At 71.7% G+C, this 114,355-nt stretch carries 106 protein-coding genes, 1 pseudogene and 1 riboswitch (2 of these 108 cut by a window edge); of the genes and pseudogenes, 57 read left to right on the top strand and 50 right to left on the bottom strand.

From position 1 onward, the window contains the following. From gap to pgi, 7 genes are all read left to right on the top strand, one after another. Positions 1-121 carry the final stretch of a type I glyceraldehyde-3-phosphate dehydrogenase gene (gene gap / locus AB0A61_RS05930; protein WP_361286730.1) on the top strand. The gene continues 887 nt to the left of window position 1, outside the view, so the window shows 121 of its 1,008 coding nt (coding positions 888-1,008); its start codon lies beyond the left edge, outside the window; the stop codon is at positions 119-121. 195 nt (positions 122-316) lie between these two features. Next, positions 317-1,528: a phosphoglycerate kinase gene (locus AB0A61_RS05925; RefSeq protein ID WP_361286727.1), complete on the top strand. Its 1,212-nt coding sequence runs from the start codon at positions 317-319 to the stop codon at positions 1,526-1,528. Positions 1,529-1,534: 6 nt separating this feature from the next. Beyond that, positions 1,535-2,311 (top strand): triose-phosphate isomerase, encoded by a 777-nt coding sequence (gene tpiA, locus AB0A61_RS05920; RefSeq protein ID WP_361286724.1) that lies wholly within the window; start codon positions 1,535-1,537, stop codon positions 2,309-2,311. A 146-nt stretch (positions 2,312-2,457) separates the two neighbouring features. Continuing rightward, positions 2,458-2,691 (top strand): preprotein translocase subunit SecG, encoded by a 234-nt coding sequence (secG, locus tag AB0A61_RS05915; RefSeq protein WP_361286721.1) that lies wholly within the window; start codon positions 2,458-2,460, stop codon positions 2,689-2,691. A 226-nt stretch (positions 2,692-2,917) separates the two neighbouring features. Further along, positions 2,918-3,253, top strand: a complete 336-nt coding sequence (locus AB0A61_RS05910) for an RNA polymerase-binding protein RbpA (RefSeq protein ID WP_003957010.1) — start codon at positions 2,918-2,920, stop codon at positions 3,251-3,253. 131 nt (positions 3,254-3,384) lie between these two features. Then, entirely contained in the window at positions 3,385-4,662 is a 1,278-nt protein-coding gene (locus AB0A61_RS05905) for an MFS transporter (protein ID WP_361286718.1), read from the top strand. A 73-nt stretch (positions 4,663-4,735) separates the two neighbouring features. Continuing rightward, complete coding sequence (gene pgi / locus AB0A61_RS05900; protein WP_361286715.1) at positions 4,736-6,391, top strand: glucose-6-phosphate isomerase; 1,656 nt, start codon at positions 4,736-4,738, stop codon at positions 6,389-6,391. Between the two features lie 82 nt (positions 6,392-6,473). Here pgi and AB0A61_RS05895 read toward each other — a convergent pair whose 3' ends face one another. Genes AB0A61_RS05895 through AB0A61_RS05885 form a run of 3 tightly spaced genes read right to left on the bottom strand, consistent with a single transcriptional unit; the run spans position 6,474 to position 10,070 of the window. Beyond that, a complete protein-coding gene (locus AB0A61_RS05895; protein ID WP_361286712.1) occupies positions 6,474-8,756 on the bottom strand; it encodes an ABC transporter permease in 2,283 nt (760 codons plus the stop codon). Positions 8,757-8,808: 52 nt separating this feature from the next. After that, positions 8,809-9,558: an ABC transporter ATP-binding protein gene (locus AB0A61_RS05890; RefSeq protein WP_361286709.1), complete on the bottom strand. Its 750-nt coding sequence runs from the start codon at positions 9,556-9,558 to the stop codon at positions 8,809-8,811. Then, positions 9,555-10,070: a PadR family transcriptional regulator gene (locus tag AB0A61_RS05885; RefSeq protein ID WP_361286707.1), complete on the bottom strand. Its 516-nt coding sequence runs from the start codon at positions 10,068-10,070 to the stop codon at positions 9,555-9,557. The genes AB0A61_RS05890 and AB0A61_RS05885 overlap by 4 nt, the downstream gene beginning before the upstream one ends. A 194-nt stretch (positions 10,071-10,264) precedes the next feature. Here AB0A61_RS05885 and AB0A61_RS05880 point away from each other — a divergent pair, with 194 nt between their 5' ends. The 5 genes from AB0A61_RS05880 to AB0A61_RS05860 all read left to right on the top strand — a co-directional run bounded on the left by AB0A61_RS05880 (position 10,265) and on the right by AB0A61_RS05860 (position 17,031). Continuing rightward, a complete protein-coding gene (locus AB0A61_RS05880) occupies positions 10,265-11,536 on the top strand; it encodes an ABC transporter substrate-binding protein (protein WP_361286704.1) in 1,272 nt (423 codons plus the stop codon). 206 nt (positions 11,537-11,742) lie between these two features. Beyond that, positions 11,743-13,377 carry an alpha-amylase family glycosyl hydrolase gene (locus tag AB0A61_RS05875; RefSeq protein WP_361287312.1) on the top strand — a complete coding sequence of 545 codons (1,635 nt, stop codon included), beginning with the start codon at positions 11,743-11,745 and terminating at the stop codon, positions 13,375-13,377. A gap of 115 nt (positions 13,378-13,492) precedes the next feature. Continuing rightward, positions 13,493-14,818: an ABC transporter substrate-binding protein gene (locus AB0A61_RS05870; RefSeq protein ID WP_361286701.1), complete on the top strand. Its 1,326-nt coding sequence runs from the start codon at positions 13,493-13,495 to the stop codon at positions 14,816-14,818. A 6-nt stretch (positions 14,819-14,824) separates the two neighbouring features. Beyond that, a complete protein-coding gene (locus AB0A61_RS05865) occupies positions 14,825-16,195 on the top strand; it encodes an ABC transporter permease subunit (RefSeq protein ID WP_361286698.1) in 1,371 nt (456 codons plus the stop codon). After that, the gene (locus tag AB0A61_RS05860; RefSeq protein ID WP_361286695.1) at positions 16,192-17,031 is read left to right on the top strand and encodes a carbohydrate ABC transporter permease; all 840 of its coding nucleotides are present in this window, start codon (positions 16,192-16,194) and stop codon (positions 17,029-17,031) included. Before AB0A61_RS05865 ends, AB0A61_RS05860 begins: the two co-directional genes overlap by 4 nt. Before the next feature lie 69 nt (positions 17,032-17,100). On the opposite strand, the gene pgl is transcribed toward AB0A61_RS05860, so the two are convergent. From pgl to tkt, 5 genes are read right to left on the bottom strand one after another with little or no spacing between them, the layout of a single operon-like run. Then, on the bottom strand, positions 17,101-17,883 hold the full coding sequence (gene pgl / locus AB0A61_RS05855; RefSeq protein ID WP_361286692.1) for a 6-phosphogluconolactonase: 783 nt from the start codon (positions 17,881-17,883) through the stop codon (positions 17,101-17,103). Beyond that, a complete protein-coding gene (opcA, locus tag AB0A61_RS05850) occupies positions 17,880-18,932 on the bottom strand; it encodes a glucose-6-phosphate dehydrogenase assembly protein OpcA (protein WP_361286689.1) in 1,053 nt (350 codons plus the stop codon). Before opcA ends, pgl begins: the two co-directional genes overlap by 4 nt. Beyond that, on the bottom strand, positions 18,929-20,467 hold the full coding sequence (gene zwf, locus AB0A61_RS05845) for a glucose-6-phosphate dehydrogenase (RefSeq protein WP_361286686.1): 1,539 nt from the start codon (positions 20,465-20,467) through the stop codon (positions 18,929-18,931). The genes opcA and zwf overlap by 4 nt, the downstream gene beginning before the upstream one ends. 4 nt (positions 20,468-20,471) lie before the next feature. After that, the gene (gene tal / locus AB0A61_RS05840; protein ID WP_361286683.1) at positions 20,472-21,590 is read right to left on the bottom strand and encodes a transaldolase; all 1,119 of its coding nucleotides are present in this window, start codon (positions 21,588-21,590) and stop codon (positions 20,472-20,474) included. A gap of 34 nt (positions 21,591-21,624) precedes the next feature. Continuing rightward, complete coding sequence (gene tkt / locus AB0A61_RS05835; RefSeq protein ID WP_361286680.1) at positions 21,625-23,727, bottom strand: transketolase; 2,103 nt, start codon at positions 23,725-23,727, stop codon at positions 21,625-21,627. A 408-nt stretch (positions 23,728-24,135) separates the two neighbouring features. Between tkt and AB0A61_RS05830 the strand changes: the two genes are divergently transcribed. From AB0A61_RS05830 to AB0A61_RS05820, 3 genes are all read left to right on the top strand, one after another. After that, positions 24,136-25,089 carry a heme o synthase gene (locus tag AB0A61_RS05830; protein WP_361287309.1) on the top strand — a complete coding sequence of 318 codons (954 nt, stop codon included), beginning with the start codon at positions 24,136-24,138 and terminating at the stop codon, positions 25,087-25,089. A 109-nt stretch (positions 25,090-25,198) separates the two neighbouring features. Next, positions 25,199-25,519, top strand: a complete 321-nt coding sequence (locus AB0A61_RS05825; protein ID WP_361286677.1) for a hypothetical protein — start codon at positions 25,199-25,201, stop codon at positions 25,517-25,519. 90 nt (positions 25,520-25,609) lie between these two features. After that, positions 25,610-26,716: an amidohydrolase family protein gene (locus tag AB0A61_RS05820; protein ID WP_361286674.1), complete on the top strand. Its 1,107-nt coding sequence runs from the start codon at positions 25,610-25,612 to the stop codon at positions 26,714-26,716. 70 nt (positions 26,717-26,786) lie between these two features. On the opposite strand, the gene AB0A61_RS05815 is transcribed toward AB0A61_RS05820, so the two are convergent. From AB0A61_RS05815 to AB0A61_RS05805, 3 genes are read right to left on the bottom strand one after another with little or no spacing between them, the layout of a single operon-like run. Beyond that, the gene (locus AB0A61_RS05815; RefSeq protein ID WP_361286671.1) at positions 26,787-27,794 is read right to left on the bottom strand and encodes a COX15/CtaA family protein; all 1,008 of its coding nucleotides are present in this window, start codon (positions 27,792-27,794) and stop codon (positions 26,787-26,789) included. A 54-nt stretch (positions 27,795-27,848) separates the two neighbouring features. Further along, the gene (locus AB0A61_RS05810) at positions 27,849-28,565 is read right to left on the bottom strand and encodes an ABC transporter permease (RefSeq protein WP_361287306.1); all 717 of its coding nucleotides are present in this window, start codon (positions 28,563-28,565) and stop codon (positions 27,849-27,851) included. 53 nt (positions 28,566-28,618) lie between these two features. After that, positions 28,619-29,542 (bottom strand): ABC transporter ATP-binding protein, encoded by a 924-nt coding sequence (locus AB0A61_RS05805; RefSeq protein ID WP_361286668.1) that lies wholly within the window; start codon positions 29,540-29,542, stop codon positions 28,619-28,621. Between the two features lie 440 nt (positions 29,543-29,982). On the opposite strand from AB0A61_RS05805, the gene AB0A61_RS05800 reads away from it, so the two are divergent. The 11 genes from AB0A61_RS05800 to dapD all read left to right on the top strand — a co-directional run bounded on the left by AB0A61_RS05800 (position 29,983) and on the right by dapD (position 38,689). Next, on the top strand, positions 29,983-30,735 hold the full coding sequence (locus AB0A61_RS05800) for an ArsR family transcriptional regulator (protein WP_361286665.1): 753 nt from the start codon (positions 29,983-29,985) through the stop codon (positions 30,733-30,735). Then, positions 30,732-32,153 (top strand): Fe-S cluster assembly protein SufB, encoded by a 1,422-nt coding sequence (gene sufB / locus AB0A61_RS05795; RefSeq protein ID WP_361286662.1) that lies wholly within the window; start codon positions 30,732-30,734, stop codon positions 32,151-32,153. Before AB0A61_RS05800 ends, sufB begins: the two co-directional genes overlap by 4 nt. A gap of 90 nt (positions 32,154-32,243) precedes the next feature. Continuing rightward, positions 32,244-33,428: a Fe-S cluster assembly protein SufD gene (sufD, locus tag AB0A61_RS05790; protein WP_361286659.1), complete on the top strand. Its 1,185-nt coding sequence runs from the start codon at positions 32,244-32,246 to the stop codon at positions 33,426-33,428. Next, entirely contained in the window at positions 33,425-33,748 is a 324-nt protein-coding gene (locus tag AB0A61_RS05785; protein ID WP_361286656.1) for a non-heme iron oxygenase ferredoxin subunit, read from the top strand. Before sufD ends, AB0A61_RS05785 begins: the two co-directional genes overlap by 4 nt. 7 nt (positions 33,749-33,755) lie before the next feature. Next, positions 33,756-34,520, top strand: coding sequence for a Fe-S cluster assembly ATPase SufC (sufC, locus tag AB0A61_RS05780; RefSeq protein WP_361286653.1), 765 nt, complete (start codon positions 33,756-33,758; stop codon positions 34,518-34,520). After that, positions 34,517-35,773 (top strand): cysteine desulfurase, encoded by a 1,257-nt coding sequence (locus tag AB0A61_RS05775; protein ID WP_361286650.1) that lies wholly within the window; start codon positions 34,517-34,519, stop codon positions 35,771-35,773. The genes sufC and AB0A61_RS05775 overlap by 4 nt, the downstream gene beginning before the upstream one ends. Positions 35,774-35,789: 16 nt before the next feature. Next, entirely contained in the window at positions 35,790-36,257 is a 468-nt protein-coding gene (gene sufU, locus AB0A61_RS05770) for a Fe-S cluster assembly sulfur transfer protein SufU (RefSeq protein WP_361286647.1), read from the top strand. Further along, a complete protein-coding gene (locus AB0A61_RS05765) occupies positions 36,254-36,589 on the top strand; it encodes a metal-sulfur cluster assembly factor (RefSeq protein ID WP_361286644.1) in 336 nt (111 codons plus the stop codon). The genes sufU and AB0A61_RS05765 overlap by 4 nt, the downstream gene beginning before the upstream one ends. Positions 36,590-36,753: 164 nt before the next feature. Beyond that, positions 36,754-37,074 (top strand): multidrug efflux SMR transporter, encoded by a 321-nt coding sequence (locus AB0A61_RS05760; RefSeq protein ID WP_361286641.1) that lies wholly within the window; start codon positions 36,754-36,756, stop codon positions 37,072-37,074. Beyond that, positions 37,074-37,610 (top strand): TetR family transcriptional regulator, encoded by a 537-nt coding sequence (locus AB0A61_RS05755; RefSeq protein ID WP_361286639.1) that lies wholly within the window; start codon positions 37,074-37,076, stop codon positions 37,608-37,610. The genes AB0A61_RS05760 and AB0A61_RS05755 overlap by 1 nt, the downstream gene beginning before the upstream one ends. An 89-nt stretch (positions 37,611-37,699) precedes the next feature. After that, a complete protein-coding gene (gene dapD, locus AB0A61_RS05750) occupies positions 37,700-38,689 on the top strand; it encodes a 2,3,4,5-tetrahydropyridine-2,6-dicarboxylate N-succinyltransferase (RefSeq protein WP_361286636.1) in 990 nt (329 codons plus the stop codon). 155 nt (positions 38,690-38,844) lie between these two features. Here dapD and AB0A61_RS05745 read toward each other — a convergent pair whose 3' ends face one another. The 4 genes from AB0A61_RS05745 to dapA form a co-directional block, all read right to left on the bottom strand. Beyond that, a complete protein-coding gene (locus AB0A61_RS05745) occupies positions 38,845-39,576 on the bottom strand; it encodes a GAF domain-containing protein (RefSeq protein WP_361286633.1) in 732 nt (243 codons plus the stop codon). Beyond that, entirely contained in the window at positions 39,576-40,406 is an 831-nt protein-coding gene (locus AB0A61_RS05740) for a GAF and ANTAR domain-containing protein (protein WP_361286630.1), read from the bottom strand. Before AB0A61_RS05740 ends, AB0A61_RS05745 begins: the two co-directional genes overlap by 1 nt. Before the next feature lie 265 nt (positions 40,407-40,671). Continuing rightward, positions 40,672-41,175, bottom strand: coding sequence for a hypothetical protein (locus AB0A61_RS05735; protein WP_361286627.1), 504 nt, complete (start codon positions 41,173-41,175; stop codon positions 40,672-40,674). 85 nt (positions 41,176-41,260) lie between these two features. Beyond that, complete coding sequence (gene dapA / locus AB0A61_RS05730) at positions 41,261-42,163, bottom strand: 4-hydroxy-tetrahydrodipicolinate synthase (protein ID WP_361286625.1); 903 nt, start codon at positions 42,161-42,163, stop codon at positions 41,261-41,263. A 75-nt stretch (positions 42,164-42,238) separates the two neighbouring features. Between dapA and lipB the strand changes: the two genes are divergently transcribed. The 7 genes from lipB to AB0A61_RS05695 all read left to right on the top strand — a co-directional run bounded on the left by lipB (position 42,239) and on the right by AB0A61_RS05695 (position 46,798). Beyond that, positions 42,239-42,877 carry a lipoyl(octanoyl) transferase LipB gene (gene lipB, locus AB0A61_RS05725; protein WP_361286623.1) on the top strand — a complete coding sequence of 213 codons (639 nt, stop codon included), beginning with the start codon at positions 42,239-42,241 and terminating at the stop codon, positions 42,875-42,877. A gap of 203 nt (positions 42,878-43,080) precedes the next feature. Then, the gene (locus AB0A61_RS05720) at positions 43,081-43,215 is read left to right on the top strand and encodes a hypothetical protein (protein ID WP_361286620.1); all 135 of its coding nucleotides are present in this window, start codon (positions 43,081-43,083) and stop codon (positions 43,213-43,215) included. After that, the gene (locus AB0A61_RS05715) at positions 43,212-43,913 is read left to right on the top strand and encodes a hypothetical protein (protein WP_361286617.1); all 702 of its coding nucleotides are present in this window, start codon (positions 43,212-43,214) and stop codon (positions 43,911-43,913) included. Before AB0A61_RS05720 ends, AB0A61_RS05715 begins: the two co-directional genes overlap by 4 nt. Positions 43,914-43,966: 53 nt before the next feature. After that, on the top strand, positions 43,967-44,449 hold the full coding sequence (locus tag AB0A61_RS05710) for a phage holin family protein (protein ID WP_361286614.1): 483 nt from the start codon (positions 43,967-43,969) through the stop codon (positions 44,447-44,449). Further along, entirely contained in the window at positions 44,446-45,090 is a 645-nt protein-coding gene (locus AB0A61_RS05705; RefSeq protein ID WP_361286611.1) for a DUF3618 domain-containing protein, read from the top strand. Before AB0A61_RS05710 ends, AB0A61_RS05705 begins: the two co-directional genes overlap by 4 nt. Positions 45,091-45,420: 330 nt before the next feature. After that, the gene (locus AB0A61_RS05700; RefSeq protein ID WP_361286608.1) at positions 45,421-46,038 is read left to right on the top strand and encodes a helix-turn-helix domain-containing protein; all 618 of its coding nucleotides are present in this window, start codon (positions 45,421-45,423) and stop codon (positions 46,036-46,038) included. 25 nt (positions 46,039-46,063) lie between these two features. Next, positions 46,064-46,798: an SRPBCC domain-containing protein gene (locus AB0A61_RS05695; RefSeq protein ID WP_361286605.1), complete on the top strand. Its 735-nt coding sequence runs from the start codon at positions 46,064-46,066 to the stop codon at positions 46,796-46,798. Positions 46,799-46,832: 34 nt separating this feature from the next. Here AB0A61_RS05695 and AB0A61_RS05690 read toward each other — a convergent pair whose 3' ends face one another. Beyond that, positions 46,833-48,668 (bottom strand): endonuclease/exonuclease/phosphatase family protein, encoded by a 1,836-nt coding sequence (locus AB0A61_RS05690; protein WP_361286602.1) that lies wholly within the window; start codon positions 48,666-48,668, stop codon positions 46,833-46,835. Positions 48,669-48,950: 282 nt separating this feature from the next. On the opposite strand from AB0A61_RS05690, the gene AB0A61_RS05685 reads away from it, so the two are divergent. The 4 genes and pseudogenes from AB0A61_RS05685 to AB0A61_RS05670 all read left to right on the top strand — a co-directional run. Continuing rightward, positions 48,951-50,381, top strand: coding sequence for a hypothetical protein (locus AB0A61_RS05685; protein WP_361286599.1), 1,431 nt, complete (start codon positions 48,951-48,953; stop codon positions 50,379-50,381). Between the two features lie 216 nt (positions 50,382-50,597). Then, positions 50,598-52,043 (top strand): alkaline phosphatase PhoX, encoded by a 1,446-nt coding sequence (locus tag AB0A61_RS05680; protein ID WP_361286596.1) that lies wholly within the window; start codon positions 50,598-50,600, stop codon positions 52,041-52,043. Between the two features lie 499 nt (positions 52,044-52,542). After that, positions 52,543-54,123 (top strand): TROVE domain-containing protein, encoded by a 1,581-nt coding sequence (locus AB0A61_RS05675; protein ID WP_361286593.1) that lies wholly within the window; start codon positions 52,543-52,545, stop codon positions 54,121-54,123. A gap of 137 nt (positions 54,124-54,260) precedes the next feature. Beyond that, positions 54,261-54,821: pseudogene (locus AB0A61_RS05670) on the top strand (helix-turn-helix domain-containing protein); the annotation flags it as partial. Positions 54,822-54,968: 147 nt separating this feature from the next. On the opposite strand, the gene AB0A61_RS05665 reads toward AB0A61_RS05670, so the two are convergent. The 7 genes from AB0A61_RS05665 to AB0A61_RS05635 form a co-directional block, all read right to left on the bottom strand. Beyond that, on the bottom strand, positions 54,969-56,156 hold the full coding sequence (locus AB0A61_RS05665; RefSeq protein WP_361287303.1) for a TerD family protein: 1,188 nt from the start codon (positions 56,154-56,156) through the stop codon (positions 54,969-54,971). Positions 56,157-56,238: 82 nt separating this feature from the next. Further along, complete coding sequence (locus AB0A61_RS05660; RefSeq protein WP_361286590.1) at positions 56,239-57,228, bottom strand: zinc-dependent alcohol dehydrogenase family protein; 990 nt, start codon at positions 57,226-57,228, stop codon at positions 56,239-56,241. Then, positions 57,225-58,019 carry a carbohydrate ABC transporter permease gene (locus AB0A61_RS05655; RefSeq protein WP_361287301.1) on the bottom strand — a complete coding sequence of 265 codons (795 nt, stop codon included), beginning with the start codon at positions 58,017-58,019 and terminating at the stop codon, positions 57,225-57,227. The genes AB0A61_RS05660 and AB0A61_RS05655 overlap by 4 nt, the downstream gene beginning before the upstream one ends. 83 nt (positions 58,020-58,102) lie before the next feature. Next, complete coding sequence (locus AB0A61_RS05650) at positions 58,103-59,050, bottom strand: sugar ABC transporter permease (protein WP_361286587.1); 948 nt, start codon at positions 59,048-59,050, stop codon at positions 58,103-58,105. Beyond that, a complete protein-coding gene (locus tag AB0A61_RS05645; RefSeq protein ID WP_361286584.1) occupies positions 59,047-60,420 on the bottom strand; it encodes a sugar ABC transporter substrate-binding protein in 1,374 nt (457 codons plus the stop codon). The genes AB0A61_RS05650 and AB0A61_RS05645 overlap by 4 nt, the downstream gene beginning before the upstream one ends. Positions 60,421-60,586: 166 nt before the next feature. Continuing rightward, positions 60,587-61,357, bottom strand: coding sequence for a DeoR/GlpR family DNA-binding transcription regulator (locus AB0A61_RS05640; RefSeq protein WP_361286581.1), 771 nt, complete (start codon positions 61,355-61,357; stop codon positions 60,587-60,589). Between the two features lie 414 nt (positions 61,358-61,771). Beyond that, positions 61,772-62,581, bottom strand: coding sequence for an NAD(P)-dependent oxidoreductase (locus AB0A61_RS05635; protein ID WP_361286578.1), 810 nt, complete (start codon positions 62,579-62,581; stop codon positions 61,772-61,774). 319 nt (positions 62,582-62,900) lie between these two features. Here AB0A61_RS05635 and AB0A61_RS05630 point away from each other — a divergent pair, with 319 nt between their 5' ends. The 6 genes from AB0A61_RS05630 (at position 62,901) to AB0A61_RS05605 (ending at position 69,239) form a co-directional block, all read left to right on the top strand. Then, positions 62,901-63,842 carry a 5-dehydro-4-deoxyglucarate dehydratase gene (locus AB0A61_RS05630; protein WP_361286575.1) on the top strand — a complete coding sequence of 314 codons (942 nt, stop codon included), beginning with the start codon at positions 62,901-62,903 and terminating at the stop codon, positions 63,840-63,842. Beyond that, a complete protein-coding gene (locus AB0A61_RS05625) occupies positions 63,839-65,002 on the top strand; it encodes a hypothetical protein (protein ID WP_361286572.1) in 1,164 nt (387 codons plus the stop codon). Before AB0A61_RS05630 ends, AB0A61_RS05625 begins: the two co-directional genes overlap by 4 nt. Positions 65,003-65,249: 247 nt before the next feature. Next, positions 65,250-65,837, top strand: coding sequence for a TIGR03086 family metal-binding protein (locus AB0A61_RS05620; protein ID WP_361286569.1), 588 nt, complete (start codon positions 65,250-65,252; stop codon positions 65,835-65,837). A 60-nt stretch (positions 65,838-65,897) separates the two neighbouring features. Further along, positions 65,898-66,647 (top strand): MBL fold metallo-hydrolase, encoded by a 750-nt coding sequence (locus tag AB0A61_RS05615; protein WP_361286566.1) that lies wholly within the window; start codon positions 65,898-65,900, stop codon positions 66,645-66,647. A 137-nt stretch (positions 66,648-66,784) separates the two neighbouring features. Further along, complete coding sequence (locus AB0A61_RS05610) at positions 66,785-67,579, top strand: HAD family acid phosphatase (protein WP_361286563.1); 795 nt, start codon at positions 66,785-66,787, stop codon at positions 67,577-67,579. A gap of 208 nt (positions 67,580-67,787) precedes the next feature. Beyond that, on the top strand, positions 67,788-69,239 hold the full coding sequence (locus AB0A61_RS05605) for an NCS2 family permease (RefSeq protein ID WP_361286560.1): 1,452 nt from the start codon (positions 67,788-67,790) through the stop codon (positions 69,237-69,239). Positions 69,240-69,369: 130 nt separating this feature from the next. On the opposite strand, the gene AB0A61_RS05600 is transcribed toward AB0A61_RS05605, so the two are convergent. The 6 genes from AB0A61_RS05600 to AB0A61_RS05575 form a co-directional block, all read right to left on the bottom strand. Beyond that, positions 69,370-70,821 carry a penicillin-binding transpeptidase domain-containing protein gene (locus AB0A61_RS05600; protein WP_361286557.1) on the bottom strand — a complete coding sequence of 484 codons (1,452 nt, stop codon included), beginning with the start codon at positions 70,819-70,821 and terminating at the stop codon, positions 69,370-69,372. A gap of 66 nt (positions 70,822-70,887) precedes the next feature. After that, on the bottom strand, positions 70,888-71,562 hold the full coding sequence (locus AB0A61_RS05595) for a response regulator transcription factor (RefSeq protein ID WP_361286554.1): 675 nt from the start codon (positions 71,560-71,562) through the stop codon (positions 70,888-70,890). After that, positions 71,559-72,809: a histidine kinase gene (locus AB0A61_RS05590; RefSeq protein ID WP_361286551.1), complete on the bottom strand. Its 1,251-nt coding sequence runs from the start codon at positions 72,807-72,809 to the stop codon at positions 71,559-71,561. Before AB0A61_RS05590 ends, AB0A61_RS05595 begins: the two co-directional genes overlap by 4 nt. Next, on the bottom strand, positions 72,806-73,855 hold the full coding sequence (locus tag AB0A61_RS05585; protein WP_361286548.1) for a hypothetical protein: 1,050 nt from the start codon (positions 73,853-73,855) through the stop codon (positions 72,806-72,808). Before AB0A61_RS05585 ends, AB0A61_RS05590 begins: the two co-directional genes overlap by 4 nt. A gap of 105 nt (positions 73,856-73,960) precedes the next feature. Continuing rightward, positions 73,961-74,431 carry a GNAT family N-acetyltransferase gene (locus tag AB0A61_RS05580; protein WP_361286545.1) on the bottom strand — a complete coding sequence of 157 codons (471 nt, stop codon included), beginning with the start codon at positions 74,429-74,431 and terminating at the stop codon, positions 73,961-73,963. A 3-nt stretch (positions 74,432-74,434) separates the two neighbouring features. Further along, positions 74,435-75,208 carry an IclR family transcriptional regulator gene (locus tag AB0A61_RS05575; protein ID WP_361286542.1) on the bottom strand — a complete coding sequence of 258 codons (774 nt, stop codon included), beginning with the start codon at positions 75,206-75,208 and terminating at the stop codon, positions 74,435-74,437. Positions 75,209-75,370: 162 nt separating this feature from the next. Between AB0A61_RS05575 and AB0A61_RS05570 the strand changes: the two genes are divergently transcribed. The 5 genes from AB0A61_RS05570 to AB0A61_RS05550 all read left to right on the top strand — a co-directional run bounded on the left by AB0A61_RS05570 (position 75,371) and on the right by AB0A61_RS05550 (position 80,161). Then, entirely contained in the window at positions 75,371-76,900 is a 1,530-nt protein-coding gene (locus AB0A61_RS05570) for an aldehyde dehydrogenase (NADP(+)) (protein WP_361286539.1), read from the top strand. A gap of 119 nt (positions 76,901-77,019) precedes the next feature. After that, positions 77,020-77,628 carry a DUF1349 domain-containing protein gene (locus AB0A61_RS05565; protein ID WP_361286536.1) on the top strand — a complete coding sequence of 203 codons (609 nt, stop codon included), beginning with the start codon at positions 77,020-77,022 and terminating at the stop codon, positions 77,626-77,628. A 110-nt stretch (positions 77,629-77,738) separates the two neighbouring features. Further along, positions 77,739-78,209, top strand: a complete 471-nt coding sequence (locus tag AB0A61_RS05560) for a GNAT family N-acetyltransferase (RefSeq protein ID WP_361286533.1) — start codon at positions 77,739-77,741, stop codon at positions 78,207-78,209. Between the two features lie 75 nt (positions 78,210-78,284). Then, positions 78,285-79,001, top strand: coding sequence for a DsbA family oxidoreductase (locus AB0A61_RS05555; RefSeq protein WP_361286530.1), 717 nt, complete (start codon positions 78,285-78,287; stop codon positions 78,999-79,001). A gap of 71 nt (positions 79,002-79,072) precedes the next feature. After that, positions 79,073-80,161, top strand: a complete 1,089-nt coding sequence (locus AB0A61_RS05550) for an aminotransferase class V-fold PLP-dependent enzyme (RefSeq protein ID WP_361286527.1) — start codon at positions 79,073-79,075, stop codon at positions 80,159-80,161. A gap of 61 nt (positions 80,162-80,222) precedes the next feature. On the opposite strand, the gene thpD is transcribed toward AB0A61_RS05550, so the two are convergent. From thpD to ectA, 4 genes are all read right to left on the bottom strand, one after another. After that, complete coding sequence (thpD, locus tag AB0A61_RS05545; RefSeq protein ID WP_361286524.1) at positions 80,223-81,110, bottom strand: ectoine hydroxylase; 888 nt, start codon at positions 81,108-81,110, stop codon at positions 80,223-80,225. Positions 81,111-81,117: 7 nt separating this feature from the next. Then, positions 81,118-81,516 (bottom strand): ectoine synthase, encoded by a 399-nt coding sequence (locus AB0A61_RS05540; RefSeq protein WP_361286521.1) that lies wholly within the window; start codon positions 81,514-81,516, stop codon positions 81,118-81,120. A 50-nt stretch (positions 81,517-81,566) separates the two neighbouring features. Next, a complete protein-coding gene (ectB, locus tag AB0A61_RS05535; protein ID WP_361286518.1) occupies positions 81,567-82,838 on the bottom strand; it encodes a diaminobutyrate--2-oxoglutarate transaminase in 1,272 nt (423 codons plus the stop codon). Positions 82,839-82,943: 105 nt separating this feature from the next. Continuing rightward, entirely contained in the window at positions 82,944-83,483 is a 540-nt protein-coding gene (gene ectA / locus AB0A61_RS05530; protein WP_361286515.1) for a diaminobutyrate acetyltransferase, read from the bottom strand. A gap of 516 nt (positions 83,484-83,999) precedes the next feature. On the opposite strand from ectA, the gene AB0A61_RS05525 reads away from it, so the two are divergent. From AB0A61_RS05525 to AB0A61_RS05505, 5 genes are all read left to right on the top strand, one after another. After that, positions 84,000-84,845: a transporter substrate-binding domain-containing protein gene (locus tag AB0A61_RS05525; protein WP_361286512.1), complete on the top strand. Its 846-nt coding sequence runs from the start codon at positions 84,000-84,002 to the stop codon at positions 84,843-84,845. Then, the gene (locus AB0A61_RS05520) at positions 84,842-85,687 is read left to right on the top strand and encodes an amino acid ABC transporter permease (RefSeq protein ID WP_361286509.1); all 846 of its coding nucleotides are present in this window, start codon (positions 84,842-84,844) and stop codon (positions 85,685-85,687) included. Before AB0A61_RS05525 ends, AB0A61_RS05520 begins: the two co-directional genes overlap by 4 nt. After that, a complete protein-coding gene (locus tag AB0A61_RS05515; protein WP_361286506.1) occupies positions 85,684-86,487 on the top strand; it encodes an amino acid ABC transporter ATP-binding protein in 804 nt (267 codons plus the stop codon). Before AB0A61_RS05520 ends, AB0A61_RS05515 begins: the two co-directional genes overlap by 4 nt. Positions 86,488-86,505: 18 nt before the next feature. Next, positions 86,506-87,615, top strand: coding sequence for an amidohydrolase family protein (locus AB0A61_RS05510; protein WP_361286503.1), 1,110 nt, complete (start codon positions 86,506-86,508; stop codon positions 87,613-87,615). Positions 87,616-87,936: 321 nt separating this feature from the next. Further along, positions 87,937-88,866 (top strand): SCO1860 family LAETG-anchored protein, encoded by a 930-nt coding sequence (locus tag AB0A61_RS05505; protein WP_361286500.1) that lies wholly within the window; start codon positions 87,937-87,939, stop codon positions 88,864-88,866. Positions 88,867-89,223: 357 nt separating this feature from the next. On the opposite strand, the gene cobC is transcribed toward AB0A61_RS05505, so the two are convergent. Genes cobC through cobM form a run of 6 tightly spaced genes read right to left on the bottom strand, consistent with a single transcriptional unit; the run spans position 89,224 to position 95,571 of the window. Next, complete coding sequence (gene cobC, locus AB0A61_RS05500; protein ID WP_361286497.1) at positions 89,224-90,327, bottom strand: Rv2231c family pyridoxal phosphate-dependent protein CobC; 1,104 nt, start codon at positions 90,325-90,327, stop codon at positions 89,224-89,226. Further along, entirely contained in the window at positions 90,317-91,225 is a 909-nt protein-coding gene (locus tag AB0A61_RS05495) for a sirohydrochlorin chelatase (protein ID WP_361286494.1), read from the bottom strand. The genes cobC and AB0A61_RS05495 overlap by 11 nt, the downstream gene beginning before the upstream one ends. Then, positions 91,222-91,809, bottom strand: a complete 588-nt coding sequence (locus tag AB0A61_RS05490; protein WP_361286491.1) for a precorrin-8X methylmutase — start codon at positions 91,807-91,809, stop codon at positions 91,222-91,224. The genes AB0A61_RS05495 and AB0A61_RS05490 overlap by 4 nt, the downstream gene beginning before the upstream one ends. Beyond that, the gene (gene cobJ / locus AB0A61_RS05485) at positions 91,806-93,509 is read right to left on the bottom strand and encodes a precorrin-3B C(17)-methyltransferase (protein ID WP_361286488.1); all 1,704 of its coding nucleotides are present in this window, start codon (positions 93,507-93,509) and stop codon (positions 91,806-91,808) included. The genes AB0A61_RS05490 and cobJ overlap by 4 nt, the downstream gene beginning before the upstream one ends. Then, a complete protein-coding gene (cbiE, locus tag AB0A61_RS05480) occupies positions 93,506-94,747 on the bottom strand; it encodes a precorrin-6y C5,15-methyltransferase (decarboxylating) subunit CbiE (protein ID WP_361287298.1) in 1,242 nt (413 codons plus the stop codon). Before cbiE ends, cobJ begins: the two co-directional genes overlap by 4 nt. A 5-nt stretch (positions 94,748-94,752) precedes the next feature. Beyond that, positions 94,753-95,571 (bottom strand): precorrin-4 C(11)-methyltransferase, encoded by an 819-nt coding sequence (gene cobM, locus AB0A61_RS05475; RefSeq protein ID WP_361286485.1) that lies wholly within the window; start codon positions 95,569-95,571, stop codon positions 94,753-94,755. A 95-nt stretch (positions 95,572-95,666) separates the two neighbouring features. On the opposite strand from cobM, the gene AB0A61_RS05470 reads away from it, so the two are divergent. Beyond that, complete coding sequence (locus AB0A61_RS05470; RefSeq protein ID WP_361286482.1) at positions 95,667-96,515, top strand: ZIP family metal transporter; 849 nt, start codon at positions 95,667-95,669, stop codon at positions 96,513-96,515. Between the two features lie 17 nt (positions 96,516-96,532). Here AB0A61_RS05470 and cobI read toward each other — a convergent pair whose 3' ends face one another. The 10 genes from cobI to AB0A61_RS05420 form a co-directional block, all read right to left on the bottom strand. Further along, positions 96,533-97,264, bottom strand: a complete 732-nt coding sequence (cobI, locus tag AB0A61_RS05465) for a precorrin-2 C(20)-methyltransferase (protein WP_361286479.1) — start codon at positions 97,262-97,264, stop codon at positions 96,533-96,535. Next, positions 97,261-98,688, bottom strand: a complete 1,428-nt coding sequence (locus tag AB0A61_RS05460) for a cobyrinate a,c-diamide synthase (protein ID WP_361286476.1) — start codon at positions 98,686-98,688, stop codon at positions 97,261-97,263. Before AB0A61_RS05460 ends, cobI begins: the two co-directional genes overlap by 4 nt. Before the next feature lie 10 nt (positions 98,689-98,698). Then, on the bottom strand, positions 98,699-99,307 hold the full coding sequence (cobO, locus tag AB0A61_RS05455; protein ID WP_361286474.1) for a cob(I)yrinic acid a,c-diamide adenosyltransferase: 609 nt from the start codon (positions 99,305-99,307) through the stop codon (positions 98,699-98,701). After that, positions 99,307-101,316, bottom strand: coding sequence for a putative cobaltochelatase (locus AB0A61_RS05450; protein ID WP_361286471.1), 2,010 nt, complete (start codon positions 101,314-101,316; stop codon positions 99,307-99,309). The genes cobO and AB0A61_RS05450 overlap by 1 nt, the downstream gene beginning before the upstream one ends. Continuing rightward, positions 101,313-104,990, bottom strand: a complete 3,678-nt coding sequence (gene cobN, locus AB0A61_RS05445; RefSeq protein WP_361286468.1) for a cobaltochelatase subunit CobN — start codon at positions 104,988-104,990, stop codon at positions 101,313-101,315. The genes AB0A61_RS05450 and cobN overlap by 4 nt, the downstream gene beginning before the upstream one ends. Next, on the bottom strand, positions 104,987-106,495 hold the full coding sequence (locus AB0A61_RS05440) for a cobyric acid synthase (RefSeq protein WP_361286465.1): 1,509 nt from the start codon (positions 106,493-106,495) through the stop codon (positions 104,987-104,989). Before AB0A61_RS05440 ends, cobN begins: the two co-directional genes overlap by 4 nt. After that, positions 106,492-107,448, bottom strand: a complete 957-nt coding sequence (locus tag AB0A61_RS05435) for a cobalamin biosynthesis protein (RefSeq protein WP_361286462.1) — start codon at positions 107,446-107,448, stop codon at positions 106,492-106,494. The genes AB0A61_RS05440 and AB0A61_RS05435 overlap by 4 nt, the downstream gene beginning before the upstream one ends. Positions 107,449-107,547: 99 nt before the next feature. Beyond that, positions 107,548-107,691: riboswitch (cobalamin riboswitch) on the bottom strand. A gap of 122 nt (positions 107,692-107,813) precedes the next feature. Then, positions 107,814-108,044: a hypothetical protein gene (locus tag AB0A61_RS05430; RefSeq protein ID WP_361286459.1), complete on the bottom strand. Its 231-nt coding sequence runs from the start codon at positions 108,042-108,044 to the stop codon at positions 107,814-107,816. A gap of 33 nt (positions 108,045-108,077) precedes the next feature. Beyond that, complete coding sequence (locus AB0A61_RS05425; RefSeq protein WP_361286457.1) at positions 108,078-109,346, bottom strand: inorganic phosphate transporter; 1,269 nt, start codon at positions 109,344-109,346, stop codon at positions 108,078-108,080. 141 nt (positions 109,347-109,487) lie between these two features. After that, entirely contained in the window at positions 109,488-110,237 is a 750-nt protein-coding gene (locus AB0A61_RS05420) for a lysozyme (protein ID WP_361286454.1), read from the bottom strand. A gap of 206 nt (positions 110,238-110,443) precedes the next feature. On the opposite strand from AB0A61_RS05420, the gene AB0A61_RS05415 reads away from it, so the two are divergent. The 3 genes from AB0A61_RS05415 to AB0A61_RS05405 all read left to right on the top strand — a co-directional run bounded on the left by AB0A61_RS05415 (position 110,444) and on the right by AB0A61_RS05405 (position 114,132). Next, the gene (locus AB0A61_RS05415) at positions 110,444-111,202 is read left to right on the top strand and encodes a class II aldolase/adducin family protein (RefSeq protein WP_361286451.1); all 759 of its coding nucleotides are present in this window, start codon (positions 110,444-110,446) and stop codon (positions 111,200-111,202) included. Between the two features lie 135 nt (positions 111,203-111,337). After that, the gene (locus tag AB0A61_RS05410) at positions 111,338-112,465 is read left to right on the top strand and encodes an alpha/beta fold hydrolase (RefSeq protein ID WP_361286448.1); all 1,128 of its coding nucleotides are present in this window, start codon (positions 111,338-111,340) and stop codon (positions 112,463-112,465) included. A 227-nt stretch (positions 112,466-112,692) separates the two neighbouring features. Beyond that, positions 112,693-114,132 carry a hypothetical protein gene (locus tag AB0A61_RS05405; protein WP_361286445.1) on the top strand — a complete coding sequence of 480 codons (1,440 nt, stop codon included), beginning with the start codon at positions 112,693-112,695 and terminating at the stop codon, positions 114,130-114,132. Between the two features lie 203 nt (positions 114,133-114,335). Here the strand turns inward: AB0A61_RS05405 and AB0A61_RS05400 are convergent, their stop codons facing one another. Continuing rightward, positions 114,336-114,355: the 3' end of a VOC family protein gene (locus AB0A61_RS05400; RefSeq protein WP_361286442.1), read on the bottom strand. 391 nt of this gene lie beyond the right edge of the window; 20 of the gene's 411 nt are visible here — the last part of the coding sequence; the start codon falls outside the window, past its right edge — the gene reads right to left on this strand; it ends in the stop codon at positions 114,336-114,338.

Below are 114,355 nucleotides of genomic sequence, written 5' to 3'. Positions count from 1 at the left end.
CTCCTCCCTGACCATGGTCCAGGACGGCAAGAACGTGAAGATCATCGGCTGGTACGACAACGAGTGGGGCTACTCCAACCGCCTCGTCGACCTGACGGTCTTCGTGGGCAACCAGCTCTGATCGCCGAAGCAGGCACCTCGATGTGACAGCAGGGCTCGGGCAGCGCAGCGTCGCGCGGCCCGAGCCCTGACTCGCGTACGGCGAGCCGGTCCGGCGCCGGTCCCGTGGCGGTCCGGCGCCGGACCGCGGCTCCCGCCCGCGTGCAGATCGATCAGCCCTCGTACGATCAAGAGCCCCCTTCCCAGGAGTCCCCCAATGAAGACGATCGACGAACTTCTCTCCGCAGGCGTGGACAACAAGCGTGTCTTCGTCCGCGCCGACCTCAACGTGCCGCTCGCCGACGGCGTCATCACCGACGACGGCCGCATCCGCGCCGTCCTGCCCACCGTCAAGGCCCTCGCCGAGGCGGGTGCCAAGGTGGTCGTCGCCTCCCACCTGGGCCGCCCCAAGGGCGCCCCGGACCCGGCCTTCTCGCTGCTGCCCGCCGCCGAGCGCCTCGGTGAACTCCTCGGCGCGCCCGTGGCGTTCGCCCAGGACACCGTGGGCCCCGCCGCCCACGACGCCGTGGACGGCCTCCAGCCCGGCCAGGTCGCGGTCATCGAGAACCTGCGCTTCAACCCCGGCGAGACCTCCAAGGACGACACCGAGCGCGGTGAGTTCGCGGACCAGCTGGCCGCCCTCGCCGACGTGTACGTGGGTGACGGCTTCGGCGCGGTGCACCGCAAGCACGCCTCCGTCTACGACCTGCCGGCCCGCCTGCCGCACTACGCCGGCTACCTCATCGCCACCGAGGTGAGCGTCCTGAAGAAGCTCACCGACGAGGTCAAGCGGCCCTACGTCGTCGCGCTCGGCGGCGCCAAGGTCTCCGACAAGCTCGCCGTCATCGACCAGCTGCTCGGCAAGGCCGACCGTCTGCTCATCGGCGGCGGCATGGCGTACACGTTCCTCAAGGCCAAGGGCTACGAGGTCGGCATCTCCCTCCTGCAGGAGGACCAGATCCAGGCCGTCCAGGAGTACATGGAGCGCGCCGAGAAGAACGGCGTCGAGCTGCTCCTGCCCGTCGACGTGGTGATCTCCCCGGAGTTCCCGGACCTGAAGACCAAGGCCCCGACCGAGCACGCCGTCGTCGACGCGGACAAGATCCCCGCCGACCAGGAGGGCCTGGACATCGGCCCGAGGACCCGCGAACTGTACGCCTCGAAGATCATCGACGCCGCCACCGTCTTCTGGAACGGCCCGATGGGCGTCTTCGAGCACCCCGACTTCGCCGAGGGCACCCGGGCCGTCGCCCAGGCCCTGGTCGACTCCAGCGGCTTCACCGTGGTGGGCGGCGGCGACTCCGCCGCGGCCGTCCGTACGCTGGGCTTCGACGAGTCGGCATTCGGCCACATCTCGACCGGCGGCGGCGCCTCCCTCGAATACCTCGAGGGCAAGACGCTCCCCGGCCTCGCCGCACTGGAGGACTGAACCTTAATGAGCACGCGCACGCCGCTGATGGCGGGCAACTGGAAGATGAACCTCAACCACCTTGAGGCCATCGCCCACGTCCAGAAGCTCGCCTTCGCCCTGAGCGACAAGGACCACGAGGCCGTCGAGGTCGCCGTCCTGCCGCCCTTCACCGACCTGCGCTCCGTGCAGACCCTGGTCGACGGCGACAAGCTGAAGATCAAGTACGGCGCCCAGGACGTCTCGGCGCACGACTCCGGCGCCTACACCGGTGAGATCTCCGGTGCGATGCTGGCCAAGCTGAAGTGCACCTACGTGGTGATCGGCCACTCCGAGCGCCGGCAGTACCACTGTGAGACCGACGAGCTGGTGAACGCCAAGGCCAAGGCCGCCTACAAGCACGGTCTGACCCCGATCCTGTGCGTCGGCGAGGAACTGGAGGTCCGCGAGGCGGGCAACCACGTCTCCCACACCCTTGCCCAGGTCGAGGGCGGTCTGAAGGACCTGCCGACCGAGCAGGCCGAGTCGATCGTGATCGCCTACGAGCCCGTCTGGGCCATCGGCACCGGCAAGGTCTGCGGTGCCGAGGACGCCCAGGAGGTCTGCGCGGCCATCCGCGGCAAGATCGCCGAGCTGTACTCGCAGGACGTGGCCGACAAGGTCCGCATCCAGTACGGCGGCTCCGTCAAGTCGGGCAACGTCGCCGAGATCATGGCGCAGGCCGACATCGACGGCGCCCTGGTCGGCGGCGCCTCGCTGGACGTGGACGAGTTCGTCAAGATCGTGCGTTTCCGCGAGCAGTGATCGATTACTGAGCCGAGCTGCGAGTATGCGGTGGCGGCGATCCGTCGTACCCTTGCGGGGGCATGGTAGGCGTGCCATGTGCGGCCGAGCCGCACGGTCTGCCGTGCCCCTGTCGTTCATCCGAATCCGAGGAAGTTGGTCCAGCCGTGGTTTTGGGGTTCTCGATCGCCCTGATCGTCTTCAGCCTGCTGCTGATGCTGCTGGTGCTGATGCACAAGGGGAAGGGCGGCGGCCTCTCCGACATGTTCGGTGGCGGCATGCAGTCGTCCGTCGGTGGCTCCTCGGTCGCCGAGCGCAACCTCGACCGGATCACCGTGGTGGTCGGTCTGCTCTGGTTCGCATGCATCGTCGTGCTGGGGATCGTGATGAAGGCTTCCTGACGAAGGTGAACAGCTGACGCGCGGCACAAACCGCACATTCCGCAGTTGAGGCCCCATGTTGGGTACGCGCTCCTGAGCGCGGCCTATCATGGGGCTTGCGTCTGTGCGTGGGGGGCCTGTAACTCCAATCACTGGACGCGCGTTGGGCCTTACGTAGACTGAGGCGCTCGCAGCGAGGCGAAACGCCGACATGCTTCGCGGCACCATCACGCAGGGAGTTACGACCGTGGCAAGTGGCAACGCGATCCGGGGAAGCCGGGTCGGGGCGGGGCCGATGGGCGAGGCCGAGCGCGGCGAGTCCGCGCCGCGTCTGCGCATCTCCTTCTGGTGCTCCAACGGGCACGAGACCCAGCCGAGCTTCGCCAGCGACGCGCAGGTTCCCGACACCTGGGACTGCCCGCGCTGCGGCTTCCCGGCCGGTCAGGACCGGGACAACCCGCCGGACCCGCCGCGCACCGAGCCGTACAAGACGCACCTGGCGTACGTACGGGAGCGCCGCAGCGACGCGGACGGTGAGGCGATCCTCGCCGAGGCGCTCGCCAAACTGCGGGGCGAAATCTAGGAGTTGGGAACCCGGCCGGTGCCCGAGGGCGCTGGGCCGGACCTGTTTCGGATCCCGCCGGGGCTCGCCCGGAACCGATTGTCAGTGCCGCCCCTTACGGTTTGTGCATGGTCGCAACGTGAGGGGGAGTCGTGACGGGTGTAGCGGGTGCCGGGGCCGGGTCTGCGGGTGCACCCCCGTGGCGCGGGGGCTTCGGTCGGCTGTGGAGCGCCGCCGTGCTCTCCAGCTTCGGTGACGCGCTGCGCACCGCCGCGCTGCCGCTGCTCGCGGCCTCGCTGACCCGCGAACCCCTGCTCATCGCCTCCGTCACAGCGTGCGGCTACCTGCCCTGGATCGTCTTCGGCCTGCTCGGCGGCGCCGTCGCCGACCGCGTGGACCAGCGGCGCGCGATGTGGACCGTGGACGCGGCCCGCGCCCTGCTCGTCGGCGGCTTCGCGCTGGCCGTCGCCCTGGGGCACGCCACGACAGGCCTGCTGATCGCGCTGGCCTTCGTGCTGACCGCACTTCAGACACTCTTCGACAACGCCGCCACGGCCCTGCTGCCCGCCCTGGTGGACCGGGAGGCGCTCGGCAGTGCCAACGCCCGCCTGATGACCGGACAGCGGGTCGCGGGCGGCCTGCTGGGCGGCCCGGCGTTGCCCCTGCTCCTCGCGGTGGGCTCCGCGGCTCCGTTCGCCGCCGACGCCGTGACGTTCCTGGTGGCGGCCGCGCTCGTGGCCTCCCTGCGCGGGTGGGCGCCCGAGCGGAGACCGAGACCGGCGGGCAGCACCCTGCGCCGGGAGATCGCCGACGGCCTGCGTGCCCTCGCGCGCGACCGGGCCCTGCGGGGACTGTGCGTGGCCACGGCCCTGTGCAACGTGGGCATGGGCGCCCTCATCGCCACGTTGGTCATCCTGGTGACCGGCTGGTTGGACGCGGGCACCGCGGGATACGCGGCGGCCATGACCGCGTACACCGTGGGCAGCCTGGCCGGGGGAGTGGTCAACCGCCCGATCGTGGTCCGGCTCGGTCGTATGCGGTGCGTCCTGCTGGCCGGCACCGCGCAGATCGCCGCCCTGGTCGTGATGGGCTCGGTGCGCAGTCTGGTCGCCCTGGTGGCCGCGCTGGCCGCGTTCGGGCTCATGGGCATGGTGTGGAACGTCAACACCACGACGCTGATGCAGCAGCGCAGCCCCGCGGACATGCTGGGCCGCGTCAGTGCGGCCTTCCGGACCCTCGCCGTCGCCGGAGCGCCCCTGGGCGCGCTGCTCGGCGGCGCTGTGGCCACCGCCTGGGGCCCGAACACCCCCGCGCTGCTCACGGCCGGGTTCTTCGTCCTGGCCGTCACGGCGCTGATACCCGCGCGCAAGCCGGACGTAGTTGTTGTTGCGCCGCAGGACGGCGTGACGACGGCTCACGTCACCCGCTGATCACATAGGTTGGGACCGGCAGCGGGGCGAGGTACGCAGCACGGACAGGTACGAAGGAAGGCTGAAGTCCGAAATGAACACAGACGGCCGTGCCAGGCTCAACCAGATGCCCGAGTGGACCGCTCTGGCCAAGCACCGCGAGGAGCTCGCCGACACGCACCTGCGGGATCTGTTCGCGGCCGACCCGGGTCGCGGTGACGGATACACGCTCCAGGTCGGTGATCTGTACGTCGACTACTCCAAGCACCTCGTCACCGACGAGACCCTGCGGCTGCTGCGCGAGCTGGCCGTCGCCACCGACGTCTTCGGTCTGCGCGACGCCATGTTCCGCGGCGACAGGATCAACGTCACCGAGGGCCGTGCCGTCCTGCACACCGCCCTGCGCGCCCCGCGTGAGGCCGTCGTCGAGGTCGACGGGGAGAACGTCGTCGCCGGGGTGCACGCGGTCCTCGACAAGATGAGCGACTTCGCCGAGCGGGTCCGCTCCGGCGCCTGGACGGGCCACACCGGCAAGCGCATCAGGAACGTGATCAACATCGGCATCGGCGGCTCCGACCTGGGGCCGGCGATGGCCTACGAGGCGCTGCGCGCCTGGACCGACCGTGATCTCACCGTCCGCTTCGTCTCCAATGTCGACGGCGCCGACCTGCACGAGGCCACCCGCGACCTGGACCCCGCGGAGACGCTGTTCATCATCGCCTCCAAGACCTTCACCACCATCGAGACGGTCACCAACGCCACTTCGGCCCGGAACTGGCTGCTCGGCGGACTGAAGGCCGGTCCGGAGGCGGTCGCCAGGCACTTCGTGGCCCTGTCGACCAACGCGGAGAGGGTCTCCGCGTTCGGCATCGACACGGCCAACATGTTCGAGTTCTGGGACTGGGTCGGCGGCCGGTACTCCTACGACTCCGCGATCGGACTGTCGCTGATGATCGCCATCGGCCCGGACCGCTTCCGCGAGATGCTCGACGGCTTCCACACCGTCGACGAGCACTTCAGGACCGCGCCCGCCGAGACCAACGTGCCGCTGCTGCTGGGCCTGCTCGGTATCTGGTACGGCAACTTCCACGACGCCCAGTCGCACGCGGTGCTGCCGTACTCGCACTACCTGTCGAAGTTCACCGCGTACCTGCAGCAGCTGGACATGGAGTCCAACGGCAAGTCCGTCACCCGGGACGGGAACGCGGTGCGGTGGCAGACCGGACCGGTCGTGTGGGGCACACCCGGTACCAACGGACAGCACGCCTACTACCAGCTCATCCACCAGGGCACCAAGCTGATCCCGGCCGACTTCATCGCCTTCGCCGAGCCGGTCGCCGAGCTGAGCGACGAACTCGCGGCGCAGCACGATCTGTTGATGGCCAACTTCTTCGCCCAGACCCAGGCGCTGGCCTTCGGCAAGACGCCGGAGGAGGTGCGCGCGGAGGGCGTGCCGGAGGAACTGGTGCCGCACAAGAGGTTCCGCGGCAACCACCCGACGACCACTGTCCTGGCGCGTGAACTCACCCCGTCCGTGCTCGGCCAGCTCGTCGCCCTCTACGAGCACAAGGTGTTCGTGCAGGGCGCGATCTGGAACATCGACTCCTTCGACCAGTGGGGTGTGGAGCTCGGCAAGGTGCTCGCCAAGCGGGTCGAGCCCGCACTGACCGAAGGCGCCGAGGTCGAGGGCCTGGACGCGTCGACGAAGTCCCTCGTCGCCAAGTACCGGGAGCTGCGCGGCCGGAGCTGAGCCGACGGGCGGGGACGGCGTCCGGCGGCTGTCCCCGCCTGGGCTTCCCGGTCGCCCGGAACGCCCCCTTCAGCCGCCGTGCTCACGCCACGGCGCTCAGGGTGTCCGCGAGCCGCCGCCGGGCTGCACGGGCGGCGGGGACGGCGGCGAGGGCGGCGGCGCCCAGCACCGCCGCCGCTGAGAACAGCACCAGGAGCCCCGGCGGCGGTATCTGCGCGATCCCGGCGCCGATGCCGCTGGAGCGGCCCTGCGCGTCGATCAGCCAGTGGGCCAGCGGCAGGCCGAGCACCGTCCCCACGGCGACCGCGGCCAGGGTGGTGCAGCCCGTGGCCGTGACGGTGATCGCGGTGATCTGGCGCGGGGACAGTCCGATCGCCTTCAGCGCCAGCAGGTCCCGCTCGCCCTCGCGGACCGTGCCGCCGATCGCGGTCAGCAACTCGATCAGCCCGATGAGCGCGAGCACGCACACCAGCCCGGCGACGACCGCGCGCAACGGGGACAGCCCGTCGGCCGGGTTGGTCACGGTGTGCACGTCCAGGTGCCCGAGTCCGGCCGAGGCCAGGTCGGTGGCGACGCGGTGCGGGTCGGAGCCGGGGCGCAAGCGCAGCTGGTAGAGGGTCGGTGCCAGGTGGGGATCGTTCTCGCGGAGCGTGTCCAGCGAGGTGGAGATGACCCGGCCCGCGTTCTCCGGCTCGATGCTGCGGCCCACGATGTGCAGGATCTGCGGCTGGTCGCCGACCGTCATCCGGACCCAGTCGCCGACGTGCACGTCCAGAAGGTCGAGCAGCCCCTGGCCGGCCACGGCCTCGTCCGGGCCCGTCGCGGGACGGCCCTCGGCCAGGGTGTACGGGTAGGGGGCCTGGCGGGTGCCCAGGCCCCGCAGGGCGATCGTGGAGGTCTGGCCCGGGACCAGGGCGGCGACCTCGACGCCCGGATAGACGGCGGCGACCCGGGGCTCGCGGTCCAGCAGCACCCGGGTCTCCCGGTCGCCCGTCCCGCCGTCCGCGCGCACGGTGAGCGCGGCCGGCAGGCCCATCTGCGCGGGCCTGCTGTGGAAGCGGTCGATGGTGGTCCAGGCGCTCATCGCGACCACGATCAGCAGGAGCGGCAGCGCGAGCCGGCCGATGGTGGCGAGCGTGCGCGGGCGCCGGCTGAACGCCTTGTGCCAGCCCAGCACCAGCGCGGGCGGCAGCCGCAGGCCGAGGGCCCGGCGCGCCAAGCCGGTCAGCCGTCCGCCGACGGGGGCCGCGGGGCGCGGTACGGGCACCGGGGGCACCCGGCCGGCCCGCCAGGCCGCGAGCCCGGTCACCGCGCCGATGAACAGCACCGCCCCCACCGGCACCGCGAACAGCGCCAGGGTGTGTCCCGGCAGCCCCTGCCACACGCCCACCGCGTCGCCGAGCCGCCCGGGTATGCCCGTACCCAGCCCCTGGGTGAGCGCGGCGGCGGCCAAGGCGCCGAGCAGCGCGTACGCCACGTGCTGGAGCAGGAAGATCCGCACGACCTGACCGGGAGTGAAGCCGATCGCCTTCAGCACCGAGATGTCCCGCAGATGGCCGCGGATGCGGGTGCCGATCGCACCGTGCACCGCGAACCCGGCCGCCACCAGCGCGCCCAGGCCGAACAGGCCCAGCACCTGGCCGAGCAGGCGGTTGTCGCCCTGGGCCTCGGCCCGCGCCTGCTGCCAGGTGGACACCTCGCCGACCGCGCCGGCGCCCAGCACGGTGACCGCGCGCTGCACGGCGTAGTCCGTGTCGCCGGGATCGGTCAGGCGCAGCCCGATCACCCGGCCGCCGGGGTCGCGCACGGCGGACGGCAGTGCCCACACCAGCCCCGGCTGTTCCCCCGGGCGGTAGCGCGGCTCGGCGCTGTCCGCGACGCCCACGACGGTCATGGTGCGCGCGGTGCCCGGCAGGGTGAGCGTGTCCCCGGGCTCGGCCAGCAGCGCCCGGGCCAGGCGGCTGTCCAGGACCACACCGTCCGGTTCCCGCGGGTCGAGCCAGTGGCCGGAGGCCAGCAGCGGGCGGCCCACGGTGGGCCGGCCGGATGTGCCGCGCAGCTCGGCCTGGGCCCGCGTGCCACGCGAGGAGACGGTGACGGACTCGGTGGGATAGGGACCGGCTACCGCCTCGACACCGTCCAGCGCGGCGAGCCTGCCGGTGTCGGCGGACTTCACGGTGTGGATCCACACGTGGGCGCCGCGGGACTGGGTGAAGATCCGCTGCCAGGGGTTCGTGGCGTACCCGAACAGCGCGGTGGCCAGCAGCAGCGAGGCGACGATGCCGGCGGTGGCCAGCACGATGAACAGCGCCTCCCCGCGGTGGGTGCGCAGATCGGAGTGCGCCCAGCGCAACGTGGCTCGCACCGGCCTCAGCCCCTTGGCCCGGGCAGCTGGTTCAGATGGTCGTACACCGCGCTCAGTCCCTCAGCTCCAGCACGCCCGCGATGCCGGTGCCCTGCGGCGGTGACCCGTCCAGTTCGGCGTCGTCGGCGATCCGGCCGTCGAAGAAACTGATCACCCGGTCCGCGGCGCTCGCCAGCCGGGCGTCGTGGGTGACCAGCAGGATGGTCTGGCCGCGCTGGTGGAAACGGGACAGCAGCCGCATCACCTCGCGGGTGCCCTTGCTGTCCAGGCTGCCGGCGGGCTCGTCGGCCAGCAGCAGCGGCGGATGGTTGACCAGCGCGCGGGCGAGCGCGACCCGCTGCTGCTCGCCGCCGGACAGCTCGCCCGGCATGCTGCGCTCCTTGCCCTGCAGGCCCAGCTCGGTGAGCAGTTCCTCCCGCTCGGCGCGCGCCTGCCGGGGCGAGCGGCCGGCGAGTAGCGCGGGCAGCTCGACGTTGTCGGCGACCGACAGATTGGAGACCAGGTTGAAGAACTGGAAGACGATCCCGATCCGCTTCCTGCGTTCCTCGGCCCAGCGGGCCTCGTTGTAGGAGTCCGTGCATCGCCCGTCCAGCCAGATGCTGCCCTCGTCGGGCCGCTGCAGGCCGCCCAGCAGATGCAGCAGGGTGGACTTGCCGGCCCCGGAGGGACCGGTGATCGCCACGAATTCGCCCTGGGTGACGCGCAGGTCGACACCACGCACGGCACGCGCCGGCGCGCCCTCGCCGTGGTGGGTCTTGACCAGGCCCTCGGCGCGCAGCAGCGGAGTGGGGGCCTCGCTCACTCCAGCTCCTCCAGTTCCTCCTGGCACCGTTCCAGCCAGTCCAGGTCGGCCTGCAGGTGCAGCATCGCGCCCTCGATCAGCAGTTGGGCGATTCGGTTGTCCCGGTTCTCGGCCGCGGCCAGTTTCGACAGGTTGCGCATGGTGTTGAGGTACTGGCGCCGCTGCTTGTTGATGAGGGCGATCTGGTCGGCGAGACCGGTCTGCGGGGCGAGTGCCAGCTTCATGAAGAACTCGTCCCGTACCCGCGGCTCGTTCTCGGTCTCCTCGTACCAGGCGCGCAGCGCCTCACGCCCGGCGTCGGTGAGGTGGTAGATCTTCTTGTTGGGCCGGCTGGACTGCTCGACCTCCTCGCCCTCGATCAGTCCCGACTTCTCGAGGCGGCCGAGGGTCACGTAGATCTGGCCGACGTTCGGCTGAGGGTACGCGGAGCCCAGCAGTTGCTCAAGGTCCTGCTTCAGCTCGTAGCCGTGGGCGGGGCCGCGCGCGAGGAGTGCCAGGAGGGGCAGGCGCACTCGTGCTTTCCTCCTGTCCTCTCACAATGTGCTCCAGGCCCACAGGGCCTGGCGTCAATCGCCGCCGGGTCCGACCTTCGGGCGGACGACGTGAGATTGACCCCAGGCCCTAGTATCGCCCATACCTAACCGGTATACAGGCCTCTGGTCCCGGGTGAAGGCGCCCACGGATGCCGGTGTACAGGGAGGAACCTATGCGGTGGATACGCGCCGCCGGTAGGGGCCTTCTCGTTCTGGTCGTGGTCATGACGGGTTACGTCGCCTCGGGCGCCCGCGCCGACGAGGGCGGCGCCGATGGCCGCGGCCCGCTCACCCTGGCCACCGCCGGGGACCTCACCGGCTACCTCGGTCCGCTGCTGGAGGGCTGGAACCGCACCCACCCCGGCGAGAAGGTCACCCTCGTCGAGCTGCCGGACTCGGCCGACGAGACGCATGCGCAGATGACCACCGACCTGCGGGGCGGTGACCGCAGCCGGTTCGACGTCCTCAACATCGACGTCAACTGGACGTCGGAGTTCGCGGCGGCCGGCTGGATCCGCCCGCTGCCGCGCGACCGCTTTCCGCTGAAGACCTTCCTGCCGCCGGTCGTCGACACGGCCACCTACGACGGACAGCTGTACGCGGTCCCGTACGTCACGAACGCCGGGCTGCTGATGTACCGCAAGGACATCCTCGAAAAGGAGGGCGTCCCGCCGCCGCGCACCTGGGCCGAGCTGGAGCACGACGCGAAGACCATCGCGCCGAAGTACGGGCTGGACGGCTACGCGGGCCAGTTCCTGCCCTACGAGGGCCTCACCGTCAACGCGGCCGAGGCCGTCTACTCGGCGGGCGGCACGATCCTCGGCGACGAGGGCGCGCGGGTCACCGTGAACTCGGACGCGGCCCGCGAGGGCATCGGGTTCCTCGCCCATGGTTTCCGTGAGGGCTGGATCCCCGAACAGGCGCTGACCTACAAGGAGGAGGAGTCCAAGCAGGCCTTCCAGGACGGCCGGCTGCTCTTCCTGCGCAACTGGCCGTACGCCTACGTCGTCGCCTCCGCCAAGGGCTCCAAGGTGGCCGGGAAGATCGGTGCCGTACCGCTGCCCGGCCCCTACGGGCCCGGGACGAGCGTCCTCGGCGGCTCCAACCTGGCGGTCAACACCCATGCCCGGCATCCCGATTCGGCCGCGCGTCTGATCGCCTATCTCACCAGCGAGCGAGTCCAGCGCCAGGTCCTCACCCGCGGAGCGCTGCCGCCGGTGCGTGCCGCGCTGTACGCGGACCCCGCCCTCGTACGGCAGTTCCCCTACCTGCCGACCCTGCGCGCCGCCGTGCTCTCGGCCGCGCCGCGCCCCAAGAGCCCGCACTACGACCAGGTGAGCCTGGTGGTGCAGGCGGTCGTGCACGACGCGCTCACCGGGCAGGAGACGCCCGAGGCTGCGGTGCGGCGGCTGGCCCGCGAGCTGGCGGCCATTTCCCGCCGCTAGTTACTTGTTAGGTAACGCGCACATCTCAACTGGGCCCACGGTGCCCCAGTAAGTCCGTATTTGGACCCTCAACTCGGCGGTAGCTTCTGTTCTTTTCATTGACACCCTCGCGACACGCCTACCTAACATGCATGCATAACCGCAGGGCCCGGCTCCGGACCCTTCCCCGCACGCACAGACAGGTCAACGGGGTGAGTAGCAAGCACATCGACACTCGTCGCTGGTGGCGCGACGCAGTGATCTACCAGGTGTACGTCCGCAGCTTCCTGGACAGCACCGGCGACGGAATCGGCGATCTGGCCGGGGTCAGGGCCGGACTGCCGTACCTGAAGAAGCTCGGCGTCGACGGGATCTGGCTGAGCCCCTTCTACCCTTCGCCCCAGCACGACCACGGCTACGACGTGGCCGACTACTGCGACGTCGACCCGCTCTTCGGCGACCTCGCCGAGTTCGACCTGCTGATGGCGGCCGCCCGGCGGCTCGGCATCAAGGTGCTCCTCGACATCGTGCCCAACCACTGCTCCAGCGAGCACCCGTGGTTCCGCGAGGCGCTCGCCGCCGAGCCCGGCAGCCCGGCCCGCGCCCGCTTCCACTTCGCCGACGGTCGCGGCGCCGACGGCTCCGAGCCGCCCAACAACTGGCACGCCATGTTCGGCGGGCCGGCCTGGACCCGGGTCACCGAGTCCGACGGCCGCCCCGGCCAGTGGTACCTGCACATGTTCACGCCCGAGCAGCCCGACTGGAACTGGCGTGGTCCCGAGGTCCCCGCCGAGTTCGACCGGACCCTGCGCTTCTGGCTCGACCGGGGCGTCGACGGCTTCCGCATCGACGTCGCCGCAGGCCTCTACAAACACCCCGAGCTGCCCGACTCCCCGGACCCGGAGGCCGACGCCCGCACCCGCGACTCGGTCAACCCGCTCGCCTGGAACCAGCCCGAGGTGCACGAGGTGTGGCGGCACTGGCGCTCGGTGTGCGAGGAGTACACCGCCCGCGACGGCCGCGAGCGGCTGCTGGTCGGCGAGGTCTCCGTCCCCACCGCCCGCGAGCACGCCAACTACGTCCGCCCGGACGAGCTGCACCAGGCGTTCTTCTTCGACCTGCTCAGTGCCCCCTGGAACGCGGACGCCTTCCGCAAGGTCATCTCCGAGGCCATGCAGGACATAGCCGGCACGGGCTCCACGGTCACCTGGGTCCTCAACAACCACGACCAGGTCCGCACCGTCACCCGGTACGGCGAACCCGCCACCGAGGGCAGCGGACTCGGCGCCGCCCGTGCCCGCGCCGCCGCGCTGCTGATGCTGGCGCTGCCCGGAGCCGCGTACATCTACCAGGGCGAGGAACTGGGCCTTCCCGAGGTCGTCGACCTGCCCGACGACGTGCTCACCGACCCGATCTTCCGCCGCACCGGAAGCCGCGCCCGCATCCGCGACGGCTGCCGGGTGCCGCTCCCGTGGTCCGGACAGGCCTCCCCGTTCGGCTTCACCTCCGGGGCGGAGGGCGCCAAGCCCTGGCTGCCGCAGCCGGACTGGTTCGCCGAACACGCCACCGACCGGGCCCTCGCCGACACCCGTTCCTTCTGGCACCTGTACCGGGACGGCCTGCAACTGCGAGCCGCCCTGCCCCAGTTGGGCGAGGGCAGCCTGCGCTGGCTGGACACCCCACCCGGCGTCCTCGGCTTCGTCCGCGGTGACGGCCTGGTCTGCGCCGTCAACTTCGGTACGGCCCCCACCCCCGCCCCGGTCTCGGGCACCCCGCTGCTGGCCAGCGGCCCCTGCCCGCCCGGCGTGCTCGCCGGATCCACGGCCGCGTGGTGGATCGGCGACGGCGCCGCCGACCTCTGAGCCCCCGTCAGCCAACCGACCGTCAGTCACCCAACCGACCGTCATTCACCCACGCCAGTCACCCAACCGTCAGGCACCCAACCGTCAGTTCCCCATCCCCGAAGGGACATCAACGATGATGCGACGACGTACCACCCTGCTCACCAGCTGCACCGCCCTGGCCCTCGCGCTCGGCGCCACCGCCTGCGGAGGCGGACCCGTCAGCGCCGGCGGCGGCGACAAGGCACTCAGCGGCCAGACCGTCACCGTGGCCGGCGTCTGGACCGGCAGCGAACAGAAGAACTTCCAGAAGGTGCTGGACGCCTTCACCGCCAAGACCGGCGCCAAGACCCAGTTCATCTCCACCGGTGACAACGTCTCCACCGTCGTCGGCAGCAAGATCGAGGGCGGCAACGCCCCCGACGTCGTGATGGTCCCGCAGGTCGGCGTGCTCCAGCAGTTCGCCAAGAAGGGCTGGCTCAAGCCGCTGTCCACCACCACCCAGCAGTCCGTCGACGCCAACTACGCGCCCGTGTGGAAGAAGTACGGCAGCGTCGACGGCACCCTCTACGGCCTGTACTTCAAGGCCGCACACAAGTCGACCGTCTGGTACAGCCCCGCCGCCCTCACGCAGGCCGGGGTCAAGCCGCCGAAGACGTACGACGAGATGCTGAAGGCCGGCCACACCGTCGCCGACTCCGGGCTCTCCGCCTTCGCGGTGGCCGGGCAGGACGGCTGGACGCTCACCGACTGGTTCGAGAACATCTACCTCTCCCAGGCCGGACCCGAGAAGTACGACGCCCTCGCCGCCCACAAGCTGAAGTGGACCGACGCGAGCGTGGTCAAGGCGCTCACCACGCTCGGCAAGCTGTTCAAGGACAAGCAGCTGATCGCGGGCGGGCAGAAGGAGGCCCTCAACACCGACTTCCCGGGGTCGGTGGAGAAGGTCTTCGGACCCAAGCCCGAGGCCGGCATGGTCTACGAGGGCGACTTCGTCGCCGGTGTCGCGCACGACCAGTTCGGGAAGACCATCGGCAAGGACGCGAACTTCTTCCCGTTCCCGTCGGTGGACGGCGGCACCGCACCCGTGGTGAGCGGCGGTGACGCCGCGGCCGTCCTCAAGGACGGCAAGAACGCCAAGGCCGGCATGCAGCTCCTGGAGTACCTCGCCACCCCGGAGGCGGCGGCCGTGTGGGCGAAGGCCGGCGGCTTCCTGTCCCCGAACAAGAAGGTCGACCTCGCCTCCTACAGCGACGACGTCAGCCGCGCCACCGCCAAGTCCCTGATCGCGGCGGGCGACTCGGTCCGCTTCGACATGTCCGACCAGGCCCCGGCGGCCTTCGGCGGCACCAAGGGCGCGGGCGAGTGGAAGCTGCTCCAGGACTTCCTGCGCGACCCGTCCGACCCGAAGGCGACCGCCGCGCAGCTGGAGTCCGCGGCCGCCAAGGCATACCAGGGCTGAGCTGACATGACCGCCACCATCCTCACCAAGCAGAAAGGGGCGAGCCCGCCGCCGCCCGCCGCGCTCGCCGCCCGCGCGCGCCGCATGCGGCGGCGGGGGCGGGTCGTCGCCCTGCTGTTCGTCTTCCCCGCGCTGCTGCTGCTCGGCGCACTCGTCGTCTACCCGGTGCTGTTCTCCGTCGGCCGCAGCTTCTTCGACGCCTCCGGCACCCGGTTCGTCGGCGGGGACAACTACGCCGAGATGTTCCGCGACCCGGCCACGCTCAAGGCCATCCGCAACACGACCATCTGGGTCGTCGTTGCCCCGGCGCTGCTGACCGGACTCGGCCTGGTCCTGGCCGTCCTCGTGGAGAAGGTCCGCTGGGCGACGGCGTTCAAGCTGCTGCTGTTCATGCCGATGGCGGTGTCCTTCCTCGCCGCCGGGATCATCTTCCGCCTCGCCTACGACGAGGACCCGAACAAGGGCGTGCTGAACGCCGCCGCCGTCTCCATCCACGACGCCTTCAAGGGCACGTCGTCGTACCCGACCGCGCGGGCCCGCGAGGGACAGGGGCTGGTCCAGGGCCGCGACGGCTCCTACCTGACGACGGCGGGCGTGTCACCCGGCGACTCGGTGACGCTGCCGATGGTCGGGGTGCTGCCCAAGGACCTGCCCAAGGGTGCCGCGCCCGCCTACACGGCGGCCGGGAAGAAGGCCGCGGCGGACGAACTGCGCGGAGTCGTCTACCTGGACTTCACGCCCGGCGGAGGCGGGAAGCAGGGCAAGGTGGACCGCCGCGAGAGCGGGCTGCCGGGGATGGAGGTCGAGGCGGTGCGCGACGGGCGCTCGGTCGCGAGCACGACGACAGCGTCCGACGGCTCCTTCCGCTTCCGTGGACTGCACGCGGGCTCGTACGAGGTGAAGCTGCCCGAGTCCAACTTCGCACCCCCGTACCAGGGCGTGTCCTGGCTCGGCCCGACCCTGGTCACACCCGCGATCATCGGCGCGTACCTGTGGATCTGGACCGGCTTCGCCATGGTGCTGATCGGCGCCGGCCTGTCGACACTGCCGCGCGACGCGCTGGAGGCGGCGCGGATGGACGGGGCGAACGAGTGGCAGATCTTCCGGCGCATCACGGTTCCACTGCTGGCACCCGTGCTGACCGTTGTCTTCGTGACCCTTGTGATCAACGTGATGAAGGTCTTCGACCTCGTCTACATCATCGCGCCCGGGCCGGTGCAGGAGGACGCGACCGTGCTCGCCACGCAGATGTGGCTGGTTTCCTTCGGCGGCGGAAACAACCAGGGCCTCGGCAGCGCGCTCGGTGTGCTGCTCCTGCTCCTGGTGATCCCCGCGATGGTCTTCAACGTCCGCCGTTTCCGAAGGAGTCAGCGATGAACGCGATCAGGCGCGGCCTGGGCAACGGCCTGGTCCAGGCGTTCCTCGTGGTGATCGGCCTGGTCTGGCTGACTCCGCTGGCGGGGCTGTTCGTGTCCTCGCTGCGGTCGGCGCAGGACACCGCCAAGGGCGGCTGGTGGACGGCCCTGGCGAGCCCCGGCCGGCTGTCCTTCGACAACTACTCGGCGCTGCTGAAGAACTCCGGCATGACACAGGCGTTCTGGAACACGGTGCTGATCTCGGTGCCGGCGACGGTGCTGGTCGTCGTGCTCGCGGCGCTCGCCGGATACGCGTTCGCCTGGCTGGACTTCCCCTGCCGCGAGCCGCTGTTCCTGCTGGTGGTGGCACTGCTGGTGGTGCCGGTGCAGATCGGTCTGCTGCCGGTCGCCAAACTCTTCGGCCAGCTCGGGCTGTTCGGCACCATCCCCGGTGTGGTGCTCTTCCACGTGGCCTACGGCCTGCCGTTCGCGGTGTTCCTGCTGCGGAACTACTTCGCCGAGATGCCCAAGGAGATGCTGGAGGCGGCGCGGATGGACGGCGGCAGCGAGTGGCGCATCTTCACCCGGCTGGTGCTGCCGGTGGGCCGGCCCGCCATCGCCAGCCTCGCCATCTTCCAGTTCCTGTGGGTGTGGAACGACATGCTGGTGGCGCTGCTCTTCGCCGACAGCTCCTCCCAGCCACTGACGGTGGAACTCCAGTCCCAGATCCGCCAGTTCGGCAGCAACATCGACGTCCTGGCACCGGGCGCGTTCCTGTCCCTGATCGTGCCGGTCGTGGTGTTCTTCGCCTTTCAGCGGCACTTCGTGCAGGGGGTGATGGCGGGGTCGGTCAAGTAGGACCACCCGCATACGACGGGGGGGCGGTACCGAGATCCGGTACCGCCCCCCGTCGTATACGGTCACCGATCAGGGCGACGCCGGCGGATACAGCGACTTCGGCAGCTGGGCGGCCGCCGCCGTGTCCAGGAGCCACAGGGTGCGGGCGCGGCCCCGGGCGCCGGCCGCCGGAGCCTGGATCTCACCCGCGCCCGACAGGGCGATGGCGACCGCGTTCGCCTTGTCCTCGCCCGCGGCCAGGAGCCAGACCTCGCGGGCCGAGCGGATCGCGGGGAGGGTGAGGGTGGTGCGAGTCGGCGGGGGCTTCGGGGAGCCGTGGACGCCGACCACCGTGCGCTCCGTCTCACGGACCGCGGGATGTTCCGGGAACAGCGACGCCACGTGCGTGTCGGGACCGACGCCCAGCATGAGGACGTCGAAGGTCGGCACCGCGCCGTGGTTCTGGGGGCCCGCCGCACGGGCCAGCTCCTCGGCGTAGGCCTCCGCCGCCGCCTCGACGTCCGCGCCGTGCGGGCCGTCCGACGCGGGCATGGGGTGTACGCGCTTGGGGTCCAGGGGCACGGAGTCCAGCAGGGCCGCCCGTGCCTGCGTGACATTGCGCTCGGGGTCGCCCTCCGGCAGGAACCGCTCGTCGCCCCACCACAGGTCGAGCCGGCCCCAGTCGATGGCGTCACGGGCGGGTGCCGCGGCCAGCGCCGCCAGCACGCCGTTGCCGTTGCGGCCGCCGGTCAGGACCACGGACGCCGAGCCCGTCGACGCCTGGGCGTCGACGATCTTGGTGATGAGGCGGGCCGCGGCGGCCCGCGCCATCAGTTCCTTGTCCCGGTGGACGACCAGCTGCGGGGTGCTCACTTCGCCGTCGCCTTTCTCGTCGGAACCTTCTTGGCAGTCCGGGAAGCCGCCCGCTGGGCCGGCGCCTTGGCGGCCTCCTCCTCGGGTGCCGCAACCGTGAGGGGATCACCGGCCGGAGCCGCCGGCCCGTTCACCCGGTCCACGCCGTACCGCAGCGCGGACGCGTAGGTGTCGTCCGGGTCCAGCCGCCGCAGTTCCTCCGCGACCAGCTCGGCGGTGTCCCGCCGCTTGAGCGCCACCGCACGCTCCGGCTGACCCTCTATGGACAGCGTCGCCAGCCTGCCGTCGGCCCGGTCCAGGGTGATCGGCCCGCAGGTGGTCTCCATGCGGACCGCGGTCAGCCCCGGACCGGCCGACAGCGAGCGCTTCACCGGTACGTCCAGCCGGTCCGCGAGCCACATCGCCAGCAGCTCGCAGCTCGGGTTGAACTCCTCGCCCTCCACCTCGACGGCCTTGACCTCGCACGTGACCTGGTCGAGGGCAGCCGCCAGCATCGAGCGCCACGGCGTGATGCGGGTCCACGCCAGATCCGTGTCGCCCGGCGTGTACGCCTCCGCCCGCGCCGCGAGCTCCCGCACCGGCTGCTCGGCCGCGTACGTGTCGGTGACCCGGCGCTGGGCGAGGGCACCCAGCGGGTCGTTGGCCGGGTCGAGCGGGGCGTTCACCGGCCACCAGACCACGACCGGGGCGTCCGGCAGCAGCAGCGGCAGGACCACCGACTGGGCGTGGTCCGCCACTTCGCCGTACAGGCGCAGCACCACCGTCTCGCCGGTGCCCGCGTCCGCGCCCACCCGCACCTCGGCGTCCAGACGTGAGGACGTGCGGTCACGAGGGGTGCGCGAGACGCGCCTGATGACCACCAGCGTGCGCGAGGGGTGCTCGCGCGAGGCGTCGCCGGCGGCCTTCAGGGCGTCGTAGGCGTTCTCCTCGTCGGTGACGACGACCAGCGTGAGCACCATGCCGACGGCCGGCGTGCCGATGGCGCGGCGGCCCTGCACCAGCGCCTTGTTGATCTTGCTTGCCGTGGTGTCGGTGAGGTCTATCTTCATGGCCGGCGCCAGCTCCGTCCGTCTCGTGCGAGCATCTCGTCGGCTTCCACCGGGCCCCACGTGCCCGACGGGTACTGGGCGGGCTTGCCGTGCTTGTCCCAGTGGGCCTCGATCGGGTCGAGGATCTTCCAGGACAGCTCGACCTCCTCGGTGCGCGGGAAGAGGTTCGAGTCGCCGAGCAGGACGTCCAGGATGAGACGCTCGTACGCCTCCGGGCTGGACTCCGTGAAGGACTCGCCGTAGGCGAAGTCCATCGACACGTCCCGGATCTCCATCGAGGTGCCCGGCACCTTGGAGCCGAAGCGGACGGTGACGCCCTCGTCCGGCTGGACGCGGATGACGATCGCGTTCTGGCCGAGTTCCTCGGTGGCCGTGGTGTCGAAGGGGGAGTGCGGTGCCCGCTGGAAGACGACCGCGATCTCCGTCACCCGGCGGCCGAGCCGCTTGCCGGTGCGCAGGTAGAAGGGGACGCCCGCCCAGCGGCGGTTGTCGATCTCCAGCTTGACCGCGGCGTAGGTGTCGGTCTTCGACTTCTTGTCGATGCCCTCTTCCTCGAGGTAGCCGATGACCTTCTCGCCGCCCTGCCAGCCGGCCGCGTACTGCCCGCGCACGGTCGCCCTGCCGAGGTCCTTGGGCAGTCGCACCGCGCCGAGCACCTTCTCCTTCTCCGCCGCCAGCGCGTCCGCGTCGAAGGAGGCCGGCTCCTCCATGGCGGTCAGCGCGAGCAGCTGCAGGAGGTGGTTCTGGATGACGTCACGGGCGGCGCCGATGCCGTCGTAGTAGCCGGCGCGGCCGCCGATGCCGATGTCCTCGGCCATGGTGATCTGCACATGGTCCACGAAGGACCGGTTCCAGATCGGCTCGAACATCGTGTTGGCGAAGCGCAGGGCCAGGATGTTCTGGACGGTCTCCTTGCCGAGGTAGTGGTCGATGCGGAAGACCTGCTCGGAGGCGAAGACCTCGTGCACGATCGCGTTGAGCTCCTCGGCCGACTTCAGGTCGTGACCGAAGGGCTTCTCGATCACGGCGCGCCGCCAGGAGCCGTCGGTCTGGTCGGCCAGCCGGTGCTTCTTCAGCTGCTGGATGACCACGGGGAAGGACTTCGGCGGCACCGACAGGTAGAAGGCGAAGTTGCCGCCCGTGCCCTGTGCCTTGTCCAGTTCCTCGATCGTCCCGCGCAGCCGCTCGAACGCGTCGTCGTCGTCGAAGGTGCCCTGCACGAAGCGCATGCCCTGGATGAGCTGCTGCCAGACCTCCTCGCGAAACGGCGTGCGCGCGTGCTCCTTGACCGCGTCGTGCACGACCTGCGCGAAGTCCTCGTGCTCCCAGTCCCGGCGGGCGAAGCCCACCAGGGAGAAGCCCGGCGGCAGCAGACCCCGGTTCGCGAGGTCGTACACGGCGGGCATGAGCTTCTTGCGCGACAGGTCACCGGTGACGCCGAAGATGACCAGGCCCGACGGCCCCGCGATACGCGGGAGCCGTCGGTCGGCGGGGTCACGGAGCGGGTTCGCTCCGGTGGCGGTATGACGCGCCAAGGTTTCAGCCTTCCGCGGGGGCGAGGCGCTCCAGCTCCGCCTCGGTCGACTTCAGCAGGTCGTTCCAGGACGCCTCGAACTTGTCGACGCCCTCGTCCTCCAGGACCTGGACCACGTCGTCGTAGGAGATCCCGATCCGCTCCAGCGCGTCCAGGTCGGCACTGGCCTGCTCGTACGTGCCGGCGATGGCGTTGCCGCGGATGTCGCCGTGGTCCTCGGTGGCCTGCAGGGTGGCCTCCGGCATGGTGTTGACCGTGTTGGGGGCGACCAGTTCCTCGACGTACATGGTGTCCTTGTACGCCGGGTCCTTCACGCCGGTGGAGGCCCACAGCGGACGCTGCTTGTTCGCGCCCGCGTTCTCCAGCGCGCTCCAGCGGTCGGAGGAGAAGACCTCCTCGTAGGCCTGGTAGGCGAGCCGTGCGTTGGCGATGCCCGCCTTGCCGCGCAGCGCCTTGGCCTCGGGCGTGCCGAGCGCGTCGATCCGCTTGTCGATCTCGGTGTCCACACGGGACACGAAGAAGGAGGCCACCGAGTGGATCTTCGACAGGTCCAGGCCCTTCTCACGCGCCTTCTCCAGGCCCGTGATGAAGGCGTCCATCACCGCGCGGTAGCGCTCCAGCGAGAAGATCAGCGTGACGTTGACGCTGATGCCGTTCGCGATCGTCTCGGTGATCGCCGGCAGACCCGCATGGGTAGCCGGGATCTTGATGAGCGTGTTCGGACGGTCCACCAGCCAGGCCAGCTGGCGCGCCTCGGCGACCGTCGCCTTGGTGTTGTGGGCCAGGCGCGGGTCGACCTCGATGGAGACCCGGCCGTCCTGGCCACCGGTGGCCTCGAAGACCGGGTGCAGGATGTCGGCGGCGTCCCGGACGTCCGCCGTGGTGATCATGCGGATGGCCTCTTCGACGGTGACCCGGCGGGCGGCGAGGTCCGACACCTGCTGGTCGTAGCCGTCGCCCTGCGAGATGGCCTTCTGGAAGATCGTCGGGTTGGTGGTGACGCCCACGACGTGCTGCTGGTCGATCAGCTCGGCGAGGTTGCCGGACGTGATCCGCTTGCGCGACAGGTCGTCCAGCCAGATCGCGACGCCTTCATCGGAGAGGCGCTTGAGTGCGTCTGTCATGGAAATTGCATCTCCTACGTGTCGTATATGAGCGTCAGCGCTGGGCGGCGGCGAGGGATTCCCGGGCCTTGGCGGCCACGCTCTCGGCAGTGAAGCCGAACTCGCGGAACAGGACCTTGGCATCGGCGGAAGCACCGAAGTGCTCCAGGGAAACAATCCGACCGGCGTCGCCCACGTACTTGTGCCACGTCAGACCGGTGCCCGCCTCGACGGCCACGCGCGCCTTGACAGCCGGGGGCAGGACGCTTTCCCGGTACCCCTGGTCCTGCTCCTCGAACCACTCCACGGACGGCATGGACACCACGCGGGTGGGAATGCCGCCGGCCTGGAGCTGCTCGCGCGCCTCCACCGCCACGTGGACCTCGGAACCGGTGGCGATGAGAACGACCTGCGGCTCGGTGTTCTGCCCTTCGGGCCCCTCGGCCTCGAACATGACGTAACCGCCGCGCGCGGCCTCCTCGTTGGGCTCGTACGTCGGCACGCCCTGGCGGGTGAGGGCCAGACCGTGCGGGGCGCCCTTGCCGAACTCCTTGGTCCAGCGCTTGAGGATCTCGCGCCAGGCGATGGCCGTCTCGTTGGCGTCGGCCGGGCGGACGATGTTCAGGCCCGGGATGGCGCGCAGCGAGGCCAGGTGCTCGACCGGCTGGTGGGTGGGGCCGTCCTCGCCCAGGCCGATGGAGTCGTGCGTCCACACGTACGTCACCGGCAGGTGCATGAGGGCCGACAGGCGCACGGCGTTGCGCATGTAGTCGGAGAAGACGAGGAAGGTGCCGCCGTAGACACGGGTGTTGCCGTGCAGCGTGATGCCGTTCATCGCGGCGGCCATCGCGTGCTCGCGGATGCCGAAGTGGATGGTGCGGCCGTAGGGGTTGGCCTCCGGCAGCGGGTTGCCCTCGGGCAGGAAGGACGACGTCTTGTCGATCGTGGTGTTGTTCGATCCGGCCAGGTCGGCGGAGCCGCCCCACAGCTCGGGGAGGATCTCGCCGAGCGCCTGCAGCACCTTGCCGGAGGCGGCGCGGGTGGCCAGGGCCTTGCCCGCCTCGAAGACGGGGATCTTCTCGTCCCAGCCGGTGGGCAGTTCGCCCTTGCTGACGCGGTCGAACTCGGCGGTGCGCTCCGGGTTGTCGTCCCGCCACACCTGGAAGGACTTCTCCCACTCGGCCTTGGCCTGGCGGCCCCGCTCCAGGGCCTTGCGGGTGTGGTCCAGCACCTCGTCGGAGACCTCGAAGTGCTGCTCGGGGTCGAAGCCGAGGACGCGCTTGGTGGCCGCCACCTCGTCCTCGCCGAGCGCCGAGCCGTGGGCGGCCTCCGTGTTCTGCGCGTGCGGTGCCGGCCAGGCGATGATGGAGCGCATCGCGATGAAGGACGGCCGGTCGGTGACCGCCTTGGCCTCCTGGATCGCGGCGTGGATGGCCTGGGGGTCGAGGTCGCCGTTCTCCTTGGGCTCCACGCGCTGCACGTGCCAGCCGTAGGCCTCGTAACGCCTGACGGTGTCCTCGGAGACCGCGGTCTCGGTGTCGCCCTCGATCGAGATGTGGTTGTCGTCCCACAGCAGAACGAGGTTGCCGAGCTTCTGGTGACCGGCCAGCGAGGACGCCTCGGCGGAGATGCCCTCCTGCAGGCAGCCGTCACCGGCGATGCAGTAGACGAAGTGGTCGAAGGGGGACTCGCCCTGTGGGGCCTGCGGGTCGAACAGCCCGCGCTCGTAACGCGCGGCCATCGCCATGCCCACCGCGTTGGCGACACCCTGGCCGAGCGGGCCGGTCGTGGTCTCGACGCCGACCGTGTGTCCGTACTCGGGGTGTCCCGGGGTCTTCGAGCCCCAGGTCCGGAAGGACTCCAGGTCGTCCAGCTCCAGGCCGAAGCCCGCCAGGTACAGCTGGATGTAGAGGGTCAGGGAGGAGTGGCCGGCGGACAGCACGAAGCGGTCGCGCCCCACCCACTGCGGATCGGCCGGGTCGTGGCGCATCACCTTCTGGAAGAGGGTGTAGGCGGCCGGGGCCAGGCTCATCGCCGTACCGGGATGGCCGTTGCCGACCTTCTGTACGGCGTCGGCGGCCAGGACGCGCGCGGTGTCCACGGCGCGCTGGTCCAACTCGGTCCACTCGAGGTCTGTGGTGGTCGGCTTGGTGCTCACCCTGGGTCAGGGCTCCTCTCCACATGTCGGATGCCGGTGTACGTGAGCGCGCACCGGCTGCCGGCGTTCTGACACGGGCCGGCCGCTGTCGAGCCTACCCCCGTGAGGACGTGCGTTTTTTCGAGTGTTTCCAGACTGCCGGGACTGCCGGAGATCCGCCTCCCGACCAGGCCGGAGTGCATTCGGCAACTGAATACGCAGCCGCTCATCCGATCGCTCAATCGAGCCCCTGCGCGCCCGTCGGACGACCACCTGATCGGGGGTGGCCGCGTGTGCCGGAGCACATCGGCCAACACGAGCACACCCCCGCGAATGTCCGGGTCTGGGCAACGTCTACAGTGGCGTGGTACGCGCGAGCCTTTACCGTGAGTTCACACGGTGGGGCTCGCTGGGATGTCTCTGTCAGGGGTGTGCGTGACGGCCGTCGAATCCCGTCCAGCGGGGCTGCTCGATGCGAGCCAGAACTCGAGCCACCGGCCGTTCGGGGCCCGTGTCAAGGCGTTCGTGGCGCTGACCAAGCCGCGGATCATCGAGCTGCTGCTGATCACCACCGTTCCGGTGATGTTCCTCGCCCAGCGGGGTGTGCCGGATCTGAAGCTGGTGCTGCTCACCTGCGTCGGCGGCTACCTCTCGGCGGGCGGCGCGAACGCGCTGAACATGTACATCGACCGCGACATCGACGCCCTCATGGACCGCACCTCCCAGCGCCCGCTGGTCACCGGCATGGTCAGCCCGCGCGAGTGCCTCGCCTTCGGCATCACGCTGGCGGTCGTCTCGACGCTGCTGTTCGGATTCACCGTCAACTGGCTGTCGGCATGGCTGTCGCTCGGAGCGCTCCTCTTCTACGTCGTCGTCTACACGATGATCCTCAAGCGGCGTACGTCGCAGAACATCGTGTGGGGCGGCATCGCCGGCTGCATGCCGGTGCTGATCGGCTGGTCCTCGGTCACCAACTCGATGTCATGGGCGCCGGTCATCCTCTTCCTCGTCATGTTCTTCTGGACGCCGCCGCACTACTGGCCGCTGTCCATGAAGGTCAGGGAGGACTACGCGCGCGTGGGCGTGCCGATGCTGCCGGTCATCGCCTCCAACAAGGTGGTGGCCCGGCAGATCGTGATCTACAGCTGGGTCATGGTGGCGGTCTCCCTGCTGCTGACCCCGCTCGGCTACACCGGCTGGTTCTACACGGCGGTCGCCCTGGCGGCGGGAGGCTGGTGGCTGTGGGAGGCGCACGCGCTGCAGAACCGGGCCAAGACCGAGGTGACCGGCGGGAAGCTGAAGGAGATGCGCCTGTTCCACTGGTCCATCACCTATGTGTCGCTGCTGTTCGTGGCGGTGGCGGTGGACCCCTTCCTTCGCTAGGCGCGTTCCTGCGGCAGGGCACGGAGGCATCGAGGCGGGCGGGGTGCGTGGTCAAGGCCACGCACCCCGCCCGTCGCCGTTTGATCTACCCGTCGGTAGCATCCTGACCATGGCAGACACGCAGCAGGTTGACGCGAGGGCCGAGCGCAAGGTGACCCGGCTCGTCCGGCAGATCGGCGCCTTCTCCAAGGCCCACGGAGGGGCCGAAGGACACGTCGAGTACATCGGGGAGCGCGGCGCCCGGATCGTCCTCGTCGGCGAGGACGGCACGTGGGGCGACCTGGTGGCGCCCGCGTACCCCATCGCCGAGCAGGCGGTGCACAAGTCCGGGATCACCGTCCACGACTCCTTCGACGGCGAGTTCGCGGCCAAGGTGAACACGGGCCCGTACGAGTGGAAGAGGATGGCCGGCATCCAGCTCGGCGGCTGACCGACGCCGGCCCCGCGACCGACCGCGACCTGAAACCCCGTTCACCCGTTAGGACGGGTAAGTCAGCGCAGCGTCCCGCGGGGAGTCCGGATGATCGAAACGCCGTCCCTCGTGGACCAGTACTGCCACGGCGTACTGAGAACGGAGCTGGGCCTCGGCACCTTCGAGGCCCAGCTGGCCCGGACCGAGGGCCCGCCCGCCGCGGGCACCACCCTGTTCGACACCCAGACCGGTTTCGCCGTGCGCCGCTGGTGCCCCCCGCTGCTCGGCCTGGAGCCGCACTGCCCGCCCGCCCGCTATCTGGCCCGGCGCCGGGAACTCGGCGTACCGGAGGCCGGCCGCAGACTGCTGCGCGGCAGCGGCATCACCACCTACCTGGTCGACACCGGGCTGCCCGGCGACCTGACCGGCCCCGCCGAGATGGCCTCGGCGGGCGACGCCGCCGCCCACGAGATCGTGCGCCTGGAGCTCCTCGCCGAGCAGGTGGCCGACACCTCGGGGACGGTCGAGTCGTTCCTCGCCAACCTGGCCGAGTCGGTGCACGGCGCCGCCGCGCACGCCGTCGCCTTCACCTCCGTCGCGGGCGTACGCCACGGCCTCGCGCTCGCCCCCGAGCCACCGGGTCCGGGGGAGGTACGCGGTGCCGCGGGGCGCTGGCTGGCCGGGCGCCGGGTGGGCGGGGAGCTGAGCGACCCGGTGCTGCTGCGTCACCTGCTGTGGATCGCCGTGGCCACGGGCCGCCCGCTGCAGTTGCACGCCGGGCTGGGCGAGCCCGGCCAGCGCATCGACCGCACGGACCCGGTCCTGCTGACCGGCTTCGTCCGTGCCACTGCCGGACTGGGCACCGACCTGGTCTTGCTGCACGGCTATCCCTACCACCGTCACGCAGCCCACCTCGCCGGTGTCTTTCCGCACGTGTACGCCGACTCGGGCGCCGCCCTGGTGCGCACCGGGGCGCGGGCCGCGACGGTCCTGGCGGAGATCCTGGAGCTGGCCCCCTTCGGCAAGATCCTCTTCTCCAGTGGGGCCCACGGGCTGCCCGAGCTGCACGTCGTGGGGGCGCGTCTGTTCCGGGAGGCGCTCGGACGGGTGCTCGGCACCTGGGTCGCCGAGGGCGCCTGGTCGCTGAGCGACGCGCAGCGCGTGGCCGGACTGATCGCGGCGGGCAACGCCACGAGGGTGTACGGCCTGACGTGAGCCGGTGGGGTGCGTCAAGGCCTCAGGCACTCAGGACCTGAGCATCGGAGCACCCGAACACCTGATGCCCTCAGGACTTGGCCAGCGCCGCCTCGGCGGCGGGGCCGGGCAGATCGGCCACCACCTCCGGCCGTTCGCGCAGCGACAGCAGCACCCGCAGCGCCCCGATCCACACCAGGCACGAGCCCAGCATGTGCAGGCCGACCAGGACCTCGGGGAGGTGGGTGAAGTACTGCACGTAGCCGATGACACCCTGGCCGAGCAGGATCAGGAACAGCTCACGGGTGCGGTGCAGCGGACCGCTGGGCGCGTCGACCGCCTTCAGTACGAACCACAGGGCGAAGGTCAGCGTCACCACGATCCAGGCCAGTACGGCGTGCAGCTTGGCCACCGTCTCCCAGTCGATGGGGATCCGGGTGACCTCCTTGGAGTCGCCCGCGTGCGGTCCCGCCCCGGTCACCACCGTGCCCACGGCGATCAGCAGGACGGTAGCGGTGACCAGGAACCAGACCAGTTGCTGCACCGCCTTGCCGGCCAGCGGACGCGGCGCCGCGTCACCCTCCCGGGTGCGCTGCCACATCACGGTGGCGACCGTGATGAGCGCGGTGGACAGCAGGAAGTGCGCCGCGACGGTGTACGGGTTCAGGCCGACGAGCACCACGATGCCGCCGAGCACCGCGTTGCCCATGACCACCCAGAACTGCGCCCAGCCCAGCCGGGTCAGGCCGCGCCGCCACGGTTTCTGGGAGCGCGCCGCGACGATCGCCCAGCCGACGGCCGCGCACAGCACGTAGGTGAGCATGCGGTTGCCGAACTCGATGACACCGTGCACGCCCCTCGCGCTGGTGGTGGCCAGCGAGTCGTCGGTGCAGGTGGGCCAGGTCGGGCAGCCCAGGCCCGAGCCGGTCAGGCGGACGGCGCCGCCGGTGACGACGATGATCACCGACATCACGAGTGCGGCGAGGGCCGCCCGCCGGACCGTCCTCGGATGCGGGGTCCAGCGGTCGGCGATGAAGGCGAGCGGGTTGCGCGCGGCGGACACGACGTCGGCGCGGGTCAGGTTTGGCACGCGTTCCATCGTAGGACGCCGCTTGTGCACGCTTTCACGAGGGTCCATCGGTGCGTCCCGCCCCTACTCCCAGCGGAAGAACTTCCCGGCGGCCGCCAGCCCCACGACCGCCCACACGGCGAGGATCCCCAGATCGTCCCAGGGCATCCCGGCGCCGTGCTGCAGCACGGCGCGCAGCCCGCCGGAGAGCGCCGAGATGGGCAGCAGCTGCAGCACGTGCTGGGCACCGGCGGGGAACTTGTCCAGGGGGACGATCACCCCGCCGCCGACCAGCAGCAGCAGGAAGACGAGGTTGGCGGCGGCCAGGGTGGCCTCCGCCTTGAGGGTCCCGGCCATGAGCAGGCCGAGCCCGGAGAAGGCGGCCGTACCGAGCACCAGGAGCAGGAGTACGGCGAGCGGGTTGCCGTGCGGCGACCAGCCCAGGGAGAAGGCGATCACCGTCAGCAGGACCACCTGGAGGATCTCCGTGACCAGGACGGAGGCGGTCTTCGCCGTCATCAGGCCCCAGCGGGGCAGCGGAGACGAGGCCAGCCGCTTCAGCACGCCGTACCGGCGCTCGAAGCCGGTGGCGATGGCCTGCCCGGTGAACGCCGTCGACATCACCGCGAGCGCGAGGATGCCGGGGGCCAGGAAGTCGACGGCCCTCCCCCTGCCGGTGTCCACGATGTCCACTGAGCTGAAGAGCACCAGCAGCAGCGTCGGGACGACCACCGTGAGCAGCAGCTGCTCGCCGTTGCGCAGCAGCATCTTCGTCTCCAGCGCCGCCTGCGCCGCGATCATGCGGGGCAGCGGGGCCGCACCGGGCCTGGGGGCGTACGTACCGGTTGCGGTGGTCACGAGCGCAGCTCCTTGCCGGTCAGCTCGAGAAAGACATCCTCCAGGGTGTGCCGCTCGACCGAGATGCGGTCCGGCATCACCCCGTGCTGCGCGCACCACGACGTCACGGTCGCCAGCAGCTGCGGGTCGACCTTTCCGACGACCCGGTAGGCGCCCGGCGTCAGCTCGGCCGCCGTGGAGTCGGCGGGCAGCGCCTTGAGCAGTGACGCCACGTCCAGGCCGGGCCGGCCGGTGAAGCGCAGGGTGTTCTCGGCGCCGCCGCGGCACAGCCGCTCCGGGGAGCCCTGGGCGATGACCCGGCCGGCGTCGATGATCGCGACGTCGTCGGCGAGCTGTTCGGCCTCCTCCATGTAGTGCGTGGTGAGGATCACGAACACCCCGTCCGCGCGCAGGTCGCGTACCAGGTCCCAGGTGGCCCGGCGGGCCTGCGGGTCGAGACCCGCCGTCGGCTCGTCGAGGAACACCAGCTCGGGGCGGCCCACCACGGCCATCGCCAGCGCGAGCCGCTGCTGCTGGCCGCCGGACAGGCGCCGGTACGTGGTCCGCCCGCAGCTGCCGAGGCCCAGTCGCTCGATGAGGGCGTCCACGTCGAGCGGATGGGCGTGCAGCCTGGCCGTGTGCCGCAGCATCTCGTCGGCGCGGGCGCCGGAGTAGACGCCGCCGGACTGGAGCATCACGCCGATGCGGGGGCGCAGCTCGGCGGACTGTCTCACCGGGTCGAGGCCCAGGACGCGCACCGTGCCGGAATCCGGCTTCCGGTACCCCTCGCAGGTCTCGACCGTCGTCGTCTTGCCGGCGCCGTTGGGGCCGAGAACGGCGGTCACACCTGGCTGGGCCGCCAGGTCTAGGCCGTCCACCGCGGTCTTCGTGCCGTACCGCTTCACCAGGGCCTGGACCTGGACCACGGGCTCACTTCGCATGGGTCCAGAGTCTAGGTAGGCGCGGCGGGCCCCGGGTGGGCGGGTGCGAGAACTCCTCCTCACGGGGCCGGCGCACCGCGATTCACCGTTCGGCGTAGGCCACGGCGTCCGCCGCCGGGAGAGCGCCCGGACCCGGCCGGGTGAACTCGGCGAGCGATGCGCCGGAAGAACCGGGCCGGGCCGACGCCCGGCCCGCGCCGTGGTGCGGTGATGGTGCCCCGGGTGACAAGAGGGCTGGTCGGAGGGGGTGTGGGAGTGGTCGGGGAGTCTCGCGGGAGGGGGCGCGCGGCGCCGCCGGAGGGATCGCCGGATCCACTCGCTCTGATCGATCAAAGATCGTTTCCGCAGGTCGGATTAGGTAGCCCTAAGTGACGCAGGGCACCGCCGGCCCGTCCGGGCGCCGCTTGTCAGTCTCTCGGGAATTACGCAACAATGGCGTTGTGAAAAACGTCGGCGAGGCTCGGGAGACCCCCATGGGTGCCCCTCAGGAGGAGCTCGCGGCCGGTGTGCGCTCGGACCGCTCCACGCGCAACCGGGTCGCGCGGTCCATCCTGGACCACGGCCCGTCGACCGTCGCCGAGCTCGCCGGCCGGCTGGGACTCACCCAGGCCGCCGTGCGGCGCCACCTGGACGCCCTGGTCGCCGACGACGTCGTGGAGGCCCGGGAGCAGCGGGTGTACGGCACGCGCGCGCGTGGCCGCCCCGCCAAGGTGTTCGCGCTCACCGACTGCGGCCGGGACGCCTTCGACCAGTCGTACGACAAGCTCGCCGCGGACGCGATGCGCTGGATCGCCGAGCGTGAGGGCGGGCAGGAGGCGGTCGTCGCCTTCGCCCGAGCCCGGATCGCCGCGCAGGCGAGGGCGTACCGCAAGGCGATCGAGGCCGTCACCCCCGACAAGCGTGCCGAAGCGCTGGCCAAGGCCCTGAGTGTGGACGGGTACGCTGCTACGGCGCGCAGCGCGCCCCAGCCCCAGAGGGGTGAGCAGCTCTGCCAGCACCACTGCCCGGTGGCCCACGTTGCGGAGCAGTTCCCCCAGCTGTGCGAGGCGGAGACGGAGATCTTCGCCGAGCTGCTCGGAACGCACGTCCAGCGACTGGCGACCATCGCCCACGGCGACGGCGTCTGTACGACGTTCATCCCCAAGATTTCCACTGACGCATCTGCAAGCACGGCCGGGAGGAACCCCGCATGACTCTCCCCACGGAGACTGCCCACCCCGAACTCGAGGGTCTGGGCAAGTACGAATACGGCTGGGCCGACTCCGACACGGCTGGTGCCTCTGCCAGGCGCGGCCTGAACGAGGAAGTCGTCCGCGACATCTCGGACAAGAAGTCCGAGCCGGAGTGGATGACGAAGTTGCGCCTCAAGGGCCTGAAGCTCTTCGAGAAGAAGCCCATGCCGAACTGGGGCTCGGACCTGTCGGGGATCGACTTCGACAACATCAAGTACTTCGTGCGCTCCACGGAGAAGCAGGCGGAGTCCTGGGAGGACCTGCCCGAGGACATCAGGAACACGTACGACAAGCTCGGCATCCCCGAGGCGGAGAAGCAGCGCCTCGTGGCCGGTGTCGCGGCCCAGTACGAGTCGGAGGTCGTCTACCACCAGATCCGCGAGGACCTGGAGGAGCAGGGCGTCATCTTCCTCGACACCGACACCGCGCTGAAGGAGCACCCGGAGCTCTTCAAGGAGTACTTCGGGACCGTCATCCCCCCCGGTGACAACAAGTTCGCGTCGCTGAACACGGCCGTGTGGTCGGGCGGCTCCTTCATCTACGTGCCGCCGGGCGTCCACGTCGAGATCCCGCTCCAGGCCTACTTCCGCATCAACACCGAGAACATGGGCCAGTTCGAGCGGACCCTGATCATCGTCGACGAGGGTGCCTACGTGCACTACGTCGAGGGTTGTACGGCCCCGATCTACAAGAGCGACTCCCTGCACAGCGCGGTCGTCGAGATCATCGTCAAGAAGAACGCCCGCTGCCGTTACACGACCATCCAGAACTGGTCGAACAACGTCTACAACCTGGTCACCAAGCGCGCCGTGGCCTACGAGGGCGCGACCATGGAGTGGATCGACGGCAACATCGGCTCCAAGGTGACGATGAAGTACCCGGCCGTCTACCTGATGGGCGAGCACGCCAAGGGCGAGACCCTCTCCATCGCCTTCGCGGGCGAGGGCCAGCACCAGGACGCCGGTTCCAAGATGGTCCACATGGCGCCGAACACCTCGTCGAACATCGTCTCCAAGTCGGTGGCGCGCGGCGGCGGCCGCACTTCGTACCGCGGCCTGGTCGAGATCGGCGAGGGCGCGGCCGGATCGAAGTCGAACGTGCTCTGCGACGCGCTGCTGGTCGACACGATCTCCCGCTCCGACACGTACCCCTACGTGGACGTCCGCGAGGACGACGTGTCCATGGGCCACGAGGCAACCGTCTCCAAGGTCTCCGAGGACCAGCTCTTCTACCTGATGAGCCGTGGCCTCTCCGAGTTCGAGGCGATGGCGATGATCGTGCGCGGCTTCGTCGAGCCGATCGCCAAGGAGCTGCCCATGGAGTACGCGCTGGAGCTCAACCGGCTGATCGAGCTGCAGATGGAGGGCGCGGTCGGCTGACGACCGCCCTCGTCGGCAGCATGCGGCCCGCCTTTCGAAGGGGCGGGCCGAGGGTCACCACTGACTTAGGAAGAGAGCACAACGACAGCCATGGCTGAGGCCCAGAACATCCCCGTGGGGACGACCACCGCGGGCTCGATCGCGGTGGCCGCCGAGTCGACCGTCGCCACGCGCATGAGCGCGCCCCCCTCCTTCGACGTGTCGGACTTCCCGGTCCCGCACGGCCGCGAGGAGGAGTGGCGGTTCACCCCGCTGGAGCGGCTGCGCGGCCTGCACGACGGCACCGCCGTCGCCGACGGCGAGGGCGTGAAGGTCGACGTCCAGGCCCCCGAGGGCGTCACCGTCGAGGCCGTCGGGCGCGACGACGCGCGGGTCGGCAGGGCCGGCACCCCGGTGGACCGTGTGGCCGCCCAGGCGTACTCCGCCTTCGGGAAGGCCTCGGTCGTGACCGTCCCGAAGGAGACCGTCCTCACCGAGCCGATCCGCATCGCGGTGCACGGCGAGGGCGGGACCGCCTTCGGCCACCAGGTGATCGAGCTGGGCGCCTTCGCCGAGGCCGTCGTGGTCATCGACCACACCGGCGACGCGGTGCTCGCCACCAACGTCGACTACCTCCTGGGCGACGGCGCCAAGCTGACCGTCGTCTCCGTCCAGGACTGGGACGACAAGGCCGTGCACGTGGCCCAGCACAACGCGCTGGTCGGCCGGGACGCCTCCTTCAAGTCCGTGGTCGTGACCTTCGGCGGTGACGTGGTCCGCCTGCACCCGCGCGTGACCTACGCCGGCACCGGCGGTGAGGCGGAGCTGTTCGGCCTGTACTTCACCGACCGCGGCCAGCACCAGGAGCACCGCCTCCTGGTCACCCACAACACCCCGCACTGCAAGTCGAACGTCGTCTACAAGGGCGCGCTCCAGGGCGACGACGCGCACGCGGTGTGGATCGGTGACGTCCTCATCGAGGCCAGGGCCGAGGGCACCGACACCTACGAGATGAACCGCAACCTCGTCCTCACCGACGGCGCGCGGGTCGACTCCGTGCCGAACCTGGAGATCGAGACCGGCGAGATCGTCGGCGCCGGCCACGCCTCCGCCACCGGCCGCTTCGACGACGAGCAGCTCTTCTACCTGATGGCCCGCGGCATTCCGGAGCACGAGGCCCGCCGCCTGGTGGTCCGCGGCTTCTTCGCCGGGCTGGTCCAGCAGATCGGCGTCGAGGACATCGAGAAGCGTCTCATCGCCAAGATCGAGGAAGAGCTGGAGGCGTCGGTCGCATGAGCCAGGCCTTCGTACGCGCGTGTGCGCTGAGCGAGCTGGACGAGGACACCCCCAAGCGGGTGGAACTCGACGGCACGCCGGTGTCGATCGTGCAGACCTGCGGCGAGGTGTACGCGATCCACGACATCTGCTCCCACGCGAACGTCTCGCTCTCCGAGGGCGAGGTGGAGGACTGCCAGATCGAGTGCTGGCTGCACGGCTCCAGCTTCGACCTCCGCACCGGCAAGCCGTCCGGCCTTCCCGCTACGCGCCCCGTCCCCGTATACCCCGTAAAGATCGAAGGGGACGACGTGCTCGTCTCCCTCACCCAGGAGTCCTGAGGCACCCATGGCAACGCTTGAAATCCGAGACCTGCACGTCACCGTCGAGGCCGACAACGCCACGAAGGAGATCCTCAAGGGCGTCGACCTCACCGTGAAGCAGGGAGAGACGCACGCCATCATGGGCCCCAACGGCTCGGGCAAGTCGACTCTCGCCTACTCGCTCGCGGGTCACCCGAAGTACACGATCACCAGCGGCACCGTGCTGCTCGACGGCGAGAACGTCCTTGAGATGTCCGTCGACGAGCGCGCCCGCGCGGGCCTGTTCCTGGCGATGCAGTACCCGGTGGAGGTCCCCGGCGTCTCGGTCTCCAACTTCCTGCGCACCTCCGCCACCGCGATCCGCGGCGAGGCCCCGAAGCTGCGCACCTGGGTGAAGGAGGTCAAGGAGACCATGGAGCGTCTCCACATGGACCCCTCCTTCGCCGAGCGCAACGTCAACGAGGGCTTCTCCGGCGGTGAGAAGAAGCGCCACGAGATCCTTCAGCTGGAGCTGCTCAAGCCGAGGATCGCGATCCTCGACGAGACGGACTCGGGTCTGGACGTCGACGCCCTGCGGATCGTGTCGGAGGGCGTGAACCGGGTCCGCGAGACCGGCGAGGTCGGCACCATGCTGATCACGCACTACACGCGCATTCTGCGCTACATCAAGCCCGACTACGTTCACGTGTTCGCGGCCGGCCGCATCGTCGAGTCCGGCGGCCCCGAGCTCGCGGACAAGCTGGAGAACGAGGGCTACGAGGCATACGTGAAGGGTGGCGCATCCGCGTGACACAGCTGCCGGGCCTCCTCGACACCGAGGCGATCCGCAAGGACTTCCCCGTCCTGGACCGGCTGGTCCACGACGGCAGGAAGCTCGTGTACCTGGACAACGCGGCGACCTCGCAGAAGCCGCGCCAGGTGCTGGACGCCCTGAGCGAGTACTACGAGCGCTACAACGCCAACGTCCACCGCGGTGTGCATGTGCTCGCCGAGGAGGCCACGGCGCTGTACGAGGGCGCGCGCGACAAGGTCGCCGCGTTCATCAACGCGCCGAGCCGCGACGAGGTGATCTTCACCAAGAACGCCTCCGAGTCGCTCAACCTCGTGGCGAACATGCTGGGCTGGGCCGACGAGCCCTACCGGGTGGACCACGAGACCGAGATCGTCATCACGGAGATGGAGCACCACTCCAACATCGTGCCGTGGCAGCTGCTCGCGCAGCGCACGGGCGCGAAGCTGAAGTGGTTCGGCCTCACGGACGACGGACGGCTCGACCTGTCCAACATCGACGAGGTCATCACGGAGAAGACGAAGATCGTCTCCTTCGTGCTGGTCTCCAACATCCTGGGTACGGTCAACCCGGTCGAGGCGATAGTCCGCCGTGCCCAGGAGGTCGGCGCCCTGGTCTGCGTCGACGCCTCCCAGGCGGCTCCCCACATGCCGCTGGACGTCCAGGCCCTGCAGGCCGACTTCGTGGCCTTCACCGGCCACAAGATGTGCGCCCCGACCGGTATCGGCGTGCTCTGGGGCCGCCAGGAGCTCCTGGAGGACCTGCCTCCGTTCCTGGGCGGCGGCGAGATGATCGAGACGGTGTCCATGCACTCGTCGACGTACGCGCCCGCCCCGCACAAGTTCGAGGCGGGCACCCCGCCGATCGCACAGGCGGTCGGTCTGGGCGCGGCGATCGACTACCTCGACTCGATCGGCATGGACAGGATCCTCGCCCACGAGCACGCACTCACCGAGTACGCGGTGAAGCGGCTGGCCGAGGTGTCCGACCTGAAGATCATCGGGCCGACCACGGCCGAGGACCGCGGCGCGGCGATCTCCTTCACGCTCGGCGACATCCACCCGCACGACGTGGGCCAGGTCCTGGACGAGCAGGGCATCGCGGTACGCGTGGGTCACCACTGTGCGCGGCCGGTCTGCCTCAGGTACGGAATTCCTGCGACCACGCGAGCGTCGTTCTACCTGTACTCCACGCCCGCCGAGATCGACGCACTGGTCGAGGGGCTGGAGCACGTACGGAACTTCTTCGGCTGAAGGGCGTGCTGAAACCGTGAAGCTGGATTCGATGTACCAGGAAGTCATCCTGGACCACTACAAGAACCCGCACGGGCGTGGTCTGAGGGATGGCGACGCCGAGGTGCACCATGTCAATCCGACCTGCGGCGACGAGATCACACTGCGTGTGAAGTACGACGGCACGACGATCAAGGACGTCTCGTACGAGGGTCAGGGCTGCTCCATCAGCCAGGCCTCGGCCTCCGTGCTGAACGAGCTCCTCGTCGGCAAGGACCTGGCCGAGGCGCGGAAGATCCAGGAGACGTTCCTGGAGCTGATGCAGTCCAAGGGCAAGATCGAGCCCGACGACGCGATGGAGGACATCCTGGAGGACGCGGTCGCGTTCGCCGGTGTGTCCAAGTACCCGGCCCGGGTGAAGTGCGCCCTGTTGAGCTGGATGGCCTGGAAGGACGCGACGGCCCAGGCGCTGGGCGGCGCCGACGCCGAAAGGAAGACGGCATGAGTGACACCGTGGAGATGAAGCCGGCCTCGGAGGAGGAGCTTCGCGAGGCCCTGATGGACGTCGTCGACCCCGAGCTGGGCATCGACGTCGTCAACCTCGGCCTGATCTACGGCATCCACATCGACGAGGAGGCGAACATCGCCACCGTCGACATGACCCTGACGTCCGCGGCCTGCCCGCTGACGGACGTCATCGAGGACCAGGCCAAGTCCGCCACGGACGGCCTGGTCGGCGAACTGCGCATCAACTGGGTCTGGATGCCGCCGTGGGGCCCCGACAAGATCACGGACGACGGCCGTGAGCAGCTGCGGGCGCTCGGCTTCAACGTCTGAGATCCACCGGCCGGGACGAGCAGAGCCGAATCGAACGGCGAGGTCCGAGCGGACCTCGCCGTTCGTCGTTCCGCCGATCGCGCGAGCGGCCGCCCGGACGCACTGTTCCGCGGGGCTTCCCTCGATGTGTACGACCGTACACATCGCCCGATACGCTTTTCCGCATGGGATACCTGATGCTCGCCGGTGCCATCGCCGCCGAAGTCGCCGCCACCACCGCCATGAAGTACAGCGACGGCTTCAGCCGGTTCGGGCCCTCACTGGTGACCGTCCTCGGGTACGTGGTGTCCTTCGGGCTGCTCGCCCAGACCCTGAAGACCGTCTCCATCGGCACGGCCTACGCGATCTGGTCCGGGGTCGGCACCGCGGCCGTGGCGGGTCTCGGACTGCTGCTGTTCGGGGAGGGACTCGGCCTGGCCAAGATCGCCGGCATCGTGCTGATCATCGGCGGGGTGGTGGTCCTGAACCTCGGTGGAGCCCACTGATGCCGCGCCGCTACGACCCCGATCGCCGGCAGCGGATCATCGACGCGGCGATCCGGGTGGTGGGCGAGAAGGGCATCGCCGGCCTGAGCCACCGCTCCGTCGCCGCGGAGGCAGACGTACCGCTCGGCTCCACGACGTATCACTTCAAGACGCTCGACGACCTCATGGTCGCCGCGCTGCGCCAGGCCAACGAGGGTTTCGCCCAAGTGATCGGCGCGCGCGCCGGCCTGGAGGACCCGCGGTCCGACCTGGCCGAGGAGCTCGCGGGCTGGATGGGGGAGTGGCTCGCCGGTGACCGTACCGGGGTCGAGCTGGAGTACGAGCTGTATCTCGCCGCCCTGCGCCGCCCGGCGCTGCGCCCGGTGGCCGCCGAGTGGGCCGAGGACCTGGCCGGCCGGCTCGCCCGCCGCACGGACCCCGTGACGGCGCGGGCGCTGGTGGCACTGATGGACGGCATCTGCCTGCAGGTGCTGCTGACGGGGGCGGCGTACGACGAGGAGTACGCGAGGGAGGTGCTGGCCCGGATGGTTCGGTGAGGGGCATCGACTCGAGGCGGCCGACCGGCACATGAGACGCCCCCTGCACCGGTTCGCACCCGCCGCGCCGCTCACGTTAGGTTTCCCCTATGACCGACACGACTGCTTCCCGCACCACCGGTGCCGTGGCCGCCGGCCTCGCCACGATCGCCTCCGACGGCACCGTTCTCGACACCTGGTTCCCCGCGCCCGAACTGGTGGCGGAGCCCGGCCCGTCCGGTACCGAGCGACTGTCCGCCGAGCGGGCCTCGGAACTGCTCGGCGGGGGCGCGACCGCGGCGATCGGGCCGGACGCCCGCCGCGGCGTCGAGGTGGTCGCGGTCCGCACGGTCATCGCCTCGCTCGACGACAAGCCGATCGACGCGCACGACGTCTACCTGCGCCTGCACCTGCTGTCGCACCGGCTGGTCAAGCCGCACGGGCAGAGCCTGGACGGCATGTTCGGCTTCCTCGCCAACGTCGCCTGGACCTCCCTCGGCCCGGTCGCCGTCGACGACCTCGAGAAGGTCCGCCTCAACGCCCGCGCCGAGGGTCTGCACCTGCAGGTGACGTCCATCGACAAGTTCCCGCGCATGACGGACTACGTCGCGCCGAAGGGCGTGCGTATCGCCGACGCCGACCGGGTCCGCCTCGGTGCGCACCTCGCCGAGGGCACCACGGTGATGCACGAGGGCTTCGTCAACTTCAACGCGGGCACCCTCGGCACCTCGATGGTCGAGGGCCGTATCTCGGCCGGCGTCGTGGTCGGCGACGGCTCGGACATCGGCGGCGGTGCCTCCACCATGGGCACCCTGTCCGGCGGCGGCAACGTGATCATCTCCATCGGCGAGCGCTGCCTGGTCGGCGCCGAGGCGGGCGTCGGCATCGCGCTCGGCGACGAGTGCGTCGTCGAGGCCGGCCTGTACATCACCGCGGGCACCCGCGTGACCATGCCCGACGGCCAGATCGTCAAGGCCCGCGAACTCTCCGGCGCCTCGAACATCCTCTTCCGCCGCAACTCGGTCACCGGCAAGGTCGAGGCACGCCCGAACAACGCGGTCTGGGGCGGCCTGAACGAGATCCTGCACAGCCACAACTGATCATGGTTGGCCGTGACGTGCGGCCGCCTTGCCGATCAGCGTCCTTACCTGGTGCCGAGGTGTCGGCAGTGGTCGGCGTTGGTCGTCGAGCGCCCTTCCACTGCCCCAGGGGGCCCGGAGGGGCGCTTCGGTCGTGCCCGCCTTTGCGCTGGTGTTCATCTGCGAGCCGCGAGAACGTCGTCAGGAGCCAGGTGGCGCCGGACCAGGTCGTGTGCGGCGTCGATGAGACGCCGGTGATGGTCGATGGCGTACCCGCGCAGAGCCGACCGCGCTTCGGACGGTGAGAAGCCGCCGTGCTCCGCGAGCATGCCGCTGGCCATGTCGACGGTCGCCTTGGCGGACAGGGCGGCCTGGACGCTGGTCCTGATGTCGGAGGGGCGCAGCGGATCGGGGCTCCAGTTGACCAGGGCGACGGCGGTCACGTCGGAGAGCGCCTGGGCCAGGTTCAGGTCGTCGGCGGTCAGGCCGCCGGGCCTGTTGAACAGGAGGTTCACCGCGCCGATGGTCTGGTGGTGCACGCGCAGGGGGAGTGCGTGGACGGCCTGGTAGCCCATCCGGCGTGCGAAGGGTGCCACGTGCGGCCAGCGGTCCCTGCCGTCGTTGAGGTCCCTGGCGTCGATCCGCCGGCCCTCCCGGTAGCAGTCGATGCAGGGGCCTTCGTCGATCTGCAGCTGGAAAAGTTCCAGGAAAGCCGTCTGGTCGTCGGTGACGGCCAGGGTGCGCAGATCACCGCGCACGGTCGCCACCATGATGCCGACCGCGTCGGCCCCGGTGAGCTCCGAGCAGTTGCGTGCCAGTCGTTCCACCAGCACCACCGGGTCAATGTCGTCGGCGACGGAGTCGGCCAGCCCGACGAGCGCCTCGGCGAGCTGCTGTTCCCGGTTCATCACCGTTCACCCTCACTTCCGCCGTCGCCGGCCTGCCGCCGGCCCTCGTCCCGGCCGTGGCCACCGCCCGGCTCCGATTCGAAGCGGAGTCTGCGTGCCAGGACGTCCTTGGCCACCTGGGTGACGGTGCGGCTCTCGGCAAAAGCGCGCGCCCGCAAACGGTCAAGGGCCTGATCCGGGTCCAACTGAAGCTGCACCATGACCATGCCGACGGCCTCGTAGACCTCGGTGTGGTCGGCTTCCGAGGCATCTACCCATGACGCTACTCCGTCTTCGTCCTGCCCTCCCCCTTCGGCGCTGTCTTGGGGGGGACGCAGATTGAGCAGAGCGAAGGTGACCGCGTCACGAGCCCACAGGGCGGTCCGCAGCTCGCTCTCCGACAGCGCTCCGACCGTGTCCCGGTACAGGTCGAGGGTGCCGATCGCGATTCCGCCGACGCCGAGCGGCAGGGAGAACACCGCCCGGACACCGAGGCCCACTGCCTCGTGGGCGAAGACGGGCCAGCGGCGGACATCCGGGCCCCGCGTGAGATCGGTTGCCAGCACGGGGGCGGCCCGGTCGAGAGCGGTCTGGCAGGGACCGTCCCCGAGGGTGTACTGGACCTCCGCCAGGCGGAACGCGACGTCGTTACTGGCGCACCACGTGGCACTCACGCCCGGCCCCCCGGACAGCGACACGGACGCGCCGCTGACCGGCAGGAGCCGCATGCAGGCACGGCACAGCAGCTCGGGGGCCCGGCGGGCATCGACGCGGTGGGCGGCACCCGCGACGGCCTCGATGATGCGCCGCCGCTCCTCCGACTCGGACTCCCCGGGGTCCTCAGGGCGCACCGTCATCACCCCCGCGTCGTCCCGCACAGTCAGCAGACATGATCCACCACAATCCCGATCCGTGTCGGCAGGCGGCCGCGGCACCAAACGTCGCAGCGGCCACGTCCCGTTGGTCACCGGCGACTTGCTGTGGCATGACGGGTGCCCAGACTTCCGGCGACCCACCGCGCCATTCCGACGGCCCGAATGTGCAGAAGACGCCGGTTGTGCCGGGCCGTGCCCATGTCATGTCGGCATGACGGCTTGCTGTCCTGCCGACATGACGTCACGCCGTGACGGAGCCCGCGAACCGCGCCAGCGCGCCGAAGTCCGGCTCGCGCATGCCGAGCCTGGGATCGACGTGGTGGAGCAGCGCGGGCCCGGGATGCTCTGCGGCCACGTACGCCGCGTCGGCCGGGCTCTGCTCGTCGTCCACCCAGGCGAAGGGCCGTCCCACGGCATACGCCACGATGGCCTCGGTCTTCCAGTGCACCCCGTCGGGGCGCATCGCGAACAGGCCCGCACCGAAGTCGACGTACGGCAGCTCGGGCAGGCCGACGACCGGGGCGATCCAGCGGTTCGCCGCGTCCATCCAGGTGGTGGCCCAGCACAGGTCGTACCCGAGCCCCAGCAGTGCCGGGCCGTGCGAGGGGTTCAGCCACACCCGCAGCGCCCGGCCGGGATGGAGGGCCACCCGGATCGTCGTGTAGCCCTCGGGGCGCCGCTCGGGCTGCGCGGCCCACGGGTTGAGCGGGCCGTCGACGTCGAGGAACAGCAGCGGGCGGCTCACGAGGCCACCGTACGGCACCGGCACCGGCGTTCAGCGGCCCCGGCCCGGCCGAGCGCGAGGCTCGCGGTGGCGGAGGGCTCGCGGTTCAGTCGGCCAGGAGGCGCTCGTAGCGGGCCAGCAGCCCGTCGACCGTCTCACGGTCCGCGGGGCGCAGGGGCGCGCGTACCGGGCCCGCGGGCAGGCCCAGCGCGCTCAGCAGGCCCTTGACGGTGACGGTGCCGGGCAGGCCGGAGGACATCACCGACTCGATGAGCGGGGTGGCCCGCTGCTGCAGCCGCGCGGCCAGGGCCGTGTCTCCCGCGTCGAACGCGTCCAGGACGGCGCGGAGCCGACGGGGCACGACGTTGGCGACCGTGCTGACGTAGCCCACGCCGCCGACCGCGTACAGGGCGAGGTTGTGCTCGTCGCAGCCCGCGTAGTACGCCAACTCCGTCTGTGCCAGCACCTTCTGGGTGCCGAGGAAGTCGTAGGAGCAGTCCTTGACCGCCACGATCCGTGGGTGCTCGGCGAGCCTGAGCATGGTGTCGGGCTCGATACGGGTGCCGGTGCGGCCCGGGATGTCGTACAGCACCACCGGTAGTGCGCAGGCGTCCGCGACCTCGCGGAAGTGTGCCTCCAGCGCGTCCTGCGGCGGCCTGCTGTAGTACGGGGTCACCACCAACACCCCGTCGGCGCCCGCCTTTTCGGCCCGGAGCGCCAGCTCGACGGTGTGCCGGGTGTCGAAGGTGCCGACGCCCGCGACGACGGACGCCCGGTTCCCGACCGCCTCGCGCACGGCCCGCACGAGCGTGGTCTTCTCCTCGTCCGTCGTGGTCGGCGACTCGCCCGTCGTGCCGTTGAGCACGAGTCCGTCGCAGCCCTCCGACACCAGCCGGTCGGCGAGCAGCCGGGCTCCGTCGAGATCGAGCGCACCCGATGCCGTGAAGGGGGTGATCATGGCGCAGAGAGCCCGGCCGAAGGGAGGGCGGGGAGCCGCTGTGGTCGTCATGAAAGTAGTGTCGGCGGCGCGATCATGAAGCTCCACTTAATTCTCCTACGAGATATCGGTAAGGGATGCTGCGGCATGGGTGACATCGAGCGGATCGACCTCGGCGAGGTGCCGTACGAGGACGCGACGGCGGAGATGAGCGACTGGGTCGCCCGGCGGCGCGCAGGGCAGATCCGGGACCGGCTCGTGCTCCTCACCCACCCGCCCGTCGTCACCTACGGCTCCCGCACGCCGCCCGCGGAGCTGCCCGCCGATCCGCGCATCCCGCTGGTCCCGGTCGACCGCGGTGGGCAGGCGACCTACCACGGGCCCGGCCAGCTCATCGGCTACCTGGTGCTCAACCTGCGCGAACGCGGCCCCGGCGACATCGTGCGCTGGGTGGAGAACGGGCTGGTCAGCGCCTGCGCCGCGCTCGGTTGCAAGACGGTGCGGCGGGACACCCCGCCCGGCGCCCAGTCGCTGGTGGGCGTGTGGACGCCGGACGGGCGGAAGCTGGTCTCCATCGGCATGCGCATCCGGGGCGGGGTGACGAGCCACGGCTTCGCGCTCAACGTCACCTCCGACCTGGAGGAGTTCGCCAGGTTCACCGCGTGCGGCCTGCCGGATGTCGCCATGACGTCCCTGGCCGAGCTCGCGGCGGAGCAGGGCCGTCCGGCACCCGGCGAGCGGGAGGTCAGGGACGCGGTCGCGAAGGCGCTCGGCGCCCATCCGTAGGGACCACGCTCGGCGTGCACCTGTACGGACCGCGCTCGGCGTGCACCTGTACGGACCGCGCTCGGCGCGCACCCGTACGAGCCGGACCCGACCCGCGGAATCGGGCGGTGGATCCGCGGGCCGCACGGGCCCAGTGTCCAAAGTGCCCCTTCATGGGTCACCATGGCCAGGACGGTCACCGACGGCACGTCATGGGAGGCGTCATGAAGCTCGGCAGGGCACTGGCCACCGGCGTCGCGGAGGAGCAGCCCAGGGTCACCGAGGAGGAACCCGAACGTTCCGAGGAGATCCAGGAGTCGCAGACCGCCGCGCCCGAAGAGGTTCCGGCCGCCCGATGAGGCTGCGGCTGCCCGCGGAACGCCCGACGGAGCCGCCGACCGGATACAAGATCGCCCACCCGGTGCTGTCCCAGGACGGCACCCGGGCCGGGTTCACCGGTGTGTCGCTCGGCGGCGCGCTGCCCTACGGGGTCCTCGACGAGGCGTCCTGCGTCTACGGCCGACGGCACCGGGCGCCCGCCCGCCTGTGCGACTGCGGCTTCCACTGCGTGCACGACCGTGCGTCCGCCGAGGCGCTGCTGTGCACCGCGGAACACCGGGCGGCCGCGCTGCTGGAGGTCTCGGTCCTCGGCGCGTACATCCGTTTCGAGCGCGGGTTCCGCTACGCCCGCCAGCGGGTGCGGACGGCGACCGTCGGACGGTGCGCGTGCGGCGCCGCGGCGTCCGCGCTCGCCGACGCGGGCTGGGGCCGGCCCGGATGGTGGGCCCTCACCGCGACCTGCGCGGACTGCGTGCGCGGCCGTACGCCCGTGACGCTCGCCGGCTTCGCCCGGCTGGCCGGCAACGGTCTGCGGGTCGTGGCGGGCGGCGGCGGGGTGCCACCCGGCGCCGGAGCCGGGGCGCCCGGCGGGCCCGAGGGCCTGGGCGTGCCCGAACTCGTGGCCGAGGCCGCCCTGTTGCAAGCCCGGCTCGACTGGTTCCAGACCCAGCTGGCCCGGCTCGGCGAACGCGGTTCCGGCGGCGCCGGCCAAGGGTAGCGCCGTGCTTCCCGGGGTACTCGGACGTTCCGACCGAGAGGAGGCGGAACACCGTGACCGGGACCATGGACGCCAGGTCCGCGCGCGACGGGCACCACCCGGCGGCGGGCCATGCGCCGGCCGACCGCGCGGCGGACGGCCACTCGACGGGCGCCCACTCGGTGGGCGAGCTCGTCCACCAGGCCACCGACCAGCTTTCCCAGCTCGTACGGCAGGAGGTTGCCCTCGCCAAGGAGGAGCTGACCGAGAAGGGACGGCGCGCGGGGCGCGGCGGCGGCCTGATCGGCGCCGGTGGCGCCATCGCCTACGTCGGGGTCATCGCGCTCGCCGGTACGGCAACCGCCGCGCTCTCGCTGACGCTGCCCGTGTGGGCCGCGGCGCTCATCGTGACGGCCGTGCTGTTCGCGGTCGCAGGCGTGCTGGCCGCGGCCGGCCGCGCCCAGCTGCGCCGCGCCGCACCACCCACACCGGAGGAGACGCTCGGCAGTGTCAAGGCGGACGTCGAGGAGATCAGGGAAAGGGCGCACCACCGATGACGGACAGGACACAGGGGGCGGACGGCCCCGAGCGGGCCGCCGGCGCGAAAGGCCCCGACGAGCTGCGGCAGCAGATCGAGCAGACGAGGAGTCAACTCGGCGACACCGTTGAGGAGTTGGCAGGGAAGGCGGACGTGAAGGGCCGGGCGAAGGCCCGCGCCGCCGACCTCAGGGACAAGGCCGGTGCGATGACGGTGCAACTGCGCAGCACCGCCGCGCAGGCCGGTCACCGGGTCCAGGAGAAGGCGTCCCACGCCGGTCACCTGGCGCAGGAGAAGGCGTCCCACGCCGGTCACCTGGCGCAGGAGCGGGCATCCCACGCCGGGCATCTGGCGCAGGAGCGGGCGGCCCACGCCGGGCACCTGGCGCAGGAGAGGGCCGGCCGCGCCGGGCACCGTGCCCATGAAAAGGCCGCCGAGGTCGGTCACACGGTTCAGGAGCGGGCGGTCCGCGCCGGGCACACGTTCCAGGGCAAGGCCACGGACGCGGGTCACGCGGTCGAGCACAGGCTGCCGCAGCCCGCCCGGTCCGCCGTCGACGCCTGCCGCCGCAACCCCCGCCCGCTGCTGATCGCGGGCGCGGCCGGCGCGGTGGTCGTCACGGCCGGGGTCTGGGCACGACGGCACTACAGGCACCACTGACCCGACCGTCCGACCGCCCGATCGGGCGAAGGCCGCCCCCACCGCCAGGAGCAGGTAGGTGGGGGCGGCCTTTTCGCTGCGTTCAACGTGTCCTGACCGTAAGGCACTTGATTGAAGCGACCGGCCGGTCCGGCACGCCCGGCAGCGGCACTCGCGGCGCACGAGCGAGCAGCCGCAGTGGTGGCCTCCCCCGCCTGAGTGGCCGCGTCCCGGGAGCCGCGCACCTTCGATCGAGCCATCGGCGGGCCTCCTCCGCCGGAGGTTCCAACCCATCTGTCCGAAAACTTCAGCCGTCTGGACAAAAAAAGTTTTCGGTGAGACGGTGGAGCCATGCTGGACGTGACCGTGATCGAAGATCCCGAGGCCGCAGCCGTCTCCCTGGACCCGGTGCGGGCCCGGCTGCTCGCCGAGCTGGCGGCCGGCCCCGCGTCCGCCGCCATGCTTGCGGGCAGAGTCGGCCTGCCCCGGCAGAAGGTGAACTACCACCTGAAGGCACTGGAGCGGCACGGTCTGGTCGAGCTGGCCGGCGAGCGCCGCAAGGGCAACGTCACCGAGCGGCTGATGCGCGCCACCGCCGCGTCATACGTGATCTCGCCGCTCGCCCTCGCCTCCGTGCAGCCGGACCCGGACCGCTTCCGCGACCAGCTCTCCGCGCGCTGGCTGCTGGCCCTCGGCGCCCGGCTGGTGCGGGACGTCGGCTCGCTGATCACCGGCGCGGCCAAGGCCCGCAAGCGGCTCGCGACCTACGCGCTGGACGGTGAGGTGCGCTTCGCCTCCGCCGCCGACCGCGCCGCCTTCGTCCAGGAACTCACGGCCGGGGTCGGCGCCCTGATCCGCAAGTACGACGTGCCCGACGCCGAGGGCGGCCGTGACCACCGGATCGTCGTCGCCGTCCATCCCACGGTCAAGGACCAGCCCGGCACCACCCCGGAACCCGACTCCCCGTAAGGCCCCCAGCGAGCAGGAGCACCCCATGTCCAAGGAATTCGAGATCGTCCGCGAGTTCGAGGTCGACGCCACCCCGGAGGAGGTGTGGGAGGCCGTCACCATCGGCACCGGAGGCTATCTGTGGCCGATGGAGCCGCCCGAGCCCCGGGTGGGCGGCACCGGGCCCTTCGGCTCCGAGGTCACCGCCTGGGACCCGCCGCACCGCTACAGCAACCGCGTCGAGAACGTCGAAGGCATCTCCCGGCAGACCCTCAACCAGCTCGACCACACCATCGAGCCCCGCGACGGTGGCCGCCGCGCCTGGGTGCGCTACGTGCACAGCGGCATCTTCGTGGACGACTGGGACAACCAGTACGACGGCGCGAGCAAGCACACCGACTTCTACCTGCACACCCTGCGCGAGTACCTGACCCACTTCGCACCCCGTCCGGTGGCCTTCGCGACCCTGAACGGCCCCGAGGCGTCCGTCGCGGCCGACGCGTTCACCGCCGTCGCCCGGGCCCTCGGCCTGCCGCGGGACGCCGCACAGGGCGCCGCCGTGCGCGCCCAGGGGCCCGGCGGGCGGGTCCTGGACGCCGTGCTCGACTACCGCGACCCCTACTTCATCGGGCTGCGCACCGACGACGCCCTCGTCCGGTTCTTCGGCCGCAACCACTGGGGCGCGCCGGTGGGCATCAGCGTGCACGACTTCGCGTCCGGCGCCGACGCCAAGGCGAACGAACTGGCCTGGCAGGAATGGCTGGACGGGGTCTACGCCTGACCGCGCGGACCCCGTCCCGACCGTCCCGCGGGTGCTACGGGTGGAACCGCAGCACCTGCGGGTCATGGTCGCTGATCTGGTCGTGGAACTCCGAGTTGACGTGCACGCTGTCGTACTCGAAGTCGCAGCCGCGCCGGATCGACGGGCTGATCAGGATCTGGTCCAGCACCTGCTCGTTGCCCTGGTAGTCATAGGTGTACCGCTCGCTCTTGGGCAGCGACTTGATCGCCGACCACAGCTCGCCGTCACCCTCCAGGATCTTGGCGGTGTCGGAGAACTCGAAGTCGTTCATGTCGCCGAGCGCGATGACGTCCGCGTTCTTCTGGACCTTCAGGATGTCCTTGACGAACGCGTTCACCTCGGCCGCCTGAAGGTGGCGCTGGGTCTCCGAGCTGCGCGTCGGCGGCTGGTACTGCGAGGTCAGGCCCTGGTCGCCGCCCTTGGAGGCGAAGTGGTTGGCGATCACGAACACCGTGCGGCCGCGGAAGACGAACTCGCCGGCCAGCGGCTTGCGGCTGGACTTCCAGGCGGCGTTGGCCGGGTCGATGCGGCCGGGGGAGACCGTGAGGGCCGCCCTGCCGTGCTCCCCGGTGACACCGACCGCGGTGGTCGAGTCGCCGCCGGGGCGGTCGGTGAAGGAGACCCGTTCGGGGTTGAACAGGAACACCTGGCGGATGTTGCCGCCCGGCTCGCCGCCGTCCTGGTCGTTGACCGGGTTGATCGAGCGCCAGTCGTACCTCGGGCCGCCCGCCGCGACGATGGCGTCGATCAGCTTGTTGACCGTCGCGCTCGCGTCGACCGTGCCGTCGTCCGTGGCGCCGTTGTTGTCCTGGATCTCCTCCAGGGACACGATGTCGGGCGACCGGAGGTTGTTCACGATCGCGGAGGCGTGGGCCGCGAAGGTGGCGTCCGACGGGTCGAGGTTCTCCACGTTGTACGTGGCCACCGCGAGCTCGCCGCGGGACTGCTTGCGGGTCGTCTCGCGCTGCAGACCACCGCTCTTGAGCGTGCCCAGCTGGTTGGCGACCAGGGCGTAGCCGCCGAACTGGTTGTAGTCCAGCGGGCCGGTGGTGTCACCGGTGAGAGTGTCGCCGACGTTCGCGACGGGGAAGCCGGTGGTCGGACCCAGCGACTGGATCTGGATCCGGCCGGTGTTCTGGGAGTCGTAGGAGCCGTACACCGTGCCGCCGCGGCGGTTGCGGTGCTCGTACGGCTTCACCGTGACCCACAGCTCGCTGTACGGGTCGGTGCCCGTGACCACACGCGTGTCGGCGACCCGGACGTTCATGCCCTCCAGGGACTCGTAGTAGTCCAGGGCGTACTTCGACGGCTCCAGGGCCAGACCGTTGATCGAGCCGTTCGTCGCGGTGTCGCCGGCCGGGGCGTAGGCGTCCGGTACGGAGTCCTCGTCGATCACGACCGGGGCCGGCACGGCGTTGCCGCCGGAGACGACGGTGATCGCCGGCTTGGTGATCTCCGTCACCGACTGGTTGCCGGAGGCGGTACCCCCCGGCACGTACTCCGAGACGGTGCCGGTCACGCTGACGGAATCGCCGACGGCGACCTTCGGGGTGGAGCTGGTGAAGACGAACACGCCCTCGCTGGTGGCCGGGTTGTCGTCCGGGTTCGGGTCCTGCATCCAGAAGCCCTTGGACGAGCCGTAGGTGCGCACCCCGGTGACGATTCCGGTCACATCCGTGACCTTCTGGCCGGCGTAGGGCGAGGTCCGGGTGGTGCCCTGGATGTCATGGATGCGCACGGAGTCGGCGTGCGCGGGTGTGGGGAGAGCAATCAGCTGGGTGGCGGCCGCCGCGGAACAGACGGCGGCGACGGTCAGCGCGGCGAGACGCGCGGAAGACTTGCTCGGCAACGGGATCCCTCCGGGGACGTACGTGAGCGCCGGGACGGGGGGTGGAGCATTGAACCGCGGGAGGCGACCGGTGGGGCGGTGGCGACACACGCGGAGATGAGTGAACAGATTTCCCCCGAAATTTCTACGCGCGTCAATCTCCTGCGTGTCCATGTCAGTTGTCAAGGTTTCAGCCATGTACGGGTGCCGACGGGGAGATGAACCGGGCGGCATGGGAGGAAATCCGTCTAGGCTGAGCGGTTGAGTGATACGGCTTACACGGCCCGCTAGGAGAACCCGCCGATGTCAGACAGGTCCCCGTTGCCGCCGGTGCGGCTGACTTCCGAACCGGAACTGGCCCGGGACGCCCTCGCCACCCCCGCGCTGTCCCGCGCCGCGCGGCTCGCCCGCTGGGCCGGGCCCGCCACCCGCGTCGACGCCGGCGGCGCACTGGTGGAGGAGCAGCTGCCGGCCGCGGCCGAGATGCTCGGCCTGAGCGGGGACGACGCTGCGGCCCAGGCCGGCGAGGCCTGGCGGATCGCCGTGGACACCGGGCTCGTGGAGATCGCCGACGAGGAGTCCGGCACCGTGGCGGCGGGCGCCGACCTCGGCCTGCTCACCGGCGGCTCGCCGCACGACGTGCTCTCGGTGTGGCTGACCGCGCTGGAGACGGTGCTGGCCGACGCCGCCGTACCGGACCTGGAGGACCTGGTCGACGCGATGGCCGGGGACGGCACGGTGGACCTGTCCTCGCTGGACTGGGACCCGAACGCCGAGGCGGAGTTCCTCGACGGGGTGCTGGCCAACCTCTACCTCCTGACGGTCGGCGGCGACGCGACGACCGGTGACGGCCCGGTGCCGCTCCCGGCGCTGGCCGCCTCGATGATCGTGCCCAGTGACATGGGGGAGCCCACCAACGACATACTGGAACAGGTCTCCGACGCCATGATGCGGCTCGACGACCAGTTCCGCCTGCTGGAACCGGTGGGACTGGTCGAGTACCGGCCGGTGGACCAGGCGCTCATGGCGGACGCCGAGGAAGAGGCCGCGACGCCGGTGGACGAGGTGGACGTCGCCCGCTACGGCATGGTCCGGCTGACGCCGCTCGGGCGGTACGGCCTGCGGGCCCGGCTGAGGGAGGCGGGGTACGAGGCCCCGGCGGTCGGCGACCTGACGGACAAGGGGGCGGACGTGCTGCTGGACGGCACGGCCACGTATCCCCCGGCCGCGGCACACGCCGAGACCGAGCAGTGGCTCACGCACCGCGAACCCCTCGCGGCCGCCCGCGAGTTGCTCACCGCGGCACGCGGTGCGGACGCCGGGGCGCCGCTGCGCCGGTTGCGCTGCCAGCAGGCGCTGTCCCTGGTCGGCGCGGAGGCCGAACCGGCCCTGCGGGAGGTGCTCGACGACGCGGAGCTCGGCGGGCTCGCGCGGGTCTGGCTGACCGAGCGGGGCCTGTCCGACGTGCCCGCGCCGTCCGAGGAGATGGTGTTCTGGCTGACCATCGACACCGTGGCCGCGCAGCTGGCGGCCGAGGGCAACTCCGACGAGCTGCACGCCCTGGTGATGGGGCTCGCGGACCAGCACAGCGGGTTCTTCACGGCGGCATGGCGGGTGGACCACCCGGCGACCGCGGAGGTGCTGGACGCGATGGGACGGCTGCATCCGGACAAGAAGATCGCGAAGGCAGCCCGCAAGGCCGCGTTCAAGGCCCGTTCGGCCCAAGGGACCTGAGCGCGGCTCAGCAGCTGTGGACGCGCCCCGCCCGGCCGCACGGGCGGGGCGGCCCTTGCCGGTCTTTGTAATCCCGTGGGTGTGCGCATACGGATTCATGGAAGAGAGCCCGGTGGAGTCGCCCGGCGTTCAGCAGGTGTTCGGGCGTGGGCGGGACGGTTTCGGCGAACGAGGTCCGCCACCCTCCACGGCACGCCCACCGTCACAGGAGACACCATGTCGCTCACCCGCAGGGACTTCGCCAGATCATCCGCGCTCACCGGTGCCGGGGTCGCCCTGGCCGGCAGCGTCGGCGCGCTCGCCACCGCGCCGAACGCGCTCGCGTCCACGGAGACCGGCAGCGACGCGGAGGAGCCGGCGGACGCGCACCCCGGGGTCGGCTACGGAGCGCTGATCCCCGACCCGAACGGCATCCTCGCCCTGCCCGCGGGCTTCTCCTACCGGATCATCACCTACAGCGGCAGGACCAAGCTGGAGTCCGGCGAGTTCACCCCCTCGAACCACGACGGCACCTCCACCTTCTGCGGCCCGCGCGGTGCCACCCTCCTCGTCAACAACCACGAGCTGAAGGGCCCGCGCGCCAACTGGAAGTACCCCGTGCCGCTCACCGAGGGCCTCGTCTACGACCCGGCCGCCTCCGGTGGCTGCACGGTCGTCGAGGTGCGCGGCGACCACGTCGCCGAGTGGGTCGGCATCGCCGGTACCTCCACCAACTGCGCGGGCGGCAACACTCCCTGGGGCACCTGGCTGACCTGCGAGGAGACCGAGGACAAGGCCGACCAGAACGGCATGACCAAGGACCACGGCCATGTCTTCGAGGTCGACCCGGAGGACCGGCGCGCCAACCGCGACCCCAAGCCCGTCAAGGCGCTGGGCCGTTACGCCCACGAGGCCGTCGTCGTCGATCCCAGGCGCGGCCATCTCTACCTGACCGAGGACGCGTCCGGCCCCAACGGCCTGCTGTACCGCTGGACCCCGCCGGAGGGCTTCCGGCACGGCCGCGGCAAGCTGCGCACCCTCGCCGACGACGCCGGCCGCCTCCAGGCCTTCAAGTGCTTCGACTCCGGCGGCAAGTTCGTCGACGACCTCTCCCGCGCCACCAGGATCGGCACGGTCTACGGCGTCGACTGGGTCGACGTTCCCGACCGCGACGCGAGGACCACGTCCACGCGCAAGCAGTTCACCGACGGGCAGATCACTCGCGCCCGCAAGCTGGAGGGCATGTGGTGGGGTGACGGCGGCGCCTACATCGTCTCCTCCTACGCCCGCGCGGAGAGCCCCGTCCAGCACGACGGCCAGGTCTGGTTCTACGACCCCAAGCGCCGCACCCTCACCCTCAAGGTGCTGCTCGGCGTGAATCCGGACCCGGCCGAGGACGGCGCCTTCGACGGACCGGACAACATCACCGTCTCCCCGTACGGCGGCCTCGTCATCGCCGAGGACGGCGAGGGCGTCCAGCACCTGTTCGGTGCCACCGACGGCGGACGCACCTACCCGATCGCCCGCAACGAACTGAACAACGGCACCGCCGACAAGCCCGAGTACAGCGAGTTCACCGGCGTCACCTTCTCGCCCGACGGCCGGACCCTGTTCGCCAACATCCAGGAGCCCGGCATCATGCTCGCCATCACCGGCCCCTGGAAGCGCCAGCAGCGCGGCTGAAGCACGCGCGGAAATCAATTCGTTCGCCGGGCCCGCGGCCGTCCTCCTAAAGTGATGCACGTCCAGGTGCGCAGGCAGGACCTACTTCCGCTGATAACGGGGAGGCCGCGGGTTCGAATCCCGCCGCCGGCACGACATGCCGGTGTAGCTCAGGGGCCAGAGCACCTAATGTCGGTTCCGCCGTCCTGAACTCTGGACACCGAAAATTTCATGCACCTCCCGGTGCGCGGGCAGTGGCTACTTCTTTTGCACAGAGAATCCGATGCCGCAGCCGACTTGATCTCGGGAGGCGCAGCACATGGTGGGTGCCCGGTGCGCAGGCAGCGGATACTTCGGGACGCGGTATGTTGCGGGTTCGAATCCCGTCGTCGACCTCGGTCGACGTGGCGGAAACGGAAGACGCGCCGGGTGAACAGGACCGTCGCCGACCCCTGATCTCGGACACCCTCCTTTTGCCGCGCCTCCCTCCGAAACACACATGAATTCGGGGGAATTCAGCATGGCGCGATTCAACACCAGGGCCGCCAAGGCGCAGCCGACCTCGCGGGTGACGTCCACGGGACGCGTACTCCGTACGTACGAGGGCGGCCGCGGCCGTGAGCGGGACGCGCGCTCCGAGCTCTTCCTGCTGGCGGTGTCCCACTTCCTCGCGGACACCTTCTACGAGAACGCCGAGGACCGCGACGACCGGTTCGCCGCGCTCGTGCGCGAGCTCGCCGTCTTCGACCCGTCGTGGACGGCCGGCCTGCTCGGCTGGCTGCGGGGCGAGGGAAACCTCCGGACGGCCTCGCTCGTGGGCGCCGCGGAGTACGTGAAGGCACGCCTGGACGCGGGCACCTCCGACGGCCCGTCGAACCGGCAGGTCGTGGCCTCCGTGCTGCGGCGGCCCGACGAGCCCGGTGAGCTGCTGGCCTACTGGACCACGACGTACGGCCGCACCGTCCCCAAGCCGGTCAAGCGCGGCATCGCCGACGCCGTCCGCCGTCTCTACACCGGCAAGGCGCTGCTGAAGTACGACACCGCCTCCAGGGGCTACCGCTTCGGTGACGTACTCAACCTGGTGCACGCGGCTCCGGATCCGGACAAGCCGTGGCAGGGCGAACTGTTCCGGTACGCCCTCGACCGCCGGCACAACCCGGACACCGCCGTGCCGCCCGCGTCGAACCGTGTCCTGACCGCGCACCGCGAGCTGATGGCGCTGCCGGTCGCCGAGCGCCGGTCCCTCGTCACGTCGCCCGTGGGGGCCGAGCGGCTCGCCGCCGCTGGCATCACCTGGGAGGCGCTGGCCGGCTGGCTCCAGGGGCCGATGGACAAGGCGGCCTGGGAGGCCGTCATTCCGTCCATGGGCACCATGGCGCTCGTCCGCAACCTGCGGAACTTCGACCAGGCCGGAGTGTCCGACGAGGTGGCCGCAAAGGTCGCCGCGCGGATCAGCGATCCGGTGGAGGTCGCGCGCTCGCGGCAGTTCCCGTTCCGGTACCTGGCCGCCCACCGGCACGCGCCGTCGCTGCGCTGGTCGTACCCGCTGGAGCAGGCACTCGGCCATTCGCTGGCCAACGTGCCCGCGCTGCCAGGCCGGACGCTGGTGCTCGTGGACCGCTCGGGCTCGATGTTCTACTCCCGGCTGTCGGGCCGCTCGGAGCTCAACCGGGCCGACGCGGCGGCGATCTTCGGTACGTCGCTCGCGCTGCGGGCGGCGGACGCGGATCTCGTCGAGTTCGGGACGTCGAGCAACCGCGTGAAGTTCCGCAGGGGCGAGTCCGTGCTGAAGATCCTGGACCGCTTCGGCGACCTGGGCGGCACCGACACCACCGAGGCGGTGCGGCGCCACTACCGGAAGCACGACCGGGTGCTGATCGTCACCGACGAGCAGTACGCCTTCAACCGCCACGGCGACCCGACCCAGCAGGTTCCGGCGCACGTGCCGGTCTACACCTGGAACCTGGCCGGCCACCGCGCGGGGCACGGCCCGTCGGGCAAGGACAACAGGCACACCTTCGGGGGCCTGTCCGACGCGGCCTTCCGGATGGTCCCGCTGCTGGAGGCCGGGCGGGACGCCGACTGGCCCTGGGCTGCCTGAACCGGCCGTGGCCCGCACCGCACGGGGTGCGGGCCCCGGCCGGGCCCGCGGGCACGGCGCCGAAGACCGTGACTCGGCCGGACCCCACGGGCTCGGTAAGATGCCGGGACAGTCTCCGGTGCGCAGGGAGTATCTGGATGACGCAGCCGAGGCCCATGCGCGCGGACGCTCGACGCAACTACGAGCGGCTGCTGAAGGCGGCGACGGCCGCGTTCGCCGAGCACGGGGAGAATGCGTCGCTCGACGACATCGCCAAGCGGGCCGGGGTCGGATCCGGCACGCTGTACCGGCACTTCCCGAACCGTCAGGCGCTGCTGGAGGCCGCGTACGTCGACCGGATCGAGGAGATCGCGGCCCGGGCCGACGAGATCGCCGAGGAACTGCCGCCGGGCGACGCGCTGGTGGAGTGGCTGCACGAACTCTGCGTCGGCACCATCCAGGTCCGCGGGCTGAAGGCCCTGCTCGGTTCGGCCGTCACGGACGGCAGCTCGGCCGCTGCCACGGTCTGCGCCACGTCCATGAGGGCGGCCGCGGCACGGCTGGTGGAGGCGGCGCAGCGGGAGGGCGCTCTGCGCGCCGACGTGGAGCCGATCGAGATCCTGCGGCTGGCCCACGGCGTCGCGACGGCGTCGGAGCTGGCGAACGGACAGGGGGAGCACATCCGCCGGTACCTGTCACTGCTGCAGGAGGGACTGCGACCGGGCGGCGCCGACGGCGGAAGCCGCGACGGAAACCGAGGCACAAGCGCGACGGAAACCGAGGCAGAAGCCGCGACGGAGACCGAGGCGGAGACTGAGGGGCGGGCGCCCCGGGCCGGAGGGCGCCCGTGACCTTCGTACCGCCCGCTAGAGCGCCTGGGCCGCCGGCTGGACCATGTTGCGCACGGTGCGGGCCTTGACGAAGTCGCCCATGGCGGTCATCTCCCATTCGCCGGAGAACTGCCGGATCAGTTTCGCCATCATCACGCCCGTCTGCGGCTCGGCGTGGGTGAGGTCGAAGCGGACGAGCTCCTCGCCGGTGGCGGCGTCGAGGAGACGGCAGTAGGCCTTGGCGACCTCGGTGAACTTCTGGCCGGAGAAGGAGTTGACCGTGAAGACCAGAGCGGTGACCTCCTGGGGAAGGCGGCCGAGGTCCACCACGATGACCTCGTCGTCGCCCGCCCCCTCGCCCGTGAGGTTGTCGCCGGAGTGCTTCACCGCGCCGTTCAGGATGGCCAGCTTGCCGAAGTAGCAGCTGTCGATGTGGTTGCGCTGCGGGCCGTACGCGATCACCGACGCGTCCAGGTCGATGTCCGCGCCGCGGAACGCCGGTTCCCAGCCGAGGCCCATCTTGACCTGGGAGAGCAGGGGACGGCCGCCCTTGACGAGGGACACGGTCTGGTTCTTCTGGAGACTGACCCGGCCCTTGTCCAGGTTGATCTTCCCGGCACCAGGAGCGGGGGCGGCAACGGGCGCGGGTGCGGCTGCGGGTGCGGGAGCGGCAGCACCGGCAGGGGGCGCCGGCTGTGCGGGCCGCGCCGGGGCGGCGGGCGCCTGGGCCGGTTCCTCCACCGTGACGCCGAAGTCGGTCGCGATGCCCGCGAGCCCGTTGGCATACCCCTGGCCGACGGCACGCGCCTTCCACTGGCCGCCCCGCAGATAGATCTCCACGACCACCAGTGCCGTCTCGGTGCCCAGGCGCGGCGGAGTGAACGTGGCCAGGACCGAACCGCCGTCCGCGTCGCGAATCGTGGCCGTGGGCTCGATGCCCTGGAAGGTCTGGCCCGCGGCGTCCGGGCTGGCGGTGACGACGATCTTCTCGATACCGGGCGGCACGGCCGAGGTGTCGACGGTGATCGCGTCGGGAGCGGTGCCGCCGCCCGAGCGGTAGGTCACGCCCGGGCCGGTCGGCTGGTTGTAGAAGATGAAGTCGTCGTCGGAGCGCACCTTGCCGTCGGCGGTGAGCAGCAGGCCCGAAACGTCGAGCCGCACCGGTGCGGCGACGTCCACCGTCACGCGGGCGGCGGAGAGCGGGATGTTCGAGCCGGGGGTCATAGCTGTCATGTGGGGGGTAACGAGCGGGGGCGCTTTACCGTTCCCTTACCCGGCAAACGGGTGCGGCGCCCCCCCGGCCGCCCTACGGCACCACCACGATCTTCCGCCCCACCCCCGCCGCGAACTGCTCCAGCGCCTCCGGGTACCGCTCCAGCGGAATCCGGTCGCTGATGAACACCTCGGGGTCCAGCACCCCGTTCGCGAACAGCTCCGCCGCCCGTTCGAAGCTGTGCAGGACGGCCATCGACCCGGTGATCGTGATCTCCTGGTTGTAGATGCGGTACGGATCGATCGTCACCCGCGTCGCGTAGTCGGCCACCCCGAACTGCAGAAACGTGCCCGCCTTGGCGACCCGGTCGAGGCCGTCCTGGATCGCCGCCGCGTTGCCGGTCGCGTCGACCACCACGTCCCAGCCCTGGGGCCGGTCCAGCTCGTCCGCGCTCGCCGCCGACGCCGAGACGCCCAGCCGCCGCGCCGTCTCCAGCCGCGCGGGGTTCAGGTCGACGACGTCGACGCTCGCCGCGCCGGTCCGCTTGGCGAGCTCCAGCATCATCAGGCCCATCGTGCCGGAGCCGTAGATCAGCACATGGGCGCCGAGCCGTGACTGCAGGACGTCGTAGCCGCGCACCGCGCACGACAACGGCTCCACCAGGGCCGCGTCCTGGGTACGGACGTGCTCGGGCAGCTTCACGCAGTTGGCCACCGGCGCCACCGCGTACCGCGCCGCCCCGCCCGCCGTGGTCACGCCGATGGCGGCCCACCGCTCGCACATGTTGTTGTGGCCCGTGCGGCAGTACCGGCACTCGTAGCAGTAGAGCGACGGGTCCACCGCCACCCGGTCGCCGACCGCCAGCTCCGTGACCTGGGTGCCGACCCCGACCACCTCGCCCGCGAACTCGTGCCCCGGCACGATGGGCAGCTTGGGCGCGAACTCGCCCTGCAGGATGTGCAGATCCGTGCCGCACAGTCCGCAGGCCGCCACCTCGACGACGACCTCGCGGGGCCCTGGCGTCGGGTCCGGGACCTCGGTGACGACGGCGCGGCCCACGGACTCGATGACGGCGGCCTTCATTTCACGGCTCCCAACGACAGACCCTGGACCAGCTTGTCCTGGGCGGCGAACCCCGCGGCGAGCACCGGCAGGGAGATGACGAGCGACGCGGCGCACACCTTGGCCAGGAACAGGCCCTGGCTGGTGATGAAGCCGGTCAGGAAGACTGGGGCGGTCTCGGCGACCACACCGGTGAGCACCCGGGCGAACAGCAGCTCGTTCCAGCTGAAGATGAAGCAGATCAGGGCGGTGGCGGCGATGCCCGGAAGGGCGATGGGGGCAACGACGCGGCCCAGGACCGTGGGCAGCCTCGCGCCGTCGATCTGTGCCGCCTCGATGACGGCGATCGGCACCTCGGAGAGGAAGGACTGCATCATCCACACTGCGATCGGCAGGTTCATGGCGGTGTAGAGCACGACCAGCGCCCAGACGTTGTCGAGCAGCCCCGCGTTCTTGGCGAAGAGGTAGACCGGCAGCAGGCCCGCCACCACCGGCAGCATCTTCGTGGACAGGAAGAAGAACAGGACGTCGGTCCACTTCTTCACGGGCCGGATGGACAGCGCGTACGCGGCGGGCAGGGCGAGGAGCAGGGTCAGCAGGGTGGAGACCACTGACGCCGTCGTCGAGTTGATCAGCGAGGGCCACGGGCTGGCGCCCCCGTCGAGGCCGAAGAACTCCCGGTAACTGTCCAGTGTGAGCGAGGCGGTGAGGGAGGGCGGGTTGGTTGCCGCGTTTGCCTCGGAGTGGAAGGACGTCAGGGCCATCCAGAGGACGGGCGACACGAACAGGATGCCGGCCAGCCAGGCGGCCATCCCCAGGGCGGCGCCCTTGAGTCCACGACCGGAGCGGATCCGCCGCGGTGCGCGTTGCCGCTCAGGAGCAGTGAGGACAGTGGTCATGCGCGGGACGCCTCCTCACGGAACAGGGACGACACGACGCGCAGGGCGAAGGTCGCGAGGGCGATCGAGCCGATGACGACGAGAACACCGGCAGCGGAGGCAAGACCGTTCTCGTGTGCCTGATAGAAGGTCTGGTAGACGGTGTAGGGCAGGTTCGCGGTCCCCAGGCCGCCGGAGGTGATGGTGAACACCGCGTCGAAGTTCTGCACGATGTAGATCGAGCCGAGCAGTACACCCAGTTCGAGGTAGCGGCGCAGGTGCGGCAGGGTGATGTGGACGAACACCTGCCAGTCGCTCGCGCCGTCCATCCGGGCCGCCTCGATCAGTTGCGGGTCGCGGCTCTGCAGCCCGGCCAGCAGGATCAGCATCATGAACGGCGTCCACTGCCAGACCAGCGAGGCTTCGACCGCCGTCAGCGGCATCTCGGAGATCCAGTCCGGCTGTGGTGCGCCGTCTCCTGCGAGCCAGTGCAGTACGCCGTTGAAGAGGCCGTACTCGGGGTTGAACAGCACGTGCTTCCACAGCAGGGCGGCCGCGACCGGCACCAGGAGGAAGGGAGCGATCAGCATGGTGCGGACGGCCGCCCGGCCCCGGAAGCGGCGGTCCAGCAGCAGCGCGAGCACCAGCCCGAGCAGCAGACTGACGAGCACCACGGTGGCGGTCAGCAGGACGGTCGTCCACACCGACTTGCGCAGATCGGGCGTGCTCAGCACCTCGGAGTAGTTGGCGAGGCCGGCGAAGTGGCGGTCGTTCGGGTAGAGCGCGTTCCAGTCGAAGAACGAGATCACCAGGGTCGCCACGAAGGGCAGCTGCGTCACGGCGATCATGAAGATCAGCGCGGGCAGCAGAGGGGCCCGGGTGGCCCATGCGCGCATGCGGTTCGGCGGCCGGGTCGCCGGCCGCGCGGTGGCGGCGGCGACCCGGGCGGAGGTCGTGACGGTCATGATCCCTCGTACTTCTTGGCGACGGCCTCGGCCAGCTGCTGCGACTTCTTCAGGGCGCTGTCCACGGACTGCCGGCCGGCGATGGCGGAGCTGATCTCCTGGGAGACCTTGGTGCCCAGGTCGGTGAACTCGGGGATACCGACGAACTGGATGCCGGGCGCGGGGCGGGGCTGCACACCCGGGTCGTTCGGCTTGGCATTCGCTATGGCGTCTCGGGTGACGTCCGCGAAGGCGGCCGCCTCCTTGCGGTACTCCGGAATGTCATAGGTCGACGCACGCTTGCCGGCCGGCACGTTGGACCAGCCCGCCGCCTTGCCCACGAGCTTCTCGTAGTCCTTGCCGGACGCCCACGAGATGAACTTCCAGGCGTCGTCGGCGTGCCGGGACGCCTTCTGGATGCCCCACGCCCAGGTGTAGAGCCAGCCGGAGCTCTGCGTCTTGTCGACCGGGGCCGGGACGTAGCCGATCTTGCCCTTGACCGGGGAGCCCGCGGCCTCCAGCGAACCCGCGCCCGCCGTGGCGTCGTACCACATCGCCGTCTTGCCCTGCGTCATGTTGTTCAGGCACTCGGCATAGCCGGACTGCGCGGCACCGGACTCGCCGTGCTTGCGGACCAGGTCGACGTAGAACTGTGTGGCCTTCTTGAACTCGGCGGAGTCCAGTCGCGCCTTCCAGTCCTTGTCGAACCAGGTGCCGCCGAAGGTGTTGACGACCGTGGTCAGCGGCGCCATGACCTCGCCCCAGCCGGGCAGCCCGCGCAGGCAGATGCCCTTCATGCCGGACTGGGCCCCGTCCACCTTGGCGGCGAGGTCGGCGACCTGCTGCCAGGTGGGCTTGGCCGGCATGGTCAGGCCCTTCTTCTGGAAGACGTCCTTGCGGTACATCAGGAAGGAGGACTCGCCGTAGAAGGGCTCGCCGTAGAGTTTGCCGTCCGCGGCGGTGAGGGCCTGCCGCATCGGGGCCAGGATGTCCTGCTGGCCGAAGGCGGTGTCGCTCTTGACGTACGAGTCCATCGGGTGGAGCCAGCCGTTCTTGGCATAGATCGGGATCTCGTAGTTGCTGAGCGTGGCGACGTCGTACTGGCCCGCCTGGTTGGCGAAGTCCTGGCTGATCTTGTCTCTGACGTCGTTCTCCGGCAGGACGGTGAAGTTCACCTTGATGCCGGTGTCCTTGGTGAAATGGGCGGCGGTGAGCTTCTGCAGCTCCACCATCTGCGGGTTGTTCACCATCAGGACGTTGACGGAGTGCGCGGAGGATCCGCCGCCGGCGCCGCCCGCGCCCGAGCAGCCGGCGAGCAGTGGCGTGATCAGCGTTCCTGCGGCGGCCACGGCAAACAGGGTGCGAGGCGTTCGTCGGCTCTGGGTTCGCATGGGGTGCTCCTGGGCGCTTGTAGGTGTGTTGAAGCGGAAGCCGAACGAGAATGAGCGGCGTCGCGATGTGGATGTGCGGGGTCCGCCGTGCGGCTTACCGGGTGAACGGCGGACGAACGGTTGCGAGAGGGTGTGGGGTTCTGCGGAGTACGGCCGCGGGCCCGGGTCAGACCCGGGTGACCTGCGGACCCATCAGGGCGTAGCGGTGGGCCTCGGAGGTCGGGAGCAGGGTGCTGGTCACGATCGCCTCCAGCGCGCCGATCTCGGCGAAGCGGCAGAAGCTGACCGCGCCGAACTTGGTGTGCACGCCCGCGAAGACGGTGCGGCGGGCGGCGCGGACCGCCTGCGCCTTGACCTCGCTGACCGCCGGGTCGGGCGTGGTCAGACCGTGCTCGCGGGAGATGCCGTTGGCGCCGATGTAGGCCAGGTCGACGACGAAGCCGGCCAGCATCTTCGTCGTCCAGTGGTCGACGGTGGCCAGCGTGCCCGGGCGGACCCGGCCGCCGAGCAGCAGCACCGAGATGTTCCCGGCCTCGGCCAGCGCGCCCGCGACCGGCAGGGACGCGGTGACCACGGTCAGCGGCCGGTCCCTGGGAAGTGCCTCGGCGATGAGCTGCGGGGTGAAGCCCTCGTCGACGAAGACCGTCTCGGCGTCCCCGAGCAGTTCCACCGCCGCGGACGCGATCCGGCGCTTCTCGGGCACGTGACTGGTGGCGCGGAATTCCAGTGTCGTCTCGAAGCCGGCGCTCTCGACCGGATAGGCCCCGCCGTGGGTGCGGCGGACCAGGCCGTGGTCCTCCAGGGCGCGCAGGTCACGCCGGACGGTCTCCTTGGCCACGCCCAGCTCCGCGGCGAGCGCGGTGACGTCGACCGAGCCGGTGGCACGGGCCACCCGCACGATCTCCCGCTGGCGCTCCTCCGCCGTCCTGGTGGTCATGACCGACACCTGCTTCCGTGCTGTGGCCGGGGGTTCGCCCAGGGCGCGCCCCTGCGGCTCGCGTACTGCCCGTTCGGGCCCGGTGGGGCCCATGGGGGAAGTTCTACAGCGGGCGCGCGCCGCTGACCAGGTCTGTTGCCGGATCGATGCTGCCCGTATGTGCCCGTTCACCCTGCGAGGTGCCCGCCTCGGACCTGCGCTCCTGCGGTGCGCGGGGTGAGATCGGGCAGCGAGGATGCCCGAATACGGCGGGGGCGGGCCCGTTCGGTGCCCGCCGGCCGCCGCGATCGTGCGTTTCCGCCGGGGGGTGAGTCCTGAAACCGCCAGTACGGTGTCGTGAGTACGGCGTCATGAGGAGGGCGCCTTCAGTACGGAGTCGTCAATACGGCGTCCTGGGGACAGCGCTCTCAGTACTCAGTACGGCCAGATCGGCGGGTCGGTGACGAAGTGGCCGCCGAGGCAGGCGTGCGCCTCGTTCGCCGGGTCCAGCTCGCCCTGCTGGGCGATGAGCTTCTCGGCGTACGGCTCGGAGTCGTCCTGCGGCTCGTAGCCGAGCGCACGGGCGGTCGTCAGGTCCCACCACAGCCGCGTGTTGGCCGAGGAGCCGTAGACGACGGTGTGGCCGACGTGCTCGGCGGTCAGCGCCGCGTGGAAGAGGCGCGCGCCGTCGGCCGGGCTCATCCACACCGAGAGCATGCGCACGCTGGACGGCTCGGGGAAGCACGACCCGATGCGCACCGAGACGGTCTCCAGGCCGTGCCTGTCCCAGTAGAGCTGTGCGAGGTCCTCGCCGAAGGACTTGGACAGACCGTAGAAGGTGTCCGGGCGGCGCGGCGTGTCGACCGGGATGAGCGGGTCGTCGCCCTGCGGGCGCGGGGTGTAGCCCACCGCGTGGTTGGAGGAGGCGAAGACGATCCGCGGGACGCCCTCCTCGCGGGCCGCCTCGTACAGGTGGTACGTCCCCTCGATGTTGGCCTTGAGGACCTTTTCGAACGGGGCCTCCAGGGAGATGCCCGCGAGGTGGATGATCGCGTCCACGCCCCGCACCGCCTCCCGCAGCGCCTCCCGGTCTGCGAGGTCCGCGGTGATCGCGTCCGGCTCGCCCTCGACGGGCCTGAGGTCGAGCAGGCGCAGCTCGTAGCCGTAGCCGGGCAGCAGGCCCCGCATCAGGGTGCCGAGCCCGCCGGCGGCGCCGGTGAGCAGAACGGTGCGGGGTGCGGACATCCTGGGTCTCCTTCGGCGCATGCGTAGACGTCGTTCACATACGCGGACACGCTAGGGATCGCCGCCGGGCGCCGTCAAGTGGGGTGCGGAGCAGGTGAATCCGCTGCTGTGTCGCCGGTTCGTGTGCTTGACCGTCCCTGATGAGGCCCCTTAGCGTGGGCGCGTTCAGAAATATGGACATGGATCAGGAACGTGCATCGGTCCGAAGCATGCACCGGGTCCGAGCTCCGGGTCCGAGCTCCGGGTCCGAGTTCCGGTTCGCGCTCCGGTTCGTGTACCCGCGCCGGTTCCGCATGAGTGCCCGCCCCAGGGAGAGCCCGTGACGTCAGCCCCCCTCGCCGAACGCCTGAGCATCCCCAGCGGGCCGCTGTTCTTCCCCGTCACCGCCTACGGTCCCGACGGCTCCGTCGACCTCGACGTCTACCGCACCCATGTGCGCCGCGGCGTCGAGGCGGGGGCGGCGGCCGTGTTCGCGTGCTGCGGCACCGGGGAGTTCCACGCGCTCACCCCGGAGGAGTTCCAGGCCTGTGTCCGCGCGGCCGTCGAGGTGACCCGAGGGCGCGTCCCGGTGGTGGCGGGCGCCGGTTACGGGACCGCGCTCGCCGTGCGCTACGCACGGCTGGCCGCGACGGCCGGAGCGGACGGGCTGCTCGCCATGCCGCCCTACCTTGTCGTCGCCGGCCAGGAAGGGCTGCTGCGCCACTACCGCGAGGTGGCCGCGGCCACCGACCTGCCCCTCATCGTCTACCAGCGCGACAACGCCGTGTTCACCCCGCGGACCGTGGTCGAACTGGCCCGCACCGACGGCGTCATCGGCCTCAAGGACGGTCTCGGCGACCTGGACCTGATGCAGCGGATCGTGAGCGCCGTACGCAGCGAAGTGCCCGGCGACTTCCTGTACTTCAACGGCCTGCCCACCGCCGAGCAGACCCAGCTCGCCTACCGGGGCATCGGCATCACGCTCTACTCCTCGGCCGTCTTCTGCTTCGTCCCCGAGATCGCCCTCGCCTTCCACCGGGCGCTCACCACGGGCGACGACACCACGGCACACCGCCTCCTGGACGGCTTCTACCGCCCGTTCGTCGAGCTGCGTGCCCAGGGTCGCGGCTACGCGGTCTCCCTCGTCAAAGCCGGTGTCCGGCTGCGCGGGCTGGACGTGGGCGAGGTGCGGCCGCCGCTGCACGAGCCGGCCGAGGACCACGTCAAGCAGCTCGCCCAGCTCATCGAGCGCGGCCACGCACTGCTCGGGGAGGACGCGTGAGGGCCTCCGCCTTCGTCTACCCCTGGGACGTCAACGGCGACGCCGAGGCCCCGGCGCGCATCGCCGGGCTCGGTGTGGCACAGGTGACGCTCGCCGCCGCCTACCACTCCACGCGCGCGCTGACCCCCCGCCATCCCCGCCACCGGGTCGTGACCGCCGGGCACGCCGCGGCCTTGTATCCCCCGGACGGGCGCTGGGCAGGCCGCGTGCTGCGGCCGTACCCGGCCGGGGACTGGGCGCCCGGGGACGCCTGCGGCGAGGCCGCGGCCGCGCTCGCCGAGGCCGGTCTGGACGTGCACACCTGGGTGGTCCTCGCGCACAACTCCCGCCTGGGTGCCGAGCATCCGCAGACCTCGGTCGTCAACGCCTACGGCGACCGCTACCCGTGGGCGCCGTGCATCGCGCAGCCCGACACCCGCGCGTACCTGGTCGACCTGGCCGCCGAGGCGGCCGTCCGGCCCGGAGCGCGCGGCACCGAGCTGGAGTCCCTCGGCTGGTACGGGCTCGCCCACCTCCACGCCCACGACAAGACCGCCGGAGTCGGTCTCGGGGGCGCCGGGCAGTACCTGATGTCGCTGTGCTTCTGCCCCGCCTGCCGCGCCGGCTACGGCGAAGGCGGACTGGACGCCGACGAGGTGGCCGACGCCGTACGCACCGCCCTGCAGCCGGTGTGGCGGGGTGCGCCCTCCGGCGGAGGCTGGGCGGGCGTGGAGAAGCTCCTCGGTGTGCCGACGGCGAGGGCCACCCGCGCGTGGCGCGACGCCACCGCCCGCTCGCTCCAGGAAGCGGCGGTCGCGGCGGTACGCGCGGCGGCACCCGAGGGTTTCCAGGTGCTGCTGCACGCCGACCCGGTCTCCCACCACTGCGGTGCCAACGCAGGCGTCGACCCCGGGCACATCCTGTCGGTCGCGGACGGCGTGGTCGTGCCCTGCACGGACGGCTCCGGTTCGCTCACCCCGTTCGCCGAACAGGGGCGCGACGGCGCCGTCCTGGCCGTCAACTTCACGATCGTCTCCGGCATGGGCGGCCGCCCGGACGCGCTGGCCCGGCACGCCTCCCGTGCGCGGGACCTCGGGGCCACCGAACTGCGGCTGTACCACGCCGGACTGGCGTCGGACGATGACCTCGCGGCGGTCCGCTCGGCGCTCCTGGACCTCTGAAGCAACGGCGCCGCGGTCGTCACCGGCGCCAGGGCCTGCCCCACGGATGGCGCGGTCATCCCGGTTCCAGGGCCTGCCCCACGGACGGGGCGGACGCCCTGGCCCCCGGCACAGCGGGGGAGAGGGGAGTCCGGCGGAATCCGCCGGTGCCGTCGGCGACGAGTTCCGGGGCCGCCGCCGGTCTATCCCATGAGCGGGAGGTCCGAGTACCTCCCCGTCCAAGGATCCGAACGACCGAGGAGCAGCCATGACCGACACGATCCTCGACCTGGGCCCGCAGGCCCGCGTCGTGGCCCGTCTGGCCGAGAACGTGAGCGACGAGCAGCTCGGCGCACGGACGCCGTGCCCGGACTGCGCGGTGCACAACCTGCTGGGGCACCTGCTGGGGCTCTCGGTGGCCTTCCGGGACGCCGGCCGCAAGGATCTGGGCGCCACCACCGACACCAGCCCGAACGCCGCCGTGCCGGACATCGGGCCCGGCTGGCGCCAGGAACTGCCGAAGGCGCTCGACGAGCTCGCCGACGCCTGGCGCGACCCGGCCGCCTGGACCGGTGCGACCCGCGCGGGGGGCGTGGATCTGCCGGGCGCGGTGGCCGGCGCCGTGGCCGCCGACGAGCTGGTGATCCACGGGTGGGACCTGGCACGGGCCACGGGCCAGGAATACGAGCCCGACCCGGCCGCGCTGCGGCCGTCCCACAGCTTCCTCCGCGCGGCCGCCGACGACCCGAACCGCGGAAACGCCCTGTTCGGCCCGGTCGTGCCCGTCCCGGAGGACGCCCCGCTCCTGGACCGGGCAGTGGGGCTGAGCGGACGGGACCCGCACTGGAAGCCGTGAACCGGCCGAACACGCCGAAAAGGGGAGCCGCCGCGCAGCGGTGACCGTACGCTCCCCACCATGCCCCTGAGCCTCACCGTCCTCGGTACCGCCTCCCCGCACCCGGCCCCCGACCACCCCTGCTCCGGCTACCTGCTGCGCGGCGGCGGTGCCGAGGTGTGGGTGGACGCCGGACCCGGGACCTTCGCGGAGTTGCAGCGGCACACGAACCCGGGGCGGCTCACGGCGATCTGGATCTCCCACCTCCACGCCGACCACAGCGCGGATCTGCTCTCCGCCGTCCACGCCTACGCCTACGGGGGGCTCACCCCGCCGGTCCCGGTCCCGGTGTACGCGCCGGTGGACTGCGCACAGCGGCTCGCCGGCTTCTTCGGGCGGTCGGACACCGGTTTTCTCCGCGGTCTCCTGGACTTCCGGCCCCTCTACGACGGGCACGAGGCCCGGCACTGGAACCTGCGCCTCACCGCGCGCGCCGTCGCCCACGACGTGGAGGCGTACGGCCTGCGGGCCGAGAGCCAGGGCAGCGTCCTCGCCTACTCCGGGGACAGCGGGCCCTGCGAGGCGCTGGACGAACTCGCCCGGCGGGCCGATGTCTTCCTGTGCGAGGCCGGGATCGACTTCCATCGCGAAGGCGAACGGCAGGTCCACCTCACACCCGAGGAAGCGGGCGCGTACGCCAAGGGGGCACACGAGCTCCTCATCACGCACGTCGGTCCCGGGCTCACCCGCGAGACCGCCGTGAAGCGTGCCGCCGCGGTGTTCGGGGGCGCCACCTCCGCCGCGGTCGAGGGTGGAACGACGACCTTCTGACGGGCCCACATTCTGGCCGGTGGCCCCCGGGCTGCGTTGTGTATCGATCGGATAACGTCCCTCGCACCTCTGTACGTGATGCGCGTAGACAATGCGTGACCTGGTGCATCAACCACCAATCCAGATCCGGAGATTCCATGCGGAAGTCCCTCAGAGTGGCGGCCGTCGTCGCCAGTTGTGCCGTCGCCGGTACTGCCCTCTACGGCGCCGGTGCCGCCACCGCCGGTCAGTCGACGGCCAACTCCACCCACGAGCCCTACAACATCGGGCTCCTGGTCAAGGACATCGACACCTACTACGGCACCGCGCCCGACGCCAACGGCGTGTACCAGGCGTCCCCGGACAGCCCGTACGCCCGTGACCTCGCGCGCATCGACGCCGATGCCAGGCGCTACATCGACCGGGCGGCGCGCAAGGCCCACCACCGGGGCGAGAAGCCGGCCGTCGTCTTCGACATCGACGACACGCTGCTGCTCAGCCTCGACTACGAGAAGCGCTACAACTACACGTACAACTCGGCCACCTGGGCCGCGTACGTGAACAAGGCCGACCGCCCGGCCGTCTTCGGCTCCCCCGAGCTGGTGCAGTACGCCGCGTCCAAGGGTGTCGAGGTCTTCTACAACTCGGGTCTGAGCGAGGCGCAGCGCTCCGCCGCCGTGGAGAACCTGAAGAAGATCGGCGCGGACGTGAATCTCGACGCCGACCACATGTTCCTCAAGGACGCGGCCAACCCGCCGTCGTACCTGAGCGACTGTGCCACCCCGGGCGCGTGGAAGTGCACCACCGTCCAGTACAAGTCCGGCACCCGCGAGCACATCGAGGACCTCGGCTACGACATCATCGCCGACTTCGGCGACCAGTACTCCGACCTCGACGGCGGCTACGCCGACCGGACCTACAAGCTGCCCAACCCGACGTACTTCGTCAGCTAGTCCGGGGCAGCCCGCACGGGGCCGGCCATCGCCGGGGCCGGCACCACCGGTGCGAAGCGTCCGCCCGCCGAACCGCGGGCGGACGCCTGCCGGTGCATGCCGAGTGGGACGTGATTCCGTAACACGGAGAACACCTGAAACCGGTTCGACGGGGGAACAATCCAGCCAGCACCCGCGCACCGATCCTTCAGGCCCGAGGAGTCCCGCCATGTCCGAAACACAGAAGGTGACCGACCGGCCAAGTGCCCCGCCACATGGGGTGAACGGCGTCGACAGGTTCTTCAGAATCTCCGAACGGGGCTCCACCCTCGGCCGGGAGATACGCGGCGGCTTCGCCACGTTCTTCACGATGGCCTACATCCTTGTCCTGAATCCGATCATCCTGGGCAGCGCCAAGGACAAGTTCGGCCACCAACTCGACACGGGCCAACTGGTCACCGCCACCGCTCTGGTGGCCTGTGTGATGACCGTCGTCATGGGCGTCGGCGGCAACCTGCCGCTCGCCATCGCCGCCGGCCTCGGCCTCAACGCCGTCGTCGCCTTCCAGCTCGCCCCACTGATGAGCTGGGCCGACGCCATGGGCCTGGTCGTCATCGAGGGCGTCCTGATCTGCGTCCTGGTGCTCACCGGCCTGCGCGAGGCGATCATGAACGCCATTCCGCAGCAGCTGAAGCAGGCCATCGGTGTCGGAATCGGCCTGTTCATCGCCTTCATCGGCTTCGTCGACGCCGGGTTCGTCAGCCGCATCCCGGACGCCGCGAACACCACCGTGCCGGTGCAACTGGGCGCCGTCGGGCGGCTCACCGGCTGGCCCGTCCTCGTGTTCTGTCTCGGCGTACTGCTCACCATCGCCCTGGTCGCCCGCAGGGTGAAGGGCGCGATCCTGATCAGCATCGTGACCATGACGGTCGTCGCGATCGTCATCGACGCCGTCGCCGACATCGGGAGCTGGGGCCTGACCACTCCCAAGGTGCCCGACCGGATCGTGGCCACCCCCGACTTCGGACTCGTCGGCCACTTCAGCCTGTTCGGCGCCTTCGGCGAGACCGGCGCGATCACCGTGGTCCTGCTGATCTTCACCCTGATCCTGTCGGACTTCTTCGACGCCATGGGCACCATCGTCGGCATCAGCGCCGAGGCGGGGCTTCTCGACGACAACGGCCAGGTGCCCGGCATCGGCCGCGTGCTGTTCATCGACGGCGCCGCCGCGATCGCCGGCGGTGTGGGCTCCGCCTCCTCCAACACCGCCTACATCGAGTCCGCGGCCGGCGTCGGCGAGGGCGCGCGCACCGGCTTCGCCAACCTGGTCACCGGCGGTCTGTTCGGCCTCGCGCTGTTCCTCACCCCGCTGCTGACCATCGTCCCGCTGCAGGCCGCCGCGCCCGCCCTCATCGCCGTCGGCTTCCTGATGATGACCCACGTCAAGCACATCGACTGGGACCGCTACGACATCGCCATCCCGGCCTTCCTCACGATCGCCGCGATGCCGTTCACGTACTCCATCACCGACGGCATCGGCGCCGGCTTCCTGTCCTACGTCCTCATCAAGACGGTCCTCGGCAAGGCCAGGGAGGTCAACTGGCTCCTGTGGGGCGTCTCGGCCCTGTTCCTGCTCTACTTCGCGATCGACCCGGTCGAGCAGGTCCTCGGCGTGAAGTGACGCAACCCCGACGCGGCGCCGGCGCGCAACCCCGACGCGGCGCCGGCGCGCGGCGCCGGCGCGCGGCGCCGGCGCGGGGCGCCGACGTTCATGCGGCCTCGCCGGGTGCGCACGGCCGGCCGGTCGCCGGTCAGCCCCGCAGAGCGCTCCGCATCATCGCCCTGGCCACCGGCGCAGCCAGCCCGTTGCCGCTCACCTCGGAGCGCGCCGCGTCCGACTGCTCCACGACCACCGCCACCGCGACCTCCTTGCCGGTCGCGTCCGACTTGCCGTAGGAGGTGAACCAGGCGTACGGCACCTGGCTGTTGTTCTCGCCGTGCTGGGCGGTGCCCGTCTTGCCGCCCACCGTCACACCGGACAGCCGGGCGTTCGTGCCGGTGCCCTGCTCGACGACCGTCCGCATGGCCGACTGCAACTGCGCGGCGGTCGAGGAGCTGACGATCCGCTTGCTGCCCGGGTGGTCGTCGTGGTTCTGCAGCACGTTGCCGTCGCCGTCGCTGATCTGCGCCACCATGTGCGGCGACACGAGCTCGCCGTTGTCGGCGATGGCGGCCGACACCATCGCCATCTGCAACGGGGTCGCGGTCACGTCGAACTGGCCGATGCCGGTCAGCGCGGTCTGCGCCTGGTCCATGCCCGACGGGTACACGCTCGGGTACGCCCGCACGGGCACGTCCTGCGACCGGTCGTTGAACCCGAACTTCCCGGCCATCGCCTTCACCTTGTCCTGACCCAGGTCGACGGCCATCTTCGCGAAGACGTTGTTGCAGGAGTACCGCAGAGCGGTACGGATCGTGGCGTTCCGGCAGGGCGCGCCGGGGTTCTCGTTGGTCAGCACCCGCGTGGTGCCCGGCAGCGTGTACGGGTCCGGGCTCCTCGTCGGCTCGTCCACCGACGAGTACAGGCCGTCCTCCAGTGCGGCCGCCGCGACCACCAGCTTGAACGTCGACCCCGGCGGCAGCGGCTGGCGCAGCGCACGGTTCGTCATCGGCTTGGCGGGATCCCGGGTCAGCTGCTGCCAGACCTTGCCGTTCCCGGAGCTGAGCGCCGTCGGGTCGTAGGACGGGGTGGAGACCACCGCGAGGATCCGGCCCGTGGCCGGGTCGATCGCGACGGCCGCGCCCTTCTTGTCGCCGAGCGCGTCGTACGCCGCCTTCTGCACGTCCGGATCGATCGTGGTGATCACATCACCCGGAGCGGCCCGCTTGCCGGTGATCGTGTCGAGGGGGCTCTTCAGCCGGTTGTCCGTGCCGTTGAGCAGGTCCTGGTAGACGCCCTCCAGCTGGGTGGCCCCGTACACCTGGGAGCTGTAGCCGGTGACGGCGGCGTACAGTCTGCCGTCCTTGTAGGTGCGCTCGTACTTGAGATCCCCGCTCGTCGTCCGTGCGGAACCCGTGATCGAGCCGCCGGCCACGATGATGTTCCCGAGCGGCTGCGCGTAGGTCTCGATCGCCCGGCGCCGGTTGTCCTTGTCGTCCGCGAGGGCCTTGCCGTCGTAGAACTGCACCCAGGTCGCCCTGACCAGCAGAGTGAACACCAGCAGCAGCGTGAAGACGGCGGCTCGCCTGATTGTCCTGTTCATCCCGCTCAGGAGGACGGGCGGGAAGGAGCCGATCGTTCCCGTCCGCCCCGGTTTCTCATCGGATGTTCATGAATCCGGCGGGTCGGCCCGCAGGAAACCGGCCTCGTAGGCGGCGATCACCGCCTGCGTACGGTCCCGGGTGCCGGTCTTCGCCAGGACCGCCGCCACATGTGACTTCACGGTGGCGGGGCCGACCTCCATGCGCCGGGCGATCTCCGCGTTGGTCAGTCCGCCGGCCAACAGCCGCAGCACCTCGCTCTCCCGGCCGGTGAGCTTCGCCACCCAGGCCGGAGGGGAGGGGTACGCGCGCGCGTGCTCGACGGCCAGCGCCCGCACGGCAGACGGGAACAGCAGGGTGTCGCTGCGGGCGACCAGCCGTACCGCCTGGACGAGCGCGTCGGCCTCGGACCGCTTGAGCAGGAACCCCGCGGCCCCGGCGCGCAGGGCGTCGTAGACGTAGGAGTCGTTCTCGAAGGTGGTGACGACCACGATCCGCGGGGGCTCGGCGAGCGTGGCGAGGATCTGCTCGGTGGCCCGGATGCCGTCGGTCCCGGGCATGCGGACGTCCATGAGGACGACGTCGGGCCGGACCTCCCGCACCACCGAGACGGCCTCGGCACCGGTGGCCGCCTCACCGACCACCTCCAGGTCCGGCTCGGCGCCGAGAATGGCGCGCAGGGCGGTGCGGACCATGCGTTCGTCGTCGGCCAGGACGATCCGGATCGGCGCCGGGCTGGTCATACGGGTCCCTTCATCGGCAGTCGTACGTGCAGTCGCCACATCCCTCCGGCCGGCCCCGCCTGCGCCGTGCCGCCCAGCAGCCGGGCCCGGTCCGCGATACCGCGCAGGCCGTGGCCACCGCCCGGGCGGGAAGCGAGCGTCGTCTCCAGCCGGTTGTCCACCGTGATCTCCAGGTGCCGGTCGGCCGCCTCGATCCGCAGGACCACCTCGGGGCAGCCGCCCGCGTGCCGGAGCGCGTTGCTCATCCCCTCCTGCACGATGCGATAGGCCTCCCGCGAGAGCAGCTCGGGCAGGTTCGCGGGGTCGACGCCGATCTCGGCCGTGACGCGGGGTCCGGCGGCGCGGGTACGGCGCAGCAGGCCGTCGAGGTCCGCGGCCAGCGTGGGGGCCGGGGCCGTTCCGGGGGAGTCGCCGTCCCGCAGCACGCCCAGTACGGCGTCGAGTTCGCCCACCGTGCGCCGCGTGGTGTCCTCGATCGCGGCGAGCGCCTCGCGCGCGAACTCGGGGTCGCTGTCCAGGACCCGGCGGGCAGCGCTCGCCTGGAGGGTGACGGCGCTCAGGGCGTGGCCGACACAGTCGTGCAGCTCGCGGGCGAGCCGGTTCCGTACGGCCAGATCGGCCAGGCGTGCCTCGGCGGCCGCGAGCCGGTCCTCCGGAGTGGGGCCGAGCAGAGCGGGTGCCCAGCGGGCCAGCAGCGCACCGCACCCCGCCGCGCAGGCCGCGAGCGCCAGCAGCGTGGCGAGGCCCACGACCGGCGCGAGCGCCAACCCCCAGGGACGGCTCACGAATCCGGGCAGCGCCAGCCGCGAGTCGCGCAGGCCGGCGAAGAGCGGGAGCACCATCAGCACGACCGCGAACGGCGGTACGGCGAGCGACATCCCGGAGACGATCCCGCCGAGGCCCAGGTGCAGCGTGAACCAGGCCGCCGTACGCCCCTTCGCGGCCCGGGTCCGCGCGGGCCCGTCGGCCAGGCGGTCGCCGTCGATCCCGCACAGGGCGCGCACCGCGGCCACCGACATCGGCCTGGTCAGCGGGAACGGCGAGGTGAGCGCGGCGAGCGGCAACCCGACGGCGAACGAGCCGAGTTCCAGGGGCAGGGAACCGAACGCGTCCGACGAGCCGACCAGCGGGCCGACGACCACCGAGCCGACGAGAACGTACGGCATGGCCAGGGCGCCACCGAGGACCAGATGGATCCAGCGGCGGCGCGCCCTGCGGCCGAACAGCAGCAGCGCGAGCCTTCTCACGCCGGCTGCTTCGACGCCCCGGCGGAGCGCTCCGCGAAGAAGTGGGCGAGCAGGGCCGCCACCAGGACACCGATGATCATCTGGTCAGCGTAGAGGACGTTCATCAGCTGCGTCGGCCGATCGGCGAGGTCGTCCACCCCGGTCAGGGAGGCCAGTGACAGCCAGGCGCCCCAGCAGGTCAGGACACCCGAGCCGACCCAGGCCAGGGCGAGCGGCACCTTCACCGGCAGCGGGCGGCCGCGCCGGAAGGCGAGCAGCCAGGCACCGCAGACGGCGGCCAGCAGGAAGCAGATGTCGGTGGCTTCGAGGACGTAGAAGTCGCTGGTCCGCTCCGCGGCGCGTCCCGCGGCGAGTCCGGCGGTGCTGCCGCAGATCCACAGCAGGTGCAGGGTGAGCGGGAGCAGGGCGAGAAGGCAGACGGCGGCCGCGAAGAGACGTTGTGCGGCCCCGATGAGTCCGGCCGGCAGTTCCCGCACCCGCCCTCGCCACAAGTGCCCCCAGCGGTCACGGGCGTACAGCAGGGTCAGTGTGCCGAGGGTCAGCCCCTGCACGATGAACCCCGTGTACACCACCCCGAACACCCACTCGTCGAGGAACGGCCCCTGGCCGGTGCCGGAGGACTTGTTCACCGTTCCGCCGAGGATCTTCACCAGGAGCTGGAGCGGGAATCCGGTCATGATCGGGGCGAGCAGCCCGGTGGCGACCCACACCGGGAAGGCCGGCGCCCAGGCGGGCACCCTCAGCCCCCACGGCCGGGTCAGCACCAGCGCGAGGACGACCACGGAGGCGTCCATCAGCACGGTGAGGCCGTTCGCGACGACCATCGTCGTCGGGTGCTCGAGGAGCGAGCTGCCTTTCGGGATGCCGAGACGACTCCCGGCGATCCAGGCGGTCTTGAGGCCGAGGTACGGCAGGCAGGAGACGATGGCGGCGGCCCGCAGGATCCGGCGGGGCCGGGTCGGGCCACCGGGAGGCGCGACCGGGGCGGTGGGGGCGGTGCGCTGCTCGAGCGGAGCCGGGAGCCCGGAGGAGGGTGACTGGGTCATGCGACCACGCTCCCGCGCGGACCCCGGTCGGCACGTCCTGCGGGACGGCGAACCGTCTCCGCCGGGCGGGGGAGAGGCCTCTCCACCCCGGGCCGCCGGAGAGCCTCAGTCCTTCAACGACAGGACGACCTCTTCGATCTCCTCGCCCCGGGCATGGGCGTACCCCCGGGCCCGAGCGGTCTCCCGGAAGCCGCACTTCTCCAGCACCCGCAGCGAGCCCGGGTTGTCGGCTGCCGCCCTTGCGTACAACGGGCGTTCGGGCACCTCGGTCAGCAGGGCGCGCAGGGCCGCCGTGGCGATGCCCCGTCCCCAGTAGGCGCGGTCCACCCAGTAGGTGACCTCGCGCTCGCCCGGCTCGCCGTAGACCGCGGTACTGCCGACCACGTCCCCGTCCGCCAGGATGGTGCGCAGCACGTCGCGGGAGGTGCGGATCTTTCGCCAGTGGGCGTCGAAGGCGTCGCGGTCGGCCGGGTCCTTCGGGGTGAAGGCGGCCATCCGCAGGGACTCCGGGTCGTTCATCTGCCGGTAGAACACCGGCAGGTCGCTGTCGTGGACGGGGCGGAGCACGACCTGCATGTCTCAGAGCCTCCGGGTGGCGAGCGTGAGGCGGTCACGGGCGTCGAACAGCGCGTCCTTCACCATCTGTTCGTGGGCGGGTGTCAGCCGCGCCACCGGGATCGAGCAGCTGATCGCGTCGCGGGCCGGGGTGCGGTACGGGATCGCCACGCCGAAGCAGCGCAGGCCCAGCGTGTTCTCCTCGCGGTCCACGGCGTAGCCCTGCTCGCGGACCTGGTGCAGTTCCTCGATGAGCTTCTCGCGGTCCGTGATGGTGTTCTCGGTCAGCGCGGGCAGGGTCTCGGGGAGCATCTTGCGGACCTGCTCGTCGGTGTACGTGCTCAGCAGCGCCTTGCCCAGGGACGTGGAGTGGGCGGGCAGCCGGCGGCCGACCCGGGTGAAGGGGCGCAGGTAGTGCTGGGACTGCCGGGTGGCCAGGTAGACGACGTTGGTGCCGTCCAGGCGGGCGAGGTGGATGGTCTCGGTGGTGTCGTCGGACAGGCGGTCCAGTGTCGGACGGGCCGCCGCCACGACCTCGTCGCCGTCGATGTAGGAGGTGCCGACCAGGAGCGCGCGGACGCCGATGCCGTACCGCGTGCCGGTCGCGTCGGTCTCGACCCAGCCCAGCTCGACGAGCGTGCGCAGCAGCATGTACAGGCTGGACTTGGGATAGCCGACGGCCTCCTGGACCGCGGCCAGGGAGTGCATACCGGGCCGGCCGGCGAAGTACTCGAGCAATTCAACCGTCCGCACCGCGGACTTGACCTGCGCCCCGCCGCCTGTCTCGCCTGCCGACATCGCCCTTGACCCCTTTGTTCGACGAGAACCTGGAGATATAGTCTCCGACTGCATTCATCATCAGAGACGGCGTTCAGTATATCGAACGTCCCTGGTGGGTGGCCCGAATACCGCCGACCGTACCGGCCGAAGACTGCGGCATGACATCTGGAGGGACTCGCGGTGGCAGCAGCACCAGTCTGGAGTGTCGACCCCCGTACCGGGAAGCAGCGGGAACAGGTTGCGGTGGAGGCCACGGCCCACGAGGTGGACGCCGCCGTCCGTGCCGCGCACGACGCGCGCGGCCCGCTCGCCGACCGTGCCACCCGCTCGGCCTTCCTGCGCACCGCCGCCGACCGGCTTCAGGCCGCCGAGGGTTGGCTCGTGGAGGCCGCCGACGCGGAGACCGCGCTGGGCCCCGTCCGGCTCACCGGTGAACTCGCCCGGACCTGCTACCAGTTGCGGGCCTTCGCGGACATCGTCGACGAGGGCGCCTTCCTCGACGTGATCATCAACCACCCGGACGACACCGCGACCCCGCCCGTGCCGGACCTGCGCCGCTACAAGGTCCCCCTCGGTGTCGTCGCCGTCTACTCCGCCTCGAACTTCCCCTTCGCCTTCTCGGTCGCCGGCGGCGACACCGCCAGCGCGCTGGCCGCCGGCTGCCCGGTCGTCGTCAAGGCCCACCCCGACCACCCCGCCCTGTCCGAGCTGGTCGCCAAGGTGCTGCGGGACGCGGCCGCGCGGCACGGCGTCCCCGCGGGCGTCGTCGGTCTCGTCCACGGCTTCGAGGCGGGCGTCGAGCTCATCGGGCACCCGCTGGTCGCCGCGGCGGGCTTCACCGGTTCGGTGCGCGGTGGCCGTGCCCTCTTCGACGCGGCGGCCGCGCGGCCGGTGCCGATCCCGTTCCACGGCGAGCTCGGCTCGCTGAACCCGGTCCTCGTCACCGAGGCCGCGGCCGCCGAGCGCGCCGAGGCCATCGGTGCGGGTCTGGCCGGGTCGATGACGATGGGGGTCGGCCAGTTCTGCGTCAAGCCGGGGCTCGTCCTCGTGCCGTGCGGTGCCGCGGGCGACGGCCTGCTCAAGTCGCTCACCGACGCGGTCGGCGAGACCGAGCCCGGGGTCCTGCTCGACCACCGGATGCGGGACAACTTCGTGGCGGGCGTGGCCGAGCGCGCCGAGCTGCCCGACGTGGCGTCGCCGGTCACCCCGGGAGCGGGCGGCGAGCACACGGTCGGCGCCGGATTCCTGACCGTGCCGGCGAGCAGGCTGACGGAGGAGGGCGCCCACGACCTGCTGCTGGAGGAGTGCTTCGGGCCGGTGACGGTGGTGGCCCGCTACGAGGACGAGAGCGAGGCGACGGCCGTCCTGTCCCGGCTGCCCGGCACCCTCACCGCGACCGTGCAGCTCTCCGCCGAGGAGGCCGCGGGCGCGGGCCGTGGCGCCGAGCTCCTTGCCGAGCTGACGCCGCTCGCCGGCCGGGTCCTGGTCAACGGCTGGCCGACGGGGGTGGCCGTGGCGCCGGCCCAGCACCACGGGGGGCCGTACCCCGCGACGACGTCGACGTCCACGTCCGTGGGCGGTACGGCGATCGAGCGGTGGCTGCGTCCCGTCGTCTACCAGAACGCGCCGCAGGCGCTGCTGCCGGTGGAGTTGCGGGACGACAATCCGCTGGGGCTGCCCCGGCGGTTCAACGGCGTCCTGGAACGGTAGCCCTCGGGGGTGCGCCGCGGGGTGCGGTTGTTCGTGGGCTGCGGACGGTGTGCGGCCGGTCACGCGGTTCCCCGCGCCCCTTTCGGGGTGCGCCGCTGCGCGCCTGGGACACTCGCTCCATGGACGTCGAACTTCCCGAACTCCCGTTCCTCCTGCGCACGTACGGCCCTGACGGGCACTGGTCGTACGAGGACGGGATGCTCTCCGGGTGGGCCGGGCCCCGGCAGGACCGGTTCGTGTCGCCCGCCGGTGAGGCACTGGACCCCGCCTCCGACGCGCCCCGGCTGCTCGGGGCACCCGAGGGCGACTTCCAGCTGATCGCCCGGGTCACCGTGGGGTTCGGCGCCTCCTTCGACGCCGGAGCCCTGTACGTCCATGTCGGCGAGCGGGCCTGGGCCAAGCTCTGCCTGGAGTACTCCCCGGACGTGCCCACCGTCTGCACGGTGGTCACCCAGGGACACTCCGACGACGCCAACTCCTTCACCGTGGAGGGCAGTTCCGTCTGGCTGCGGATGAGCCGCACCGGCCGCGCCCTCGCCTTCCACGCCTCCCGGGACGGTGTCCGCTGGACCTTCGTCCGCCTGTTCACCCTGGGCGGGGAGAAGGAGACCGGCGCGGCCCTGGTCGGCTTCATGACGCAGTCGCCGCTGGGGGAGGGGTGCGTGGTCACGTACGACCACATCGAGTTCAGGCCGAGCTGGCCGGCCGACCTGCGAGACGGCACCTGAGCACGACCGCCGTCACCCTGCCGGGCCGGGTTCGGCCGTCTCGGAACCGCCGCGGTCACGGGCACGTCTTCCGCTGCGTGATCAGGAAGCATCGGGCCGCCGGGATTCTGATGATCAGGACCGTCCTGCCGGTCGAAGCGGAAGCCGTCGCCGGGCTGATGACGCGCGCCCGGTCCACGTACTACCCGGACGGCGTCCCGGACGCCGACGCCGACTGGCCGGCCAGGTGGCGGCAGGCCATCGAGCGCCCCGACGGCCAGGTGCTGTGCGCGGTGCGCGACGCCCGGCTGACGGGCATCGCCTCCTTCCGCACCCCGCGGGGCGCCCCCGCCGAAACGGTCAAGCTGTTCCAGTTCCACGTCGACCCCGACCACTGGCGTGCAGGCGTCGGCACCGCGCTGCACGCCGCCTGCCTGGAGCAGTGGAGGGCCGACGGCAAACGGACGGCGGTGCTGGAGGTGCACGCCGGCAACCACCGTGCCCAGGCCTTCTACGCCCGCCAGGGCTGGGTCCGGGACCCGGAAACCCCGTCCGGCGACGACCTCCACCTCAACCTGCGGCTGTCGGTGACCGGGGAATGAACCCCACTGCTTGAACGTTCAGGCAATCGGCGGAGGGAGTCTCCGTACCGTACGAGTGGGAGAGTGCCGAGAAGCATGCGCGTCGAGATCTGGTCGGACATCGCCTGTCCCTGGTGCTACGTGGGCAAGGCCCGCTTCGAGAAGGCGCTCGCGGCCTTCCCGCACCGCGACCGGGTCGAGGTGGTGCACCGCTCCTTCGAGCTGGACCCGCACCGCGCCAAGGACGACATCCAGCCCGTACTCACCATGCTCACCAGGAAGTACGGGATGAGTCAGGCGCAGGCGCAGGCCGGCGAGGACAACCTGGGCCGGCAGGCCGCGGCCGAGGGCCTCGCGTACCGCACCCGCGACCGCGACCACGGCAACACCTTCGACATGCACCGCCTGTTGCACTTCGCCCGTGAGCTGGGCAGGCAGGAGGCGCTGCTTGACCTGCTCTACCGGGCCAACTTCGCCGAGGAGCGTTCCGTCTTCGACGACGCCGAGCGGCTGGTCGAGCTGGCCGTCGCCGCCGGTCTCGACACGGACGGGGCCCGCCGGGTCCTGGCCGACCCGGCCGCCTACGCCGACGAGGTCCGCGCCGACGAGCGGGAGGCCGCGCAGCTCGGCGCCACCGGTGTGCCGTTCTTCGTCCTCGACCGCAGGTACGGCGTCTCCGGCGCCCAGCCCGCCGAGGTCTTCACGCGGGCGCTCACGCAGGCGTGGGGTGAGCGGCCCGCCCCGCTCGAGCCGATCGGCGAGGGCGGCGCCGAGGCCTGTGGCCCGGACGGGTGCGCCGTGCCCCAGGGCTGAGTCCCGCGGCGAAGGCGCAGGTCGGCGGCAAAACATAAGCGTTCCTTGGGGAAATCACGCAAAGTTCCGCAATGGACTTCGACTTCATCGGGCCGCACAGTGGTCCCATGGAGACGACGTTCGAGACTCGCGTCCGTGCCGAGTTCACGCCGGAGAACACCTATCTGAACACCGCGAGCAGCGGGCTGCTGCCGGCCCGTACGGTGGCCGCCCTGCGCACCGCCGTCGAGGCGGCGGCCGTCGGGCGGCCGACCGACATGTTCGCCGACGTCGAGGCGGCTCGCGCCTGCTTCGCCCGGCTGCTGCGGGTCCCCGGCCGCCGGGTCGCGGCCGGGGCCTCGGTCGCGGTCTACAGCGGCCTGATCGCCGCCTCGCTGCCCGAGGGCGCCGAGGTGCTCACCGCCGAGGGCGACTTCAGCTCCGTGGTGAACCCCTTCCACGTCCGCACCGGCCTCAAGGTGCGCAGCGTGCCCCTGGACCAGGTCGCCGAGGCGGTGCGGCCCGGGACGGCGCTGGTTGCGGTCAGCGCCGCGCAGTCCGCGGACGGCCGGATCGCCGACCTGCCCGCGATCCGCGCGGCGGCCCGTGAGCACGGGGCGCGGACGTACGTCGACGCCTCCCAGGCCGCCGGCTGGCTCGACCTCGACGCGGACGCGTACGACTACGTCGCCGCCGTCGCCTTCAAGTGGCTCCTGTGCCCGCGAGGTGTCGCCTTCCTGGTCGTGCCCGAGGACCTCGGCGGCCTCACGCCGCTGTTCGCCGGCTGGGTCGCCGGGGAGCGGCCCTGGGACAGCTGTTACGGCCCGGTCGAGGAACTCGCCCACTGCGCACGGCGGTTCGACGAGAGCCCGGCCCTCTTCTCCTACGCCGGCGCCCGCCGTTCGCTGGACCTGCTGGAGGAGCTCGGCGTGGACACCGCACGCGCGCACGACCTGGCACTGGCCGACCGCTTCCGCGGCGGGCTGCTCTCGCTCGGCCACGAGCCGCTCCCCGCGCCGGGCTCCCCGATCGTGTCCGTGCCCGGACTCGGCCACCGCCAGGGCGAGTTGAGCCGGGCGGGCATCGAGGTGTCCGACCGTGCGGGCAACCTGCGGGCCGCCTTCCACCTGTACAACACCGACGCGGACGTGGACCGCCTGCTGGACGTGCTGGCGGGATGACGACCGGGCCGGGGCCTCCCGTCCCACACGAGGAGGCCCCGGCCCGGCAGTCACATCACGGTCACCTCACCGGAGTGAAGTCCCGCGCCCCGATGAACTCCGGCCTGCGCACCGGCGCCGCGAACGGCTCCACCGCCGTGTTCTCCACGCTGTTGAACACGATGAAGACGTTGCTGCGCGGGAACGGCGTGATGTTGTCGCCGGAGCCGTGCATGCAGTTGCAGTCGAACCAGGTCGCCGAACCGGCCCGGCCGGTGAACAGCCGGATGCCGTGCTCGCTCGCCAGGGAGGTCAGCGCCTCGTCCGAGGGCGTGCCCGCGTCCTGCATCTGGAGCGACTTCTTGTAGTTGTCCTTCGGCGTGGCCCCCGCGCAGCCCAGGAACGTCCGGTGCGACCCCGGCATGATCATGAGGCCGCCGTTGGTGTCGAGGTTCTCGGTCAGGGCGATCGAGACGGACACCGTCCGCATGTTCGGCAGGCCGTCCTCGGCGTGCCAGGTCTCGAAGTCCGAGTGCCAGTAGAAGCCGCTGGCCCCGAAGCCGGGCTTGACGTTGATCCGCGACTGGTGGACGTACACGTCCGAGCCGAGGATCTGCCGGGCCCGTCCGACGACCCGCTCGTCGCGCACCAGGCTCGCGAACACCTCGCTGATCCGGTGCACCTCGAAGACCGAACGGATCTCCTTGGACTTCGGCTCGACGATCGCGCGCTCGTCGAGCCGGATCGCCGGGTCGCCGATCAGCCGGTCCAGCTCCCGCCGGTAGACGGCGACCTCCTCGTCGCTGATCAGCTGGTCGACGGCGAGGAAGCCGTCGCGCTCGTAGCCCTGGAGGTCGGCGGCCGAGATCGGACCGGGTGTGTCGGGGGCACCCCAGAGCACGGGGTCCTGGCGGGGGACGTTCACCTCCGCGGTGCCGCGGGTGGGGTAGAGATCGGTGACGGTGGTCATGGGGATGTCACACCTCCTCGGTGAGCAGGGGGTAGACGCCGTTCTCGTCGTGGTCCTCCCGCCCCGTCACGGGCGGGTTGAAGACGCAGATGCAGTGGAAGTCCTCCTTGACGCGCAGCGTGTGCCGCTCGTGCCCGTCGAGGAGGTACATGGTCCCGGGCGTGATCGTGTAGGTCTTCCCGGCCTCGTGGTCGGTCAGTTCCGCCTCGCCCTCGGTGCAGACGACGGCCTCGATGTGGTTCGCGTACCACATCGACGTCTCCGTGCCCGCGTAAAGGATCGTCTCGTGCAGGGAGAAGCCGACCTTCTCCTTGGCGAGGACGATGCGCTTGCTCTCCCAGGTGCCGGACGCGGCCTTCACATGCCGGTCGGTGCCTTCGATGTCCTTGAACGAACGGACGATCACAGGTGCGATGCCTCCTGGTCGGGGGTTGTCGTGGTGCTGTCGCGGGTCGGTCAGGCGGTCTCGCGTACCGCGCGGGCGAGGGTCTTCAGGCCCTCGTCCAGTTCCTCGGGCCTGATGGTCAGGGCCGGCAGCAGCTTGACGACCTCGCTCTCCGGGCCCGAGGTCTCGACGAGCAGCCCGAGGTCGAAGGCGCGCCGGGCGACCCGCTCGGCGCGGCCCTTGTCGTGGAACTCCAGGCCCCACACCAGGCCGCGGCCCCGGTACTCCTTGACGTCGGCGAGGTTCTCCTCGGTGATGGAGATGAGCCACTGCTCGGCCTGCTCGCCGCGGGTGCGGGTCTGCTTCTCCATCGCCGCCCCGTCGGTCCAGTACGCCTCCAGCGCGGCCGTGGCGGTGACGAACGCGGGGTTGTTGCCGCGGAAGGTGCCGTTGTGCTCGCCCGGCTCCCAGACGTCCAGGTCGGGACGGAACAGGCACAGCGACATCGGCAGCCCGTAGCCGCTGATCGACTTGGACACCGTGACGATGTCGGGCACGATCCCGGCCTCCTCGAAGGAGAAGAAGGCCCCGGTGCGCCCGCACCCCATCTGGATGTCGTCGACGATCAGCAGCATGTCCTGCCGCTCGCACAGTTCCTTGAGGGCACGCAGCCACTCGGGCCGGGCGACGTTGATGCCGCCCTCGCCCTGCACGGTCTCCACGATCACGGCGGCGGGCTTGTTGAGGCCGGAGCCCTGGTCCTCGAGGAGCCGCTCGAACCACAGGAAGTCCGGGACCTTGCCGTCGAAGTAGTTGTCGAACGGCATGGGCGTGCCGTGCACGAGCGGGATTCCGGCGCCCGCGCGTTTGAAGGCGTTGCCGGTGACGGCGAGGGATCCCAGGGACATGCCGTGGAAGGCGTTGGTGAACGACACGATCGCCTCGCGTCCCTTCACCTTCCGCGCCAGCTTCAGCGCGGACTCGACGGCGTTGGTGCCGGTCGGGCCCGGGAACATCACCTTGTACGGCAGGTCACGGGGCCGCAGCACCAGGTCCTGGAAGGTCTGCAGGAAGGTGCGCTTGGCGACGGTGGACATGTCGAGCCCGTGGGTGACGCCGTCCCGCTCCAGGTAGTCGATCAACGCCCGTTTGAGGACGGGGTTGTTGTGCCCGTAGTTGAGGGAGCCGGCGCCCGCGAAGAAGTCGAGGTACTCGTGGCCGTCCTCGTCGGACATGCGGCTGCCCTGCGCGCGGTCGAAGACGGTGGGCCAGCCGCGGCAGTAGCTGCGCACCTCGGACTCCAGGGTCTCGAAGACGCTCAGGTCGGGCTGGGTGATGGTCACGACGAATCGCTCCTCGGTGGGGGAGTGAAGGGAACTCGGGGGGCGGTCAAGGGGAGATCGGCGGCGATCGGAGAGAGATCGGAGCCGATCAGGGGAGATCGGCGATCAGAAGGAGAGGGGGCCGATGCGGTAGAGGACCTCGGCGTCGTGCGGCGCGTCCGGGAACTGCTCGGCCCGGAACAGCACCTCGCGCTCGACGGTGGCGCGGTGGCGGGCGGCGAACGAGGTGAAGAGCCGCTCGGAGGCGGTGTTGCCCGGGGTGATCGTGGTCTCGACGGAGGTCAGCCCGCGCTCTGCGGCGACCCGGGCGGTCAGCGCGTCGAGCAGCCGGGCGGCCAGGCCCCGGCCACGGTGGTCGGCGTCGACGGCCACCTGCCACACCAGCAGGGTGCGGGGGCGGTCGGGCCGCACGTACCCGGTGACGAAACCGACCGGCTCGCCGTCGGCTCCCCGCGCCACCGCCGACGTGGCGGCGAAGTCACGGCACCACAGCAGATAGCTGTACGAGGAGTTCAGGTCGAGGGTCCCGGACTCCTTGGCGAGCTGCCAGAGCGCGGCCCCGTCGGCGACGGCCGGGCGTTCGATGCGCACGCCGTCCGACGGTATTTCGTGGGGGGTTTGCAGTTCTGCTTGTGCGGCAGTCATGCGAGATGAACTTACCGACTGCAATTGAAAAATGCATCGCCCGGCGAACTTACATGGAAGGGGTCCATGTGTTATCGCGCGGGCGTGCGGTCGCGCGAAGGGTGGTCTGACGTGCAGGTTTAACCCTTATTTGCTGGACAAAAGGGATGGCTTTGTGGAGTCTGTCACAGTGGGGTAATCCTCACGGGGTCCCCTCGAATTGTGCCCGTCAGTGTTCGCGAAATCTTCGCGTTTAGCGCCGGGAAAACGGGGCAGGAGAATATGGGCAGCTACCCAAAATGAATTGCGTAATTCTGTGCGGGATTCAGGGCTGTCGCCAGGTGGTTTCATTGGGGGGCCGGTGGCCGACCGTGACCGTGTCCGGACCCACCGTATCGATGCGCCCCGGACACACCTCCAGCACTGGTGACTTCTTAGGTCGGACGCCCCCGTAGCCAACGGTTTGGTTTGAGGGGCCCAAACTTCTCCTTATAATCGGAACCCGTATTGCTCCACTCCCTCACCGAGAGGTCCCCCGTGAACACGCTCCTCGGGCGCCGGGCCCGCATCCTGGCCGCCACCACCGCCACGGCCGGGCTGGTACTCGTGGCCGGCTGCACCTCGAGCGGCAACGGCGGCAGCAAGACGGCCGCCGGCGGGGTCCAGCTCGTCAAGGCGGGCCGGCTCACCACCTGCACCCACCTGCCGTACCCGCCCTTCCAGTCGGAGATCAACGGCAAGGTCCAGGGCTTCGACGTCTCGCTCATCGACCTGGTCGCCAAGGACCTCGGCGTGAAGCAGCAGATCCTCGACACGCCGTTCGAGAACTTCAAGACGGGCGCGTTCCTCAACTCCGGCCAGTGCGACCTCGCCGCCGCCGGCATGACCATCACCCCCGAGCGCAAGAAGCACGTCGACTTCTCCGACCCGTACTTCAACGCCACCCAGGCCGTCCTGGTCGACAAGAAGAGCGGCATCGACTCCCTGGCCGACGTCAAGGCCAAGGGCAAGAAGCTCGGCGCCCAGGCGCAGACCACCGGCGAGGACTACGCCAGGAGCAAGGGCTACGACCCGGTCTCCTTCCACTCCTCCGACGCGGTCCTCAACGGCCTGCGCACCGGTCAGGTCCAGGCCGTCGTCATCGACTACCCCGTCGTCCAGGGCTGGCTGAAGGACAAGGCCAACGCCGACGCCTTCAAGGTGGTCGGCAACCTCAACACCGGTGAGCAGTACGGCTTCACGGTGAAGAAGGGCAACGCCAAGCTCCTCGCCGCCGTCAACAAGGCGATCGCCGCCGCCAAGGCCGACGGCACGTACAAGAAGCTGTACGAGCAGTGGATCGGCCCGTACGACGCCGCCGCGGCCTCGCCCGCCGCCTCATGAGCAGCACCACCGGCACGTCCACGGCCGAGGTCCAGCCCCGGAAGAAGGGGCTGACCCGGCGGCAGAAGCGCCGGCTGTCCCGCGGCATCCAGTACGCCGTCTTCGTCGCCGCCGTGGCCGCGCTCGGGGCCGGGGCGGACTGGGGACGGCTGCAGAACCAGTTCGCGCAGGTGGACATCGCCAGGCAGATGTTCCCGGACGTCATTACGCTGGCGCTGAAGAACACCGTGCTGTACACCCTGTCCGGCTTCCTGTTCGGTCTGGTGCTCGGCATGGTCGTCGCGCTGATGCGGCTGTCGTCCGTGGGCCCCTACCGCTGGCTCGCCGGCGTCTACATCGAGATCTTCCGCGGCCTGCCCGCCCTGCTGATCTTCATCTTCGTCGGGGTCGCCGTGCCGCTGGCCTTCCCGGGCACGGAGATCATCGGCGGCACCTACGGCAAGGTCGCCCTCGCCCTCGGCCTGGTCTCGGCCGCCTACATGGCGGAGACGATCCGCGCGGGCATCCAGGCCGTGCCCAAGGGGCAGATGGAGGCGGCCCGTTCACTCGGCTTCTCGCCGGCCAGGGCCATGATCTCCATCATCGTCCCGCAGGCCTTCCGTATCATCCTCCCGCCGCTCACCAACGAACTCGTCCTGCTGTTCAAGGACTCCTCGCTGGTGCTGTTCCTCGGCGTCACCCTGCAGGAGCGGGAACTGTCCAAGTTCGGCAACGACCTGGCCAGCGAGACCGCCAACTCCACGCCGATCCTGGTCGCCGGCCTGTGCTACCTGCTGGTCACGATCCCGCTCGGCTTCGTCGTCCGCCGCATGGAGTCCAAGTCCCAGGAGGCCGTCAGGTGAGCGTCCCCGAGATCAGCGTCCGGGACCTGCACAAGTCCTTCGGCGACAACGAGGTGCTGCGCGGCATCGACCTGGAGATCGGCCAGGGCGAGGTCGTCTGCGTGATCGGCCCCTCCGGCTCCGGCAAGTCGACCCTGCTGCGCTGCGTGAACCTCCTCGAGGAACCCAGCAAGGGCCAGGTCTTCGTCGGCGGCACCGAGGTGACGGACCCGGACGTCGACATCGACGCCGTGCGCCGCCGGATCGGCATGGTCTTCCAGCAGTTCAACCTCTTCCCGCACCTGTCGGTGACCGAGAACCTCACGCTCCCGCAGCGCCGGGTGCTGCGCCGGGACAAGGCGAGCGCGGCGAGGATCGCCGCCGAGAACCTGGAGCGCGTCGGCCTCGCCGAGAAGGCGGACGCCTACCCCTCCTCCCTGTCCGGCGGCCAGCAGCAGCGCGTCGCCATCGCCCGAGCGCTCGCCATGGGCCCGGAGGTGATGCTCTTCGACGAGCCGACCTCGGCGCTCGACCCGGAACTCGTCGGGGACGTCCTCGCCGTGATGCGCATGCTCGCCGACGAGGGCATGACGATGATGGTCGTCACCCACGAGATGACCTTCGCCCGCGAGGTCGCCGACCGTGTCGTCTTCATGGACGGCGGCGTCGTCGTCGAGGACGGCACCCCCGACCAGGTCATCGGCAACCCGAGCCACGAGCGCACCCGTCACTTCCTCTCCCGCCTCCTGGACCCCGCGATGGCCGAGGTGACCGAGAAGGAGGGGGAGACCTCCGACCGGGTGGGCACGGCCGACCAGTAACTCACTAAGGTGCACTGCATGAGCGATGACGCGGTGCTGCACGTGAAGGGCCGGGTACTGGCCGGGCCGGACGCCGACGCCGGTGAGGACGCGGTCCGCGACGAGCTGTGGGTCGTCGGCGGGCGCATCTCCTACGACCGTCCCGCCGGTGCCCGGGAGGTGCGCACCGTCGAGGGCTGGGTCCTGCCCGGCCTCGTCGACGCACACTGTCACGTCGGTCTCGACGCGCACGGCCCGGTCCCCGACGACGTCGCCGAGAAGCAGGCGCTGACCGACAGGGACGCCGGCACGCTGCTGATCCGCGACGCGGGCTCGCCCTCGGACACCCGCTGGACCGACGACCGCGAGGACCTGCCGAAGATCATCCGCGCGGGCCGCCACATCGCCCGTACCCGGCGCTACGTTCGCAACTACGCCCACGAGGTCGAGCCCGAGGACCTCGTCGCGTACGTCGCCCGGGAGGCGCGGCGCGGCGACGGCTGGGTCAAGCTGGTCGGCGACTGGATCGACCGCGACCTCGGCGACCTGTCGGCGTGCTGGCCGCGGGAGGCGGCCGAGGCGGCGATCGCGGAGGCCCACCGCCTCGGCGTACGCGTCACCGCGCACTGCTTCGCCGAGGACTCCCTGCGGGACCTGGTCGAGGCGGGCATCGACTGCATCGAGCACGCGACGGGCCTGACCGAGGACCTCGTCCCGCTGTTCGCCGAGCGCGGCGTCGCCATCGTCCCGACCCTGGTCAACATCGCCCTCTTCCCCCGGCTCGCCGACGGCGGCGAGGCCAAGTACCCGCGCTGGTCGGCCCACATGCGCAGGCTCCACGAGCGCCGCTACGACACCGTCCGCGCCGCCTACGACGCCGGAATCCCCGTGTACGTCGGCACGGACGCCGGGGGCAGCCTGCCCCACGGCCTGGTCGCGGCCGAGGTGGCGGAGCTGGTGACGGCCGGCATCCCGCCGGTGCGGGCCCTGTCGGCCACGACCTGGGACGCGCGCGCGTGGCTCGGCCGGCCCGGCCTCGACGAGGGCGCACCGGCGGACCTGGTGGTGTACGACGAGGACCCGCGGGCGGACGTACGGGTGCTGGCGGCGCCGCGGCGGGTGGTGCTGAACGGGCGGGTCGTCGGCTAGGGGGCGGATCACGCCGGACCCGGGGTGATCCGAACGACACCCGGCGGCCTTACCGGCGTCGGATCGTCGGCAGGTTGACGGATCGTTACCTTCTGCACGAGGACGTCGTTGCGCACTCCGTCGTGTGCGCCGGTACGTCGACCAGCACGTTCGCCCGGAAGGCGGTAAGCGGGGTGTGGCTGGGAACAGACGTGCCGCAGGAATCGAAAAGGCTGACGGAAACCCCACGATGGGGTGAAGTGACGCAGGATTGCTGACCGTTCACTCTCAGTGCGTAATCCTTTCCGGGTCCCAAGCATTCTCCTCTGGGGGTCCCACACCTTGAACGGCCACACCTTCCGCATGCCCGCACGCCGCTGCGCGACCGTCGCGGCGGCCACCGTCCTGGCCGCCGGTCCGACGACACTGGCCGGCGCGGGCTCCGCGCACGCGACCACCGACAAGGGCCGCGCGAGCGCCTCCGTCCTGCGCACCGGACTTCAGGTCAATCTCCTCGACAAGACGGTGACGGTCCCGCTCGCCGTCTCCCTCAACGAGGTGGAGGCCCCGCGGAGCGCACAGAAGACCGCGCTGAGCGCACGCCTGGACGGTGTCGACGGCGGAAAGCCGTTCACCGTCCTGCGCGCCGACGTGGCGAGGGCGACCGCGACGGTCTCCGCCCGCCGGGCAGAAGGCGCCGTCGACCTTGCCCATGCCCGGCTGCACGTGCCCGGCCTGCCGCTGCTGTCCCTGATCGAGGTCGACCAGGTCACGGCGAAGGCGACCTGCGAGGCCGGAAAGGCACCGGTCGCCGCGTCGAACGTGCTCGGCGGGGTGACGGTCCTCGGCAAGAAGGTCACGGTCACCGCCGGTGGGCCGACCGACGTGCGCGTACCGGGAGTCGGCGAGGTCCGCCTGGAGCTGTCGAAGCACGAGACGGCCGACCGTACGGCCGCCGCCACCGCCCTCCAGCTCAACGTCGCCGTCAACCCGCTGAAGCTGAACGTCGCCGAAGTGAAGGGGACGGTGACGCTCGCCAGGGCCACCTGCGAGGCCCCGGCGGCGCCGCCCGTGGATCCCGGCACCGACGTGAAGCCCCAGGGAGCGGCGGTGGATCCGGGCACCGCCGTCAAGCCGCAGGGGGCTCCAGCCAAGAGGGACCTCGCGGAGACCGGCGGCAGCGAGTTGACGCCCTACCTCGCAGGCGGTTCGGCCGTCCTACTGGCGGCCGGCGGAGGCGCAGTGGCCCTGGCCCGCCGCCGCCGGGGCTGAGGGCGCGGGGCGTTGGGGGACGTGGCCCCCGCCGGCGTGGGGGGCGCAGCCCTGGGGCGCGGTGGCCCCTTGACTTGGCGAGTGGGCGGAGTCCCGGGGTGCGGTGGCCTCTCGGCTCGGCGAGTGGTGTTGGGGGTGCGGGGGCGTGGTCCGTGGCGGGGTCAGTCCCGCCCGGGCCGGTGACCCGGGTGGGGTTCGCCTTCGCCGGGGTTGGGGGTGGAGTCGTGGGGTGCGGTCGCTCTCCACCGGGCGGATCGGCTCGGGGGTGCAGGGGGCTGACCCCGCCGGGGTCAGTCTCGCCCAGTCAGCCTCCGCCCCGGTCCGGGGCGGAGTCCCGGGAGTGGGGTGCCTCTCGACTCAGTGGGTCGGGTGGGTGGGTGGGCCGGACAGTGTCCGGTCCAGCGCTGCCAGGAACGCGTTGGTCGTCGCCCGGTCGCGGACCGCCAGGCGCAGCCAGTCCTCGCCCAGGCCGGGGAAGGTGTCCCCGCGCCGCACCGCGTACCCCAGCTCCCGCAGCCGGCGCCGTACGCCCGCCGCCCCCGGCACCCGGACCAGCACGAACGGGCCCTCCGCCGGCTCCACCACGCGCACCCCGCGCGCCCCGAACGCGGCCAGGCCCGCCACCAGGTGGGCCCGGTCCGCGGCGACGCGGTGCGCCGCGTGGGCCGCCTCCGCGAGGGCCCGCGGCTCCACGCACGCCCGGGCCGCCGCCAGGGCCGGCGTGGACACCGGCCACAGCGGCTGCGCCCGCGCCAGTTCGGCGATCGTCTCGGCGCAGGACAGGACGTACCCGATCCTGAGGCCCGCCAGACCCCACGTCTTGGTCAGGCTCCGCAGCACCACCAGGCCGGGCACGTCGGTCCGCCCCGCCAGCGCCTCCCGCTCGCCCGGCACCGCGTCCATGAAGGCCTCGTCGACGACCAGCGTCCGGCCCGGCCGGGCCAGTTCGACGACCGCCGCGGCAGGATGCAGCACCGAGGTGGGGTTCGTCGGGTTGCCCACCACCACCAGGTCGGCGTCCTCCGGGACGGCCGTCGCGTCGAGCCGGAAGCCGTCCTCCTCCCGCAGCAGCACCCGGTCGACCGAGTGGCCCGCGTCGCGCAGCGCCGCCTCCGGCTCGGTGAACTGCGGATGCACCACGACCGGCCGCCGCACCTTCAGGGCCCGGGCGAGCAGCACGAAGGCCTCCGCCGCTCCGGCCGTGAGCAGCACCTGCTCCACCGCGAGCCCGTGCCGCGCCGCCACCGCGGCCCGCGCCGCCCGGCCGTCCGGATAGGCCGCCAGGCCGGCGAGCGACGCGGCGATCCGCTCCCGCAGCCACACCGGGGGCGTGTCCGCGCGGACGTTCACGGCGAGGTCGACCAGCGCCGAGCCGTCGTCCCGCACCTCGGCGTCCCCGTGGTGCCGCAGGTCGGGCCCGGACCCGCCCCGCTCCCGGCCGTCCCGTTCCTCAGTGCGCATGGGAGTGAGTGTGTCCCCCGTGGTGGTGGTGGCCGTCGTCGTCGGGGTGGAAGTGCGGCTGCTGCGGCAGGCCCACCTTCTCCTCGAAGCCCGGCAGCGCGATGCGGTACACGCACGAGTCGCAGTTCATCCGCAGGTCGCCCTTGACGGCCTCCTCGTACCGCTCCATCACCAGGTCCAGCAGCTCCGGTTCCGGTCCGATGACGTCCGCCGAGCGCACCTCGACCTCCGGGTGCGCGGCCGCCCAGCTCTCCGTCTGCTCCCGGACCCGGTCCGGCAGGATCCCGGTGAACAGGAAGTACGGCAGCACGACGATCCGGTGCGCGCCGAGCCGCGCGCACCGGTCCAGACCGCTCGGCACGTCAGGTGCCGCCAGCGACACGAACGCCGTCTCCACCCCCGCGTACCCGCGGCCCTCCCACAGCAGCCGCGCCGCCTTGAACACCTCGGCGTTGGCGTCCGGGTCCGTCGAGCCACGCCCGACCAGCAGCACCGTCACGTCCGACCGTTCCCCGGCCGTACCCTCCAGCGCCTCGTCCAGGCGCCGCTCCAGCACGTTCAGCAGCGCCGGGTGCGGACCCAGCGGACGCCCGTACGTGTACGAGATCCCCGGGTGGCGTTCCTTCTCGCGGGCCAGCGCCGCCGGGATGTCGCCCTTGGCATGCCCGGCGGACACCAGCATCAGCGGCACGGCGGCGAACCGGTGTACACCCTGCTCCACCAGCTCGCTCACCGCGTCGCCCAGCGGCGGCGGGGACAGCTCGATGAAGCCGCCCGCGACGGGCAGCTCGGGGTGGCGGCGGCCCAACTCCCGTACGAAGGCACGGAACGCCTCGGCCCCGGCGTCGTCCCGGGTGCCGTGGCCGGCGATGAGCAGGGCGGGCGGCGGCGTGGTCACTGGTTCTCCTCGGACGAAGTGGGGTGGTACAGCAGGGCGTTGAGCGCGGCGGCAGCGACCGCCGAACCGCCCTTCTCGGACACGTTGCTGACAGCGGGCAGCCCGCTCTCGCGCAACGCGGCCTTGGACTCGGCCGCTCCGACGAAACCGACCGGCAGACCGATGACGAGTGCCGGGCAGGCGTCCAGGGTCAGCAGTTCCTCCAGGGCGGTCGGCGCGCAGCCGATCACCCAGAGGGCTCCCGGCCCGACGTCCTCGTAGGCAAGCCGGACGGCGTGCGCGGACCGCGTCAGGCCCGGCCCGGACCTGGCGTCCTTCAGCCGGCAGACGGTGTCGCGCCGGGTGATCCCGGCGGCCACCATCTCGACGTCCACGACGACGGGCGCCCCGGCGTGCAACGCGGTGTGCGCCTTCGTCAGCTCGTACTCGTCCATGACGAGGTCGTCGGCGTAGGCGAGGTCGGCGCTGGAGTGGATGACCCGCTCCACCACCGCCCGGGTCAGCGGCGCAAAGCGCGAGGTGTCCAGGCGGGCGCGCAGCCGCCGCATGGACTCCTGCTCGATGGGATGGACCACACGGTTCACTGGGCGTCCTCCTGCCGGGTGTCCTGCCAGCGGTAGCCGCGCGGCGTGACCATGCGGCCCGCGATCTCCCGGGTCGCCGTGTTGCCCACGGTCACGACCGTCATCATGTCGACCGTCGCGGGGTCCAGTCCGGCCAGTGTGGTCAGCCGGCTGGACTCGTCGGGCCGGGACGCGTTGCGTACCACCCCGACCGGCGTCGTCGGCTCCCGGTGGCCGGCGAGGATCGCGAGCGCCTTCGGCAGCTGCCAGTCACGGCCCCGGGAACGCGGGTTGTAGAAGGTCACGACGAGGTCCGCCTCGGCGGCGGCCCGCACCCGCCGCTCGATGACCTCCCAGGGGGTGTGCAGGTCGGAGAGGCTGATCGACACATGGTCGTGGCCGAGCGGAGCACCGAGGAGCGCCCCGGCCGCGAGCGCCGCCGTGACGCCCGGCACGCCGACCACGTCGATGTCGTCGGACGCCTCGGCCAGCGCGGGCGAGGCCATGGCGTAGACCCCCGCGTCACCGCTGCCGATCAGCGCGACGGCCTGCCCCCTGCGGGCCTCGGCGACGGCCGTGCGCGCCCGTTCCTCCTCGGCGCCCAGCCCCGACTCCAGGATCCGGGTGCCGGGCCGCAGCAGGTCCCGGATCTGGTCGACGTACTGGTCGAGGCCGACGAGCACGGAGGCGCGGCGGAGTTCGGCCTTCGCGCGCGGGGTCAGCAGGTCCCGGGCGCCGGGCCCGAGCCCCACGACCGCGAGCCGCCCGCGCACCGGCCGCCGTACCACCGCGCAGGTCGCCATCGCGGGACTGCCGTCCGCCCGCTCCGACTTCCGCTTGGGCACGAGGAGTTCGCCGCCACCCGCGAGCGCGGCGGCCTCCGCGACCGACGGGGTGCCGACGGCGGCGAGCGGCGCGCCGGAGGGGTTCGGCACCTCGACGGCGGCCAACTCCGCCGCGGAGTACGTCACCAGGGGCACCCCGAGGCGTTCGGCGGCCTCCACGATGCCCGCCTCGTCGGCCTTGGCGTCGACGGTGGCGAGCGCGCCGACGGACCGGGCGGACAGTCCGGCCTCCCGCAACGCGGCCCCGACCAGGTCGAGCACCTCCTGCACCGGGGCACCCCTGGAGGCGCCGACTCCCACGACGAGGGACGGGGGCCGCAGGATCACCTCCTGTCCGGCGGGCTCGACCGCGCGGTCCGTCAGACGCACGGTGTACCGCCCCCGCGGGGCCAGCGGCAGCGGGGGCAGCGGCCAGGGCACCTCGGCGGCCAGGGCGACGGCCTCGCCGTCCAGCAGCGCCCGCGACACCGCGGCGACGTCTCCCTCGACCGGCAGCCCCACCGTGTCGAGGCCGGACAGACCGACGGAGTCGGTCGCCGTGGTCACCACCGGCTCGGCCCCCAGCAACTCGGCCACCTCACGGGCGAGTTCGTTGGCCCCGCCCGCATGGCCGCCGACCAGCGACACGGCGAACCGGCCGCCCTCGTCGACGCACACCACGCCCGGGTCGGACGCCTTGTCGCCGAGCAGCGGCGCGACCAGCCGTACGGCCGCCCCCGTCGCCAGGAAACACACCAGTTGCCCGCACTCCGCGAAGGCGGCCCGCACGGCCTCCCCGACGGGCCCGTCGTAGACCCGCGCACGGTCCGGCCACGCGGCCGCCAGCCGGTCCCGCGCAGCCGCTCCCGCCGCGGTGGCGGAAATGAGGCCGATCACTGTGCAACTCCTTCGTCGATGTCGGTGGGCGCCGTGGGCCTGACACCCCACAGCAGGAAAACCGGATTGCCCGCCGCCAGCCGGGTCACGTCCCCCGGCAGCGGCGCCAGCCGCGAGGACTGCAGCAGCACCCCGTCGCAGGTGAACCCGGCACCGGTGAGCGCCTCGCGCGCCGCCGGCACCCGGTCGAGCGCGGCCATCGCGATCACCACCGTCCGCCGGGCCCGCCGCGCGGACTCGGCCACGATGGCGGGTAGTTCGCGTCCCCCGCCGCCGATGAACACGGCGTCGGGGTCGTCGAGTCCGGACAGCGCGTCCGGGGCCCTGCCGTGCACCACGTGCACGTCCACGCCGTGCGCAGCCGCGTTGGCCCGCACCCGCTCCACCCCGTCGGGGGTCTTCTCGACCGCGACGGCGGCGGCACCGAGCCGCGCGCACTCCACGGCCACGGACCCCGAGCCCGCGCCGACGTCCCAGACCAGGTCGCCGAGGCGGGGTCCGAGCCTGGCCAGCGCCAGGGCCCGCACCTCGAACTTGGTGATCATCGAGTCCCGGTGTGTGAACGCGGTCTCGTCCAGGGCCCATCCGGCGGGTTCCGTACGGCCCCCGGCGACGGTCCGCACGGCGCCCAGCGCCCGTGACCCGTCCAGGCACAGCACCACGCTCACCGCCGTACCCCAGTCCCGGGCCGCGGCCTCGGCGGGCGACACCCGCTCCACGCGCTCGCGCCCCGGATCGCCGAGCGCGCTCGCCACGACCAGCACCCGGTCCTCCGGGACCGCCGCGCCCAGCTCGGCGGGACCCGCCCCCGGCCCGGTCAGCACGGCCACCTTGGGATGCGCCCGGCACGCGTTGACCGCCGTGCGCAGCTCACGCCCGTGCGCGCTGACCACCACCGCGTCGTCCCAGGGCAGCCCGAGCCGGGCGAAGGCCGTCGCGACGGACGAGACACCCGGCCGCACATCGAGCCGCTCGGCCCCGAACCGCTGCGCCAGCACCCGCACGATCCCGAAGAACCCGGGATCCCCGGAGGCCAGCACGACGACCCGTCCGCCCTTGTCGAGATACCGTTCGACGGCGTCCAGCGCGGGCGCCAGCGGCCCGAGGACGACACGCTCCGCCGCCTCGGGCAGCCGAGCGGCCGCCAGATGCCGGCGCCCGCCCACGACCAGCTCGGCCCCGGCCAGCACCTCGTCGGGAACGGGCGCCCCCGTCCCCGTACCGACGACGGTGATCAGCGGTCTCACGTGCTCGCGCCCCGCTCGCGCAGGGCCTTGCGGGCCTCGGGATCGGCCTTGCGGAAGCCGTGGAAGTGACCCGGGTGGTACAGGTGCGAGCGGGTGCCGTGGGCGTCGAGGGCCGGGCCCACCAGGAAGAGGGTGTGCTTCCAGAGCCTGTGCTCCTTCACCGTCTCCTCCAGCGTGCCGATCGTGCACCTGACGACCAGCTCCTCCGGCCAGGTCGCCTGGTACGCGACGACGACCGGGGTGGTCGTGGGGTAGCCGCCCTCCAGCAGCTCCCGCACCAGCTGGCCGCTGCGGGCCGCCGACAGGAAGACGGCCATGGTGGTGCCGTGCCGGGCGAACTCGCGCACCTCCTCCCCGGGCGGCATCGGCGTCTTGCCGCCGCCGAGCCGGGTGAGGACGACCGACTGGGCCACCTCGGGGATGGTCAGCTCCCGCTGGGCGAGGGCGGCCACGGCGGAGAACGCGGAGACCCCCGGCACGACCTCCGTCGCGATGCCGATCCGGGCGCACTGGTCGAGCTGCTCCTGGGTGCCGCCCCACAGCGCCGGGTCGCCGGAGTGGATGCGGGCCACCTTCAGGCCCCGGGCGAACGCCCGCCGGTACACGGCCACGACGTCCTCCAGCGACATCGTCGCCGAGTCCAGGACCTCCGCGTCCTCGCGCGCGTGGTCGAGGACCTCCGCCTGCACCAGGCTGGCCGCCCAGATCACCACGTCGGCCTCGGCGATCACACGTGCGGCGCGGAACGTCAGCAGGTCGGCGGCGCCGGGACCGGCACCGACGAAGGTCACCTTGCCGGTGGGGGCATCGGCCATGGGTTGGGGTCCTCTCGTACGGAATGTCACGGTGTGTGCGGGCGAAGGCGGGGCCGGATGTGCGCAAGTGGGGGCTGATCCGATAGCAAGGGCACATGGCGGTCTTCGTCGCGCTCGGCGCGTTCCTGATGACGTTGGCCGGCGGCTGGACGGCACAACGTGTCACCGACCGCCGCCATCTGGTCCTCGGGCTGGCCGGCGGCCTGATGCTCGGTGTGGTCGGCCTTGACCTGCTGCCGGAGGCGCTGCGCGCGGCGGGCACCGAGGTGTTCGGCGTGCCGGCGGCCCTGCTGCTGTTCGTGGCCGGTTTCCTGCTGGCCCATCTGGTGGAGCGGACGCTGGCCGCCCGGCAGGCCGCGCACGGCGGCGAGGAGCACGTCTTCACGGCTCCGCCTGCGGAGCGTACCGGTCGGCGTCGCGTGGCCGACCGGGCACAGCCCTGCGGGCCCGGGCCCGCCCACCCGTGCGACACCGACGCGCACCTGCGGCTCCAGGAGCAGCGGGCGCCCCAGGTGGGCCTGACGGCGGCGGCCGCCATGGTCGGCCACAGCGCCATGGACGGTGTGGCCATCGGCGCGGCCTTCCAGGTGGGCGGCGGCATGGGGCTGGCGGTCGCGCTGGCCGTCATCGCGCACGACTTCGCGGACGGCTTCAACACCTTCACCCTCACGAGCCTGTACGGCAACGAGCGCCGCAAGGCGGTCGGGATGCTGTTCGCGGACGCGCTCGCACCCGTGGCAGGCGCGGCCTCGACCGCCTTCCTGACCATCCCGGAGTGGTTCCTCGGCGGCTATCTCGGCCTCTTCGGCGGCGTGCTGCTCTATCTCGCCGCCGCCGAGATCCTGCCCGAGGCCCACCACGAGCACCCCGCCCGTTCGACCCTGCTGTGCACGGTCGCGGGCGCCGCCTTCATCTGGCTGGTGGTGGGCATGGCGGGCCGCTGATGCCGCCCGGACACGGCTCACAGCTTGCCGCCCCGCCCGCCGTCGCGCCGCGCGGGCGCGATGAGGGTCGACAGGTACGGCAGGGCGGCGCCGTCGAGATCGGCGGCCGGCCGGATGGACTCCTCCGGAAGCCCCAGCGCCGACCCCCACACGGCGCCGTCGATCCGCCCGCTCTCCCGCAGCGCCTCGGCGACCTCCTGCGCCTGCCGCCCGAACTTGTACGCCACGACCGTGCCGGGCCCGCCCAGGGCGTCCTTGAGCACGGCGGCCCCGGCGGTCACGGGTACGAGCGTCAGCGGCTCGGTGCCCTCGGTCAGCACGGCCCCCGAGCGCGCCGCCAGGTCCTGCATGGCGGTGATGCCCGGCACGGTCTGCACCACCGTCCCCGGCACCAGCTCGCCGACTGTCTGCGCGAGGTAGGTGAAGGTCGAATAGACATTGGGGTCGCCGATGGTGGCGAAGGCGACCGAGCCGTGCGCCCTCAGCAGTCCGGCGACCCGCTCGCCGGCGGCGTCCCAGGCGGCCTCGCGCCGCGCCCGGTCGGTCCGCTCGTTCAGTGCGAACACCACCCGGACGACCTTCTCCTGCGGCACGTAGTGCAGCACGGTCGCCTCGGCCCGCCCCCGCTCCCCGGTGTCCATCACGGGCACGACGACGACGTCCGCCGCGCGCAGCGCGTTGACGCCCTTCACGGTCACCAGCTCCGGATCGCCCGGTCCGACCCCGACCCCGACCAGCCTGCTGCTCATGATGTCCGGCACCTCTCCACGAACCTACGGGCGACACCGGGCGCGGCCGCCCAGTGCGTGTGCAGGTAACTCGCGTGCACACCTTGTTGTACGAAACCTTCGACCCGCCGGTCAGGGGCGCGTACGCCCCAGGCGGGAGCCGCCGGGGGCGCCCCCGAGCCCGGCTCGACCACGGTCCGGTGGAACTCGTGGCCGCGCCTGCGCTCCCCGGTGGCGGCCAGCACGCTGTCGCCGACGGCCACGGCGTCGCGGTAGCCGAGGGTGAGCCGCTCACTCATGCGGGCGGCGGCGTCGAGCACACCGCACATGGGCAGCCCGTCCAGCTCACGGCACAGGTACAGCAGCCCCGCGCACTCGGCGGCGACGGGCGCGCCGCCGTCGGCGAGCGCGGAAACCGCCTTGCGCAGCGGCTCGTTGGCGGACAGCTCGGCCGCGTACACCTCGGGGAAACCACCGCCGATCACCAACCCGCCCACTCCGTCCGGGAGTTGTTCGTCCCGAAGGGGATCGAAGGGAGTGACCTCGGCTCCGGCGGCGGTGAGCAACTCGGTGTGCTCGGCGTAGGAGAAGGTGAAGGCGGGGCCACCGGCAACGGCAATCACCGGTGCCTCAGGCCGTAGGCGGAAGTCCCGGGGCACCGCCCCCGGGGCCGCAACGGGCAGGGGCGCGCAGGGCGAGACCGCCAGCGCCTCAGCCGCATCCCAGTCCGCACCCGGCAGCGCACCCGCGCTCCGCGCCAGCCCCGCCAACGCGTCGAGATCGCACCCTTCTTCCACCAGCGCGGCCATGGCCGCAACCGCCTCGACGGCCTCCGCGCGCCGCTCGGCGACCGGCACCAGCCCCAGATGACGCGACGGCGTGTCCACCCGGGCCGCCCGTCGCAGCACGCCCAGCACCGGCACCCCGGCGCCGTCCAGGGCCTCCCGCAGCAACTGCTCGTGCCGGTCGGACGCGACCTTGTTCAGGATCACGCCTGCGATCCGCACCTCGGGGTCCCAGGAGGCGAACCCGTGCACCAGCGCGGCCACCGACCGGGACTGCGAGGACGCGTCGACGACCAGCACCACCGGCGCCCGCAGCAGCTTCGCCACCTGGGCCGTGGACGCCAGTTCACCCTCCCCGGCGGCCCCGTCGTAGAGCCCCATGACGCCCTCGACCACCGCGATGTCGCAGCCGCGCGACCCGTGCCGGAACAGCGGTCCGATCAGGTCGGGCCCGCACAGGTAAGCGTCCAGGTTCCGCCCCACGCGCCCGGTGGCGAGCGCGTGGTACCCGGGGTCGATGTAGTCCGGCCCGACCTTGTGCGGGGACACGGCAAAACCCCGCCGGGCGAACGCGGCCATCAGCCCCGTGGCGACGGTGGTCTTGCCGCTGCCGGACGACGGCGCGGCGACGACCAGCCGGGGCACGGACGAGGAGGACATCAGCACGGTGTCACCACTCGATGCCCTTCTGGCCCTTCTGGCCGACGTCCATCGGGTGCTTGACCTTGGACATGTCGGTGACGAGGTCCGCGAAGCCGACGAGCTTCTCCGGCGCGTTCCGCCCGGTGATCACCACGTGCTGGGTCCCCGGCCGGTGGCGCAGCACGTCCACGACCTCCTCGGTGTCGACCCAGCCCCAGTGCATCGGGTACGCGAACTCGTCGAGCACGTACAGCCGGTAGGTCTCGGCGGCCAGGTCACGCTTGACCTGCTCCCAGCCCTCCCGGGCCTTCTCCTCGTTGGTCGCGTTGTCACCCTGGAGGTCGCGCTGCACCCACGACCAGCCCTCGCCCATCTTGTGCCAGTCCACGGTGCCGCCCTGCCCGGAGGCGCCCAGCACCCGCAGCGCGTTCTCCTCGCCGACCTTCCACTTGGCCGACTTGACGAACTGGAACACCCCGATCGGCCAGCCCTGGTTCCAGGCGCGCAGCGCCAGCCCGAAGGCGGCGGTGGACTTGCCCTTGCCGACCCCGGTGTGCACGACGACGAGCGGCCGGTTGCGCCGCTGACGGGTGGTCAGTCCGTCGTCCGGTACGACACTCGGCTGTCCCTGCGGCATTACGCGGCCCTCCTCGGGTTCCTCTGCGCGTCCTGCACGTTCCTCACCACACCGGCGATGCCGTCCGCGCGCAGCTCGTCCAGCGTCACCGCCGTACCGCCCAGCTCGCCGGCCAGTTGCCCCGCCAGCCCCAGCCGCACCGGCCCGGACTCGCAGTCCACGACCACGGACGCGACACCCCCGGCCGCCAGCAGCCGCGCCGCCCGCCCGGCCAGGGCGACCGGCTCCGTCCCGCCGGTGGCCCGCCCGTCCGTCACCACCACGACCAGCGCCCGCCGCGCCGGGTCGCGCAGCCGCTCCACCCGCAGCACCTCGTGCGCGGTGAGGAGCCCGGCGGCGAGCGGGGTGCGCCCGCCGGTCGGCAGCGACTCGAGCCGCGCGGCCGCCGCGTCCACCGACGAGGTCGGCGGCAGTGCCACCTCGGCGTCCCTGCCGCGGAAGGTCACCAGCCCCACCTTGTCGCGCCGCTGGTAGGCGTCCAGGAGCAGCGACAGCACCGCGCCCTTCACCGCGCTCATCCGCTGCCGTGCCGCCATCGATCCGGAGGCGTCCACGACGAACAGCACGAGGTTTCCCTCCCGCCCCTCCCGCGTCGCCTGCCGCAGGTCGTCCCGGCGCACCACCAGGCCCGGCCCCGACCTCCCGCGGGCCCGCTGGTGCGGCGCGGCGGCCTGCACGGTCGCCGCCAGATGCAGCTTGGTGAGCGTCCCCCGGGGGCGCCGGGCCCCCGTCGTCCGCCCGTGCTCGGTCCGGGCCCGCGAGCGCCGCCCGGCGGCACCCTCACCGATGCCGGGCACACTCAGCACCTTCGCACGGAAGGGCTCGGCGGCCCGTACGGCAGCCTGCTCGCCGGCACCGGAGGCCTGCGGCTCCCCGTCCTCGCCGGACTCGGGCCGGGCGCCCGTCTCACCGCCCCGCGGGCCACCGTCGGCCTGCGGAGGCTGCCCACCGCCGCCACCGGGGCCGTCCGGGCCCGGATCCGGGTCGTCGTCGTCCGAACCGCCGAACTGCTCGAGCGTCTCGTCGAGTTTGTCCTCGTCCAGCCCCGGCGCGTCGAAGGGGTTGCGCCGCCGCCGGTGCGGCAGCGCGAGCAGGGCCGCCTGCCGTACGTCCTCGGCGAGCACGTCGGTCCGCCCGGCCCAGGCCGCCAGCGCCGTGGCGGTACGCGCCATCACGATGTCGGCGCGCATCCCGTCCACCTCGAAGGCGGCACAGGTCGCCGCGATCTGCCGCAGCGCCCCGTCGCCCAGCCGCACCTGCGGCAGCAGCGTGCGCGCCGCCACGATCCGCGCCCGTACGGCGGCCTCCTCCTCGGCCCACCGGGCGGCGAAACCGGCGGGGTCGTCGTCATGGGCCAGCCGCCGCCGGACGACCTCCACCCGCTGCTCCGGCTCCCGCGAGGCCGCCACCTCGACGGTCAGCCCGAACCGGTCGAGCAGCTGCGGCCGCAGCTCGCCCTCCTCGGGGTTCATGGTGCCGACCAGCAGGAAACGGGCCGCGTGCCGCACGGACACGCCCTCGCGCTCCACGTACGAGGCGCCCATCGCGGCCGCGTCCAGCAGCAGGTCGACCAGGTGGTCGTGCAGGAGGTTGACCTCGTCGACGTAGAGGATGCCGCGGTGCGCGTCGGCGAGCAGACCCGGCTCGAAGGCCTTCACGCCCTCGGCGAGCGCCCGTTCGATGTCGAGGGCGCCCACCAGCCGGTCCTCGGAGGCGCCGACAGGGAGTTCGACCATGCGTGCGGCACGCGTCGTACCGGTGCCCGGCTCGTGCGGCCCGTCGGGACATCCCGGGTCCGGGGCGGCCGGGTCGCAGGAGAAGCGGCACCCGGGGACGACCGGGACCTGCGGCAGCAGCGCCGACAGGGCGCGCACCGCCGTGGACTTGGCGGTGCCCTTCTCGCCGCGCACCAGCACACCGCCGACCGCGGGCGACACGGCGTTCAGCAGCAGCGCCAGACGCAGGTCGTCCTGGCCGACGACGGCCGTGAACGGAAACGGGGTACTCACTTCTCCTCGCCCTCCAAGTCGCCTTCCAGCTCCAGATAGGTGGCCCGCAGCCGCTCCAGCGTGTCCGCGTCCGGCTCCGCCCACAGCCCGCGGTCGGCCGCCTCCAGGAGCCGCTCCGTGATACCGCGCAGGGCCCACGGGTTGGACTTCTTCATGAAGTCCCGGTTCTCCGGTTCGAAGACGTACTCGGCGCTGAGCTTCTCGTACATCCAGTCGTCGACCACGCCGGCCGTGGCGTCGTACCCGAAGAGGTAGTCGACGGTCGCGGCCATCTCGAAGGCGCCCTTGTAGCCGTGGCGGCGCATCGCCGCCATCCAGCGCGGGTTGACCACACGGGCACGGAAGACCCGGTGCGTCTCCTCACCGAGGGTGCGCGTCTTCACCTGGTCCGGTACGGCGCTGTCCCCGACGTACGCCTCGGGGCTCGCGCCCGTCAGGTGCCGCACCATGGCGACCATGCCGCCGTGGTACTGGAAGTAGTCGTCGGCGTCCACGAGGTCGTGCTCGCGGGTGTCGACGTTCTTGGCGGCGACGGCGATCCTCCGGAACGCCGTCTCCATGTCCCCGCGCGCCGCCCGCCCGTCGAGTCCGCGGCCGTAGGCATAGCCGCCCCACACCGCGTACACCTCGGCGAGATCGGCGTCCGAGCGCCAGTTGCGGGCGTCGATCAACGGCAGCAGGCCCGCGCCGTACGCGCCCGGCTTGGAGCCGAAGACACGCGCGGTCGCGCGCCGCCGGTCCCCGTGGACGGCCGTGTCCTCGTCGGCGTGGGCGCGGACGAAGTTCCCCTCGGCGGGCTCGTCCAGCTCGGCCACCGCCCGTACGGCGTCGTCGATGAGCCCGACGACGTGCGGGAACGCGTCCCGGAAGAAGCCCGAGATACGCACCGTGACGTCGATGCGGGGCCGGCCGAGCTCCTGGAGGGGGATCACCTCGAAGCCGGTCACCCGGCGGGAGGCGTCGTCCCAGACCGGACGGCAGCCGAGCAGCGCCAGGATCTCGGCGATGTCGTCGCCCTGAGTGCGCATGGCGGACGTCCCCCAGACCGTCAGGCCGACCGACTTCGGGTACTGGCCGGTGTCGCTCAGGTACCGCTGCACCAGCGAGTCGGCCAGCGACTGCCCGACCTCCCAGCTCAGCCGGGACGGAATGGCCTTGGGGTCGACCGAGTAGAAGTTGCGGCCGGTCGGGAGCACGTTGACCAGACCGCGCGTGGGCGAGCCCGACGGGCCGGCCGGGACGTAACCGCCGTCCAGGGCCCGCAGGATGTGGCCGATCTCGTCGGTGGTCCTCGCCAGCCGCGGCACGACCTCGGTGCAGGCGAAGTCCAGCACGGCGACGGCTTCGGGAAGTTCGGTGCCGAGCACCTCCCGTACGAAGGCCGCGCTCGCGTCCGCGGCCCAGCCGCGCTCCTCCATGCCCTGCGCGACCCGCCGGCACAACTGCTCCAGCAGGTCGATCGCGTCCGCGGCCGTACGGGACGGACCGTCCACCAGGTCGGTCAGCTCGACGGGAACCTTCACCGGCGCACCGGGCCCGGCGAGCAGGTCCTTCTCCACCAGACCGAAGTGCTCGGCCAGCGAAGCCCGCAGCCCCGGCAGTGCGTTCGCCTGCCCGCCCCACACCTGCGAGGCACGCAGCACGGCCAGCACGAGGTTCACGCGCGGCTCGCCGACCGGGCCGCCGCCGAGGATGTGCAGTCCGTCGCGGATCTGCACGTCCTTGATCTCGCACAGATAACCGTCGATGTGCATGACGAACTCGTCGAACTCGTCGTCGTCCGGCTGCTCGTCCACATGGAGGTCGTGGTGCAGCTCGGCGGCCTTGACCAGCGTCCAGATCTGGGCGCGCACCGCCGGGGCCTTCGCCGGGTCCAGGTCCGAGACGAGCGCGTACTCGTCCAGGAGCTGCTCCAGTTTCGCCAGGTCGCCGTAGGTGTCGGCACGCGCCATCGGCGGTACGAGGTGGTCGACGACCGTGGCGTGGCCGCGTCGCTTGGCCTGGGTTCCCTCGCCGGGGTCGTTGACGATGAAGGGGTAGATCAGTGGCAGGTCGCCGAGGACGGCGTCCGGGGCGCACCCCCGGCCGAGTCCGAGCCCCTTGCCGGGCAGCCACTCCATCGTGCCGTGCTTGCCCATGTGGACGATCGCGTCGGCGCCGAAGCCCCCCTGCGATGTCGCGGCCTCCAGCCAGCGGTAGGCCGCCATGTAGTGGTGCGACGGCGGCATGTCGGGGTCGTGGTAGATCGCGATCGGGTTCTCGCCGAAGCCGCGTGGCGGCTGGATCATGACCACGACGTTCCCGAACCGGAGGGAGGCCAGCACGATGTCGTCCCCGTCGACGTACAGGCCGCCCGGCGGCTCGCCCCACGCCTCCAGCATCGCCTCACGCAGCCCGGGGTCGAGCTCGTCGAACCACGCCCGGTAGTCGGCCAGCGGCACGCGCGCGGGCGCGGCGGCCAGCTGTTCCTCCGTGAGCCACTCGACGTCGTGGCCGCCGGCCTCGATGAGCCGGTGGATCAACTCGTCGCCGTTGTCCGGGTACTCGGTGAGGGAGTACCCCGCCTCCCGCAGCGCGTCCAGCACGCGTACCGCCGAGGCGGGCGTGTCGAGGCCGACCGCGTTGCCGACCCGCGAGTGCTTGGTCGGGTAGGCGGTGAAGACCAGCGCGACCTTCTTGTCCGCGTTGTCCCTGTGCTTCAACCGCGCGTGCCGTAGGGCGATTCCGGCGACCCGCCCGGCCCGCTCGGGGTCGGCGACGTAGACCGGCACGTCGGCCCCCCCGTCGGCGACCTGCTCCTTGAAGGAGAACGGCACGGTGATCAGGCGGCCGTCGAACTCGGGGATGGCGACCTGCATGGCCGCGTCCATGGGGGAGAGGGCGGCGTCGGACTCGTTCCAGGCGGCGCGCGAGGAGGTCAGGCACAGCCCCTGCAGGACGGGGATGTCGAGGTCGGCGAGGGCCCCGATGTCCCAGGACTCCTCGTCGCCGCCCGCCGACGCCTGCGAGGCGTGCGTGCCGCCGGCCGCCAGGACCGTGGCGACCAGGGCGTCGGCCCGGCCCAGGATCTCGTACAGCCCCGCCGGCGCACCGCGCAGCGAACCGCAGTACACCGCGAGGGCGTTGGCGCCGCGTGCCTCGATGGCGTCGCACAGGGTGTCCACGAAGGCGGTGTTGCCGCTCAGTTCGTGGGCGCGGTAGAAGAGCACGCCGACCGTGGGACGGCCCTCGACCAGCGCCCGCTCGCCGTGGACGCCGTACTCGGGCATCTTCCGCGGCTCGTCGAACCCCTCGCCGGTCAGCAGCACGGTGTCGGACAGGAACCGGGCGAGTTCGGTGAGGTTGGCGGGGCCGCCCTCGACCAGGTACTTCAGGGCCTCGGCGACCACACCGGCGGGCACGGACGACTCGGCCATCAACTCCGCGTCCGGGACGGACTCCCCGCCGAGCAGAACGGTCGGGACGCCCGAGGCCCGCAGCGCGGCCAGCCCGTCCTCCCAGGCACGCTTGCCGCCCAGCAGCCGTACGACGGCGATGTCCGCGCCCTCGATCAGCGCCGGCAGCTCCCCGGCCACGTCCACGCGGGTCGGGTTGCCGATCCGGTAGGACGCGCCGGAGGCACGGGCCGCCAGCAGATCGGTGTCGGCGGTCGACAACAACAACACTGTGCTCATGCGGGCGCTCCCGGTGGGATGAAGGGCAGTCCTTGCGGCGCGCCCGACTCGATGAGCCGCCACAGCGCGTCCGTGTCCGCGTGCTGTTCGATCAGGTCGCCGAGCCGGTCGAGCTGTTCCTCGCGCAGCGCGGCGAACGACGTGTCGGGGGCCGGTACGAAGCGGCGGCCCGCGGCGGCCGCCACCTCGCGCAGGAAGGCCCGCCGGAACCCGTCCGACTCCAGGGAGCCGTGCCAGTGCGTGCCCCAGGTCTGGCCGACCCGGCAGCCGTCCAGGAAGGCTTCGCCGCCCAGGACGTCGGCGACTCCGTGGTGGATCTCGTAGCCCTCGACACGCTCCCCGAGGGCCTCGCCGACCGGCCGGGCGAGGGTCTTCTCACGGGCGAACCGCACCCGCACGGGAAGCACCCCGAGCCCGTCCACCTGCCCCCGGCGGCTCTCGACCTCGTCCTCGATGTGCTCGCCGAGGATCTGGAAGCCGCCGCAGACGCCGAGGACGGGCCGCCCCTCGGCGGCGCGCCGTTCGATCGCCGCCGCGAGACCACGCTCGCGCAGCCACTCCAGGGCGCGGACCGTGCCCCGGGTTCCGGGGACCACCACGAGGTCGGCGTCGGCCAGCTCCTCGGGCCGGTCCACGAACCGCACCACGACGCCCGGTTCGGCGGCCAGCGCGTCCACGTCGGTGAAATTGGACATGAGGGGTATCGCGCAGACCGCGACCCGCAGCACGTCCGCACCGACCGCGGGAGCCACCACGGACTCCCGCACCGATCCCCGCAGGGACACCCGCAGCCCGTCCTCCTCGTCGATGCCGAGGCCGTGCCGGAAGGGCAGCACGCCGTAGGTGCGCCGCCCGGTGAGACCGCGCAGCATGTCCAGACCCGGCTCCAGCAGGCTCACGTCACCACGGAACTTGTTGACCAGGAACCCGGCGACGAGTTCCTGGTCCTCGCGGGACAGCAGGGCGACGGTGCCGAAGAACGAGGCGAAGACGCCGCCGCGGTCGATGTCACCGACGACGAGCACGGGAAGCCTCGCGTTGCGGGCGATGCCCATGTTCACGATGTCGGTCCGCCGCAGATTGATCTCGGCAGGACTGCCGGCCCCCTCACAGATCACCGCGTCATACCTGCCCCGCAACTCCGTGAGACAGTCCAGCACGGTGCCGAGCAGCCGCTGCTGCCGCCCGCCGTGGTACCCGCGCGCGCTCAGTTCTCCGACCGGCCTGCCCAGCAGCACCACCTGGCTGCTCTGTTCGCCGCCCGGCTTGAGCAGCACGGGGTTCATCAGCGCGGTGGGCTCGATGCGGCACGCCTGGGCCTGCATGGCCTGCGCGCGTCCGATCTCGGCGCCCTCACGGGTGACGAACGAGTTGAGGGACATGTTCTGCGCCTTGAAGGGCGCGACCTTGACCCCCTGCCGTACCAGCCACCGGCAGATCCCGGCGGTGACGACGCTCTTGCCGGCGTCGGAGGTGGTGCCGGCGACGAGCAGACCACCGCTCATGACGTGCGTCCCTTCGCGAGGATCCGGCGGGCGGCCGCCCGCCCGGCCACACTGACGCCGAGCGCGAGCAGGCTCACCCGACGGGAGAGCCGTACCGCCCGCTCGATGTCACCGGTCCGCACGGCGCGTCCCCGGCCGTTGAGCACCGGCCGGTGCTCGACGCGCCCGCCGTACGACAGGGTTCCGCCCAGCCGCACCCCGAGCGCGCCCGCGAAGGAGGCTTCCACGGGCCCGGCGTTGGGGCTCGGGTGCCGGACGGCGTCGGCCCGCCAGGCGCGCGCGGCGCCCCGCGGGTCCGGACCCGCGGCGGCCGCCAGTACGGCGGTCAGGCGCGCCCCCGGCCACCCGGCGAGGTCGTCGAGCCGCGCCGAGGCCCAGCCGTAGCGGCGGTACTTCGGCGACTTGTGCCCGACCATGGCGTCGAGGGTGTTGACCGCCCGGAAACCGAGCAGCCCGGGCACGCCGCCCACGGCTCCCCACACCAGGGCGCCGACCACCGCGTCCGAGGTGTTCTCGGCGACGGACTCCACCACGGCCCGGGCGATGCCGTCCGCGTCCAGGGCCTGGGGGTCCCGTCCGCACAGATGCGGGAGCCGGGCCCGGGCCGCCTCGACGTCCCCCGCCTCCAGTGCCCGCCCGATGCTCCGCGCCTCCCGGGCGAGCGAAGTCCCCCCGACGACGGCCCAGGTGGCGGTCGCGGTCAGGGCGGCTGAGGCGGTCCGGGAGGGACGCAGGGCGGACGCGGCGAGCGCCGCCAGGGAGACGGTGCCCCCCACGCACACGGCGGTGTGCAGGGCGCCCCACCCCCGGTGGTCCCGCCACAGCACGCGTTCCACGGCACCCGCGGCCCGCCCGAACACGGCGACCGGATGTCCGCGGCGCGGGTCGCCGAGGAGCAGGTCACCGAGAAGGCCGGCGGCGGCGCCGTACGCGAAGTCGCGATCGGCACCCATCGGTTCAGCCGATGGCCGGGGCAGTCACTGGCCGGGTAGTGAACCTGGATCGGCAGCCGCGCATGGCGATATGTCCTCACTCAGGGTGTCCGCGCCCTGGTTCGACGAGACCGGCGGTGAGAGTTCCTGGCTCCCGGGAAATTCCTTCCCCGGTCACAGTGGCGGGACCGCGCCGGATTCACACCGGCTTCCTCTTCTGCCGCCGTAGTTGGCCCGGGCAGTCCACCACGGCGCGCGAACACCCGTCAACTTGCTGCTGACCTGGGAAGGGAGACTGAGATGAGGCCCACACCAGGGCACGAAGCCGCCCTGCCCGGAGCGCCGACGAGGCGCTCCGGGCAGGGCGGACGACGAGTGTGCAGCCGTCAGGCCTTCGCCATGATGAGGTAGATGCCGTACGCCACCGCGGCCGCGCAGGTGGCGAAGCAGACGTAGGCGCCGGTGAGCGCGAGCGCCCCGCCGCCGTTGGCCTGGGTGACGGCCCGCTCGCGGCGGGACAGGCCCGCGATGCCGAGCGTGAACAGGGCCACGAGGCCCACGGTGACGGCGAGGCTGACGCCGAAGACGGAGCCGAGGGCTGCCCAGTCGATCTTCATGGTGCTTCTCTTCCTTCTGCCTGGGACGCGGGCTCAGACGGCGGCGGGCGGGGCCGCCGACTCGGCGGCGGGCGCGGGGGCCGGGGCGGGGATCGTGGCCGCGAGGTCCTCGGCCGCCGGGGCCGAGGCACCGGCGCTCACCGAACCCGCCGGGGGCGGGGTCACGGCGGCGATCGCGGTGGTGACCACGCCGGCCGGCTCCTCGGTGTCGTTGACGTTGGTGTGGTCGACGACCTGGCGGCGCGAGACCCTCCAGATCGCCGCGCTCGCCGCCACCAGGAAGACCGCGACGATCGCGGTGCCCCAGTCGCCGAGGCCGGTCACGGCCTCCGCACCGGCGCCGACCAGGGCGGCGGCCGGCAGCGTGAGCACCCAGGCGACGGCCATGCGGGTGGCGGTCGACCAGCGGACCACACCGCCCTTGCGGCCCAGGCCCGCGCCCATCACCGAGCCGGAGACGACGTGCGTGGTGGAGAGGGAGAAGCCGAGGTGGGAGGAGGCCAGGATGGCCGTGGCCGCACTCGTCTGGGCGGCGAAGCCCTGCTGCGGCTGAAGGTCGGTCAGGCCCGTGCCCATGGTGCGGATGATGCGCCAGCCGCCGATGTAGGTGCCGAGCGCGATGGCGAGGCCCGCGGCGAGGATGACCCAGGTGGGAGGGTTGGAGCCGGGGGCGATGGCGCCGCCGGCGATCAGGGCGAGGGTGATGACGCCCATCGTCTTCTGCGCGTCGTTGGTGCCGTGGGCCAGCGAGACCAGGCCCGCGGAGGCGATCTGTCCGGCCCGGTGACCCTTCTCGGCCGCCTTGCCGTCGGACTTCCGGCCGGCGGTGTACGACAGCCGGGTCGCGACCATCGCGGCGACGCCCGCCACGACCGGGGCTGCGACCGCCGGGATCAGCACCTTGGTGACCAGCGCGTCGCCGTGCACCGCGCCGATGCCGGCCGAGGCGATGGTGGCGCCGATCAGGCCGCCCATGAGGGCGTGCGACGAGCTGGAGGGGAGCCCCACCAGCCAGGTCAGCAGGTTCCAGAGGATCGCGCCGACCAGGGCGGCGAAGATGACCTCGGGACGGATGCCGGTCTCGTCGACGAGACCCTTCGAGATCGTGTTGGCGACCTCCACGGAGAGGAAGGCGCCGACAAGGTTGAGTGCGGCGGACATGGCCACCGCGACCTTGGGCTTGAGCGCGCCAGTGGAGATGGTCGTGGCCATCGCATTGGCGGTGTCGTGGAAACCGTTCGTGAAATCGAACGCGAGTGCGGTTGCCACCACAATCGCGAGGATCAGCGAGAAGCTTTCCATTTACCCAGGCAATCTTTAGAAGTCGTTGGCCGGACGAACGTACGTAACCAGAGTGAACGGAAGGTGAACTGGGACGGTCTTGGGGGTGTCCTGAGGTGGGGTCGTCGTGCCGTGATGACCCGAAAGCCCGGTATTGCTGGGCTACGAGCCCCTTGCGAACCGTTTCAGCCGAGCCGGTGACCCGTTGAAGAGATTCTGGTCACCCGGAAGGAGGCCGCTGGTGTCGTACTGCCAGAACGTCCAGGACGACCACCCGGACGGCAGCGACCCGGTGTCCTGGGTGGAGTGGCGGGCGATCCACAGCGCGTGGTCGGCGGCGAAGGCGCTGCTGCCACCGGTGCACGTGTTCCACCAGTGGGTGGTGGTGTAGATCACCGGCAGGCGACGGGTCTCCCGCTGGACCTCGTCGCTGAAGGCCTTGATCCAGGCGACCATCCGCACCCTGCTCAGGCCGTAGCACTCCTGCTTCTCGTCGTACGGGTCGTACTCGATGTCGAGCGCGGGCGGCAGCGTCCAGCCGTCCGCCCGCCAGCCCCCGCCGTTGCGGACGAAGTACGCGGCCTGGGTGGCGCCCGAGGACTCGTTCGGCACGGCGAAGTGGTACGCCCCGCGGACCAGACCCGCGCTGCGCGCGCCGCCGTACTGCCGGCCGAAGTAGGGATTGCGGTAGGTGGTGGACTCGGTGGCCTTGACGTAGACGAACCGGGCGCCCTTCGCCCTGGCGCCGGGCCAGTCCACGTCCTTCTGGTGCGAGGAGACGTCGTGCCCCCTGGGCAGGCCCGTCGCCGAGGCCGGTAACGCGGTGAGCGCACTCGCCCCGGCGGTCAGTGCCGCCAGGGCCGCCGCGGCGATGCGGGCACGGCGGCGGGACGGTGCGTGATCACGGGCCATGCTTCCCCCGGGAATGGGGACGTGCGCGACGATCGGTCCAGACGGTAGTGGAAGATCATTCAATCCACGTGCATCCCTCGCCAAGTACCGGCACGAGGGATACACGGGGGGTATAGGCACATATGCACTCTTTTGGAGGGGTGGGTTCCGGCCCAAGATGCCCCGCCGTGACGACGGGCCGGGGCACCGGCTGGCAGGATCGCGGCATGGCTGAACAGCGGCGGGACCAGGGGGACGTGCGAGGCCCCGGGGAGGGCGGCCCGCAGGTGTCGGAGCCGCGGGGGAGCGGGGTGCGTCAGGAGGAGGCGAGCGCCTGGGCGACGCTGGTCGCGGCGGCCCGCCGCACGGTGTCGGACGGGCTGGTCGTCGGCACCTCGGGCAATGTGTCGGTGCGCGTCGGGGACATCGTGCTGGTCACACCGTCCGGCGTACCGTACGACCGGCTCGCACCGGACGACGTGACCGGCGTCGACCTCGACGGCCGGCAGGTGCTCGGCGCCCTCGTCCCCACCAGCGAGCTGCCCATGCACCTCGCGATCTACCGCAGCACCGACGCGCGCGCCGTCGTCCACACCCACGCCGTCCACGCGACGGCCGTCTCCACGCTCGTCCCCGAACTGCCGCTGATCCACTACATGGCCGCCGCGCTCGGCGGCCCCGTCCGGGTTGCCCCGTATGCGACGTACGGCACCGCGGAGTTGGCGGAGAACATGCTCCGCGCCCTGGCCGGCCGCTCCGGCTGCCTCCTCCAGAACCACGGCACGATCACCTACGGCGCCACGCTCGACCAGGCCTACGACCGCACGGCTCAACTGGAATGGATGTGCCGCCTGTGGCTGACCGCGTCGTCGGTACCGGGACTGACCCCTTCGCTGCTCTCGCACGATGAACTGGCGGAGGTGGGGGAGCGGCTGCGCGGGTACGGGCAGCCGGGGGCGGTGCCCGGCGCGGGCGGTGGCGCATGACATGAGGCGTGGCATGGCGCGTGACATGACGTCGGCACAGGGATGAAGTCCGCTCTTTCTGGAACTCGCCCGGACATGTCACCCCGACCCTTCCTCCCGCTGGCCGGTGGCCGCGTGCGCCAGGAGACTGGAGCCGTGCGCACAGTCAAGGCGACGGCCGCGGCCGTCACGGTGGCCCTGGCGGCCGGCGCGGCGAGCGTCGCCGCGGGCCGGATCGCCAGCGACGCCGCGCTCAAGGCGCCCCCGGGGCGGCCTCTGCCCACCGAGCCCCGGCTCACCGTGCACGGCACGGCCGCGGGCCGGATCGCGCTCACCAGGGGCCTCGCCTCCCAGCGTCCCGGCACCTACGGCCTGGCCGGTGACGGCTCCCACGCGGTCGTCGGCCCCGTCCTGCCGACCGCCCCGCGCTCCGCCGACACCGTCGTGCGCCGCCTGGAACGCGTCACCCATGGCACCGTGAACCCCGGCGACAAGGTCTGGCTCACCCCGAACGTGCACGTCGGCAACCCGAAGTCCGCCCTCGGTCTCGACCATGCCGACGTGGACATCCCGGGTGAACTCGGCGCCCTGCCCGCCTGGTTCGTGCCCGCCGTCCGGGAAACCTGGGTGATCACCGTGCACGGCCTGGGCACCACCCGCGAACACCCCATGAACATCATGGGATTCCTGTACCGCAGGCGCTTCCCGGTACTGGACCTCGCCTACCGAGGCGACCTCGGCGCGCCCCGCTCCCCGGACGGGCTGAACCACCTGGGGGAGACCGAGTGGCGCGATGTGGACGCGGCCATCCGCTACGCCGTCCGCTACGGCGCCGAGCGGGTCATCCTGCACGGCTGGTCCACCGGCGCGGCCATGGCCCTGCACGCCGCCACCCGCTCCGGGCTGCGCGACCGCATCTCCGGGCTGGTGCTGGACTCTCCCGTCCTCAGCTGGGAGGCGACCCTGCGGGCGCTGGCCGCGGCCCGGCACACGCCGGCCGCCCTGCTGCCGCTCGCGGTGCGCGCCGCGCAGGGGCGCACCGGACTGCACGGCGGCCGGGCCGCCGAAGCGGCCGACCCCGCACAGCTCACGGTGCCCACGCTCGTCTTCCACGGCCCGGACGACAGGGTGGCCCCGTGGCAGCTCTCCCGCCGCCTCGCCGACCGCCGGCCCAACCTCGTCGCCCTGCGCACGGTGCCGAACGCGCCGCACGGGGCGATGTGGAACGCCGATCCCGAGGGGTACGAAGAGGCGTTGCGGCGCTTCCTCACGCCGCTGATGTGAGCGCGGCGCCCCGCCTCCTCGGCCCGGGCCGCCGACAGTGGTCCGGGAGGTTCCGGTGGCCGGAACCGAGGGTTGCCCCGGCGCTTCCGCGTGGTTCCGTTTAGCGGCCCGCCGGTGGCTTGATCACCTCACAATTGGCCTCCCTCGGCCCGGTGCGTTGGCCATCCCCGTCGCCCGCGGTGACATTCCGTTTGGGTTTTCGGACGGTCAAGCGGAAGACTGCACCCGTGACGTCCCGTATCCCGCGCGACTCCAGGCTTCGACTCGTCCGCCCCCGACCCCTGGCCGCCGCCCCCCGAGCCGTGAACCAGCGGCGCTCGCCCCGCCCCGCCCCCCGCCCCCCGGAGGGCACTCCGGCACCCGCGGAGCTGGCCGGAATGGCGCGCTCCCTGCTGGCCGGAGCGGCTCGGGTCGCCCGCTGGGCCGACGCCGCCCTGGGCCCCGGCCGCAACGGCGCGACCGCCGACGGCAAGGCCACCCTCTCCGACGTGACCGCCGAACAGGCGGCCGGCGAACTGGGCCTGAGCGCCGCTCAGGTCCGCGCCGACTGGGACACCTCCCGCCTGGCCGGTCTCATCGAGGTGCACGGCGACAGCGCCCGCCCCGGCTGGCGGCTGCGCGCCTGGAACCGCGACGACAGCGCGGTGCTGCGCGGCTGGGTCGCCCTCTTCGACGCCTGGTCGCTCGCCTCCCCGGAGCCCGACGGCCACGAGGCGGCCGCGGTCGCCGAGGTCGTCTCCGCCATGCCGCAGGTGCTCTCCTTCCTTCAACTGTCCGCCGGGCCGGTCCCCGTCGAGCAACTGCTGGACCTCCTCCAGCAGCGGGTCACCGAACTGCGCACCGAGCGCTGCGAGATCCCCTACGGACCCCAGGCCGTGCCCGCGAGGCCGGCGATCCCACCGCCCGGCTCCCCCGACGGCACCCTCGCGGAGCCCGCCGCCGACACCCCGCTCGCGCCCCTTCTCGACTGGGCCCTGCGGGCCCTGGCATCCGTCGGCGCCCTCACCTACGGCGACGGGCAGGCCACACTCACCCCGCTCGGCAGCTGGGCGGTCTGGGTGAAGCTGGAACAGATCTGCGTCGCCGCCCAGAGCCCCGCAGGGAACATCGAGCAGTCCGCCGAGGACATGCTGCGCGGCTGCGCCCAGCTGCGGCCCAACGCGGCCCGCGCCGAGTACCGCGCCTGGCTCGCCGCCCGGCCCGTCGGCAGCGCCGTCACCGAGCTCCTCGGCGCCGCCCGCGGCGAGGACGCCCTGCTGCGCGGCCTCGCCTTCGAGGCGCTGCGCGTCGTCGGCGCCCCCGCCGAGCCCGACGTGCGGTCCGTGCTCGACGAGCCGACGCTGCGGCCGTACGCCCTGCTGTGGCTGGCCGAGCACGACGGGATCGACCCGGAGGACGCCCACGAGGTCCTCACCCGGCAGGAGGCGACGTGGCTGTGGGTGGACACCGCCGCCGCCGTCGCCGACCACGGGGAGGCCCCCATGCTCGTACGGCACCTGGAGTCAGCGGTGCAGCCCACCGTCCCCGCGCTGCTGGACGAGGTCCGGGCAGTCGGTCACCCCCGGACCGTGCAGGTGCTGGTCGCACTCGCCGCGGCACACCCGGACCCCGCGCTGGCCAAGGCCGTACGCCGAGCGGCCTTCCAGGTGCACACCGGGGGCAGCTAGGGGGTGTCGTTCGGATCACCGCGGGTCCGCGGCGCCTGGCACGGCACCTCGCCGCGTTGTCGCATGACCCGAGTACGTCCAGTACGCGGGTCATGCTCCGCCTTGCGATGCACCGCACCATGCGCCGCGGCCTATCCGGGGTGATCCGAACGACACCCCCCGGGGGCGCCCTTCGGATCACCCCGGCCCACCGGCCGGCGCGCTCAGTCGCCTATCTGCGGGG

The sequence above is a fragment of the Streptomyces sp. NPDC046197 genome (genome assembly GCF_040646295.1).
Taxonomy (GTDB): Bacteria; Actinomycetota; Actinomycetes; order Streptomycetales; family Streptomycetaceae; genus Streptomyces.
Note: the sequence above shows the minus strand (reverse complement) of the source record. Positions and strands in the feature narration are given on the sequence as shown.

Coding starts and splice junctions, on each gene's coding strand:
- ectA (WP_361286515.1), bottom strand. CDS start 83,483: ATGACTGCCGCACAAGCAGAACTGCAAACCCCCCACGAAATACCGTCG.
- AB0A61_RS05460 (WP_361286476.1), bottom strand. CDS start 98,688: ATGTCCTCCTCGTCCGTGCCCCGGCTGGTCGTCGCCGCGCCGTCGTCC.
- AB0A61_RS05755 (WP_361286639.1), top strand. CDS start 37,074: ATGCCGCGCCGCTACGACCCCGATCGCCGGCAGCGGATCATCGACGCG.
- AB0A61_RS05700 (WP_361286608.1), top strand. CDS start 45,421: ATGCTGGACGTGACCGTGATCGAAGATCCCGAGGCCGCAGCCGTCTCC.
- AB0A61_RS05640 (WP_361286581.1), bottom strand. CDS start 61,357: ATGACCACCAGGACGGCGGAGGAGCGCCAGCGGGAGATCGTGCGGGTG.
- AB0A61_RS05810 (WP_361287306.1), bottom strand. CDS start 28,565: ATGATCGCGGCGCAGGCGGCGCTGGAGACGAAGATGCTGCTGCGCAAC.
- AB0A61_RS05765 (WP_361286644.1), top strand. CDS start 36,254: ATGAGTGACACCGTGGAGATGAAGCCGGCCTCGGAGGAGGAGCTTCGC.
- sufC (WP_361286653.1), top strand. CDS start 33,756: ATGGCAACGCTTGAAATCCGAGACCTGCACGTCACCGTCGAGGCCGAC.
- AB0A61_RS05600 (WP_361286557.1), bottom strand. CDS start 70,821: ATGAACAGGACAATCAGGCGAGCCGCCGTCTTCACGCTGCTGCTGGTG.
- AB0A61_RS05660 (WP_361286590.1), bottom strand. CDS start 57,228: ATGAAGGCCGCCGTCATCGAGTCCGTGGGCCGCGCCGTCGTCACCGAG.
- AB0A61_RS05615 (WP_361286566.1), top strand. CDS start 65,898: ATGCCCCTGAGCCTCACCGTCCTCGGTACCGCCTCCCCGCACCCGGCC.
- cobN (WP_361286468.1), bottom strand. CDS start 104,990: ATGAGCACAGTGTTGTTGTTGTCGACCGCCGACACCGATCTGCTGGCG.
- AB0A61_RS05620 (WP_361286569.1), top strand. CDS start 65,250: ATGACCGACACGATCCTCGACCTGGGCCCGCAGGCCCGCGTCGTGGCC.
- AB0A61_RS05575 (WP_361286542.1), bottom strand. CDS start 75,208: ATGTCGGCAGGCGAGACAGGCGGCGGGGCGCAGGTCAAGTCCGCGGTG.
- AB0A61_RS05635 (WP_361286578.1), bottom strand. CDS start 62,581: ATGTCCGCACCCCGCACCGTTCTGCTCACCGGCGCCGCCGGCGGGCTC.
- thpD (WP_361286524.1), bottom strand. CDS start 81,110: ATGACCACCGTCACCGATCTCTACCCCACCCGCGGCACCGCGGAGGTG.
- AB0A61_RS05745 (WP_361286633.1), bottom strand. CDS start 39,576: ATGAACCGGGAACAGCAGCTCGCCGAGGCGCTCGTCGGGCTGGCCGAC.
- tpiA (WP_361286724.1), top strand. CDS start 1,535: ATGAGCACGCGCACGCCGCTGATGGCGGGCAACTGGAAGATGAACCTC.
- pgi (WP_361286715.1), top strand. CDS start 4,736: ATGAACACAGACGGCCGTGCCAGGCTCAACCAGATGCCCGAGTGGACC.
- sufB (WP_361286662.1), top strand. CDS start 30,732: ATGACTCTCCCCACGGAGACTGCCCACCCCGAACTCGAGGGTCTGGGC.
- lipB (WP_361286623.1), top strand. CDS start 42,239: ATGGGTGACATCGAGCGGATCGACCTCGGCGAGGTGCCGTACGAGGAC.
- AB0A61_RS05815 (WP_361286671.1), bottom strand. CDS start 27,794: ATGGAACGCGTGCCAAACCTGACCCGCGCCGACGTCGTGTCCGCCGCG.
- cobM (WP_361286485.1), bottom strand. CDS start 95,571: ATGGCCGATGCCCCCACCGGCAAGGTGACCTTCGTCGGTGCCGGTCCC.
- AB0A61_RS05470 (WP_361286482.1), top strand. CDS start 95,667: ATGGCGGTCTTCGTCGCGCTCGGCGCGTTCCTGATGACGTTGGCCGGC.
- AB0A61_RS05550 (WP_361286527.1), top strand. CDS start 79,073: ATGGACTTCGACTTCATCGGGCCGCACAGTGGTCCCATGGAGACGACG.
- AB0A61_RS05825 (WP_361286677.1), top strand. CDS start 25,199: ATGGCAGACACGCAGCAGGTTGACGCGAGGGCCGAGCGCAAGGTGACC.
- AB0A61_RS05715 (WP_361286617.1), top strand. CDS start 43,212: ATGAGGCTGCGGCTGCCCGCGGAACGCCCGACGGAGCCGCCGACCGGA.
- AB0A61_RS05415 (WP_361286451.1), top strand. CDS start 110,444: ATGGCTGAACAGCGGCGGGACCAGGGGGACGTGCGAGGCCCCGGGGAG.
- AB0A61_RS05595 (WP_361286554.1), bottom strand. CDS start 71,562: ATGACCAGCCCGGCGCCGATCCGGATCGTCCTGGCCGACGACGAACGC.
- AB0A61_RS05520 (WP_361286509.1), top strand. CDS start 84,842: ATGAGCAGCACCACCGGCACGTCCACGGCCGAGGTCCAGCCCCGGAAG.
- AB0A61_RS05645 (WP_361286584.1), bottom strand. CDS start 60,420: ATGCGAACCCAGAGCCGACGAACGCCTCGCACCCTGTTTGCCGTGGCC.
- AB0A61_RS05610 (WP_361286563.1), top strand. CDS start 66,785: ATGCGGAAGTCCCTCAGAGTGGCGGCCGTCGTCGCCAGTTGTGCCGTC.
- AB0A61_RS05605 (WP_361286560.1), top strand. CDS start 67,788: ATGTCCGAAACACAGAAGGTGACCGACCGGCCAAGTGCCCCGCCACAT.
- AB0A61_RS05805 (WP_361286668.1), bottom strand. CDS start 29,542: ATGCGAAGTGAGCCCGTGGTCCAGGTCCAGGCCCTGGTGAAGCGGTAC.
- AB0A61_RS05820 (WP_361286674.1), top strand. CDS start 25,610: ATGATCGAAACGCCGTCCCTCGTGGACCAGTACTGCCACGGCGTACTG.
- AB0A61_RS05680 (WP_361286596.1), top strand. CDS start 50,598: ATGTCGCTCACCCGCAGGGACTTCGCCAGATCATCCGCGCTCACCGGT.
- AB0A61_RS05685 (WP_361286599.1), top strand. CDS start 48,951: ATGTCAGACAGGTCCCCGTTGCCGCCGGTGCGGCTGACTTCCGAACCG.
- AB0A61_RS05425 (WP_361286457.1), bottom strand. CDS start 109,346: ATGGAAAGCTTCTCGCTGATCCTCGCGATTGTGGTGGCAACCGCACTC.
- AB0A61_RS05925 (WP_361286727.1), top strand. CDS start 317: ATGAAGACGATCGACGAACTTCTCTCCGCAGGCGTGGACAACAAGCGT.
- dapD (WP_361286636.1), top strand. CDS start 37,700: ATGACCGACACGACTGCTTCCCGCACCACCGGTGCCGTGGCCGCCGGC.
- AB0A61_RS05555 (WP_361286530.1), top strand. CDS start 78,285: ATGCGCGTCGAGATCTGGTCGGACATCGCCTGTCCCTGGTGCTACGTG.
- AB0A61_RS05695 (WP_361286605.1), top strand. CDS start 46,064: ATGTCCAAGGAATTCGAGATCGTCCGCGAGTTCGAGGTCGACGCCACC.
- AB0A61_RS05760 (WP_361286641.1), top strand. CDS start 36,754: ATGGGATACCTGATGCTCGCCGGTGCCATCGCCGCCGAAGTCGCCGCC.
- AB0A61_RS05865 (WP_361286698.1), top strand. CDS start 14,825: ATGACCGCCACCATCCTCACCAAGCAGAAAGGGGCGAGCCCGCCGCCG.
- AB0A61_RS05650 (WP_361286587.1), bottom strand. CDS start 59,050: ATGACCGTCACGACCTCCGCCCGGGTCGCCGCCGCCACCGCGCGGCCG.
- tal (WP_361286683.1), bottom strand. CDS start 21,590: ATGACAGACGCACTCAAGCGCCTCTCCGATGAAGGCGTCGCGATCTGG.
- cobI (WP_361286479.1), bottom strand. CDS start 97,264: ATGAGCAGCAGGCTGGTCGGGGTCGGGGTCGGACCGGGCGATCCGGAG.
- AB0A61_RS05565 (WP_361286536.1), top strand. CDS start 77,020: ATGGACGTCGAACTTCCCGAACTCCCGTTCCTCCTGCGCACGTACGGC.
- AB0A61_RS05580 (WP_361286545.1), bottom strand. CDS start 74,431: ATGCAGGTCGTGCTCCGCCCCGTCCACGACAGCGACCTGCCGGTGTTC.
- sufD (WP_361286659.1), top strand. CDS start 32,244: ATGGCTGAGGCCCAGAACATCCCCGTGGGGACGACCACCGCGGGCTCG.
- AB0A61_RS05655 (WP_361287301.1), bottom strand. CDS start 58,019: ATGGCCGCCTGGCTGGCCGGCATCCTGTTCGTGTCGCCCGTCCTCTGG.
- AB0A61_RS05435 (WP_361286462.1), bottom strand. CDS start 107,448: ATGGGTGCCGATCGCGACTTCGCGTACGGCGCCGCCGCCGGCCTTCTC.
- cobO (WP_361286474.1), bottom strand. CDS start 99,307: ATGCCGCAGGGACAGCCGAGTGTCGTACCGGACGACGGACTGACCACC.
- AB0A61_RS05440 (WP_361286465.1), bottom strand. CDS start 106,495: ATGAGCGGTGGTCTGCTCGTCGCCGGCACCACCTCCGACGCCGGCAAG.
- AB0A61_RS05720 (WP_361286620.1), top strand. CDS start 43,081: ATGAAGCTCGGCAGGGCACTGGCCACCGGCGTCGCGGAGGAGCAGCCC.
- AB0A61_RS05785 (WP_361286656.1), top strand. CDS start 33,425: ATGAGCCAGGCCTTCGTACGCGCGTGTGCGCTGAGCGAGCTGGACGAG.
- AB0A61_RS05510 (WP_361286503.1), top strand. CDS start 86,506: ATGAGCGATGACGCGGTGCTGCACGTGAAGGGCCGGGTACTGGCCGGG.
- AB0A61_RS05665 (WP_361287303.1), bottom strand. CDS start 56,156: ATGACCCCCGGCTCGAACATCCCGCTCTCCGCCGCCCGCGTGACGGTG.
- dapA (WP_361286625.1), bottom strand. CDS start 42,163: ATGACGACCACAGCGGCTCCCCGCCCTCCCTTCGGCCGGGCTCTCTGC.
- opcA (WP_361286689.1), bottom strand. CDS start 18,932: ATGAAGATAGACCTCACCGACACCACGGCAAGCAAGATCAACAAGGCG.
- AB0A61_RS05880 (WP_361286704.1), top strand. CDS start 10,265: ATGCGGTGGATACGCGCCGCCGGTAGGGGCCTTCTCGTTCTGGTCGTG.
- AB0A61_RS05560 (WP_361286533.1), top strand. CDS start 77,739: ATGATCAGGACCGTCCTGCCGGTCGAAGCGGAAGCCGTCGCCGGGCTG.
- cobC (WP_361286497.1), bottom strand. CDS start 90,327: ATGCGCACTGAGGAACGGGACGGCCGGGAGCGGGGCGGGTCCGGGCCC.
- AB0A61_RS05430 (WP_361286459.1), bottom strand. CDS start 108,044: ATGAAGATCGACTGGGCAGCCCTCGGCTCCGTCTTCGGCGTCAGCCTC.
- AB0A61_RS05705 (WP_361286611.1), top strand. CDS start 44,446: ATGACGGACAGGACACAGGGGGCGGACGGCCCCGAGCGGGCCGCCGGC.
- AB0A61_RS05860 (WP_361286695.1), top strand. CDS start 16,192: ATGAACGCGATCAGGCGCGGCCTGGGCAACGGCCTGGTCCAGGCGTTC.
- AB0A61_RS05420 (WP_361286454.1), bottom strand. CDS start 110,237: ATGGCCCGTGATCACGCACCGTCCCGCCGCCGTGCCCGCATCGCCGCG.
- AB0A61_RS05870 (WP_361286701.1), top strand. CDS start 13,493: ATGATGCGACGACGTACCACCCTGCTCACCAGCTGCACCGCCCTGGCC.
- AB0A61_RS05675 (WP_361286593.1), top strand. CDS start 52,543: ATGGCGCGATTCAACACCAGGGCCGCCAAGGCGCAGCCGACCTCGCGG.
- AB0A61_RS05585 (WP_361286548.1), bottom strand. CDS start 73,855: ATGACCCAGTCACCCTCCTCCGGGCTCCCGGCTCCGCTCGAGCAGCGC.